The organism is Pseudomonas sp. B22129, from assembly GCF_044218875.1.
Classification (GTDB): Bacteria; Pseudomonadota; Gammaproteobacteria; order Pseudomonadales; family Pseudomonadaceae; genus Aquipseudomonas.
Genome location: NZ_CP162592.1, coordinates 2,881,666 through 2,992,970 on the forward strand (window position 1 = coordinate 2,881,666; position 111,305 = coordinate 2,992,970).

Here is a 111,305-nt window from a genome sequence, read left to right on the forward strand (position 1 = left end):
CTTCGCCAATACCGGAACTGGCGCCGGTGATGATGATCAGTGGCTTGCTCATAAATGCACTCCTGGGATAAGAAAAATCGATAACGGGATCGTGGTCGCAGTATATTGACCCTCGCCAAGGCTGAAAAATGCCTTATTTCTCTGTCTGCCATCGGATTCAGCTATGGATGTGCGTCACCTCAAGGCCTTTCTCGCGGTGTTCGAAGAACGCAATATCACCGGGGCGGCCCAGCGTTTGTTTATCAGCCAGCCGACCCTGTCGGTGACCATCAAGCAATTGGAAGACGAGCTGGGCGTGGCACTGTTCGTGCGCCAACCGCGCGGTGTGGAGGTGAGCGCCGAAGCGCGGGTGCTGTACCCGCAAGCGCGGCGCATGGTGGCCGAAGCGGAGGCACTGAGCCGGCTGTTTCGCGGGCGCGAAAATCGCATCGCGCTGGAGCTGGGCGTGGAGGGCGATATTGCCGACAGCCAGATTGAAACCTTCCTGCGCATGGCGCACCAGGGGCTGCCGGGTTTGCTGCTGACGTTGCAGGAAGGCTGCGAAGGGCAGGGCCGCCTGGCCGTGGAGGAAATGTGCTGCGAGGACGAATTGTTCCTGCCGCTTTGGGAAGAGTCCTACGTGATGGCGCTACCCCAGGCGCACCCCATGGCGCTGGCAGGCAAGGAGCAGGCATGGGCGCCGATTGAAGACTGGATCACCTGCCCGCAGCACGACTCCCATCAACGCCTGATGGCGCTGTATGGCCGTTCGCCGCAAGCGGTGGCCGGGCATGCCGGGTCGCTGACCCAGGCGCTGCACATGGTGGCTGCCGGAGTGGGGGTGGCGATGCTGCCGCAGTCAATGGCGGCCGAGCGTGCCGGGGTGGTGATTCGCGAATGGCACCTGCCGGCACCGACACGTCGCGTGGGGCTGTGCTTTGCCGCGCAAGCCCTGGAATTGCCCGCGCTGCGCGCCTTGCACGAATACTTCCAGAACAACCGCCCGCCGCAGCTATCCGCCGCCTGACCCCAACTCACTATTCAACACCGTCCAAAGGTGGGAGCTGGCTTGCCTGCGATAGCGTTCCATCAGTTTGCGAAGATGCAAGCTGAACCACCGCCATCGCAGGCAAGCCAGCGCCCACATGTTTAATCAGCAGTGTCTGGGAGTGATGAGTCCAGCATCAACCCCAACATCCAACTCCCCGCAGGCCCCGGCGGGTGCTGGCGCGACCAGAGCACATCCACCGCCACCGAGCGTGGCCAGCTGCGCACTGTCAGTTCAACCAGGCCCGCATTGCCAAACCGCTCCACCAGCCAGCGCGGCAGCGCCGCCCAGCCGAAACCGAGTTGTGCCATCTCCATCAGCATCAGAAAACTCGGTGCCGACCACACGCGGCCAGTGGGGCGTATCTCGTTGGGATTGATGATGCTCGCCAGGCGCAGTTCGCGGTGTTGCTGCAAGGTCTGCGGATCGACTTCGTGCAGGCCCGCCAATGGATGCGTGGGCGCGACGAATAGCGCGAGTTCCGTGCGTTCCGCCACAGGCGCACTGCTCAGGTCGGGTGGGTATACCTCTTGTGCCTCGATAAAGGCGATCTGTGCACGGCCGCTTTGCACCAGGTCGATCAAGTCTTCGCACTCGGCAATCAGCCATTCCAGCTCCAGGTCCGGGTAGCGTTGTTCAAAGTCCTTGAGGGCAATTTCGAAGCGCTCCGACTGGTAGGTGTCAGACATGGCGATACTGACTTTCGGCTCCAACCCCTGCGCCAATTGGCTCGCCGCCAACGCCAGCCGGCTGCTGGCTTCCAGCACCTGCTCGGCGCGTTGCAGCAGCACATGCCCGGCCGGGGTTAGCGTAGGTTTGCGGCTGCTGCGGTCGAACAGCTCCACATCCAGGTCAATCTCCAGGCTCGCCACCGCCGCGCTGACGGTGGACTGGCTCTTGCCCAGTTTGCGCGCCGCCGCAGAAAACGAGCCCTGGGTCGCCGCCTGCACAAACGCCTGCAGCACTTCGTTTGAGGCCATGACTATCGCCTTGATCGATGGTTATTGGTTATGAAGTATCGAGTCTAAGGGTGATCATGGCAACCATCGTTACTCACGGAGCGCAGGTTATGCACCCTACCAAGTCGATTACTGAACGCGTTGGCCAAGCCTTGGGGTTTGAAGGCCTGGCCTTGTTGATCTGCACACCGCTGCTGGTCTGGATTACCGGCCGACCCGCTCTGGAGATGGGCGCGGTGACCCTGGGCCTCAGCCTGCTGGCGCTGACCTGGAACATCATTTTCAACAGTTTGTTTGATCGCCTGAAAGTGCGCCTGCAGTTGTCCGGCGGCGTGTGGACCCGCGTGTTGCATGCGCTGATGTTTGAAGGCGGGCTGATTATTGTTGCCGTGCCGTTGATCGCGGCGTTGATGAACATCAGCCTGATGCAGGCGTTTCTCCTCGACATCGGCGTACTGCTGTTTTTCCTGCCGTATACCTATGTGTACCACTGGGGGTATGACGTGATTCGGGAAAAAATCGTACAGCCCCGTGTGCCTAGCCAAGCTTGAGCGAGGCGACAAAATCCAGAAACGCCCGCACCTTGGCGGCGGGCAAATGCCGCGACGGGTAGTAGGCGTACAACGGAAAGCGCTCGTCGGGCCAGTCCGCAAACAACTCCACCAAACCGCCGGCCTTCAGTGCCGGCGTCAGGCCCAGGTCGAGCATCTGCGCCACGGCGTGCCCGTGTTCACACACGCTGTACAAGGTGCTGGCGTCATTGACCACCAAACGGCCATTGGTGCGCACCGTCAATTGCTCGCCGGGGCGGTGGAATTCCCAGGCAAACGGGCGGCCGGTTTGCGAGTCGCGAAAGTCCAGGCACATGTGCCCGCTCTCCAGGTCCTGCGGAACCGCAGGCCTGCCGTAGTGTTCAAGGTAGGCGGGGGAGGCCACGGTGAGCACGCGCACGTCCATCAATTTGCGCGCGATCAGCGAGGAGGATTGCGGGATGCCGAAGCGAATGGCCAGGTCGAAACCGTCGGCTACCAAGTCGCCGAGTTGGTCGCGGGTGTGCAGGTCCAGTTGCAGTTGCGGGTACTGGCGCATGAAGTCGCCGAGCACCGGCCCCAATACCAGCCTGGAAAAGTAGGGATCGATATTCACCCGCAGGCGCCCGCGCACGGTGAGGGCGCTGTCGGCCGCCGAGTTGGCGGCCTCTTCGAGGCCGGCCAGCAGCGGGGCGATTTCCTGGTAGAAACGCCGCCCCTCGTCGGTCAATTGCACCGAGCGCGTGGTGCGGTCGAACAGGCGGATCCCCAGGCGTTTTTCCAGGCGTGAAATCGCCCGGCTGACCCCCGAGGGTGTCATGTCCAGGCTGTCGGCGGCGCGGGCGAAACTGCCGCAGTCCACCACCGCCTCCAACACGCCCATGCCGCCGGCCAAGCCTGGATCAAAACTCATCGATGATTGCCTGTCAGGGATCTGAAGGCATTGATGCTAGCGCAGAATGTTTAAAGAAACATGCCTCCCGAGGCTTCGATGCGCTGCCCGGTGATCCAGTGGCTGCCGTCGGCCAGCAGCACCGAGAGGGCGCCGCCGATATCGTCCGGCAAGCCGGCACGGCCCAATGCCGTGTTATTGGCCACCATCGCATTCACAGCCGGGTTGTCGCGCACTGCGCCGCCGCTGAAATCGGTGGCAATCGCGCCGGGGGCCAGGGTGTTGACGCTAATCCCGCGTGGGCCCAGCTCCTTGGCCTGGTAGCGCGACAGCACCTCAATGGCACCTTTCATCGATGCATACGCTGAATAGCCTGGCAGGCTGAACCGCGCCAGGCCGCTGGAGATATTGATGATGCGCCCGCCGTCACTGATCAGCGGCAGCAGTTTTTGCGTGAGGAAAAACGGCGCCTTGAAGTGGATGGCCACCAATTGGTCGAACTGTTCTTCACTCGTTTCGGCAAAGCTGGCGTGGACGCCAATGCCCGCGTTGTTGATCAGAAAGTCGAAGCGATCCTGTGCGAAAACATCCTTGAGAACCCCAGCGACTTCGCCGACGAAAGCATTGAAGCGGCCGCTCTGGCTCACATCCAGTTGCAGCATGGCAGCGCGACCGCCCAAGGCTTCAATCTGTGTAACCACGGCTTCTGCGTCCGCCGTTGCGCTGTGGTAGGTGCCAATGATGTCGACGCCTTGCGCCGCCAGGTGCAGTGCTGCGCTTTTACCCAGGCCGCGGCTGGCGCCGGTGATCAGTGCGATTTTGCGGGTCATGGTGAAGTCCTCTGATTGATCGTGGGACTGAGTGTATTTATTCGTCTATAACGTGATAAACATGGCTGTACCGGAATCACTGGCCGGATAAGGCGAACAATCCATGAATAAGCTTGAGCTGTTGCGCACCTTCGTGCGGGTCACCGAACTGTCGAGTTTCACCCGGGCCGGCGAGAGCCTGGGCCTGCCGCGCTCCACGGTTTCCGAGCATGTACAGGCGCTGGAAGAACTGCTCGGTGCGCGCCTGTTGCAGCGCACCACGCGCAGGGTGCAGGCGACTCAGGACGGGCGTGTTTTGTACGAGCGCAGCAAGGATTTGCTCTCGCACATGGACGAACTGGAAGGCCTGTTTCGTCAGGATGAAGCGCAACTCACCGGGCGCATTCGCGTGGATATGCCCAACGTCATGGCGCGCGAATTGATCCTGCCGCGCCTGCCCGAGTTTATGGACGCGCACCCGCTGATCGAGCTGGAGATCAGCAGCACCGACCGCCAGGTGGACCTGCTGGCCGAAGGCTTTGACTGCGTATTGCGCGTGGGCGCGCAACCGGACCAGTCGGTGGTGGCGCGGTGGCTGTGCAGTATGCCGATGATCAATTGCGTGAGCGCCGGTTATGCTCAACGCTACGGCAAGCCCGAGACACTGGCCGACCTGGCGCAGCATTATCTGGTGCATTACGTGCGGCCGCTGGGCTCACGTTCGGCAGGCTTTGAATACGTGCAAGGCAACAAGGTGCACCGCGTGCCGATGGCCGGGCGAATCACGGTCAACAACACCGATGCTTACCGGTCGGCTTGCCTGGGCGGCTTCGGCATCACGCAGGTGCCGGCCCTGGGTATACGCGACCTGCTTGCCAGCGGTGAGCTGGTGGAAGTATTGCCCGGTTACGTTGCACCGGCGTTGGACGTGTCCTTGCTCTTTGCGGGCCAGCGGCATTTACCGCAACGCGTACGGGTGTTTATGGATTGGCTGGCCGCCACAATGGCAGTGCTCGCTCTTTAACGCCGTGCCGACAACTGCTGCGGCGCCAGGAAGGCGTCGTGGAAGTAATCCCTAAACGCCTGCATCGCCGGGGTAAACGCGCGCTCGCGGTGCCAGGCCAGCCCCACGCTCATCGGCGTGACCGGGTCGGTGACGGTCAGGGTCTCGATGCGCTTGCCTTCAAGGGACCAGGGCCGGTGCACCAGGTCCGACAGAATCGCCACGCCACTGCCATTGGCGACCATGCTGCGCACAGCTTCCACCGAGCTGGTGCGCAGGCGCACATTGGGCGTCTGCCCGGCCTGTTCCCAATAACGCATGGCGCTGTGTTCGGCCTCATCGACGGTGAGCAGGATGTAGGGTTCCTGCGCCACGTCCGCCAGGCTCACGGCGCCGCGCTCACACAAGGGGTGATGGCTGGGCAGCCACAGGCGGCGTTCGGAGTTGAACAGGATTTCCGAGACGATATCCGGGTGGGTGAGGTTGGCGGTGAGCACCACGGCCATGTCGAACTGGCCGTCGAGCAAGCCGTGTTCGATGGCTTGGCGCTCCTGCTCGAACACCTCGATGGTCACGTCCGGGTGCCAGTGCTCCATGCGTTGCAGGTGGTGGGGCAGGAAATAACCGAGCACCGTGTAGCTGGCGGCCACCCGCAGCACGCCGCTGGCGCGGTAGTCGGGCAGCGGGCTGTTGAGTGCGTCGTCCACACTGCGCACGATCACATAGGCGCGGTTGAGGAAGTGCCGCCCGGCGTCGGTCAGGTTCATGCCCTGGGCCGACCGCACGAACAGCTGCACGCCGAGCATGGCCTCCAGTTCCTTGATCGCCGTGGTCACCGCCGACTGGGAGATGTTCAAGTGAATCGCCGCCTGGGAAATCTGGCCGATTTCAGCGGTGGCGATGAAGTAGCGCACTTGGCGCAAGGTCAGGGACATGGCTTTATCTGTTTTTCAGAAGATGGGCCATCTGATAATAGATCTTCCCAAGGGGTCAAGCCGCGGCCTACTTTCAGCCATCACTTTTTGGCGGAGCAGCTTCGATGCAGGCAGTGGATTTCAATTCAGACATGGGCGAAGGCTTCGGCCCCTGGACCATCGGCGATGGCGTGGACGCCGAACTGATGGCCTATATCAGCTCGGCCAATATCGCCACCGGCTTCCACGCCGGCGACCCCGGCACCATGCGCCGCACGGTCGAGCGCGCCAAACAACTGGGCGTGGCCATCGGCGCACACCCGGGCTTTCGGGATTTGGTGGGGTTTGGCCGTCGGCACATTAACGCGCCGGCGCAAGAACTGGTGGATGACATCCTTTACCAGCTCGGCGCCCTGCGTGAAATCGCCCGTGCCCAAGGCCTGACGCTGCAACACATCAAACCCCACGGCGCGCTGTACATGCACCTGGCCCGCGACGAAGAAGCGGCGCGGTTGCTGGTGCACAACCTGCAGATCATCGAGCCGACGTTGTTGCTGTACTGCATGCCCAATTCAGTGATCTGGCACGTGGCCAAAGAACTGGGGCAGCCGGTGGTGCGCGAGTTTTACGCCGACCGTGAGTACGATCTCAGCGGCTCCATCGTGTTTACCCGCAATGTGCGGGCGTTGGATCCGGCCACGGTGGCGGCGCGGGTCCTGCGCGCCTGCCAGACCGGGCGCGTGCGAACCGTGGAAGGTGAAGACCTCATGATTGAATTCGACTCCATCTGCCTGCACAGCGACACCCCCGGCGCCCTGGAATTGGTGGAGGCCACCCGCGAAGCGTTAGACAAAGCGGGCATTGACGTCAGAACACCCCAATAAGATCGATTCCTCAATTTTTGCCTGCCTTTCTACAACGATTCCAAGAGGAACAGACATGGCTCAAATGTCCCCCATTCGCTACAGCTTCGGCGGTGATGAACACCTGTTTGCCGAGGTCAGCGACAGCATGTCCCTGGAGGCCTTTTTCAAGGGCATGGCCGTGACCCGCGCCGTGGAGCGCCTGGCCCTGGAAGGTGTGCTGGATGTGTGCCTGGCCAATGCGTCGTTCCAGATTCGCTTCGACCCCGACCGTATCGCGCCCCATGTGCTGCTCGACGCCGTACAAAGCGCCGAAGCCCAGGCCGTGGCCGAACGCACGCTGCACACACGCATCATCGAAATCCCGGTGCTCTACAACGACCCGTGGACCCATGAAACCTTGATGCGTTTTCGTGACCGCCATCAAGACCCGACGGGCACTGACCTGGAATACGCCGCGCGCATCAACGGCTTGGCCGACGTGGACGCGTTTATCGCTGCCCACAGTGGCGCGCCGTGGTTTGTGTCGATGGTCGGCTTTGTCGCAGGCCTGCCGTTCATGTTCCAGATGGTCGAGCGCGAACGGCAATTGCAAGTGCCCAAGTATCTGCGCCCGCGCACCGACACACCCAGACTCACCCTCGGTCATGGCGGCTGTTTCGGCTGCATCTACTCGGTGCGCGGCGCCGGCGGTTACCAGATGTTCGGCGTGACCCCGGCGCCGATCTACGACCCGGCGCAGCAGTTGGCCTACCTCAAGGACCACATGGTGTTTTTCCGCCCCGGCGACATCGTGCAGTTCAAACCCATGGACCGGGATGCCTACGATGTGGCCGTCGCCGAAGTCGACGCTGGCCGGTTCGATTTGCGTATCCGCCCGGTGGAGTTCTCCCTCGACGCCTTTCTCGCCGACCCCATCGGCTACCCGAAAACCCTGCAGGAGGCGCTGGCATGATCAAGGTGCTTAAACCCGGCCTCGCGACTTCGGTACAAGACCTCGGCCGCGAAGGCTATTACCACTTGGGCATTCCTCCATCGGGTGCGCTGGACCAATACGCACTGAGCGCAGCCAACCATTTGGTGGGCAACCCGGTGGGGGCGGCGGGCCTGGAATGCACGCTGATCGGGCCTGAGCTGGAGTTTCAAGCAGATACACTGGTGGCCCTCAGCGGTGCCTTGATGTCGCCGCGTCTGGACGGTGAGGTGGTGCACCAGGACACGGCGTTTCAGGTACGGGCCGGGCAGGTGTTGCGCTTTGAATTTCCCAAGGCTGGCGCGCGGGCTTATCTGGCGGTGGCCGGGGGCATTGATGTGCCGCTGGTGCTCGGCAGCCGCTCGACCTACACGCTGGGTGCGCTCGGCGGCTTTCAGGGGCGGCGTTTGCAGGCAGGCGACGAACTGCCCATCGGCGAAGCCAGTGGGTTTGGGCGGGCGGGCAACAGTTTGCCCATGGCGTTGCGCCGCTCAGTCGGCGGTGATGTGACCCTGCGTGTGGTGCCGGGGCTGTATTACGAACGTTTGACGGACGCCGCCAAAAGCAGCTTTTTCGCCGAGCCCTGGACGGTGGGCTCCGAGGCGGACCGCATCGGCTATCGCTTCAAGGGCGGCAGCGCGTTGAGCTTTGAGCCACGAGAGCAGCCGTTTGGCGCGGGGTCGGACCCTTCCAATATCGTCGACAGTTGCTACCCGATTGGCTCGATTCAGGTGCCGGCAGGGTTGGAGCCGATTGTGCTGCACCGCGATGCGGTCTCGGGCGGGGGCTACGCGATGACTGGCACGGTGATCAGTGCGGACCTGGATTTGATCGGGCAGATGCAGCCGAACCAGCGGGCGGGGTTTGTGGCGGTGACGCTGGAGGAGGCGTTGGAGGCGCGGCGTGTCTACAAAAAACGGCTCAAAGCGATGGCCGCACTCTTCACCCACTGAAGCAATACAAAACCAAATGTGGGAGCTGGCTTGCCTGCGATGGCAGCGGATCAGTCAACATCTGCGTTGAATGTTAATCCGCTATCGCAGGCAAGCCAGCTCCCACAATTTTGAACGGCGTTGGGTCAGAAGAGTTTGGTGAACAGCCAGTACAGGCTGCCCGACAGCAGGATGGCCGCCGGCAATGTCAGCACCCACGCCATCACCAGATTACGGATGGTGCGCATCTGCAAACCGCCACCATTGGCGACCATGGTCCCGGCCACACCCGAGGACAACACATGGGTCGTCGACACCGGCAACCCGTACATGTCCGCCGCGCCGATGGTCAGCATTGCGACCATTTCAGCCGAGGCGCCCTGGGCGTAAGTCAGGTGGGTCTTGCCGATCTTCTCGCCCACCGTCACCACGATGCGTTTCCAGCCGACCATGGTGCCCAGGCCCAGGGCGATGGCCACGGCGATCTTCACCCACAGCGGGATAAAGCGTGTGGAGTTGTCGATCTGGTCCTTGAACAGTTTCAGCTTGCCTTGGGTATCGGCATCGAAGTTGCCGACCTTGCCCTTGTCCATCAGGCGAATGGTTTCGCTGGCCAGGTACATGTCGTTACGCACGTTGCCCACCGCTTCGGCGGGCACTTTGGCCAGGGAACCGTAGCCTTTTACTTCGTCACCGATATGGCCGGCGAGGGCGGCCAGGGCCGGCACCAGTTCCGGGGTGGCTTCCTTGGTGCGCACATACGTCGAGAGGACTGGGCGCGGGTCGCCCGGCAACACTTGCGGCGCGCTTTTCACCAGGGCGACCTGGGTCACTTCGGCAACGGCGGCGAATTGCAGCGATTGTTCGGCGGGCATGGTGCGGTTCAGCGCGTAGGCCATCGGCAGTGTGCCGACCAGGATCAGCATGATCAGGCCCATGCCTTTCTGGCCGTCATTGGAGCCGTGGGCGAACGACACGCCGGTGCAAGTCGCGATCAGCATGCCGCGAATCCACCATGGCGGCGGGGTGTCGCCTTTGGGGGCTTTGTACAGCGAGCGGTTCTTCACAAAGGCGCGCAGGGCCAGCAACAGCAGCGCGGCAAAGACAAAACCGATCAGCGGCGACAGCAGCAGCGCGTAACCGATCTTGATCGCCTGGCCCCAGTCCACACCGCTGGTGCCGTCACGCCCGTGCATCAAGGCATTGGCCACGCCGACGCCGATGATCGAGCCGATCAGGGTGTGCGAAGACGAAGCCGGCAAGCCCAGCCACCAGGTGCCGAGGTTCCACAGGATGGCGGCGATCAGCAGGGCGAAGATCATCGCGAAACCGGCCGAAGAGCCCACCTGCAAAATCAACTCGACTGGCAGCAAGGCGATGATGCCGAACGCCACTGCGCCGCTGGACAGCAGCACGCCGAGGAAGTTGAAGAAACCCGACCACACCACCGCAAAGTGCGGCGGCAAGGAGTTGGTGTAGATTACCGTGGCGACGGCGTTGGCGGTGTCGTGAAAGCCGTTGACGAATTCGAAGCCCAGGGCGATCAACAGCGCTACGCCGAGCAGCAGGAACGGCGTCCAGGTGGTAACTACCGTGCCCAGCTCGTGCATGTCATGCATCAGGCTGTAGGCGGTGAACAGCAGGCCCATGGCGAGTACGGCGAAGAAAATGATCACCGTCAGCAGGCCGGGTTTCTTGTCCAGCCGGGGTTTGGGGTCTGTGTGTGAGGCGGTGGTGGAGGCAGTCAGGGAAGGGGTGGCCATGCCGGAGCATCCAGTGTGGGGAGGATACCGTTCATGATCATTGCAGAATGTTACAGAGATGCTGCGGAATGTCAGTGTTTGGGGAATTGGGCTGACCGCTGATCTACAAAATGCCTCAAAACCAAATGTGGGAGCGGGCTTGCTCGCGAATGCGGTGTATCAGTTAAAGATAAGTTGACTGGCACACCGCATTCGCGAGCAAGCCCGCTCCCACATTTACACTGCATTCCAGCTTAGTAATCCTTGCGCTTTCTGAAGGCCCAGCGCCCGGCAATCAAAGTAAACGTCGCCACCAGCGCCACCAGAATCCAGAAGCCTTCCGGGTCGGTGGACAGCGGCACGCCGCCCACGTTCATGCCGAAAAAACCGGCGATGATGTTGATCGGCAACGCCAGCACCGTCACCACGGTCAGGGTGAACAGCGTGCGGTTGCTTTGCTCGTTGAGGTTGGCGGCGATTTCTTCCTGCAACAGCTTGATGCGTTCGCCCAGGGCCATCAGGTCGTTGATGATCAGCGCAAACTCCTCGGTGGACTTGCGCAATTCCTTCACGTCTTCCTTTTGCAGCCATTGCGGCGGGCGGTTGAGCAGGCGCAGCAGCGAGCCGGGCTCCAGCGCCAGCAGGCGTTGCAGGCGCACCAGTACGCGGCGCGCGGCACCCAGTTCGGCGCGGTTGGTGGACAGGCGCGAGGACAGCAACTGGTCTTCGATGTGGTCAACGCTGATGCTGGTCTTGCGCACGATCTGGGTTAGCACTTCACCCTGGTCGCGCAGCAAATGCACCAGCAATTCCAGCGGTGAACGAAAGCGTTCACCGGCCTTCACCGACGAGCGCAACTTGTCTACCGAGTGCAAGGGTTGCAGGCGTGCACTTACCAGCAAGCGGCTGCGGGCGCACACCCACAGCGTGGAAATATCCGAGGAGACCATGCTGCTGAAGTTGAAGACCACGTCGTTGACTACCGCCAGCAAGGCCGAGTCGACGTGTTCGATACGCGTGGAGCGTGAGCCTTCGTGCAGGGCTTCGAAAAACTCATCCGGCAATGACAAGTGCGCCTGCATCCAGCGCTCACACGCGGCGTGGGCCAGGTTCAGGTGCAGCCACAGGAACTCTTCCGGGTCTTGCGGCGCCTGCAAGGCGGCCAGCGCGGTGGCTGAGTCAATCTGCTCACCTTTTTCGCCGGGGCGAAAACGGAAACCGTAAAGCAAGCCAAACAGATCGGGATCCTGGTGGCTGTGGTCAATGCTGTGGTTCATGGAGGCTCGCAGAGAAAGCGCCTGTAGGACGTTTCACAGGTTCGCGTGGGCGAATCATTGCAAGGAGATTTGACAGTTTTGTGACGGTTCCGGATTTATTTCGTTGCGATGACACTTTATTGACCGTCTGTCAGCAACCGTTCAAGAAGCGTCTGGGACAGCCGATTCAAGGCACCAAGAACCGAGTTGAATCGCGGTAGTTTTGATGACAGGGAAGTCGCGGCGTGCATGCACCCTTTCCCTTGAGTCGAGGCTTTTCCCGGATGAATGTTTTGCGTACTTCCCTCAGAGCACAAATTCTGTCCCTGCTCGGTGGCAGCCTGTTGGCGATGTTATTGATCGCCCTGGCGTGTTTCAACTTCCTCTCGAACGGCGTGCAGAGTTACCGCAGTTTGATCGACGGACCTTTACTCACTTCACAACTGATCGACGAAGCCAACCTGCAATTCAAGGTGCAGGTGCAGGAATGGAAAAACGTGCTGCTGCGCGGCAAACAACCTCAAGACATGGAGAAATACTGGGGCCAGTTCCAGGACCGCCAGCGGGATGTGCAGGGGATTCTCACGCGGCTGGTGAGCCATACAAGCGAAGACCCGGCGCTGAGCCGGCGCATTGAAAGCCTGCGCCAGGAGCATCAACAATTGGGCGTGGCCTATCAGAAAGGGCGCGACGCCTACATCGCGGCAGGCGCCGAACCGAGCGCCGGTGACAATGCGGTCAAGGGCGTGGACCGCGCCACCAGCGAGCAGATGAGCGCGTTGGTCAGTGATTTGCGTGAGCAAGGTGCGAAGCAGTCTCTGGCCATCAGCGTCTACGCTGAACGCACCGTGATGGCGGGGCTGGCAATCATGTTGTTGTCGGGGGTGTTGATCGGCCTGTTCAGCCTGTGGCTGATCAACCGCAACCTGATCCTGCCGATTCGCGGCTTGATCGACTACGTGACTCAACTGAGCCACGGCCGTTTCGCCGAGCGTGTTGCCAGCCGCCGCCAGGACGAGTTGGGCCATCTGGCCGCCGCCGCCAATACCCTGCGCGATTTCCTGGCCGAAACCTTCAGCCGCTTGCAACGCAGCGCCACCGACCTTGTCAGCGCCAGCGGCGAGTTGAACTCGATTGCCGGGCAGATGGCGACCGGCACCCATGATCAATTCAACCGCACCGATCAGGTGGCCACGGCGATGACTGAAATGTCCGCCACCGCTCAGGAAGTGGCGCGCCACGCGGCCAGCGCCTCGCGTGCTGCGGATGAGGCGGATCAATCGGCGCGTGAAGGCGGTGAAGTGATGCGGGTCACCATCGCCACCATCGGCCAGATGCGCGATGAAATCCTCAACACCGGCACCATCATCCGCCGCCTGGAAACCGACAGCGTGCGTATCGGCAAAGTATTGGAAGTGATTCGTGGCATCGCCGAGCAGACCAACCTGCTGGCGCTTAACGCGGCGATCGAAGCGGCACGCGCAGGTGAGGCCGGGCGTGGGTTTGCGGTGGTGGCCGATGAAGTGCGCAGCCTGGCGCAACGCACGGCGGCGTCGATTATCGAGATCAACCAGATCATCCACGCGGTGCAAACCGGCGCGGTGGACGCGGCCGAGGCAATTGTCAGCGGCCAGTCGTGCAGCGATGACAGCGTGGCGAAGGTCACCCAGGCCGGAGCGATGCTTGCTCACATCACCGAGGCGGTGGAGGCGATCCGCGATATGAACCGCCAGATTGCGACGGCCGCAGAAGAGCAGACCTCGGTGGCCGAGGACATCTCGCGCAATATCACGCAGATCACCACCGTGGCCACGGCCAACATGGACAACGTGCAGCGCACTGAAGCGGCGAGCCTGAACCTGCGTGGGTTGTCGAGCGAGCTGAATGAAGTGACGGCGCGTTTGGGCGCTTGATCAGGTTGTCGGCAACCTGAACGTAAAGACCGTGCCGTGCTGCTCGGTGGTGGACACACTCAGCTCACCACCGTGGGCATCGGCAATCTGCTTGACGATATACAACCCCAGGCCAAGGCCGGCTTGCGGCGTGTCTTTGACCGGGCGTGCATAGGGCTGAAACAGGCGGGGCAGGGCCTGCTCGTCGATCTGGCCGGGGTTTTTCACCGTCAGCGTGAAGTGGTCTCGATCGACGTACGCCGTGACCTCCACCGGGCCGTCGTGGCGGCCGTGGTGCATGGCATTGGCCACCAGGTTGGAGAGCAATTGCGCCAGCCGGTCGCGGTCGCCGCGCACGCCCCGCAGGTCGCCGATGTCGGCATAAATCAGGCGTTGCGGGTGGACGCTTTGCACCTCGGACACCACATGCTGCAACGCATCCTGCAAATCCAGACAGTCGCTGCGGTGCAACGGAATGCCACTGCCCATGCGGCCCCGGGCGAAATCCAGCACGTCTTCCACCAGCTGTGCAGCACGCTGGCCGCTGGTGAGGATGTGCTGCACCAACGGGTCGGTCGCGGGGTTGGGATGTTTGCGCAGCAAGCGCTCGGCGCCGAAGTTGATGGCGAACAGCGGGTTGCGCAAGTCATGCCCGAGTACCGCGATAAACTGCTCGCGCAGTTCGGCGGTGCTGCGTTCTTCCTGCAAATCCTCTTCGGTTTTCTGCTGGCTTTCTTCCGCTTCAATCTGCAACGACAACACCCGGGCGAAGGACTCCATGGTTGACTGGATCGTGCTGCTGCGCAGTTGTGCGGGGTTAGGGTCCAGCGCGCAGATCGTGCCAAAGAAGCGGCCATCGGTGCGAAACACCGGCACTGAAATGTAGCTTTCGAATTGGTAAATGCGCGGGGTGTGGTGATCGCGGTACAGCGGGTCTTCGCTGGCTTTGTCGATGACGATTGAGAGGTGCGAGCCGCGGATTTCGTGGCAGAGGGTGGTGGTCAGGTCCAGCTCGCCGCCCACGCCGAGGCCGAACTCCAGTTGATCGAGTACCGCGCAGGCGGTCCAGGTGTCCTCGGTTACGCGGGCCACGGCGGCAAAGCGCAGGCCGGTCATGTCACTGATGACCTTGAGCATCGCGGGTACGGCGCTGATGCGGCCAATGGTGGCGATGTCGGCGGCTTTTTGCCCCATGGCGTATCTCGATCTGTAAGGTGCTGGCGAATAGCCAGGGATTTTAGCGACCTTACAGGCTGTAGGTGTAATTTCATTCTCCTTAAAGGTGTTTTTCCCATAACTGGCTGACGAGCGTGCATAAAAAAACCGCGCCACTCGCAAAAGTGGCGCGGTTTTATTGGCGTTTGGCTTAGGTATCTTGCTTGTTTTCCAGCACTTCACCGGTCTTGGCGTCGAGCTTGAGGTCCCACTTTTTGCCGGTGGTGTCGGTCAGGTCTGCTTCGTAGACCAGGCGACCGGCTTCGTGATCCAGCTCGGTGTCAGTGATGGTTGCGCCTGGGTGTTTGGCCAGGGCCGCAGCGTTGAGTTTCTCGAACGCCATCACGTCGCCGGATTTGAGCAGGGCGGGAATCTGGTCCGGGCGGACATCGGCCTGGGCCAGGCCGGCAGTCAGGGTCAGGGCAGTGGCGGCGAACAGGGCGGTCAGGGTTTGCATATCGTGTGTCCTTCTGGGTGAGCTGTTTAAGTGGGCTCAGGTTAGCCAGCGCAACTTAATTCACGCTTAATTGATTCAAAGGGTTGCGCCGTTTGTTCAATCCGCCCGACGCGCAGGCTTCGATACTGGAGGCTCACGTCAAGGGAGGTTGCAATGAAGCGATTAGTGGGCGGGGTCTACGGGCCGGTTTTCCTGACAGGGTTCGTCGGCTGGAGGCTGTGGGCGCAACTGCTGCTGGCGATCGTGATCGCTGATGCAGGCATCACCTTGATGCATTACGCCAGCCATCGCATCGGCCCGCTCTGGCGTTTGCACGCGGTGCATCACAGCGTGCAACGGCTGTACGGTTTCAACGGGTTGATGAAACACCCGCTGCACCAGTTGCTGGAAGCCACGGCGGGCCTGCTGCCGTTGTTGCTTATGGGCATTGCGCTGGAGGTCGCGAAGCTGCTGGCGTTGGCCATCGCGGTTCAATTGCTGTTGCAGCATTCCAATGTCGACATGCGCCTGGGGCCGCTGCGATGGGTGTTGACGGCACGGCCATCAAGGTTGACCGTGACGGGCCCGGTGGGGCAGAGCATCAGTTGATGGGCATAGTGAGCATGGGGCGCAGTGCGCCCCGGCTCGCCGAGGATCAGGCTGTAATCGCGCCCCAACCAGAGGCGGCCTGACCACTCGGGTTTCACTCAGTAGCCATTGTCCTTCAGCAGGTCCTGAACGCTCGAGGACGGCCAGCGCTTGTAGAACTTCAGGAGTTCGGCGGCGCGGTTGGTGAAGATGCCGTCGACGCCGGCCTTCATCACTTTCTCGAAGTCCACCGGCTCGTCCACGGTGTAGACATGCACCAGCAGGCCCTTGTCGTGGGTCAGCTTGTTCATCTCAGGCTTCACCAGGTCGGTGTAGCTCTGGTCGCCATGGTTCGTCAGTTCGGCCGAAGGGCCTGTGCCGATGGCGCCGAGGCTCTTGGCTTCGTCGACCCATTTTTCGAACTCGGCGGCGTCTTTGGGCTCTTGCTTGGCGTAGTAGGCGGCCTTGGTCGGTTCACCGGATTCGGCGAACGTCTGGGTGGATTTCGGCTCGATGCTGCCGGCGCCTACCCACAACAGCAGGATTTTCGGGGTGTTGGGCATTTCTTTTTGCAGCTCTTTCAAGCTGTCTTTCTCGAACGTCTGCAATACAACGCGGCCTTTACCCTGGCCGACGCCGGTGTTGCTCTTGCCCAGTTTGGAGCCGGCCGAGCTCAACCAGCCCTTGTCCAGCAGCTTGTTTTTCAGGTCGGCTTCGATGCCCGGGAACTGCTTGGGCTCCTTGGTCTCGATGTACAGGCCCGGTTTGTGCTGCGGGTTGCCTTCGGCGATCTTGATGATTTCGTCCAGGCTCTGGATTTTCAGGCCGACGAACGCCGGGCGGGCACGGTCCGGGTAGGCGGCGTTGAACCAGCTGCCGGCGTCCAGGGTGCGCAATTCGGCCCAGGTGAACTCGTTGGCCGGGGCGTCCTTGCGCTCGGGGAATTTGGTGGCCACGTCGGTGGTGCGTTGCAGGTTGTTGTCGTGCAGGGCGAACAACACGCCGTCCTTGCTGCGCTGCAGGTCCATTTCCAGGTAGTCGGCGCCGAGGTCGCGGGCGAGCTTGTAGGACGCGGCGGTGGATTCGGGGGCGTCGTAGGAGGCGCCACGGTGGGCGATGACGGCCGGGTACGGAATGCCTTCGTTTGTCGCCAATTCAGCGGGGCTGATCGGGTCGGCGGCCTGTGCTTGGGAGAGGCCGAGCATCAGTGCAACCAGCAGGGCGCTCTTGGTAAACGTGACAGGCATAAGCGAAGTCCTTTCGTGGAGGTAACTTTGAGAAGGCGTCCTTTTTAACAATTGATTGCGAAAGGCGCTATCACCAAACCGACATTAACGTGCGCACGGCCCATATTTCTTGGTTTTTTTGCGGTTCATTGCAGTACTCTTGACCCAAGCTGCCCCGTTAGAGGGCAGTAATTTCTGCCACGCGTGTAAACCATCTTTCCAGTCCCGGTGGGACTTTTCAGTGAGGTTTACCATGCGCATCACTTCCGAGCTTATCTGCCAGGCGGCTGACAGACTCCAGGGTTTCGTCGGCCTGAACCGCAAGACCGGCCAGTACATCGTGCGTTTCAGCGAAGATTCTTTCGGCATGGACGTCGCCGATGACGGCATCATTCCTACCGCTGAGTTTGTCTGGCTGCCGGCTGCCGAGCACAGCATGACCTTGGCGCGCGAGCGTATTCAGTTGCTGCTGGACCAGAATATCGACGATCGCCTCCACATCACCGAGCCGTTGCGCGTGTATATGCGCCGGGTAGAGATACCGCAGATCAGTGCGTTGCGCAGTTTGGTGAGCTAGACAGGATGCTTTTCCAAGGCAAATGAAGATCAAAATGTGGGAGCGGGCTTGCTCGCGAAGGTGGTGTGCCAGTCGGTACATTCATCACTGATACACCGCCTTCGCGAGCAAGCCCGCTCCCACATTTTTTAGACCGCGTTAAAACTGTAAGCCCGTTCCACCTTACACACGCGTGTCTGAAACGCGGCATACCAGGTGGCGCGGCCCTGCTCGCGAACGGCGCGGTGTTCTGCCTGCTGTTTCCAGGCCAGAATCGCCGCTTCGCTGGCCCAATAGGACACGGTGATCCCCAGCCCATCCTCCCGCGCCGACTCCACCCCGAGAAACCCCGGCTGCGCTTGCGCCAGTTCCAGCATGCGCAAAGCAGCCTGGCCGTAGCCTTGATCCCCGTCGGTGCGCAATGAGCTGAAAATCACTGCGTAGTACGGCGCGGCGGGTGTGTTTGCGATCATACCGACACCTCCCGGCACGCCTTGAGCAGCGCAACTGCCAAGGGCGGCGTGATGCCTTTGAGGGCTGCGCGTTCCGGCTGAAAGAGGGTGGCGACGAAAAACGGATGATCCAGTAACTCTATGGCGCGCAGATCACCCGCCGAGTCATGGCCGCTGGGGAACAGGTCGGCTTCAAGCAATGCGGTGGCGAACTCGGGGTTCATGCCGTAGCGGCAACGATACCCTTCGTGCACGTCCAGAGTGCCGTAGGCTTCGGCGATGCGGGTGTAGGGCACCAGCCGCACGCTGTCGGTGGCTTCCACCAGTGCGCAACTGAGCGGCGTGATCACGGCGCGCTTGGCGCCCGGGGCCAGTTCGCCGTGTTCGGCATCCGCCCAGCCCAGCACGTTGCGGGCATATTCCAGTACCGCATGCTGAAAGCCGCCGCAGGTGCCGAGGAAAGGGCGGCGCTGTTCGCGGGCAAATTGGATGGCCCGCAGTGCACCGTCGGTGTCACGGTAGGGGCTGGCGGGTACGCACCAAAAACCGTCAAAGCGGTGCAGCGGTGGGGTCGAGGTGATCGTGTCAGTGTCGAGCCATTGCAGGTGGACGTTCAGTTCGAGGCTGTCGGCAGCCTGTTGCAGGGCCACGGGAATGGCTTGGTGAGCCGTCACGTCAGGGTTGTAGTCGCCGATCAGGGCGAGGTGTAGGGCGGTGCTTTTCATCGTGTGCATCCCATGGCTTGTGGTGTCCTGGTGCGCACTATAGATTGGCGTTCACGCAATCAATATTGGCATTTTCCCACATGCTTAATGCAGCCACGCACTATCAAATGGATTACGCCGACCTGTCACTGATTCTCGCCCTCGTGCGCGGTGGCACGCTGGCCCGGGCGGCGGCGTTGTTGCGCGTGGATGTGTCGACCGTGTTCCGCGCGGTGCGGCGGCTGGAGGCGGCGCTGGGCCAGACGCTGTTTGAAAAAAGCCGAGCCGGCTATCTGCCCACCGGCTTGGCCAGCAACTTGGCGCTGCAGGCCGAACGCGCGGAACAAGCTCTTGAAGCCGCGCGAATTGGCGTGGAGCAGGGCGGTGAAGTGATCAGCGGCACGGTGCGCCTGACCTGCACCGACTCAGTGTTGCAAGGCCTGTTGTTGCCGGCCCTGGCGCAGTTCATGCCGGCTTACCCGGCGCTGACCTTGGAGTTGAGCACCTCGAATGATTTCGCCAACCTCAGCCGCCGTGATGCGGACATCGCCCTGCGCCTGACCAAGACACCCCCCGAGCATCTTGTAGGGCGTTGCCTCGGTGTTGTGACATATCAGGTGTGCGCCAGTGCAGCGTTCGCACGCCAGCACGAAGGCCGAGCACTGGCCGAACTGCCCTGGATCGCGCCGGATGATTTTCTGCCCGATCACCCCACGGTGGTGTGGCGCCGCGAACACTTGCCTGGCGTGCGCCCCAGCTATCGTTGCAACAGCATGTTGTCGGTGACCGAGCTGGTGCGGGCAGGGTTGGGCGTGGCCGCGTTGCCGGATTTTCTATTGGGCGAGGGCTTGCAGACGCTGGGCCCTGCGTTGCCGGGGCGGGATACCGCGCTGTGGCTGCTGACACGCCCGGATTGCCGGGCACTGCGCTCAGTGGTGGCGCTGTTTGATGAGCTGGGCCGGCATGTGCGCATGAAAACCTGAGCATTCCACTGTTCAAGGTGAGCGCGGCGTGTGTTCAGGGTTTTCGCACGAACTGATCATGCATTTCGCACGTCAGGGTTTCGATGCGCTCTGTCAGTTGCTTGGTCATTTCCGTCAGGCGAGTGTTCTGTTCCAGCAATTCCAGCAGTTGCCTGGTGGTCTGTTCTGCCTGGGCCTGACGTTCGGTATTGGCAATGGCCAGGGCTTCGCGGTGTTGCGCATCCGCGTCGGACTGCGCTTTATCGCGCGCCGCCTGGCGCGTCTGGGCCAGCAGAATCAGCGGGGCGGCATAGGCCGATTGCAGGCTGAACGCCAGGTTGAGCAGGATGAACGGGTACACGTCAAAGTGCGTGACGCCGGTGATGTTCAGGACCACCCACAGCACCACGATGGCGGTTTGCGCGCCGAGGAAGGTCGGCGTGCCGAAGAAGCGCGCGAAGGCTTCAGCCTTCAGCGCGAACGTGTCGTTGCCAAACGTCGGCGCCAGGTGGGCATGGCCTCGGTGGAAACGCAGGTGGTCAACAGGGGCAGCGTCTGGCTTGTCGGAGGTCATGGCGGGCTCGAATCCTGGGTGTGAAGTCAGTCAGCACTATAGACCGAGCCCCCGGGCCGGACACATGAAGATCGGGTCAGCCGTTGCCGCGCTCGTTGGCAAATGCGCTGACCGCCTGCACGGCTTCACCGGTGCCTTCGCGAATTTGCAGGATCACCGTGCCGGCCTGGTTGGCCAACTCGACGCCTTGGGCGGCGCGGTCGCGGGTGCCGTCCATACTGTCGATGGCCTGTCGGGTTTCTTCCTGGATCATCGCGATCATGCTGGAAATTTCCGCCGTGGAGCCACTGGTGCGTGCCGCCAGTTGCCGCACTTCATCGGCCACCACCGCAAAGCCCCGGCCTTGCTCGCCCGCGCGCGCAGCTTCGATGGCGGCGTTGAGGGCCAGCAGGTTGGTCTGGTCGGCAATCCCGCGAATGGTGTTGACGATGGCGGTGATCTGCTGCGAGCGCTCGCCGAGCTTGGCGATCAGCTGTGACGAACCGTCAATATTGGCCGCGATTTCGCGCATGCCACTGGCGGTTTGCTGGATCACCTCAGCGCCTTTTTCGGCGATGTCCCGAGTGTTCAGGGAGATGTGATACGCCTGGGCGGCGCTCTGGGCGTCGGCGGCATGCTGCTGCACGCGGGCCGTCACGTCGGAGGCGAATTTGACCACTTTGCACAGTCGCCCGCTGGCGTCGTACACCGGGTTGTAGTTGGCTTCGAGCCACAGTGTCTGGCCATTTTTGTCGACGCGTTCGAATTGGCCGTTGAACAATTCTCCCTGGTTCAGACGTTTCCAAAACTCGCTGTAGGCTGCACTGTTCGCCAGCTCCGGCTTGCAGAACAGGCGGTGATGCTTGCCCTGGATCTGTGCCAGGCTGTAACCCATGCGCTGCAGGAAGTTGGCGTTGGCCGTGATGATGGTGCCGTCGAGGTTGAATTCGATCACCGCCATGGCGCGATCGATGGCGCCAAGCTTGGCATTGGCTTCACTTTCGGCTTGCAGGCGGGGCGTGACGTCCATGGCGTATTTCACCACTTTGATCACCTGTCCCGCCTCATCGCGCACCGGGTTGTAGCTGGCTTCCAGCCATACCGATTGGCCGTCGCCGGCCACGCGCTCGAACGTACCGGACTGGAACTGGCCGTTGCGCAGTTGCGTCCACAGCTGGTTGTACTCGGCGCTGCGGGCGAAGGCGGGTGTGCAGAACATCCGGTGAGGCTGGCCGACGAGCTGTTCGCTGCGATAGCCCATGGTTTTGAGGAAGTTGTCATTGGCACGCAGCACATTGCCTTGCAGGTCGAATTCGATCACCGCCATGGAGCGCTCGATGGCGTCCAGCAGGCTGGCTTGCTGGGCGTTGGCGTGTTGCAGGGTGTTGATGGTTTTTTTATGGGCGTTGAATAGCATATTCGTGAGCTCGGGCAAGCACGCGTCTGGGGGTATCCTTGTATGGGCGCCTGCCCCCGTAGGGCATGTGGCCGTACGGTTGACGTGCTCATTGTCAGCTTCCTGATGCTGACAGAGGGGGGGAACAACGGGTTCAGAGTCGCGCGGCAGACGAGAAGTTCGGCCCCTTAAGGGACCTTTTTAAACCGGGGCGACCAATGGCGGCATTATGCTATTCCCGCGTATTTCAGTCGGAGAATTCAGACGAGATGTCGTAGGACGACTCAGGCGGAATGGGCCACGACGTAATCGCTCACATTGACCCGGTTGCGTCCGGTGTCTTTGGCGGCATAAAGCGCACGGTCCGCGGCGTTGAGCCACATGGCGGCATCGCTGAAGAAGGGCTGGAAGTCCGCGAGGCCAATGCTCAGGCTCACGCGCAGCTCAGGGATCTGCGGGTTGCGGTAGTTGCTGAAGGTTTCGCGCATCTGCTCCATGATCAGCGCGGCTTCTTCCAGCGGCATTTGCGGAAGAATCACACAGAACTCATCGCCGCCGTAGCGTCCGGCCAGGTCGTTTTCCCGCAGGTGCTGACGCAGTTCCAGGGCTAACTGGCGCAGCACTGCGTCGCCGACAATGTGGCCGTAGGTGTCGTTGATCTGTTTGAAGTGGTCGATGTCGATCAACGCAATCGTCGCCTGGCCGTTTTGCTGTTGGCACTTATGGAACTTGAGGTTGAGCAAATCCTTCCATGAGCCATGGTTAAGCAGGCCCGTCAGGCTGTCGATGCGGCTCAGGGCACTGAGTGCGCGTTTGTGTTCCGAAAGCTTGATCGCCAACTGATAGCAGACCATGCCGATGGCCATGGGGTAGAGCGTCAGCATCGGCAGGCAGCTATACACCTGAGTGAGGCTGACGTTGGGGTTGAATTTAACCCCGAACAACCCCCATGCCACACCGATACCGGCGGCCTGTGCCAATAGCCCGCGCAGGAACAGGCGCTTGCCGCCAGCCGCGACGTTGTTCATGGTCATCATCGAGAGGATGGTCACGGCGGTCAACGGTGTGAACTGCGTGGCCGCCGCCCAGAAACCGCCGAACAGCGAGTCATAGAGCAGGTTGCGTTGTTCGGCCAGATAGGGGAATTGCGAGCGGGCGGAGAGCTGATAGGCCACATGCGCCCACACATAGCCATTGAACAACAGGAACGCCCAGACCCAGGCCGGCATCGCCAGAGGGTAGAGGGCGCCGACGACACTGATACAACCGATACCCAGGCCGATGATCCTTGGCTTGTAAATGCGCCTGGCAAATGAAAGCCCTTTGCCTCGTCTGTTTTCCATAGTGTTCCGGGTCAGCTCTTTTTTGCAGATACGGCAGCGTGCGTCAGCGGGTAGAACCGTTGATCGGATAATAGGTGTGAATATTGTCAGTTATTCGCGTGGGAATAATCAGTGTCCTTCCAGGCCATTTGCGCAGCACAGCGTGCGAATACGCGAAAAACGACCTGGAATGTCGTGCATGCAACAGGTTTTTACTGGGGGCGGGGCGTAGTGACTTCGTAGCCAGCGAGGAACAGGTCGATGGCTGACTCGATAACGCTGGCCTGGGCGGCAGCGTCGAGGGGCGGTTGGCCGAGGGTGATCTGGGGCCAGAACGCGAACGCCTTGAGCAGGCTTTGTATCTGATGAGCGGCGAAGGCCGGGTCGGTGCAGGATAGCCGCCCATCTTCCTGGGCCGCGCGGACCCATTGGGTGAACCCTTCTTCGCGTTTGCTGAGCCGGTTGACCATGTCTTGCGCGCGTTCCGGCGAGTGAATGGTGGCGGCAATGGCTACGCGGGCCAGGTCGAGGAAGTTGGCGTCCGACATCATCTGCATCTTTGCCGCCAGCAACCCGCGCAGCTGGTCGCGCAGAGGCCGCTCGCTGGTGTAGCTCACATCAAGCTGGGCGACGCTGCTGGCCCACAGCTGGTGGAGGATTTCTGCAAACAGCTCTTCCTTGCTGGGGAAGTGGTTGTACACCGTGCGCTTGGACACCCCGGCAGTGGCAGCGATTTTGTCCATGCTGGTGACCTCGAACCCGTTAGCCCGAAACTCGGCGATGGCAGCGGCCACAATGGCTTCGCGTTTACGGTCGGTGAGGCGCAGAGGTGCAGTCATGTTTGGCTCTAGAAGGAAATTACACTCGGTAGTTTACTTGCTCCGGGTTTTGTTGCAATCTAGAAACTACACTGTGCAGTGTAATTTGTGTGTGCAGTGTAATTTATGAGCGGACCCCAGGAGTCACTCTGCAATGGCCACCATTTCAACCCGTCTCGACCCAGCGCCTGCGGCACTCAAGCCTGCCGAGCAGGAGCAAGGGCATTTCAGCAACGATGCGCCGGTGCAACACGGCGGCTTTGGCAAAACGTTGCGTATTTTCTGGAACATGCTGTTCAACAAGCCGCGTACGACCCGGCCGGTGGGTAACATCCCGGTACAGCCCTTGACGCGTGAGCAACTGATGGCTGCTCCCGATCACAGCGTGTTCCGCCTGGGGCATTCCACCGTATTGTTGAAAATGCGCGGCAAGTTTTGGGTCACCGACCCGGTATTCGCCGAGCGTGCTTCGCCGTTCAGTTGGGCCGGCCCCAAACGTTTCCACCAGCCGCCCATCAGTCTTGAAGAGCTGCCTGCGCTGGAAGCGGTGATTCTTTCCCACAACCATTACGATCATCTTGACCGTAACGCCGTCATCCAATTGGCCGACAAAACCCGCTACTTTCTCGCGCCTCTGGGCGTTGGCGATACCTTGATCAAATGGGGTGTGGACGCCAGCAAGGTGCGCCAGCTGGATTGGTGGCAAGGCACCGAAGTTGATGGCATCCGCTTTGTCTCCACCCCGGCCCAGCATTTTTCCGGACGTGGCCTGTTCGATGGTAACCAGACGCTGTGGTGTTCCTGGGTGATGATCGACGCGGGGCGGCGGATCTTTTTCAGCGGTGACACCGGGTATTTCGACGGTTTCAAACGTATCGGCGAGCAATACGGCCCGTTTGATCTGACGCTGATGGAAACAGGTGCTTACAACGTCGATTGGCCCCACGTGCACATGCAGCCCGAGCAAACCTTGCAGGCCCACATCGACCTCAAGGGGCGCTGGTTGTTGCCGATTCACAACGGCACCTTCGATCTGGCTTTCCATGCCTGGCACGAACCGTTCGACCGCATCATGGCGCTGGCTTGGGAGCGCAATGTGTCGATCACCACGCCGGCCATGGGCCAGGCGTTCAGTCTGAATCAGCCCGATCGCGGGCATGCGTGGTGGCTGGAAGTGGAAACTCAAGGCGCGGAAGAACAGGTCGCGGGCTGAGACAAGACCATCCTGAAAAAAGGAGTTTTCAGCGTATTTCAGCCCTGCGACAAACGTCGGACGAGGGTGCGATGATCCCGCGAATTTTATTTTCGGGGGGTGAGTTCCGATGGACAGCGATTGTAGGAAATATTGGCATTTGGGCATGCCTTGCCCTGCAAGGCATTCGCAGTCCTTAACGGAGGACACACCAGCCTCAAGCGAGGCTCAAACCTGCAATACAGGCCCGCGCGCTGCTGTGTTCAGTGCCGAGAGCCGTGAGAGCGCCGCGCCTGTTCCCGGCTACAACGTGTTGGCTCCCCACATCAGAACGGCGCGCGACCCGGCGTTATCACTGATCGCTTTAAGTGGTATAGACCCGACAGACTCTGTGATGGTTGAGGTTCCGCTGGTGTTGAACAACACAACCGTCACCAACGCTCAAACGCTTTCGGGGTGGCGTATTGGCTTCGCTGGGCGCTATGTACAGGGAGACCAAGTGGCACTCGTTGAGCATACGGCGGCGTTTTTTCGAGCCCTGGAAACCCTGCGCCACGTCGGCGCGCAACTGGTGCCGGTGGACGCACGACGTGGAGACATAGCCTTTCAATTTGAGCTTCAAACTCACAATGAAATCGATGACCTGGTAAGTGTGCATGGGCTTGATGCCTTGGTGTCTGACGGTCAGAGTGCTGCATTTCATAACGCATGCAGAAACGGTTATCCCTCGTTTTGTGAAGTGCTGGAGGATGGCACGAAACTCTGGATGTATGGCGCGCGGTGGTCGCGTGATGCGTTGCCGACGCTGTTGGAGGCTTACCGAAAGGCGCGAACCAGTACACAGCAGGGTATGTTGAACCCCCTTACGCAGTGACTTTCAGCGCGCTTTCGGCGAACCATCAAAGGCGATGCGGCGCGCCTTTCAACGGCAGGCCTGAGCCTCTCACGGTTTACACTTAACGCGGAGGGGCTGCCATGACGTACAAAATTCACATACTGGGCGCTGCGGGTGCAGGCACCACAACCTTGGGCAAAGCCTTGGCTGAACGCCTCAATGTCGCCTATTTCGACTCCGACTATTTCTTCTGGCAACAAACCCCAGAGCCCTTCACCGTCCCTCGACCCAAAGATGAACGCATTCGCCTGCTGCAGGAACAAAGCGCCGGTCTTCAAGGCTGGGTGCTGTCCGGTTCATTGTGTGGCTGGGGTGACGCCATGATCGAGCAATTCACCCATGTGGTGTTCCTTCGGCTCGATCCGCAAGTACGCCTGCACCGCCTGCAACTGCGGGAAGTGGAGCGCTACGGCGATCAGGCCCTGGAAGGGGGAAGCCGCCATGAAAACAGCGTCGCGTTCCTCGCCTGGGCAGCGCGTTACGACGGCGGCAACCACAGCCTGCGCAGCTTGCGCCGGCATGAGAGCTGGTTGAAACCGTTGAGCTGCCCTGTCATTCGGCTGGACTCTACGCACCATTCGGTTGAGGCGTTGGTGAGTCAATTGCTGCCGCTGTTGAACCCATCAGCCGAGAAATGATGCTGTGTGCGGCAGGTTCGGCTGCGCGGGTGTCAAACCTGCGCGCGCTCATGCCCCACCCCGGCGCAAACCCCGGGAAAAACACCAGCCCTTCAGCCTCCAGGCGAAACGCCAGAACCAGGCGGGTTTCGTCTTCCACGTCTGCATTGCTTTCAAAACGCTGAACCGCTTCCACCGCCACACCGGCCTTGTGGGCCAGGTCTTCGCGGCTCCAGCCCAGCATTGCACGGGCTTGTACGCTGTGTTTGGCGGTGAATTGATGCAGGACGATCTGCTGTTCTACGAAAGAGCTCATTGCCAGGGAGGACATGGGGTTTCTCCAGGATTCGACGAGGGAGGCAAAACTATACTGTGTTTTTGTACAGTTGTTTTGACCGTTCATCAACTGGATCTTTGCCGACCCGTTATTCCACCCCCGGGGCCTCCCGGATGATCAGGTGGTCGAGGTTTTCGATATTCGCGCTGAATACGCCAAAGGTCTGCTCGGGATTCTTCTTGCTCGGTACCTGCCTGAGTTCAGGCGTTACCCCGTAGAAGAAGCAATATAACGGCTTTTCACTGTTCACCGCCGCCTTGATCTGCTCCAGGAAGGCCGTGCGCTTGCGGTAGTTCTCGATGAGTTTTTTGCTCAGGTAGACGTTGACCGAGTAAGGCTTCTTGTCGAGCCACACTTTCTTTTCGAAGTCGATGCGAAAGCTTGCGGTGTAGTCCTTGATTTCCTTGATCTTGCCCCAGTAGATCAGGCCCTTGTTGTCTTGCAGGTATTCGATCTTCTTGAAAAACGCCAGGTAGGTGGCCGTGTGCTCACCGATCTTCAACGGCATGCGCTTGAGCTTGTCCTTGTCATCGATATTGGACACGTAGCATTCCACTGGGTGGGCAAACACGCTGGTTTTGTCCGGAGTGGTGTCGCTGGCGCTATGGGAAGATACGACGCGATTTGAAGGCGTTTTCATTAGATCTTGTGGGGCAGAACCCTCAGTAACGACCACGGTTTTTTTACGTTCGTACTGACGCCGCGTCAGTACGAATTCAGACGGGAAATTTTCCTCGCGCCCGTCGTCACTTTCGTCAGCTGCGTTCTTTTGAGTACTGGCATAGCGGCAACCATCGATGTGCCGGGTGCCGGTTTTGTTCTTGAAGTGGGGCGTACGCAGGTAATTGACGTTTTTCGCGTTGAACGTGCTTAACGTATTACCGGTATCGAACGCTGCGCGGCATTCGTCGTTGGGGCACAGGAAGCTGTCATTGTCGGAATCGAAGTCGGCGGTTTCGTCGAAATTCAGGTCTCGTACGTCGTAGATCGACAGCTTTTCGTCGAGACTCAGGCTGTAGGCCGTGTCGAATTTCATGGGGCTCGGGTCCGTGAGATGGATAGCCGGATAGTACGCAAATATGTGCCAGCAAGGAGAGCAAAAAGATGTGGGAGCTGGCTTGCCTGCGATCGCGGTGGGGCAGACAGCTGCAATGCTGAATGTGCCAAGGCTATCGCAGGCAAGCCAGCTCCCACATTAGAGGTGCGACGCAGGGCTTGCAGCTACCCGCCGCCCCGCCAGAAAGCACAACGTCCCGCCCACCGCCGTGAGCCCGCTCAATGCAAAGAACATCGCCGTCGGCGCTGCATTGATCAACAGATAGCCACAAATCACCGGGCTCAATGCCCCGCCAAAGGCCGCCAGGTTCTGTGCGCCGTAGTAACTGCCGCGCAGCGATTCGGGGGCGAGGGTGTCGATGAACAGGAATTCAGACGGGAAGATGATCATCTCGCCCAAGGTAAACACGAACATCGCTAAACACCACGACAGCAAGCCGTCAGCCTGGCTGAAACCGACCAGCCCGCAAATGAATAGCGCAGTGCCCAGCAGTATCCAGTACCGCAGTTGCTCGCGCTTCAGGAACCGGCCGATTTGGTATTGCAGCAACATCACGGTGATTGCGTTACACGCCAGGATGGCGGAAAGGATTTTCAGCGCATCATCCGGGTTGTGCACCACCAGCAGAAATTGCGACAGATACAAGGTGTAGCGGCCATACACGATGGTGCTCAACAGGCTGCCACCGGTGAACAGCACCAGGCTGCGGTCGTTGCGCAGGGTTTTCAGGGTTGTCAGGAAACTCAGGGGTTTGGTGCTTTCATCGCGCCGGGTGGGCGGGATGCCGATCATCAGGAACACGCTGGCAAACGCAATGGCGCTGGACAGCATGAACGGCAGCAGCGGCATCTGCCCGGCAATCACCACGCCGACCATGGGGCCGGTGGCATAGCCGATGTTGGTGAGGGTATAGCGCAGGGAAAACACCTTGGCGCGCTGGTCCACCGGCAAGTTCTCGCTGATGATCGCCTTGGAGCCGATCAGGAACAGTGCCGACGCCGACTCGGTGATCACGAGGGTCAGGGTGGTGAGGTAAAGGTTGGTGGCAAAGGTCAGTAACAGAAAACCGATGGAGCTGGAGAGCATGGCCAGGATCAGCAGCTTGCGTTTCTCCATGCGGTCGATGACGTAGCCGCCATACAGGCCCATCAGCGTGGCAGTAAACACCGCGATGCCCATCAACAAGCCGATGTCCTGCTGATTAAGGCCCAGGCGTTTGCTCAGCAGCAGGGTCATCAGCGGGCTGGTCATGGCCCGGCTGATCACGATGGTCAGCGAGCAGATCATCAGGCGGCGGATTACCAGGGAATAGGTGGCCACGGTGGGGCGAGCGTCCTTGTTATTTCTCAATACAACACAAATCAGGAGTGAACACAGATCAACTGTGGGAGCTGGCTTGTCGAGTCGTCGCACCGCTGCGATAGCGGTGGATCAGGCAATGAATATGCAAGCTGACCTGCCGCCATCGCAGGCAAGCCAGCTCCCACATTTAGATCAGGTTATTGGCCAGAGTTGATGGTGATTTTTTCTACCGCACCTTGCTCCAGATCCCACTTCTTCAGGATCTTGCCATAGGTGCCGTCATCGATCATGCCCTGCAACGCCTCACTGATCGCGGTGACCAGCTCAGTATTGCTCTTCTCAATCCCAAGCCCGGTGAACTGCTTGGAAAGCGCCAGGCCCACCGGCTTGTATTTACCCTTGTCCAACGACATCAGGTACGGAATGGTTTCGCTGCCCTGCATCGCCGCATCCAGGCGGTTCTGCTGCAACTGTGCCCGTGCGTCCGCCGAGCCTTCGGTGCCGATCACCACGATGGCTGGCTTACCGGCGGCTTCGCAGTTTTCCTTGCTCCACGCGGCAATTTCCGACGGCCAGGTGGTACGGCGGCTGGTGCCGACTTTTTTACCGCACAGGTCAGTCAATTCCTTGAGGTCTTCACGCTTGGCCAGGGTGTAGAGCTGCGGGCCGCTGGTGAAATAGTCGATGAAGGTCACCGCCTTTTGGCGCTCGGCGGTGTCGCTCATGCCCGACAACACGATGTCCACGCGCTTGGTGGTCAGGCCGCTGAGCATCTGCTCGAAGCCGGTTTCCTGCCATTTGATCTTCACGCCCAGGCGCTCGGCCAAGGCGTTGCCCAGGTCAAAGTCCAGACCGGTGAGCTGGTTGGTGGCGGTGTCCTTGAAATCCATCGGCGGGTAGTTCGGCACGATGGCCGCGCTGATCTCACCCTTGTCCTTGATTGCCGCCGGCAATGCCGCGAAAACAGCGGAGGAGGCCATCAGGCCTGCAAGCAACGTTGGGATAAACAATTTTTTCATGGGGGCGTTCTCGTTTGTTTTTTAGTTAAGTGCGAACGGCAGAAATAAAGCTTTGGGTACGCGGGTTTTGTGGGCTTATTAGAATTTCTTCGGGGCTGCCGGCTTCCACAATCTGGCCGGCGTCCATAAACACCATGCGGTTGGACACTTCGCGGGCGAAGCCCAATTCATGGGTGACCACGATCATGGTCATGCCGGTGGTGGCCAAATCGCGCATCACCGACAGCACTTCTCCTACCAGCTCCGGGTCGAGAGCTGACGTGGGTTCGTCGAATAACATCAGCTTCGGACGCATCGCCAAGGCACGGGCAATTGCCACGCGCTGTTGCTGGCCGCCTGATAACTCCACGGGGTAAGCGTTGCGCTTGTCCGCCAAACCCACGCGCGCCAGCAACTCCAGCGCGTCCTCAGTGGCTTCCTTCGGCGAGCGCTTGAGCACCTGGCACGGGCCTTCGATGATGTTCTGCAGCACGGTCATGTGCGGGAACAAATTAAACCGCTGGAACACCATGCCGGTGGCCAAACGCTGACGGGCAATTTGCGATTCATTCATCTCGTGCAGCTTGTTGCCGACGACGCGGTAACCCACCAGTTCGCCGTCGACCCACAGGCCGCCCTTGTCGATTTTTTCCAACTGGTTGACGCAGCGCAGCAGGGTGCTTTTACCGGAGCCTGACGGGCCGATGATGCACATCACTTCGCCTTGCTCGACCTCGATATTGATGTCACGCAGCGCGTGATACTGGTCGTAATACTTGTTCAGGTTGACGGCCTTGACGATGCTTCTCATGGGGCAAATCTCCTCAACCCGGATTTACGAACGCTTGCCGGCGCCGCGGGCAAAGCGACGCTCAAGGCGGCTTTGGCCAAATGAAAGAACAGTCACCACCGCCAGGTACCAGATGCCGGCCACAATCAGCAGCTCCATGACCCGGGCGTTGGCGTAGTAGATGTTTTGCGCGTTGTGCAGCAGCTCCGAGTACTGGATCACACTGGCCAGGCTGGTCATTTTCACCATGCTGATGAACTCGTTGCCTACAGGCGGAATGATCACCCGCATGGCCTGCGGCAGAATCACCCTACGCAGCGCCTGCAGGCTCGGCATGCCGATGGACTTGGCGGCTTCGTACTGGCCGGTGTCCACCGACAGCAAACCCGCGCGCACCACCTCGGCGGTGTAGGCGCCCTGGTTGATGCTCAGGCCGAGCAGGGCGGCCACGAACGGTGTCATCAGGTCGACGGTATCGATGCTGAACAGGCCGGGAATCGCGATCACCGGGAAAATCAACGCCAGGTTGAACCACAGCAGCAGTTGCAAAATCAGTGGCGTACCGCGAAACAGCCAAGTGTAGGTGATGGCCACATAGCGCAGGATCGGGTTGGCCGACATGCGCATGATCGCCGTGATCACCCCGATCACCACGCCCAACGCCATCGCGAGGATCGACATGACGATGGTGTTGACCAAGCCCCACAGAATGGCCTCGGACGTGAGGAACTGGCCGATGTATGACCATTCGATCTGGCCGTTGGCAAAGGCACGCAGCAACGCGGCCAGCGCGATCACGATCAACGTGGCAAAAAACATCCGCCCGTAATACCGACGCGGCACATGCTCGTACTGCGTGATATCGAACTGGTTCTCGGACAACTTGCGCTCGGCTTCCAAGCGCTCTGCCGGGGTTTGGTTCATGGTGTTACTCCACTGCTGTACTCGATCCAACTGTTAAAACACGGTGCGAATGTGGGAGCTGGCTTGCCTGCGAAAGCGCCAGCCCGCTCACCACAAATACCCAGGCTTAAATCCGAAACCCCTGATAACTCTCAGCCCACTTCTGCTGTTCAGCCAAAGCGGTTTTCAACCGCCCAATCTGCTCCCGAACCCGCTCCGGCGCCGTCCCGCCCCAACCACTGCGCGCCGCAATCGCCGCTTCCAGGGTCAAGCAATCCCGCACCTCAGGCAGCAGCCGGGCATCCACCTCCGCCAACATCGCCGGCGAGGCTTCCCACAACTCAATCTCATGCTTCTCACAGGCCTGCACCAACGCGCCGGTAATCTCATGCGCCTCTTTAAACGGCACACCACGCGTTGCCAACCAATCCGCCACCTCAGTCGCCAAGGTAAAGCCCATCGGCGCCTGACGCCGCAGCTCTTCCACCTGCACCTTCATGGTCGCCACCATCCCGGCCATTGCCGGCAGCACCAGCAGCAAGGTGTCCACGCTGTCCAGTACGCTGTGCTTGTCTTCACTCAAATCGCGGTTGTAGGAGAGTGGCAACGACTTGAGCGTCGACAACAACCCGGTCAGGTTGCCAATCAACCGGCCAGCCTTGCCTCGCGCCAGTTCGGCAATGTCCGGGTTCTTTTTCTGCGGCATGATCGAGCTGCCGGTGGCGTAGGCATCGTCCAGCACCACCCAGCGAAACTGGCGTGACGACCACAGGCAAAACTCTTCGGACAGGCGCGAAATATTCACCCCGAGCATGCCCGCCACAAACAGAAACTCCGCCACATGGTCACGGCTGGCGACAGCGTCGATAGAGTTTTCGCACGGCCCGGTGTAGCCCATTTCCTTGGCCGAATGCTCCGGCTGCCGCGCAATCGCCGAACCGGCCATGGCGGCTGCACCCAACGGCGACAACGCGGTGCGCGCATCCCAATCCACCAACCGTTGCACATCGCGCAACATTGACTGGGCATGGGCCAGCAAGTGGTGGGCGAACACAATCGGTTGCGCCTGCTGCAAGTGCGTGAAGCCCGGGCAGATGCTCTCCACATGCTGCTCAGCCTGCTCCACCAACGCCTGCTGCAAACCCAGCACCTCGGTGGTGATGGTGCGCGCATGGTCGCGTAGGAAAAGGCGCAGGTCATTGGCCGTCTGGTCATTACGCGAACGCCCGGCGCGCAGCTTGCCGCCCAAGGCACCCAGGCGCTCGGTCAATACGCGTTCGATGAAGGTGTGCACGTCCTCGTCATCCAGGGTGGGATGCAGGCGGCCGGCGGCGAAGTCCTCGCCGATACGGTCCAGGGCTTCCAGCGTGCGCAACGTCTCCGACTCATCCAGCAAACCAGCGCGCTGCAACTCACGGGCATGGGCACGGGAGCCGGCCAGGTCGTAGGGCGTCAGGCGGAAATAGCGCTCAGGGCATCGCGACAACGCGGCCAAAGCAGCGGACGGGCCGGTCTTGAAACGAGCGCCCCAAAGGCGGTCGGTGGGCTGGGACATGGGTGTTCCTCACGCTTGTTTTTAGAAGAGTCGGAGGCAGTAAAAAACTAAAAAGACCTGATCACAGTGTCAGGTTTCTGCGGGTGTTAAATCAGCCTCTGTGTGCTGTTCAACCCGCTATATTCAAGGTTGCCAAGGGCGGATGTTTACGGCCATTATCGCCGCCTGGCTATGTTCAAGGATTGGGTTAAAGCCTGTTGAATATGGCACTTGAGGTCAACGCGTATTATGGAAACCCCACTTTCCACTTCTGGAAACGTACCGCCAAAACCCGGCACACGACCGCCCCTGCAACTGAGCGGGCTGGACTTCAAATTGCTGCGCGTGTTCATGGCCGTGGTCGAAGCCGGCGGCTTCAGCGCCGCGCAAAACGAGCTGAATGTGGGCCTGGCGGCCATCAGCAAACAGATCTCCGACCTGGAAATCCGCATCGGCATGCGCCTGTGTACACGGGGCAGGGAAGGGTTTGGGCTGACCGAAGAGGGCAAGTTGGTGTATCAGGCTTCCATCGAGTTATTCACCTCGGTGGACAGTTTTCGCGACAAGCTTAGTTCGGCGCAAAACGAGCTTATTGGCGACCTTAGTGTGGGCGTGATTGATAACACCGTGTCTGACGTTAATTCCCCGCTCATTGCGGCGCTGGGGAAATTACATAGCGAGTCGCCAAAAATCAGATTGCGCCTGCATGCCTCGCAATTGGACGAAGTTGAGCGCGGCGTAGTGGAAGGGCGCTTGATTGTCGGCATCGTGCCGGTTTATCAACGTCGCGAAGAGTTCGATTATTTCCCGCTGTACGAAGAAAAGGCCCACACCTACTGCGCCGTAGGACATCCACTGTTCAACGCCAGCGATATCACGCCAGACGTACTGCGCCAATACGAAGTGGTGAACCATCGCTATGCGATCCACCGCGACAAGGCCAACTTCGTCACCTACGACAGCCAGTCCGCCTCGGCCTCACAAGTGGAAGCCGTCGCCATCCTGATCCTCACCGGCCGCTTCCTCGGGTTCCTGCCGGAACACTACGCCGCACCGCTGGTAAGAGAAGGGCGCCTGCGCGCACTGTGCCCGGAACAGGTTCACCTGAGCACCGCCTTCAACCTGATCCTGCGCCACAACGCCCCGAGAAGCCCGATGGTAAAAGCCTTCGCGACAGCGTTGGGCGTAGACCTCAAAGCTTTGGCATAGACTACCTGCCGAACTCACATCAACGAGCTGGCAAAGATCAAATGTGGGAGTTGTCGAGCTTTAGCGAGGCTACGAAGGGATCGCCTCGGTCCACCTGCTGAAACCATACCTCTGCATCAACCCCTAGCACCCCATGCTAGTGCGCTACCCAGCCCGACACCGATCAAAAGGTGGGAGCTCTCGAGCCCCAGCGAGGCAGCGATGGGGTCGCCTCGGTCTACTCGCCAACCCCACCCACCCGCATCACCGCTGCAACCGAGCCCGCTTCTTCTTCGCATGAAAATGCCGAAAATGCGCATCCTGCGCCGCCGCCAACAGCTCCCGATCCCCACGCGTATCGCCCCAAGCCCGCAGCCGATACTCGCCCAAATCCCCATACACCGCCTCAAGCCGCAGCACCTTGTTCTCACACCGGCAATTATTCCCGGTGAGCTTGCCGGTCAACACCCCGTCCACCACCTCAAGCTCAGTCCCAATCAACCTGATCCCCAGCCGATCCGCAAACGGCTGCAACACCAACGCCGGCGAGGCCGAACACAGCGTCACCACCGCTCCCGACTTCACCTCATCCGCCACCGACTGCAAGCCCGTCGGCCTCATCAACCGCGGCCACGTCTTCTGGCAATACGCCTGCGCCTTCTGCTGAACCCACGCCTTCTCCACCCCGGTCATAAAGGTGCGGATCAACTGCGCCTTCAACTCATCCCGGCTGATCTGCCGCACCAAAAACCGCAGCCCCGGCACGGCGAGTTTGACCATCCGGCCATAGAACTCGCCGGGGCCAAAGGCGAACTTGAGGAAGGGCACGAAACTGTCGTGGTGGGTCAGGGTGCCGTCGAAGTCAAAGACGGAGAGTACTTTGGCGTCAGCGGGGCCGGCTTCGAGCATGTCTGGGTTCACGGGTGGGCCTCGGTCCTATCGGGTGTTTTTTAAGCGTGCATCAGGTGTGACAGCAGGAGTTTACTCTTCTCTCAATCTTTCAATTTTCGAGTAAAGCGCTTGAGTGAACTCATCCCGATCACTCGATCGGTGGCACCGCTGATGGCAATTGGGGCACAAGGCTACAGCATTGCTGGTGCGATCCGAACCCTTCTGGGCGAGGTGCTTGACGTGATGTACTTCAAGAAATGGCTGGCCGTTGTCTAGGTTGAAGGGTGCATGTAGGCCGCAACCTTCACAAATACCCGCCGCTTGCTGGCGTACCCAAGCACGTACTTCCGGATCGCGTACGTAGGATGTGCTGGTCGTGCTGACCTGTTGCGGCGTGGTGATGCCTTCGGGCTTAGTCTTGATGGGTTTGCTTTGAAGCTTTGCCGCGCGCCGTTCCAATAGTGCTTCATCAGAAGTGGGGGCGTTGTCTTGAGATTCAACGATGCCGCGTTGTTCAAGCATTCTACGAATACGAGAGACGATTCCCGAGCCGACATTATTTGCAGCTGTGTAACCCGCAATTGGCGTCTGATTCAGCGTTTCAAATACAGCAGAAATATTGCGCATCCGGTAGTCGACCGACGCCAGGGACCGAGCGCCTAGAGCGCTTTCGCGCAGGAGCTCGTGTTCCGCTTTCTTGTTAAGCGGCTGGCCGAGACTTTCCAATTTCAACATTTTCAGGTAGCCATCGACGGACGCTTCAAGCTCCTGATCGCTCCAGCCGGTATTACTTTTTTTCGTATCCATACAGCCGCCGAGGGTAGAAAACCCTCGGACGATACTGAGTAGCCATTATTGCGTCTACGAAATTTCCTACAGATCGGTGGGATTTTACGTTCGTTCGCGTCAGTACATTCGCTGTTTCATTCGGAAAGATTGGGTGAGCTTTCGCCACCACGGAGTCTTTGCGGACTCCCTCCGATAGGTCCGGTTAACTAGTAAATACGGCATATCCCGAAGCCGTATCCAGCCTTCATCCTGCCAATGCAACAGGTTCAACGACATCTCCGGCCAGTCCAGCATGCTTAACAATGGGCGTTCCACCGTCCTTGGCTGACGTTCGTCCCGCAACGTCGGAACCACTTCATGAGTGAGCCAGCTACGCAGAAGGCGATTCCCCGGTGTGTAGTGATAAACCAACAGTGCGTAAGCACCGGATTCGCTGATCATCAGCATTTCTTCCGGTTGACCATGGAATAGCAGTTTGACGGTTCTTCTTTGGTCTTCATCAAGCTTGCGAGTCGTGCGCTCGTCTAAATACCAACCCATCAACCGCCCAAGATCGCGAGCGCAGAACCAGGGTTGGTTTTCCAGGAGGAGAGTATGCAGAGGGAGATTTAAGCGGGTAAATACGGTGGGAGAAAAAGGGTCATGCATGGCACACCTCCGGGAGGAGGAGCGTTTTCGAGGTGGCGCAGACAGATGCAGGCATTTCCATTACCTCTACTTGATAGCTTTCTTAGGGCTAAGGCGCCGGGAGTTAAGAAACCCCAAGTAGAAGGCCGGACATATTCCCCTTTCGGGTCTTGTATTCGCCCACTCCCGACATAGCAGAGTCTTTTCCTGTGCCCACGAAAAAACCGTAGGCGCAAAAAAACCACATCTTTCGGGAGCGGTCAGGCCGCTACTTGAGGCGTTTCTTAGGCGCCGGAATATGAAGGTTATGAGTTTAGGTGAGAATGGTCAAGCGCTGTGCTGAGTATTTTCATTGCTGATTTTATGGCAGCAGACAACTAGTGATGTAAAAACCTCCATTTAGGAGGCTTCTATCTTTCTTTAAGGATTACAAGTCTCTGTCTGCTTCTCTATCCTGACGACGAGAGTGCAGTTCGTTGATAAAAGCAATATTAGAATAAATGACATTCGCAATTGCTTCAATCTGTAAAAGTGTCAATGTTACTACACAGCTAAATGCGCTTATGTTAATGATGGTTGCTTTGGATTGATAAAAATCCGTCTCAGATAACATAAGTTTGCAAAGATTTAGCAGCATGATTACAGAAACGACTAGAGCGGATTTAAGGACGCTAGCTACAATTGCTTCAAGACGTCGAGTATCTTTTAATGTATCTTTGAAATCGACATGTTCTATTTTTGTATGGTTGACGAGCTTCATTAGTGCGTTTGGGTATAAGAAAGCTATCCATATACCCATTATCGTAAAGACCATCCCGGAAACGTTCAGCAACGTATCTAAATAGTCTTTTAAATAGCCGATGTTGACTTTTAATGAAAGATTATAGCTTGCCAGGAAAACGAGCGAGCTAATCAAAACATAAAAAGCGATTTTTAATTTCATGTTCCTGTACCAGCCTCTGCTAGGTCAGCGCCGTCAGAACGTTGGATGGGTAGCATGTACCTATCGCGACTTTTACTGAGTACATCATAAAGATAGGCGGCCGGCAAGATGTCTGGACTATCTGAGGGCAAAGTTATGTATTCTTTTAGTCGATATTTGTCTACCCATGTAATTGACTTGTCTTGCAACTCGAATCCCACACGATCCCACTCACCTTGAGTCCTTTCAGATGCATAAGTTTCAATAATTTTTTCTAATTCGCTTTTAGTTGGTTTTGCTTCCGCTTTTATCTCAATTCTTCTCTTTTTTGCTTCTGGTTTTGTACCTAGATAAGGAAGTGCGTCAAATATTTTAACCCAGCCCTCACGTTCGTCTTTCGTTGAAACCGTAACGGTTTCTCTTTTTATAATGTGTGTTATTTTCTGTTGGAGTTCTGATATTTCAACGCTGGCGGTGTTTAAGCTGCGTAAGGAGATGTCAAAACGGTAAGAGAATTTATAGGGTTGGTCGTCAGGAGAGTCTGTTAAGGATAGCCGAACAAAGCCTGCATCGGTCGTATGTTTAATACGATTTGGGTGTTTGGCTTTATTTGTGATGGCGCTAGTAATCCAATCCTGTAACATTGCGGAATCGCATACGGAGGTGTCAAACTTTATGGAGATGACAGTGTTCAGGCTTGGAATGATCCAGTAATAACAAGGACGACCCCATATGACGTCATCACCTTTATAGGTGCTTGTATATTTTACAACCTTACCCTTTTCTGCTGATCGAGCGCCCCACAATGTACCGGCGCTGTCAGTGTCTGATTTCCATAGTACTAGAACGAAATCACCAGTGGCGTCATCTTTATAAATGTCCTGGCAATAGCACTTAGTTCTGTTTGTGTTCTTCTTTGTGCTATCCCAAGGAATTGTTTCCGGAAAAGGAGTATCTTCCAGCCACTTGGTGATTAGGTCAAGGGACTCGGTTATTTCACATCCATGTGCCTTGGATTTTCCCACTTTATACAGACCACACTCATTGATCTTAAAAAAATTCATGTGTCCAGAGTTCATTTTTCCATATCCTATTAAATAAAAAGCCCTGCATGGCAGGGCTTTTTATGCTTCCCTACGTCCATGTCAGGTCAGCCTTTGTAGCATGGCGTTACGCCATCATCAATCCCAGCTCAACGCCCCACCAGTCTGATACTCGATCACACGGGTCTCGAAGAAGTTCTTCTCTTTCTTCAAATCCATGATCTCGCTCATCCACGGGAACGGGTTGGTGGTCCCTGGGTATTCTTCTTTAAGACCAATCTGCGACAGACGACGGTTGGCGATGAACTTCAAGTAGTCTTCCATCATCGCCGCATTCATGCCCAGCACCCCGCGCGGCATGGTATCCCGCGCATATTCAATCTCCAGCTGCGTCCCCTGCAAAATCATCTGGGTCGCTTCTTCCTTCATCTCGGCATCCCACAAATGCGGGTTTTCGATTTTGATCTGGTTGATCACGTCGATACCGAAGTTCAGGTGCATCGACTCATCGCGCAGGATGTACTGGAACTGTTCGGCCACGCCGGTCATTTTGTTGCGACGGCCCATCGACAGAATCTGGGTAAAACCGCAGTAGAAGAAGATGCCTTCCAGCACGCAGTAGTAGGCGACCAAATTGCGCAGCAGCTCTTTGTCAGTCTCAACCGTGCCGGTTTCGAACTTCGGATCGGAAATCGAGCGGGTGTACTTCAAACCCCAGGCGGCCTTTTTGGCGACCGATGGAATCTCGTGGTACATGTTGAAGATCTCGCCTTCATCCATGGCCAGCGATTCGATGCAGTACTGATACGCGTGGGTGTGGATCGCCTCTTCGAAGGCCTGGCGCAGGATGTACTGGCGGCATTCCGGGTTGGTGATCAAGCGGTACACGGCCAACACCAGGTTGTTGGCGACCAGGGAGTCGGCGGTGGAGAAGAAGCCCAGGTTGCGCATGACGATGCGACGTTCGTCGTCGGTCAGGCCTTCGGGGTTTTTCCACAGGGCGATGTCGGCGGTCATGTTGACCTCTTGCGGCATCCAGTGGTTGGCGCAGCCGTCGAGGTACTTTTGCCAGGCCCAGTCGTACTTGAAAGGTACGAGTTGGTTGAGGTCGGCGCGGCAGTTGATCATGCGCTTTTCGTCGACGGCGACGCGGGCGGAGGCGCCTTCGAGTTCGGCGAGGCCTTCGGCGACGTCGAGGCTGTCGAGGGCGGCCTTGGCGCGCTTGATGGCGGCGGAGTCACTGGCGGTGACGGCGCGGGCTTCGATGGCGGCGGCGGCGCCGGCACCGTCGAGGCGGTCCATGTTGGCTTCGGTGGCGTGGCCGGCGTTGGCGCCTTTGGCGGTGGCTACTTCGCCGTCTTCTTCTTTGTCGAATTCGTCCCAGCTCAGCATGACGTGTCGTCTCCTGCGTGAGGGCTCAAAGGTGCCCGTGTGAAACCGGATGGTTGGGTGTTCACACGGCCCTGAGGCCGCGGTGGATCTTAAGGAATCGTTTGTTGCAGCTAGCGCACGCATTAAACGGAATAGGGTTACGGGTGCTCTGCGTGAGGCTTGAGGTGCGCAGCGGTCGGTGCAAGCTTGCGCGGGAGGCCTCAGGTCTGGCTCTTCATCCCGGTGTAAAGGGATATTGCAGGCCCGATTTACCCGCGCATTATAGGGAAAAAATCGGGTTTGTGTTGCGGCGGATAGCCTCAGAGGTCGGCCAAAATACGTGGAGTTACGGCCAGAGTATTGGTTTGCAAGGGTTTGCTGCTTGAGGATTTTTTAGCGAGCCATCCGTCTCTCCAGCCGTTGATAAGTAGGCCTATGCCTTGCATATGTCAGTTTGTATCCCTATATTGCATATGTCTGGCATAGGTAGGAGCTGAAATCATGCGCACTGTCTCAATATTTAAAAATGGAAAGAACCAAGCTATTCGTTTTCCCAACGATATGGCCTACGAAGGCGTAGGTGAGCTTGAAATCATCCGAAATGGCGACACGATTACGCTTCGCCCCGTACGGCCTAGCTGGGGATCTCTGAGAGACTTGCCCAAAGCGGACGAAGATTTTCTCAAGGAGCGTCAGTACGTGGTGGGTGATGAAGGCAGGTTCAATCTGTGACGACCTATATGCTGGATACCTGCATTTGCTCATTCATCATGCGTGAGCGGCCTGAGTGCGTTTTGGAGCGGTTGGCGGAGGAGGTGGCAAGAAATAATCGAATCGTTATTTCTGCCATTACCTATGCGGAGATGCGGTATGGGCAAATTGGCAAGAAGGCGTCGCCCAAACACAAGACATTGGTTGATGAGTTTGTGAAGCGGCTCGATGAGGTGTTGCCTTGGGGGCTCGCCGCCGTGGATGCGACGGTGGCGGTCAAGCGCGGTCTCACCGAGACTGGATTGATCATTGGTCAAAATGACACCGCTATTGCAGGGCATGCGATTGCTGCGGATTGCACGTTGGTGACCAATAACGTTCGGGAGTTCAGCCGAGTGGCGGGTTTGAAGTACGAGGATTGGGTTCACTAGCGGGGCGGGGATTTACAGCGTTGATATGGCGAATACCGCTATCGCAGGCAAGCCAGCTCCCACATTGGGATTGAGGCGTGGCGGGGATGGGTTCTTGGCCGCAAGAACGATTTCTTGCGGCGGCCAAGATCCGGGGTTAATGCTAACTTCAGAAATTATTATCCGTTAGAGCAACCATTGCCCATGACTTGATAGTTAAGAATATGGCGCTGACCTTGTGAATCTTCATATTCCATTTGCACCGGAACAACTTCGCATACTTCTGGAACCGTGCTCATGGATAATACTTTGGCGACGTCCAGATGGGTGCTGTAAGTGTAATCCTCTACAACCGGGGCGTTCTGGCCGGCCAGTTCGGTCGGGGCCTCATCGGCCAGGGCGGCGGTGGCGCACAGGCTGCTGAGGGCCATAACGACTAAAGCTTTCATTTCTCTATTTACCTTCTTCAGGGCGAAAGGGGTCACGGGGCCCTTGTGAGGCCGCGTGTGTAACTTGAGAGTTGGGAAGTTCGGATTAACGTTGCCTTCGTGGGGGCTGTTACGTTGTTAATCACGGTGCCTTGTTGGCGAAGTTGATTTTAGGCGTGCGGGGTATATTCATATACCCGTGCTTTTGATAAACACTATTGGCGGTTTTCGTAACAATCCTGTGGTAAAGCTTTTTTCATCTGCGCGCAAAGCCCCACAGGCTGCGTGCCAGAGCCTTAAAAGCGCATGGCATGGCATTTTGTAGGGGCTTGTTACTACCATCGTCGAATGGTTCTATGGGGGCGCCCCGGCTACAACAGGGCATACAAAAACAACTATTGTCACCGAGGTAAGAAAGATGAGTGCGGCTTCCCTGTACCCCGTTCGCCCCGAAGTAGCAGCCAACACGCTGACCGACGAGGCGACCTACAAGGCCATGTACCAGCAGTCGGTGGTCAACCCCGATGGCTTCTGGCGTGAACAAGCCAAGCGCCTTGACTGGGTCAAGCCTTTCACCGCGGTGAAGCAGACCTCTTTCGACGACCACCATGTCGACATCAAATGGTTTGCCGATGGCACCCTGAACGTTTCCTACAACTGCCTGGACCGTCACCTCGCCGAGCGTGGCGACCAGGCAGCCATCATCTGGGAGGGCGATGACCCTTCCGAAAGCCGCACCATCACCTACCGCGAGTTGCATGAAGAAGTCTGCAAGTTCGCCAACGCCCTGCGCGGCCAGGATGTGCACCGTGGCGACGTGGTGACTATCTATATGCCGATGATCCCCGAGGCCGTGGTCGCCATGCTGGCCTGTACCCGCATCGGTGCGATTCACTCCGTGGTGTTTGGCGGTTTCTCTCCGGAAGCCCTGGCCGGCCGCATCATCGACTGTCGGTCGAAGGTGGTGATCACCGCCGATGAAGGCATCCGCGCCGGTAAGAAGATTCCGTTGAAGGCCAACGTCGACGACGCGCTGACCAACCCGGAAACCAGCAGCATCCAGAAAGTCATCGTGTGCAAGCGCACCAATGGCAACATCAAGTGGAACCAGCATCGCGACATCTGGTACGAAGACCTGATGAAAGTGGCGGGTACCGTGTGCGCGCCTAAAGAGATGGGCGCCGAAGAAGCGCTGTTCATCCTGTACACCTCCGGCTCCACCGGCAAGCCGAAGGGCGTGCAGCACACCACCGGCGGCTACCTGCTCTACGCAGCACTGACCCACGAGCGCGTGTTCGACTACCGCCCGGGCGAAATCTACTGGTGCACCGCCGACGTCGGCTGGGTCACCGGCCACACCTATATTGTCTATGGCCCGCTGGCCAACGGTGCGACCACCTTGCTGTTCGAAGGTGTGCCGAACTACCCGGATATCACCCGCGTCGGCAAGATCGTCGACAAGCACAAGGTCAACATCCTCTACACCGCGCCGACCGCGATCCGCGCCATGATGGCGTCCGGCACTGCCGCGTGCGAAGGCGTGGACGGCAGCAGCCTGCGCTTGCTCGGCTCGGTGGGTGAGCCGATTAACCCGGAAGCGTGGGACTGGTACTACAAGAACGTCGGCCAATCCCGTTGCCCGATCGTCGACACCTGGTGGCAGACCGAAACCGGCGCCACCCTGATGAGCCCGCTGCCGGGCGCCCATGCCCTCAAGCCGGGTTCCGCTGCGCGCCCGTTCTTCGGTGTGGTGCCGGCGCTGGTGGACAACCTGGGCAACATCATCGAAGGCGCCGCCGAAGGCAACCTGGTGATCCTCGATTCGTGGCCGGGCCAGGCGCGTACCCTGTACGGCGACCATGACCGTTTCGTCGACACCTACTTCAAGACTTTCCGTGGCATGTACTTCACTGGTGACGGCGCGCGCCGCGATGAAGACGGCTACTGGTGGATCACCGGGCGTGTGGACGACGTGCTGAACGTGTCCGGCCACCGCATGGGCACCGCCGAGATTGAAAGTGCCATGGTCGCCCACCCGAAAGTCGCCGAGGCGGCGGTGGTGGGTGTGCCGCATGACATCAAAGGGCAGGGCATTTATGTGTATGTCACTCTGAAAAATGGCGAAGAACCGAACGAAGCGCTGCGCCTGGAGCTGAAGAACTGGGTGCGCAAGGAGATTGGGCCGATTGCTTCGCCGGATGTGATCCAGTGGGCGCCAGGCTTGCCGAAGACGCGCTCGGGGAAAATCATGCGGCGGATTTTGCGCAAGATTGCCACGGCTGAGTATGACGGGTTGGGGGATATCTCGACCTTGGCTGACCCGGGTGTGGTGGCGCATTTGATTGAGACGCACAAGACCATGAACGTCGCTTAAAAACGTGTACAGAGCCCCATTCGGTGAGAGCCGGGTGGGGCTTTTTTGTGGGGTTTTGAAACCTGTGGAGATCAACTGTGGGAGCTGGCTTGCCTGCGATGAGGGTGTGTCAGGCACAGGTGGGCTAACTGATCGATTGCTATCGCAGGCAAGCCCGCTCCCACAGTTGGATTGCATTTCAAAACGTGGCGGGTGAGCCGCCTGATAGCCCTCAATAACCACCAAGCCAATAAATATCGGTTTTTCGCGTAGGGCATTTCCGAATGTTACCGCCACCGCCAAATGTGTAACCCGTCGCCCAATCCTGAGGCAATGCGCTACGCCAACGCCCCTAAACACCGCGTTTTAGACACCCCAAGCAATAAGATTAAACGCCAGACTTGCCGTGCTAGAAGGGTTTGCGAATAATAGGCCCGCTATTTGCAGCATCAACAGGTTTAATATCTTTTGTCTCTGCATAAAAATCAGAGGCTGTCAATGTGCTGGAACCGCTTTCTCGGTGCTTCTGTAAATTGTTGTCGCATTGAGGAAATATCGGCTTCCGGCCTGTCGTTAGAATGCCGATCACTCGCTCGTCGTCTCAGGTGTTGAACCTGTGTAGGACGCAGCACCGCTATTCGGTTTCATTTAAGTCGCACCGTGGGCCACGGCTCATGCTGCTTATGCCCTATACCGATGGAGTCCCAAGATGAAGAAACTCGTGCTGTTGGGCGCCCTGGCGCTGTCCGTGCTGTCCATGCAGGCTTTCGCTGATGAGAAGCCCCTGAAGATTGGTATCGAAGCGGCTTACCCTCCGTTTGCCTCGAAGGCGCCGGATGGCAGCATCGTGGGTTTTGACTACGACATCGGCAACGCCCTGTGCGCAGAGATGAAGGTCAAGTGCGTGTGGGTCGAGCAAGAGTTCGACGGCCTGATCCCGGCGCTGAAAGTGCGCAAGATCGACGCGATCCTGTCGTCCATGTCCATCACGGACGACCGCAAGAAGTCCGTGGACTTCACCACCCGCTACTACCTGACCCCGGCACGCCTGGTGATGAAGGAAGGCACCACGGTCAGCGACAGCCTGGATGAATTGAAAGGCAAGAAAATCGGTGTGCAGCGCGGTTCGATCCATGACCGTTTCGCCAAGGAAGTGCTGGCCCCTAAAGGCGCCACCGTGGTGCCTTACAGCTCGCAGAACGAAATCTACCTGGACGTGGAAGCCGGTCGCCTCGATGGCACCGTGGCCGACGCCACCCTGCTGCAAGACGGCTTCTTGAAGACGCCAGCCGGTAAAGGCTACGCGTTCGTGGGCCCACAGTTCACCGACGTCAAATACTTCGGCGACGGCGTAGGCATCGCGGTACGCAAAGGCGACAAGGCCGAGCTGGACAAGATCAACGCGGCCATCGCGGCGATCCGTGCCAACGGCGAATACAAGAAAATCCAGGACAAATACTTCGACTTCGATATTTACGGCGCTGACCCTAAGTAACTCGTCGCAGCTGTCTGTCCCAATGGCGCAAGCAACAGAATTCCTGAGGTTTGCGCCATTTTTTCATCCCCCTTTTCGAGGACCTGAATCATGTTGAAAGGCTACGGGGCCGTCATCCTCGATGGCGCATGGTTGACGCTTCAGCTCGCCTTGTCGTCCATGGCCTTGGCCATCGTTCTGGGGCTGATCGGGGTCGCGTTACGCCTGTCGCCGGTGCGCTGGCTGGCCTGGCTGGGTGACCTGTACTCCACGGTGATCCGCGGGATCCCGGACCTGGTGCTGATCCTGCTGATTTTCTACGGCGGTCAGGACCTGCTCAACCGCGTCGCGCCGATGCTCGGCTACGACGACTATATCGACTTGAACCCCTTGGCCGCCGGTATCGGCACCCTGGGTTTCATCTTTGGCGCCTACCTGTCGGAAACCTTCCGTGGCGCCTTCATGGCCATTCCCAAGGGCCAGGCGGAAGCCGGCATGGCGTATGGTATGAGCCCCTTCCAGGTGTTTTTCCGGGTGATGGTGCCGCAGATGATTCGGCTGGCAATCCCCGGGTTTACCAACAACTGGCTGGTGTTGACCAAGGCCACCGCGCTGATTTCGGTGGTGGGCCTGCAAGACATGATGTTCAAGGCCAAGCAGGCGGCAGACGCCACCCGCGAGCCTTTTACCTTCTTCCTCGCAGTGGCGGCGATGTACCTGGTGATCACCAGCGTTTCGCTCCTGGCCCTGCGCTATCTTGAGAAGCGCTACTCGGTAGGCGTAAGGGCGGCTGATCTATGATCTTCGACTACAACGTCATTTGGGATGCCATGCCGCTGTACCTCGGCGGCTTGCTGACCACCCTGAAACTGCTCGCCATTTCGCTGTTCTTCGGCCTGCTCGCTGCCTTGCCCCTGGGTTTGATGCGGGTATCCAAGCAGCCGGCCGTCAACGGCGCAGCGTGGCTGTTCACCTATGTCATTCGCGGCACGCCGATGCTGGTGCAGCTGTTTTTGATCTATTACGGCCTGGCCCAGTTCGACGCGGTGCGCGAAAGCTTCCTGTGGCCGTTGCTGTCCAGCGCCACGTTCTGCGCGTGCCTGGCCTTTGCGATCAACACCAGCGCCTACACCGCCGAGATCATCGCCGGCAGCCTCAAGGCCACGCCCAATGGCGAGATCGAAGCGGCCAAGGCCATGGGCATGTCACGTTACAAGCTGTACCGCCGCATCCTGTTGCCGTCGGCCCTGCGCCGCGCGCTGCCGCAGTACAGCAACGAAGTGATTATGATGCTGCAGACCACGAGCCTTGCGTCCATCGTGACCCTGATCGACATCACCGGTGCCGCGCGCACGGTGAACGCCCAGTTTTACTTGCCCTTTGAAGCCTATATCACCGCCGGCGCGTTCTACCTGTGCCTGACCTTCATTCTGGTGCGCTTGTTCAAGTTGGCCGAAGGCCGCTGGCTGAGCTACCTGGCCCCACGGAAGCATTGATATGGAACGCATCGATCACCTGTTGCCCTGGGGTCACCTGGGCTGCGAGCGCCAACTGAGCGTGTTTCGTTTCGGCAGCGGCGAGCGCAAGGCGTATATCCAGGCCAGCCTGCACGCCGACGAACTGCCGGGGATGCGCGCGGCCTGGGAGCTGAAAAAGCGCCTGGCCGAACTGGAAGCGCAAGGCGCCCTCAATGGCGTGATCGAACTGGTGCCGGTGGCCAACCCGATGGGCCTGGGCCAGTTGCTGCAAGGCAGCCACCAGGGGCGTTTCGAAGTGGGCAGCGGCAAGAATTTCAACCGTGACTTCGTAGAGTTGAGCGAGCCGGTTGCCAAGCGGCTCGACGGCAAGCTGGGCGATGACCCGCACGCCAACGTGCGCATGATTCGCCAGGCGATGACCGATGCGCTCAACGCATTGCCTGCGCCGAGCAGCCAATTGCAGGGCATGCAACGTGTGTTGCTGAGCCACGCCTGCACCGCCGATGTGGTTCTCGACCTGCATTGCGACTGCGAAGCCGCGCTGCACATGTACGCGCTGCCCCAACACTGGCCGCAGTGGCGCTCGCTGGCCGCGCATTTGAATGTGAAAGTCGGCCTGCTGGCGGAAGACTCCGGCGGCAGTTCGTTCGATGAAGCCTGTTCTACACCCTGGTTACGTTTGGCCAAATCCTTTCCGGCGGCGCAGATTCCGCTGGCGTGCCTGGCGACGACGATGGAGCTGGGTGGCCAATCCGATACCGGGCGTGACGCGGCTATTTTCCATGCCGAGGGCATCCTGGCGTTTCTTGCCGAACAAGGCCTGATCAAGGGGGAGTGGCCAGCGCCACAGTATGAGCCTTGTGAAGGTATGCCGTTTGAAGGCACCGAAATGTTGTTCGCCCCCCATGCTGGCGTCATCAGTTTTCTGCGCACGCCGGGCGAATGGGTAGAGGCGGGCGATGAGATTTTTGAAGTGATAGACCCCTTGTCCGACCAGGTCAGCGTCGTCTGCGCCGGTACGGCCGGCGTGCTGTTTGCCGTGGAACGGCTGCGTTATGCCCAAGCAGGTTTTTGGCTGGCCAAGGTCGCAGGGCGTGAAGCCCTGCGCCATGGCAATTTGCTGAATGACTGACCCACTGTTTTTGTGAGAACCGACCGCATGTACAAACTTGAAGTCCAAGACCTGCATAAACGCTATGGCAGTCATGAAGTGCTCAAAGGTGTGTCCCTGGCCGCCGCGGCCGGTGATGTGATCAGCATCATCGGTTCCAGTGGTTCGGGCAAAAGTACCTTTTTGCGCTGCATCAACCTGCTGGAGCAACCCCACGCCGGCAAGATTCTGCTCAACAACGAAGAGCTGAAACTGGTGGCCAACAAGGACGGCGCCATGAAGGCGGCCGACCCGAAACAGCTGCAGCGCATGCGCTCGCGCCTGTCGATGGTGTTCCAGCATTTCAACCTGTGGTCGCACATGACCGCGCTTGAAAACGTGATGGAAGCGCCGGTGCACGTGTTGGGCATGTCGAAAAAAGACGCGCGTGAAAAGGCCGAGCATTACCTGGCCAAAGTTGGCGTGGGCCATCGCAAGGATGCGTTCCCCGGCCACATGTCCGGCGGCGAGCAGCAGCGCGTGGCGATTGCCCGTGCCCTGGCGATGGAGCCCGAGGTGATGCTGTTCGACGAACCGACCTCGGCGCTGGACCCGGAACTGGTGGGCGAAGTGCTCAAGGTGATGCAGGACCTGGCCCAGGAAGGCCGCACCATGGTGGTGGTGACCCACGAAATGGGCTTTGCCCGTGAAGTGTCGAACCAGTTGGTGTTCTTGCACAAAGGCATTGTTGAAGAGCGTGGCAACCCGCGTGAAGTGCTGGTCAATCCCCAGTCCGAGCGCCTTCAGCAGTTCCTCTCTGGCAGCTTGAAATAGTGCCCCTGTGGGAGCGGGCTTGCTCGCGAATGCGGTGTTCCAGCTGCGCATGAGTTGACTGACACACCGCATTCGCGAGCAAGCCCGCTCCCACATTGGATTTTCATCGTTTTTGAGATTTGTTTTGGTTTCCGGGCTAGCATTGGCCTTTGTCTTCATTACCGTTACTCGCTTCGGATAGCACTCCATGACCGCCCATAAAATTGGTTTCCTGATTTGGCCCAGCACAAAAGCCCTGACGCTTGCGCTGGCTGAGGAGGCCTTGCGCGTTGCTCAGCGGGTGCATCCGGACGTGGTCTACGAGTTGTCGTTCCTGCTCGCCGAGCCGCCCATCGAAGGCGCCTGGCAACTGCCGGGTGAGCCGTGGGCCGGCAAGCTTGAAGGCTTCCAGAAGCTGTTCCTGCTGGCGGACGAACCGCCGACCGTTATCGCCTCGCAACTGAGCACCGCGCTCAAACAGCTGGTACGCGCCGGCTGTGTGATTGGCGGTTTGTCTGCCGGTGTTTATCCGCTGGCCCAGTTGGGTTTGCTGGATGGCTACCGCGCCGCCGTGCACTGGCGCTGGCAGGACGATTTCGCCGAACGCTTCCCCAAGGTCATCGCCACCAGCCACCTGTTTGACTGGGACCGCGACCGCCTGACCGCCTGCGGTGGCATGTCGGTACTCGATTTGCTGCTGGCGGTACTGGCCCGTGACCACGGCGCCGAACTGGCCGGTGCGGTATCCGAAGAACTGGTCGTTGAGCGCATCCGCGAAGGCGGCGAGCGCCAACGCATTCCCCTGCAAAACCGCCTGGGCTCCAGCCATCCAAAGCTGACTCAGGCCGTTCTGCTGATGGAAGCCAACATCGAAGAACCGCTGACCACCGACGAAATCGCCCAGCACGTGTGTGTGTCGCGACGACAACTCGAACGCATCTTCAAGCAATACCTCAACCGCGTCCCGAGCCAGTACTACCTGGAGCTGCGCCTGAACAAGGCGCGCCAGATGCTCATGCAAACCAGCAAGTCGATCATCCAGATCGGCCTGTCGTGCGGCTTCTCGTCGGGGCCGCACTTTTCCAGCGCCTACCGCAATTTTTTCGGCGCCACCCCCCGTGAAGACCGCAACCAGCGGCGCAGCAGCAGCCCGTTCGAACTGTCGTCGGTGCCCGCCGAACGCGGCTGATCTTTATTCCTCCATGGGTTCCTCAGGTTGTGGAACCAGGACGTCACCGTTGCCCTCCAGGGTGATTTCAACAATCTGAAAGTCGATCCCGGTGCGCAGGTAGTACGCCCGCAGCCGCCTGAGGCTGGCCAGTGACCAGGGGTTGCCCCTGAAGTCGGAGTCGTCGTCGAACGTTTGCTGGCCTTCCAACAGTGCCGCCGGAACCTCGCGAATCTGGTTGCCGCTCAGGTCCAGGTTGTGGAGTTCGGGCAGCAGGAACACACCGGCGGGCATTTCGCTGATCTGCGTGTTGGGCAAGTGCAGGGAGTTCAACTGTTGCAGTTGGCTGACGTCAGGCGCATGGCCCAGCGGGTTATTGCTCAGGTCCAGGTATTCCAGCGTGTGCAGGTCACTGATGGCGCGGGCCTCGGCGGGCGACAGGCGGATGGCGCAGTCAGACAGGTCAAGGGTGGCGAGCCCGGGCATGCTGAAGAGCGCCGAGGGCAGTTTATTCAGTGTGCAGTGGCTCACGATCAGGGTTTGCAGCGCGGTGAAGCGGCTGAGCGTGCCGTCCATGCCCGTCAGGGTAAAAGTGCCCTTGAGCTCAAACGAGGTGACGTGCTCGAAGCTCGCCCGCAGGTCTGGCAAGGCGCCGATAATGGGGGTGTCCAGCACCAGCGCGTAGGACGTGCGATCGTCGAGGCTTTCCCCGTCTTCCGGGATCTCACGGCGCCAGGCCCTTTGCAGTTGGTCCTTGATGCGGTTGCGGTTGGCTTCTTCCTGGATGCGCGTGATGTCATCCAGGGCTCCGCCCAGCAGCGGGTGCTGCGCAGGTGCGTCATTGACCCAGCGTTGCAGGTCGGCGACCAACTGCTGGTAGTCGGCCTCAAGGGTGCCGAGGGCGGTATCAATGTCATCCAGGCTGCCGGGCAGCCCGAATACGATGCGGTTCAGTTCTTTTTCGTTGTCCTTTTCTCTGTCTTTCACGTTCGGGTACAGGCGCCTGGCCCGTTCACGCTGGGCGATGGGCACCTGAATATTGAAAAACTCGCCCGTACGCTGGCAGTGGCGTTTGACTTGCTCCAGCGCCGGCCGTGCCAGCGGGTTGGCGGCCAGGTCAAACGCCTGGGCGAGGTTGGCCGGCAGAGCGAGCAGCTCGGCAGGCACCTGCTCGATGGCGTTATGGCTGAGTTTGATGATCTGGCGCGGGGTCTGCGTCAACAGGCTTGTCGGCACTTCGGTCAGCCCGGTGCGTTGTAGCAGCAGCGTGACCAGGTTCGGCATGCGGCTGAAGTCCGGCAGCTCGCCCACGGGGTTGCCGACCAGGCTCAGGTGCTTGAGTTGAGGCATGCGCTCCAGGCTCGCCCGGCTGTCGGCCGACAGGGTAATGGCGCAGTTTTCGAGTTCCAGGAACCACAGCTTGCGCAGCGTGAAAACGGCGTGGGGAATGTCGTTCAGCGTCGCCCGGTTGAGGTTCAGTACCTGCACATTGGGGAAGCTGCCCAGAAAACTGTCGATGTTGATTGGGGCGTCGTTGTCTTCGATCATCAGCCAGGAAATATGCCGAAACGCTGCGTCGAGGGTCGGCAGCTCGCCGGCCATGTAGCGCGTGATGATCAAGGAGTGGGGTTGGCGGCTACCCTCGGTCAGCTCGTGCCGCCAACTGCTTTCCAGCAGCCGGCGCAGCGCGATTCGCCTGGCGAATTCCTCCGGTGCGAGCCCGGGTGCCTGCTCCCATTGTGCGAGTTGGGTTTGCAGGGTTTGCAGTTCCGCCGCCAGGCGGGCGAGTTCGACCTGGCCGGCTTCAAGCGTACCCGGCAGGCCGTAGATCAATCGGCTGAGTTCCTTGCGGTTCATGCTCGGGTACAGCCTGTGCGCATCGCGCAAGTCACTCGCAGGCGCGTCGATTTCAAAGTAGGTGCCATGGTGATGGAAGTAGGTTTTGGCCTCTTCCATGGCGGTGCGTGACAGTGGGTTGCCACCCAGGTCGTATTTGTCGCCCACCTCCGGTGCAGAGGTGAACAGCGCGGCGGGCAGCTCGCGGATCCGGTTGTCGTTGAGCAGGGCCACTTGCAGTTCGGGATGATTCAGCAGGCCTTGCGGGAATTGCTCGATAGCGGTGTGGGACAGGTCGAGGTGGATCAGGTGGGGCATGGCCTCGACACTTGGCGCGAGCCCCAGTGGGTTGTTATGCAGCGTCAGCGATTGCAGGCGTTGCAGCCCACTGATACGCGACTGGGTGGCGGGTGTCAGCCGCAGGTTGCAGTTGCTCAGGCTCAGGGTGTTCAAGCGTGGCAGATTGAAAATTGCCTCCGGTGGGGTGCCCAGGTTGAAGCCTTGGATGGTCAGATGCCGCAGCCGTTGAAACCGGCCCAGGAATGCATCGGCGCCCAGGGTTTGCGGATAGCCGCTCAGGGTCAGCAGCGACACATGCTCGAAGTTCGCCGTCAGTGCCGGCAAGCTGGCGAGGGTGGGGTATTCCAGGCGCAGGGTGTGGCCATCTACCGCGGGGTCATCGAAGTAATGGTCCACCTCGGTTTCGCGGCGCCAGCAGCGGCGCAATTCCTTGGCGGTCTTTTTCCGGTTGCGCCGTTCATTGCGTGCGTCATTCGACGAAAGGGGCTGCCCGGTGTCGGGGTGGTTGTCGAGGGGCTGCTGCTCCCAGGTGGTCAGGTCGCGGTCCAGTTGGCGGTATTCCTCGGCCAGCGCCGCGAGGTTGTTGGCGGTGCCGCCGGGCTGGTTGTGCAGGTGGTTGAGCAAATCGGCGATCTGCTGCTGATTGATCTGCGGGAACAATGCGGCAGCCCGCTCTTCCAGGCTCGGTAGCTGCGCAGCCCGTGCCGTCAAGGCCGGATAGCCGCTGTCACTGCCCAGGTGGCGCAGGGTTTCCCGGGGCGGTGGGCGCAGGGCGTCGCCTCCCAGAACCTGGCGCAGTTCGTCGCGTTTGAGCGGGTTGTGGCGCAAGCGTTGTTTGAGCAGGGAGCCTTGGCCGATACCGATACCCAGGGCGTCGCGCTGGGCATCGGGCAACGCATTGAGAATGGCGGTGTACAAATCGGTTTCGCCGAACAGCGGGCCCTGGTCGTCATGGGGCACATAACGGCCGGCGGCGGTGCGCACCAGCGTACGCCGGATCGGTGCTTCCTGTGGGCCAACTTGCAGCCAGCCCGGGGCTGCCGGGTCAAGGTGCGTGGCTTGCAGGCGTACCAGGCCAGACCAGCCCGGTAGCAGTTTCAGTGTGTTCAAGGCCAGGCGCTCGCTGTCGATATTCGGTGCGCTCGCCACGTGCAGGCCATCGTAGGCACGATTGAGCCGCACTTCGGCCAGGGCGTCTTCGGCCAAATGAGCCAGGCGCGGTGGTGTGCGCTGGGCGTCCAGTTCTTCCAGCTCGGCGGCGCTGGCCTGGTCCAGCAAGCGGGTGATGACCTTGGCGGGCAGGCCGGGAGCAGTTTGCATCATTTGTTGAGTGTGCCCGTCCGGCGACGGTTGCAGTTGGGCGTAGTGCGTGTCGAACAGCTCGGTGCGATGGGCCTCGGCCAGCCGCGCCAGTTTTTTGCGCAACTGCTTTACGCGGTTGTCCAGGCTCAGTTGCGGGTCGGCGGCGCGTTCGCCGAACTGGGCGCGGATTTCCTCAGGGCTCAGGGTTTGCAGCACGGTCTTGAGCAACTCACCATTGGCCAGTTGCGCCTCGTGCACTTGCACCACGGGCTGGTTCATGTCGCCGAACGTCCACACCGTGTTGCCCGCCGCATCCAGCATGCGCAGGGCACGGGTTGCGGGCCAGCCGCCGTAGGCGGTGAGCACGTGGAGCAAGTCCTGCGGGTCGATGTGTGCGTGTTGCGCGGGGTCGTCGCTGTCCAGGCGTTCGATCAGGGTGTTCAGGTCGCGGTCGATGCGCAGGCGGTCGAAGGTGTCGTCCAGCAGTGGGGGCACGGGGTCGCCGCGTACGTGCATCTTGCGCAACGCGTTTTCAGGCGTGCCGCTGAGGTCCAGTGCCAACTGCCGGTCGGCCTCGCTCAGCTGGCTGACACCCTGGCCGAGGCGGCGTAACAGGGTTGGCTGGTCCCAGCGCAATGGCGAATCCAGCTCGGAGTGCCAGGCGCCGGCGCCGTTGTGTTGCAGGCGCGGGGTATAGGCATCAGACCGGGTCGGGTGCTTGATCACATAGCGGTCATCGGCGGTTTTTTGCACCGCGTAAAGGTGGTTTTCCAGGGGCAGTATCGATTCGCCACGCACCGAATTCAGGCCTTGCGCATCGGTCCCTAGCCGGGCAGGCACGGTGATGTCTTGTCGATAGGCGGTGAGGTCGGGTTTCCAGTAACGCTTGGCGCCATTGGCGAGGGTGACGGGTTTGAACCGGTCGATAAATGCCAGCACGTCTGCGGGCAGCACCTTGCGCAATTCGGCGGCGCCAATCGTACTGCCTGCGCCAAACGCACCCAGTTGGACCAGTGACTGCAGCACGCTCATCAAGTGGCCGAACGCTTCCTGGGGCAAACCCTCAGCCCAGTCGACAATGCCTTCGAACACTTCATCGAGCAATTGCCAGGCCATGTAACCCAGCATTAACTCCCCCAACCCGGGAATAAACGGCGCAACGATCAGCAGTGCGGTGTTGAGGATTGAGGAGGCCACGTTCACAAACGAGTCCCACAGCGCCCAGCGTGCGTTCCGGTCGACCGTGGCCGTGGACACCGCCTGGGTGCGGGCGTCGTTGAGTATCTTGTTGAGTTTTTGCTGGTAGAGCGCGTGCCATACATCGCCCTGAATGGGCGTGGCGACAAATTGCAGCTTGGGGTCGTCAGTCGGCTCTTTGCGCCATGCTGCCAAGCCGCTGCCGTATTCAGGCGGGTGCCATTTGATCCGCGCCAGGCGCTGGCTCAAGTTGGCGAAAAACAGCCCGCGGTGTTCGTGGGCCACGAAACGGCTGAAAAACGTCTGGTAGTCCGGTTCGCGCAGCTGCCGGGTGAGTGCCTGTTTGAATGCCAATGCTGACGCATATTCCTTGAGTGGGTGTTGCGGGTCGTCCGGCACGTAGGCGACCAGGCGTTGCACCGAGCGGGTAGTTTCAAGGTTGGGGGCCAGCAGCAGGATGCCTGTCAGCGGCGCATCCATCATTTGTAGCGTGTGGCCGCGCAAGGCCAGGTTGCTGCGGCCTTGCAGCAGGCCTTCGACCTCACGCGCGAAGTCTTCCTGGATATCCCCGCGCTGGCGGGCCAGCTGCAAGGCTGCGCGCAGGGCGGCTTTCTGGCTGGCATCGACCTTGGTTTGCAGCACGGCCGCGCTGACCGGTTCGCTCTGGCCCAGTTGCGTGCTTAGGTACGTCTGGTACTGCGCGCCGATATCCAGCTCACGGCACAGACCGGTGAACGTGGCAATGCCGAGGGTTTGGCGAAGGTCGGGCAGGGTGTCGAACTGGCCGTTGGCGTCTGGTTGGGTGATGAAGGTCGAGTCGGCCTCAAAAGCGCCCGCGAGGGTTTCGCCGTGCTCGAAGTTGTGCAGGGCGGCGTCCAGCAGCGACACGGTCCAGGTGCGCGCGGCGCCAGTGGGAATCGAAAACCACGGCACATGCTGGGGGATATAGAGGCGCAGGTAGACGGTTTCGCTGTCAAGCACCAGGCCATAGCGGGTCTTCAGGGCTTCCTCCAGCAGTGTGCGAGCGAACACCCGTGGGCCCTGCACCTGTTTGAGCGCGTCATCCACAGCAGTTTGCGCGCGCCCGTGCACGTCGCTCAGGCGCTTGAACTCGGCCTGTGTGGGGTGCGGTTGCGGTGTGGTCTGGGCCAGGGCCTGTTGCCGGGCGCTTGAAGCCTGGCCGAGCCACGGCGGAATGGCGTTTGTCAGAAGGTCGTAATGGCTGTCCGGCTGGCCGGCGTCGTGGGGGGCGGAGGGCGTACTCATGCGGAATCTCTGATAGGCAGGAAAGCACATCAGTAGATCAGCGCGTTTCGCGCCGCCGGCTCTAGATAGTTAGTTTAAACTGCGCCATTGCGATGCTATTTGTCGCATTGGCGTAAACCCGCCAAAATCGCGGGTTGGCGCTATAAGAAGTTGTCGCTTGGCGGCAAGGCCGCGCTGAAAACTGTCCTTACAATCCCTGCATCGCCCGCCAGTTCCAGGCAGGCGTTCCTCTTCAGGAGACTCCGATGTCCGTTGAGCAAGCCCCGGTGCAACGTGCCGATTTCGACCAGGTCATGGTGCCTAACTACGCCCCGGCCGCATTCATCCCTGTGCGTGGCGAAGGTTCGCGCGTGTGGGACCAGGCGGGCCGCGAGCTGATCGACTTTGCCGGCGGCATCGCGGTCAACGTATTGGGCCACGCCCACCCGGCGCTGGTCGGTGCATTGACCGAACAGGCCAACAAACTGTGGCATGTCTCCAACGTCTTCACCAATGAGCCGGCCCTGCGCCTGGCGCACAAGCTGATCGACGCCACCTTTGCCGAGCGCGTGTTTTTCTGCAACTCCGGCGCCGAAGCCAACGAGGCCGCCTTCAAGCTGGCCCGTCGCGTCGCGTTCGACCGTTTCGGCACCGAGAAATACGAAATCATCGCCGCGCTGAACAGCTTCCACGGCCGTACCCTGTTCACCGTCAACGTCGGTGGCCAGTCCAAGTACTCCGATGGTTTCGGGCCGAAAATCACCGGCATCACCCACGTGCCTTACAACGACCTGGACGCGCTGAAAGCGGCCGTTTCGGACAAGACCTGCGCCGTGGTGCTGGAACCGATCCAGGGCGAAGGCGGCGTGTTGCCGGCCGAGCTGGCTTACCTGCAAGGCGCCCGCGAACTGTGCGACGCGAACAACGCATTGCTGGTGTTTGACGAAGTGCAGACCGGCATGGGCCGCAGCGGCCACCTGTTCGCGTATCAACATTACGGCGTGGTGCCGGACATTCTCACCAGCGCCAAGAGCCTGGGCGGTGGTTTCCCGATTGCGGCCATGCTCACCCGTGAAGACCTGGCCAAGCACCTGGTGGTCGGCACCCACGGCACCACTTACGGCGGCAACCCGCTGGCGTGCGCGGTGGCCGAGGCGGTGATTGACGTGATCAACACCCCTGAAGTACTGGCCGGTGTGAACGCCAAACACGACCTGTTCAAGGCGCGCCTGGAACAGATCGGCAAGCAATACGGCATCTTCACCGAAGTGCGCGGCATGGGCCTGCTGATCGGTTGCGTGCTTAGCGATGCCTTCAAAGGCAAAGCCAAGGACGTGTTCAACGCGGCCGAGAAAGAAAACCTGATGATCCTGCAAGCCGGCCCGGACGTGGTGCGTTTCGCACCGAGCCTGGTGGTGGAAGAGGCGGACATCCAGGAAGGTCTGGACCGTTTTGAGCGGGCTGTGAAGGCGCTGACGCAAGGCTGATGGACCGCTCGGCGTCCGAGCGATCGGGCGTCGAACACAAATTCTAAACGCCGGACTGGATCAAATGTGGGAGCCGCTTGTGTGGCGAGGGAGCTTGCTCCCGCTGGAGTGCGAAGCGCTCCCAAGCTTTTTTTGGGGCCGCTGCGCAGCCCAGCGGGAGCAAGCTCCCTCGCCACACAAACCCGCTCCGAATCAGAGTCTGTCCGGCATTTTTCCCTCTGTGAGTTTTTCGAGTTAAGGAGTGACACCATGCTGGTGATGCGCCCCGCGCAAATGGCTGACCTGGGCGAGGTACAGCGTCTGGCTGCGGACAGCCCGATTGGTGTCACCTCCTTGCCGGACGACGTGGAACGCCTGAGCGACAAGATCGCCGCCAGCGAAGCGTCCTTCGCGGCCGAGGTCAGTTTCAACGGTGAAGAAAGCTATTTCTTCGTGCTCGAAGACACCGAGACCGGCAAGCTCGCCGGCTGCTCGGCCATCGTCGCTTCGGCCGGTTACTCGGAGCCGTTCTACAGCTTCCGTAACGAGACCTTCGTGCACGCCTCGCGTGAGCTGAAGATTCACAACAAGATTCACGTGCTTTCCCAGTGCCACGACCTCACCGGCAACAGCCTGCTCACCAGTTTCTACGTAAAGCCCGAACTGGTCGGTTCGCCGTGGTCGGAACTCAATTCCCGTGGCCGCCTGCTGTTCGTCGCCAGCCACCCCGAACGCTTTGCCGACTCGGTGGTGACCGAGATCGTCGGCTACAGCGACGAGAACGGTGACTCGCCGTTCTGGGACGCCATCGGCCGCAACTTCTTCGACCTCAATTACGCCGCCGCCGAGCGCCTGTGCGGGCTGAAAAGCCGCACCTTCCTCGCCGAGCTGATGCCGCATTACCCGATCTACGTACCGCTGCTGCCGGACGAAGCCCAGGAAGCCATGGGCCAAGTGCACCCGCGTGCGCAGATCACCTTCGACATCCTGATGCGCGAAGGCTTTGAGACCGACCACTACATCGACATCTTCGACGGTGGCCCGACGCTGCATGCACGGGTCTCGGGCATCCGCTCGATCGCCCAGAGCCGCGTGGTGCCGGTGAAGATCGGCGAGATGGTCAAGGGGGCTGGGCGCCAGTACCTGGTGAGCAACGCTCAGTTGCAGGATTACCGCGCGGTGATGCTGGAACTGGACTATGCGCCGGGCAAACCGGTGACGCTGGACCTGGCAGCCGCCGAAGCGCTTGGCGTTGGCGAGGGCGCGAGTGTGCGCCTGGTCGCGGTTTAAAGAATTGGGTTTTGCGGGTGGCTGCCAAACAGCGGCCCGTCTGAGGAGATAGCATGATCGTTCGTCCCGTACGCAGCAGCGATTTACCAGCCCTGATTGATCTGGCGCGCAGCACCGGTACCGGCCTCACCACCTTGCCGGCCAATGAAGAGCGCCTGACCCACCGCGTGGGCTGGGCCGAGAAAACCTTTCGCGGCGATGCCGGGCGCGGTGATGCCGACTACCTGTTCGTGCTGGAAAACGACGAAGGTCGCGTGGTGGGCATTTCCGCCATTGCCGGCGCCGTCGGCCTGCGCGAGCCCTGGTACAACTTCCGGGTCGGCCTGACGGTCAGTGCCTCCCAGGAACTGAATATCTACCGCGAGATTCCGACGCTGTTTCTGGCCAACGACCTCACCGGCAATTCCGAGCTGTGCTCGTTGTTCCTGCACGCCGATTACCGCACCGGCCTCAACGGCCGCATGCTGGCCAAGGCGCGCATGCTGTTTATCGCCGAGTTCCCGCAACTGTTCGGCAACAAGATCATTGCCGAGATGCGCGGTGTGTCCAACGATGCCGGGCGTTCGCCGTTCTGGGAAAGCCTGGGCCGGCACTTCTTTAAAATGGAATTCAGCCAGGCTGATTACCTCACCGGCGTGGGCAACAAGGCGTTTATCGCCGAGCTGATGCCGAAGTTTCCGCTGTACAGCTGCTTCCTGTCCGAGGACGCGCGCAATGTGATCGGCAAGGTCCACCCGGACACCGAGCCGGCGCTGAGCATGCTCAAGAGCGAAGGGTTCAGCTACCAGGGCTATGTCGATATCTTCGACGCGGGACCTGCGGTGGAGTGTGAAACCTCCAAGATCCGTGCGGTGCGCGACAGCCAGTCGCTGGTGTTGGCCATCGGTACGCCGGGGGACGACGCCACGCCGTTCCTGATCCACAACCGCAAGCGCGAAGAGTGCCGCATTACCGCCGCACCGGCCCGTCTGGCGGCAGGCACGCTGGTGGTCGACCCACAGACCGCCAAACGTCTGCAACTGGTGGTGGGTGATCAAGTGCGTGCTGTTCCGTTGTCTGCTGCCCGGGAGTCCAAGTAATGAATTCGCTGTATATCGCAGGTAGCTGGCTGGCTGGCCAGGGTGAACTGTTTGAATCGCGCAACCCGGTGACCCAGCAGGTGCTGTGGGCCGGTAATGGCGCGAGCGCCGAACAGGTCGAGTCCGCCGTGCAGGCTGCGCGCCAAGCGTTTCCCGCCTGGGCCAAGCGTTCGCTGGAAGAGCGCATCGGCGTGCTGGAAACCTTCGCGGCCACGCTGAAAAGCCGCGCCGATGAAATCGCCCGCTGCATCGGTGAAGAAACCGGCAAGCCGCTGTGGGAATCGGCAACTGAAGTCACCAGCATGGCCAACAAGATTGCCATCTCGGTACAGAGCTACCGCGAGCGCACCGGCGAGAAGAGCGGCCCGTTGGGCGACGCCACCGCCGTATTGCGCCACAAGCCCCACGGCGTGGTGGCGGTGTTTGGCCCTTACAACTTCCCGGGCCACTTGCCGAACGGGCATATCGTTCCGGCGCTGCTGGCGGGTAACACCGTGTTGTTCAAGCCGAGCGAGCTGACCCCGAAAGTCGCCGAGCTGACGGTGCAATGCTGGATCGAAGCCGGTTTGCCGGCGGGCGTGCTGAACCTGCTGCAAGGCGCGCGGGAAACCGGTATTGCCCTGGCGGCCAACCCGGGTATCGACGGGTTGTTCTTCACCGGCTCCAGCCGCACCGGCAATCACCTGCACCAGCAATTCTCCGGGCGCCCGGACAAGATCCTCGCGCTGGAAATGGGCGGCAACAACCCGCTGGTGGTGGACGAAGTCGCCGACGTGGACGCGGCGGTCTACACAATCATTCAATCGGCGTTTATCTCCGCCGGCCAACGCTGTACCTGTGCCCGTCGCCTGCTGGTGCCGGAAGGCGCGTGGGGTGATGCGTTGCTGGCGCGCCTGGTGGCGGTCAGCTCGACCATCGAAGTGGGGGCATTTGATCAGCAACCCGCGCCGTTCATGGGGTCGGTGATTTCCCTCGCTGCGGCCAAGGCCTTGATGGACGCTCAGGAACTGATGCTGGCCAATGGCGCCGTGGCCCTGCTGGAAATGACTCAGCCACAGGACCAGGCGGCGTTGCTGACCCCGGGCATCATTGACGTGACCGGGGTGACCGAGCGCGAAGATGAAGAACTGTTTGGCCCGTTGTTGCAGGTGATCCGCTACGCTGATTTTGAAGCGGCGATTGCCGAGGCCAACAACACTCAGTACGGTTTGGCCGCTGGCTTGCTGTCGGACTCCGAAGCGCGTTACCAGCAGTTCTGGCTGGAAAGCCGCGCGGGGATCGTCAACTGGAACAAACAACTGACCGGCGCGGCCAGTACCGCTCCGTTTGGTGGGGTAGGGGCGTCGGGCAACCACCGCGCCAGTGCGTATTACGCGGCGGATTATTGTGCGTACCCGGTGGCCTCGCTGGAGACTCCAAGCCTGGTGGTCCCGGCAACGCTGACCCCCGGTGTAACACTCAAGTGAAGATGGCCCCGATCTGATGTGGGAGCTGGCTTGCCTGCGATAGCATCACCTCGGTCTGACTGGAAGACCGAGTCGCCTGCATCGCAGGCAAGCCAGCTCCCACAGTGATCGGGTTTACAGCTATAGATCTGCAGTTAATGCCTATAAAAACAGATGTTCGTGGAGCCTCGCCGATGAAATCCTGTGAAGTCAATTTTGACGGTCTAGTGGGGCCGACCCATAACTACGGCGGTTTGTCCTACGGCAACGTCGCGTCCCAGAGCAACAGCCAGCAGTCTTCGAACCCGAAGGAAGCGGCGTTGCAGGGCCTGCAAAAAATGAAAGCCCTGATGGACATGGGTTTTGTACAAGGTGTGCTGGCGCCCCAGGAACGTCCTGATGTGGCGGCCTTGCGCAACCTGGGGTTCAGCGGCACTGATGCGCAGGTGATCCAGCAGGCCGCCAAGCAGGCGATGCCGTTGCTGGTGGCGAGCTGTTCGGCGTCGAGCATGTGGGTGGCCAACGCCGCCACCGTCAGCCCGAGCGCCGACACAGCCGATGGCCGCGTGCATTTCACCGCCGCCAACCTCAACTGCAAATACCACCGCAGCATCGAACATCCGACCACCAGCCGCGTGCTCGGGGCGATGTTTGCTGATCAGAAGTACTTTGCCCACCACGCGGCCTTGCCGGCCGTGGCGCAGTTCGGCGACGAAGGCGCAGCCAACCACACGCGTTTCTGCCGTGAGTACGGTGAAGCGGGCGTGGAGTTCTTCGTGTTCGGCCGCAGCGCGTTCGACACCCGTTACCCGGCGCCGCAAAAGTACCCGGCGCGCCAGACCCTTGAGGCGTCCCAGGCCGTCGCACGGCTGCACGGCTTGAAAGATGACGGCGTGGTCTACGGCCAGCAGAACCCGGCGGTGATCGATGCGGGCGTGTTCCATAACGATGTGATCGCGGTCGGCAACGGCGAAGTGCTGTTCTATCACGAGGATGCGTTCCTCAATACCGAGCAGATGCTCGCCGAACTGCAAGGCAAACTCGGCAAGCTGGGCGGCAACTTCCAGTCGGTGTGCGTGCCTCGCGCCCAGGTCAGCGTCGAAGACGCCGTGCGCTCCTACTTGTTCAACAGCCAGTTGCTGAGCCGCCCTGACGGTTCGATGCTGCTGATCGTGCCGGAAGAATGCCGCGCCAACGAGCGTGTCTGGCAATACCTGCAAAGCCTGACGGCCTCCGGTGGGCTGATCCGCGAAGTGAAGGTGTTCGACCTCAAGCAAAGCATGCAGAACGGCGGCGGTCCGGCGTGCCTGCGTTTGCGCGTGGCCTTGAATGAAACGGAACTGGCGGCGGTGAACCCAGGCGTTATCATGACCGCGCCGTTGTACGAAACGCTGACCCAGTGGGTAGGCAAGCACTACCGCGACAGCCTGCGTGAAAGCGACCTGGCTGACCCGCAATTGCTGCTTGAGTGCCGGACGGCACTGGATGAACTGACGCAAATCCTTAAACTGGGCTCGGTTTATCCTTTCCAGATCAATTAACGCCATACGGCTGAGAACTATTGTTATGACCACCGACACCCTGAAACTGATTCTTGAAGACATCGACGGCACCCAGCTGGAAACCTCCTGCACCCGCGTCGCCGTGGTCTGGCAGGGCAAGGAAATCTGGATCCAGCACGACGGCCGCGGCCAATTGCTGATCGGTGTGGATGTGGAAGAAGGCGACGCCGAATACGCCAACCTGCTGATGCGCCCATTGGCCACCAACTTGATGAGCCTGCAACTGGAAATGGAACCGGCCGACGTTGACGGTGATGACGACGATCACGTCCACGGCCCAGGCTGCAACCACTAAGGAAGCCCCTTATGCTCGCCCTCGGCAAACTGCTTGAACTGACCCTCGCCGGTCGCGAACCGGCGCAAAAAATTCAACTGACTGTCGACGGCGTGCAGATGCGCTGGCTCAGCGAGGGCGCACTCGAAGTGCGCCCGCCGCAGGCCCGCGACAACGGCAGCGACCTGTTGCTGTCGTCCGGCATCCATGGCAACGAAACGGCGCCTATCGAACTGCTCGACCGCCTGTTGCATGGTATCGCCCGTGGGGAGATCAAACCCCGCACCCGTATTCTGTTCCTGTTCGGCAACCCCGAGGCCATGCGCCGCGGCGAGCGTTATCTCGAACTGGACGTCAACCGGCTGTTCAACGGCCGTCATGAAAAAAACATTGGCCCCGAAGCCATGCGCGCCGCCGAGCTTGAGCAACTGGCCCGCAGTTTCTTCAGCCTGCCTGGCCGTTCGCGCCTGCATTACGACCTGCACACGGCCATTCGCGGCTCGAAGATCGAGCAATTTGCCCTGTACCCATGGAAGGACGGGCGCCAGCATTCTCGCCACGAACTGGCCCGCTTGCGCGCCGCCGGCATGGAAGCGGTGCTGCTGCAGAACAAGACCTCGATCACCTTCACCGCGTTTACCTACGAGCAACTCGACGCCGAGGCGTTCACCCTGGAATTGGGCAAGGCGCGGCCATTTGGGCAGAACCAGGGTGTGGACGTGTCCCGCCTGGAAACCCGCCTGAAGCAGATCATCGAAGGTACCGAGCCTGAGACGGACAGCCTTGACGGCTTGCAACTGTTCGCCGTGTCGCGCGAAGTCATCAAGCACAGTGATGCGTTCCTGCTGCACCTGCCGGCGGACGTGGAAAACTTCTCGCCGCTGGCCAGGGGGTATTTGCTGGCCGAAGACGTTGCCAAGACCCGCTGGGTGATCGAGGAGGAGGGCGCACGCATTATCTTCCCCAACCCGAAAGTGAAAAATGGTCTGCGCGCCGGGATCCTCATCGTGCCGACCACCGAGCAAGGCCTGGCTTAATGATTCAGGTACTGTTTGCGCGGCGGTAACCCGAGCTCCTTACGCAGCCCGTTTTCGCTGAATTCCTGCGGGTTGGTGTTGGTGCGCGGGGTGCTCGGGTCGCGATCGAAGTCGAACGGTGGTGCTGCCGTTGGCAGGCCTACGGCTTGCAGTTCGGGGTTATTCACCGGGTAACGCGGTTTGTTGCCGTCAATGCCGTCTGGGCTCTCGCCACGCAAGAGCGTGCCGCTGACGTGATTCCATGCGTGGCACAGCTCATGGAACAGGTTAATGATGCTGGGCGTTCCGGGAATTATGTCGGTGGTGTTGTACCAGATTTTCCCGCCGTAAGAGGCGCGGCCAGGCTGGTCGTTATCGATAAACGGCCAATTCTCGGTGCCCGGTGCCGGCACAAACTGACCGTTGAGCTTTGGGTAGAACTCGTGAATTGTGATGGGTTGCCCGCTGTCGATGGCTGCGCGTTCCAGTTGTGTCAGCAACCGTTGACCGGTGGGTGAGCTGAGCAGCAGGTTCAAATCGTCGTTGACCCGTTTGACGAATTGCACGCTGCCTTGCACCACGAGGCCGGTCTGGCTGAGGGCGTTGGGTTCGAGGTGAACCGCATGGGAGGCCAACTGCCCGGGAGGCAGATCAGGGACGTCCGGGTGCATCATCAAGGCGCAATTGACGGTGAGGCTGCTTTTGAAATTGCAGTAGGTGACGTCGTCGGCCTTGAGCTGCGTGACATCGTTAAGCCCATCGCCGGTGTAAATGACGTTATGGGCGGGTCCTGCCTTGATCCGGTCATTTCCGGGGCCGCCGCTGAGGATGTTCGGCCCGCGCCCACCGACGATATGGTCATCGTCCTCACCACCGTCGATAAAACACGAGCCGCCACCGCCACTGAGATCGTCTTTGCCTGGGCCGCCATAGACGGTCATGTGGGTGTCCTGGAAACCATGCACCTCATCGTCGCCTTCGCCCGCCTCAACGTGGCAATTACCGCTGACGACGGCGATAAAGTCAGCGCCGGGTCCGGTACACAAACTGGCTGTTTTAGCGGCGCTGACCACGCGGTCGTCGCCTTCGCCGCTGTAAACAAAGACGGGCACTATCACGTTGTCTTCGATATGAATCCGGTCGTTGCCGCCCTGGGTGTCCAGCACCAGTGTTTGTGTGCGCCAGTTGAGGGTGATTTCGTAGCGAGACTGGTTGATCTGCACCGTCAGCGTCAGTTGAGTGTCGATTGGGGGAGCGGCAAAGATATTGACGGTGTCAGGTGTATCGAATGTGATGAGGCACAGTTGATCGACCTCCTCATCCCTGAACAATTTGCGCTCGATGCGCACGTTTTCATTTTCAAGAATGTTGTGGATTTCGGTAAAACCCGGGCCACCGGGGCGTTCGTTAGTGGGCTCGCGCCTGGGGTTGGGGGTGAGCGTGCGTGCATCGATGACGTAAACGCCTTCGGCATTTTGGTGTGGGGGCATGGCGCAGTTCCTTGTGTTTAGGGTAAGGGAGGCAGGCCTTACTAAACCTCGGGAGTGCGTGCTTGAAGCGGTAGATATGCAGGTGTCAAAAAAATGCCCCGGCAAGTGGCTTGCCGGGGCATTTTTTTATCACGGGCTGAGGGAGGTTCAGACCGCCAGTTTCTGCTCGCTGCGACGGATTGCGCGAACCTTGTGCAGGGTGTCGGCGCAGGTGCGTGCGGCTTCCTGGCCCTTGTGCACGAAGTGCTCGTAGAAGAATGTGGTGTGCTCGCTGCCTGCATGGAAGTGGTGTGGGGTCAGGGACACCGAGAACACCGGCACTTCAGTTTCCAGCTGCACCTGCATCAGGCCGCTGACCACCGATTGGGCCACGAACTCGTGACGGTAGATACCACCGTCCACCACCAGCGCGGCAGCGACGATACCGGCGTAACGGCCGGTCTTGGCCAGCAGCTTGGCGTGCAGGGGCATTTCAAAGGCGCCGCCGACTTCGAAGAAATCGATGTCCGATTCCTGGTAGCCCTGGGCGATCATTTCGGCGAGGAAGCCTTTGCGCGATTGGTCGACAATATCCTTGTGCCAGCAGGCCTGGATAAACGCGACGCGCTCGCCGTGATGGTTTTTGCTTTTGCTGTCGATTGCGGTGGGTTGCATGTTCTGACTCCTGTTTAAGAAAAAAACAGGGCGTTATGAATCGAATGGGATTTCAAGGGTGCGGACGGCGACGTCATGTAAACATGAACGCGGCGCTCGGCCCTTGGGTGCCAATCCCGTTCTCTCTTCATCCGGACTATGACCGTCGGCCCCGGGATCACACCGGGTCTGCTGACCTTGCCGCCGTCCTGCGTGAGCAGTTCGAGGCGCCAAGCGCTCGCGGGCTATGCACATTGCGTGCAATTACCGCCGGTGGGGAATTGCACCCCGCCCTGAGAACGTTGCCGCCAGAACCCTGGCGGCGGAGAGTTTTTAACACGGTTTTTCCAAAACTGCACGACCGTCGTATCGATAAGCTATATCGGTTTGTTTGGTTGGTATTCGATTGAAGGTGCAAGGGGGGTTGATATTCCGTGGCGTTGCCCGCAGTAATCACTCATAAAAGGAACTTACTTAACCCTCTAGAGGCTTGTTTCATGTCTGTGATCGACCTGCGCAGCGACACCGTGACCCAACCCACCCCCGGCATGCTCGACGCGATGGCCAGCGCCGTCAGTGGCGATGACGTGTATGGCGAAGACCCCAGCGTCAACCACCTGGAGGCCGAGCTCGCCAAGCGCCTGGGGTTCGCGGCGGCGTTGTTCGTGCCCACCGGCACCATGAGCAACCTGCTGGCGTTGATGGCCCACTGTGAGCGCGGCGAGGAATACATCGTCGGCCAGCAGGCTCACACCTACAAATACGAAGGCGGCGGGGCGGCGGTGCTGGGTTCGATCCAGCCACAGCCGCTGGACGTGCAAGCGGACGGCTCGCTGGATCTGGACCAGGTGCTGGCAGCCATCAAACCTGACGATTTCCATTTCGCCCGCACCCGCCTGCTGGCGCTGGAAAACACCATGCAAGGTAAAGTGCTGCCGCTGGATTACCTGGCCAAAGCGCGGGCGTTTACCCGTGAGCATGGCTTGGCCCTGCATCTGGACGGTGCGCGCATCTACAACGCGGCGGTCAAGCTGGGGGTGGATGTGCGCGAGATCGCCCGGCATTTCGACTCGGTGTCGGTGTGCTTGTCCAAGGGCCTCGGCGCGCCGATCGGCTCGGTGTTGTGTGGCTCCACGGCGTTGATTGCCAAGGCCCGGCGCCTGCGCAAGATGGTGGGCGGTGGCATGCGCCAGGCCGGTTCGCTGGCGGCGGCAGGGCTGTACGCGCTGGATCACCAGGTGCAGCGCCTGGCCGATGACCATGCCAACGCCCAGTGGCTGGGGGAGCAATTGCGAGAGGCGGGCTACGAGGTCGAGCCGGTACAGACCAACATGGTCTACGTGCAGGTCGGTGACTGTGCGCAGGCCTTGAAGGCGTTTGCCGCCGAGCGCGGGATCAAGTTGAGCGCCGCGCCACGCCTGCGCATGGTCACCCACCTGGACGTCAGCCGGGCGCAGATCGAGCGCGTGGTTGAGACATTTGTCGAGTTTTCCCGAAAATGACAGTGCAGACCGTCTAATTGACTGTTTCTATCGCATAAACACGCTGTACCACCGGCAAAGGGCCGATATAATGCGGCCCTTTGCCGTCGCTCCGTCTGATGATGTTGCGCACTGGCCTTTGGCCGCAGCCTCCGTGGAAGAACCTAATGAAAAGCGCAGAAATCCGTGAAGCCTTCCTTCGCTTCTTCGAAGAGCAAGGCCACACCCGTGTAGCCTCCAGCTCCTTGATCCCAGGCAATGACCCAACCCTGCTGTTCACCAACGCGGGGATGAACCAGTTCAAGGACTGTTTCCTGGGCCAGGAAAAGCGCGCCTACACCCGCGCCACCAGCAGCCAGAAGTGCGTACGCGCCGGCGGCAAGAACAGCGACCTGGAAAACGTGGGTTACACCGCGCGCCACCACACCTTCTTCGAAATGCTGGGCAACTTCAGCTTTGGCGATTATTTCAAGAAAGATGCGATCACCTTTGCCTGGACCTTCCTGACCGGCGTGCTGAAGCTGCCGAAGGAAAAACTCTGGGTCACCGTCTACGCAACCGACGACGAAGCGTATGACATCTGGACCAAAGAAATCGGTGTGCCGGTCGAGCGCATGATCCGCATCGGCGACAACAAGGGCGCGCCGTACGCGTCCGACAACTTCTGGACCATGGGCGATACTGGCCCGTGCGGCCCGTGCACCGAGATTTTCTACGATCACGGTGCCGACATCTGGGGTGGCCCGCCGGGCTCGCCGGAAGAAGACGGCGACCGTTACATCGAGATCTGGAACAACGTGTTCATGCAGTTCAACCGCACCGCCGATGGCGTGTTGCATCCACTGCCAGCGCCGTCGGTGGACACCGGCATGGGCCTGGAGCGGATCAGTGCGGTGATGCAGCACGTTCACTCCAACTACGAAATCGACCTGTTCACCAACCTGCTGAGCGCCTCGGCTGCCGCGATTGGTTGCGCCAACGAAAACCAGTCGTCGCTCAAGGTCGTGTCCGACCACATCCGTTCCTGCGGCTTCCTGATCGCCGACGGCGTGCTGCCGTCGAACGAGGGCCGTGGCTACGTGCTGCGCCGCATCATCCGTCGCGCCTGCCGCCACGGTAACAAGTTGGGCGCCACCGGCAGCTTCTTCTACAAGATCGTTGCCGCGCTGGTGGCCGAGATGGGCGAAGCCTTCCCGGAACTCAAGCAACAGCAAGACAACATCGAGCGCGTGCTCAAGGCTGAGGAAGAGCAGTTTTCCAAGACCCTGGAGCATGGCCTGAAAATCCTCGAACAGGACCTGGCCGGGCTCAAAGGCACCGTGGTACCGGGCGATGTGGTGTTCAAACTTTACGACACTTACGGCTTCCCGATGGACCTGACCGCCGACATCGCCCGTGAGCGCGAGCTGACCGTCGATGAGGCCGGTTTTGAGCGTGAGATGGAAGCCCAGCGCGTGCGCGCGCGTTCCGCCAGCTCCTTTGGCCTGGACTACAACACCCTGGTCAAGGTTGACGTGCCGACTGAGTTCACCGGCTACCAGGCCACTGTTGGCTCGGCCAAAATCGTTGCCCTCTATAAGGACGGCAAATCGGTTGACGTATTGAATGAAGGCGATGAGGCGGTGGTGGTCCTGGACCGGACGCCGTTCTACGCCGAATCCGGCGGCCAGATTGGTGACTGTGGTTTCCTCAGCTCGACGTCCGGGCGTTTTGAGGTGCGTGACACCACCAAGACCGGCGGTGCATTCCTGCACCACGGCGTCCTGGTGCTGGGCAACCTGACGGTCGGTGCGCCGGTGGACACCCAGGTCGATGCCGACGTACGGCATGCAACCGCTTTGAACCACTCCGCCACTCACCTGCTGCACGCCGCGTTGCGTCAGGTATTGGGTGAGCATGTGCAGCAGAAAGGTTCGTTGGTTGACAGTCAGCGCCTGCGTTTTGACTTTAGCCACTTCGAAGCGATCAAGCCTGAGCAGATCAAGGCCCTGGAAGACATCGTCAACGCCGAGATTCGCAAGAACACGGCGGTTGAAACCGAAGAAACCGATATCGAAACCGCTAAAAAGAAAGGCGCCATGGCGCTGTTTGGCGAGAAGTACGGCGACGAAGTGCGCGTGCTGAGCATGGGCGGCAGCTTCTCGGTGGAGCTGTGTGGCGGTATTCACGCCAGCCGTACCGGCGACATCGGCCTGCTGAAAATCATCAGCGAAGGCGGTGTGGCTTCCGGTGTGCGTCGTATTGAAGCGGTGACCGGTGCTGCGGCCCTGGCCTACCTCAATGCGGCTGAAGAACAACTCAAGGAAGCGGCCGGCCTGGTCAAGGGCAGCCGCGACAACCTGATCGACAAGCTGTCGGCCGTTCTGGAGCGCAACCGTGCGCTGGAGAAACAACTGGAGCAGTTGCAGGCCAAGGCAGCCAGTGCGGCGGGCGACGATCTGTCGGCCAGTGCGCTGGACGTCAAGGGTGTGAAAGTCCTGGCTGTACGCCTGGACGGTCAGGACGGCAAGGCGCTGTTGGCCTTGGTCGATCAGTTGAAGAACAAGCTCGGCCGCGCAGTGATCCTGCTCGGCGGTGTCCATGAGGAAAAGGTCGTTCTGGTTGCCGGTGTAACCAAAGACCTGACTGGCCAACTCAAGGCCGGTGATTTGATGAAACAAGCCGCCGCGGCAGTGGGCGGGAAGGGCGGTGGTCGTCCGGACATGGCGCAAGGCGGTGGTGTAGACGCAGGCTCCCTGGACGCGGCCCTGGCCCTGACCGTGCCGTTTGTCGAGGCAGGCATTTAAGGCGCTGTTAATGAGCCCATGGTCTAGTCATGGGCTCGCTCGGTTGCTTGAATTTGTTTATTGGGCGCCCCTTTACGGGCTGAGGCGGCTTAGAAATGGCTTTGATCGTACAGAAATTTGGAGGCACCTCGGTCGGCTCTGTCGAAAGAATCGAGCAGGTCGCCGACAAGGTTAAGAAATTCCGCGATGCCGGCGACGACCTGGTGGTGGTGCTGTCGGCCATGAGCGGCGAGACCAATCGCTTGATCGATCTGGCCAAGGCAATCAGCGGCGATCAACAACCGCTGCCGCGTGAGCTGGATGTGATCGTGTCCACCGGCGAGCAGGTGACGATTGCTTTGCTGGCCATGGCGCTGAACAAGCGTGGTGTGCCGGCGGTGTCCTACACTGGCAGTCAGGTGCGCATCCTGACCGACAGCGCACATACCAAGGCGCGCATCCTGCAAATCGATGATCAGAAAATTCGTACTGATCTCAAAGCCGGGCGCGTGGTAGTTGTAGCAGGGTTCCAGGGTGTGGACGAGCACGGCAACATCACGACCCTGGGGCGTGGCGGTTCGGACACCACCGGCGTGGCGCTGGCAGCGGCTCTGAAAGCCGATGAATGCCAGATCTACACGGATGTGGACGGCGTCTACACCACGGATCCGCGGGTTGTGTCCGTGGCTCAGCGCCTGGAGAAGATCACCTTTGAAGAGATGCTGGAAATGGCCAGCCTCGGTTCCAAGGTGTTGCAGATACGCGCGGTGGAGTTCGCCGGCAAGTACAACGTTCCGCTGCGCGTATTGCACAGCTTCAAAGAGGGTCCGGGCACCCTCATTACTATTGATGAAGAGGAATCCATGGAACAGCCGATCATTTCCGGCATCGCTTTCAACCGCGATGAAGCCAAGCTGACGATCCGTGGCGTGCCGGATACTCCGGGCGTGGCGTTCAAGATCCTCGGCCCGATCAGTAGCGCCAATATTGAAGTCGACATGATCGTGCAAAACGTTTCGCACGATAACACCACCGATTTCACCTTTACCGTGCACCGCAACGAGTACGATGCGGCGGAGCGGATCCTGCAGAACACCGCGAGCGAGATTGGCGCCCGTGAAGTGGTCGGCGATACCAAGATTGCCAAGGTGTCGATCGTGGGTGTGGGCATGCGTTCCCATGCCGGCGTTGCCAGCCGCATGTTCGAGGCCCTGGCCAAGGAAAGCATCAACATCCAGATGATCTCCACGTCGGAAATCAAAGTCTCGGTGGTGATCGAAGAGAAGTACCTGGAACTGGCTGTACGCGCACTGCATACCGCTTTTGAGCTGGACGCTCCGGCCCGACAGGGCGAGTGACGCAATGCCAGGAAGGCGCGGTTTTTACCGCGCCTTTCATTTTTTTGTGGGGCGCATGTTCTTTTGCGTGGGCTCGACAATACTAAGGCGGTAGGACTATGGCCATTGGCCGTAGGTCGAAGGCCTTTTTTTTGCAGACTGTTGTTCCTGAACTGAAATGCGTGAGGTGAAAGGTATGCTGATTCTGACTCGTCGTTGCGCAGAAAGCCTGATTATCGGTGATGGCGAAATCACCGTGACTGTGCTCGGCGTCAAAGGCAATCAAGTGCGTATCGGGGTTAACGCTCCGAAAGAGGTGGCGGTCCATCGCGAGGAAATCTACCTGCGGATCAAGAAAGAGAAGGACGAAGAACCAAGCCTTTAATTTTTATCGTTTTTTATGTTTGCAAACGGGGATGAACGTGGTTAATATACGCCCCGTGTTGCGGAGAGCTGGCCGAGTGGCCGAAGGCGCTCCCCTGCTAAGGGAGTACACCTCAAAAGGGTGTCGGGGGTTCGAATCCCCCGTTCTCCGCCATTATTTGCTTAGTACGTTGCAATCTGGTTTTTTCGCTAAGTTGTTGAAATTAAACGAAAAAATAGCTTTACATAGAGATTGAACGGCCTATAATGCGCGGCAACAAATGCACTCGTAGCTCAGCTGGATAGAGTACTCGGCTACGAACCGAGCGGTCACAGGTTCGAATCCTGTCGAGTGCACCATTTAAGAGTCAGTTGCAGCGATGCAGGTGATTCGGCTTCAACCAGTTGTGATCTGGTCTAAAAACACAATCTGCACTCGTAGCTCAGCTGGATAGAGTACTCGGCTACGAACCGAGCGGTCACAGGTTCGAATCCTGTCGAGTGCACCATACAAACAAAAAGCCCGCCTAGTGCGGGCTTTTTGCCGTCTGGGGTTTGTGTAGGATTTTTGCTTTTTCCACCCCGCCCATGTGTTTTCCCCATCCGCTGCGACGTCGCAGTTCATAGATGCAGCCAATGCTCAGCTTTGGCTCGCAAGCGCTTGTTCTTTCCAGTTTTTTAACGTTAAAAGCGCACGCAGCGTGTATCATTGCGCCCGTCAGCCCCGCCGGGGCTTGTGGAATACCTCCATGGACTTACCCAGTAGTTACTTAGTACCCCGTTTTACCAATCATGAATTGACTGATTGATCCTTCCGGCGTGCCCCGCTGCTGGGAGTGGAGTTCGCCTATGACCGAAGTAGAAGTAAAGAAAACACAAGAAAGCCTGCAGGATCGCCTGGCTCAAGTCATCGAGCTGCTGCAGCGCCAGCGTGTGGTCGAAGACCTCACGCATCGCCAGGAAGGTCCGAATCACGACCGCGTCGAAAACCTGGTTCACCGGCAAAACCTCGTCGAGTTGCAACGCAAGCTCGACGACCTGCACTCTGCCGACGTTGCCTATATCCTCGAAGCCCTGCCGCTGGATGATCGACTGACCTTGTGGCAGCTGGTCAAGGCCGACCGCGACGGCGACATCCTTCTCGAAGTATCCGATTCGGTCCGTGAAACCCTGATCGCCGACATGGACGATCACGAGCTCCTGGCTGCGGCACGGGAGATGGACGCCGACGAGCTGGCTGACCTGGCCCCCGAGCTGCCCCGTGACGTTGTCCATGAGTTGATGGAGGCCCTCGATGGCCAGCAGCGTGAGCGTGTGCGCTCCGCGCTGTCCTATGACGAGGATCAGGTCGGCGCCCTGATGGACTTCGAGATGGTCACCATCCGCGAAGACGTCAGCCTGGAAGTGGTATTGCGCTACTTGCGTCGCCTCAAAGAGCTGCCTGGTCATACTGACAAGCTGTTTGTTGTGGATTACGAAGGCATTCTCAAGGGTGTGCTGCCGATCAAGCGTTTGCTGGTCAATGATCCGGACAAGAAGGTTGCGGATTTGATGGCCAGCGACACGGTGAGCTTTCATCCGGACGAAGATGCCTACGATGCCGCCCAGGCGTTCGAGCGTTACGACTTGATCTCGGCGCCGGTAGTCGACAAGAACGGCAAGCTGATTGGTCGTCTGACCATCGATGAAATGGTCGACCTGATTCGTGAAGAGAGCGAAACCGAAGTCCTCAACATGGCGGGTCTGCGTGAAGAGGAAGACATTTTTGCTTCGGTGTGGCGCTCGCTGCGTAACCGTTGGGCCTGGCTGGCCGTTAATCTGATCACTGCGTTCATCGCTTCGCGAGTGATTGGGTTATTTGAAGGTTCGATCGAAAAGCTGGTAGCACTGGCGGCGCTTATGCCGATTGTGGCTGGCATTGGTGGTAACTCGGGTAACCAGACCATTACCATGATCGTGCGTGCGATGGCGCTTGATCAGGTCAGCACTGCCAACTCGTCACGCCTGATGCGCAAGGAGTTGGCGGTGGCACTGATCAATGGCCTGGTGTGGGGTGGGGTGATCGGTATCGTCGCCTACCTGCTCTATGGCAGTTGGTCGTTGGGCGTTGTGATGACGGCCGCCATGACCCTTAACCTGCTGCTCGCTGCGTTGATGGGGGTGTTGATCCCCATGACCCTCGCGCGCCTTGGGCGTGACCCGGCAATGGGCGCCAGTGTGATGATTACCGCCATGACCGACAGTGGCGGCTTTTTCATCTTCCTGGGCCTGGCAACCATCTTCCTGCTCTAATCCCCTCCGGCGGGAACTCATTGGTTCCCGCCCGTTCTCCTCCCGAATTCCACGCAAAAAAAAGCCAGCACATGGCTGGCTTCGGCTTTCAATTGCAGATCAGTTGGCTTCTGCGGCCGCCTCAACGTCGTGCGCGATAAGCGAGACGAGAGCATTTTGCTGGCGGTGGGAGAGCTGACGAAAACGCTGCAGCAGTTCGCGTTCGTGCAGTGACAGCTCAGGGCTGTCCAGGCGCATGCTCAACTCTTCGCCCAACGCACCTTCCTGAATGAGGCTCTGTTCCAGGCGCGCGATGATTTCGGAGTTCATGCTGCGGTGATGATTGCGAGCCACCTCGGCAATGCGTTCCCGCATTCCGTCTGGCAGACGTACGACGAACTTGTCAGCCGTACGGCTGGAATAAATTGCCTGTTTCAATGGGCGCATATATTTAACCGGTTAGTTCAGGGGAGCGGTTCTTGGAATTGGCCGCAAGGATGAGTGTTAAGACAAGACTCACGACCAAAGTTCAACCCGAATTGCAAAGAGGCCGCATCATGCCTCAGATTTGACAGTTCCTTGGCGTCAATTCTGTGACAAATATTGAACTGCCTAAAGGCTTTATGCCAGCACTCATTTGCATTTTTGCGGACTGGTTTGAAAACTTTTCAACAGGTCCCTTTGTGTTGGAATGTTTCCCGAAAATTCAGGTCGCACCGGGGTTTGAGGCCGCACATCCTATAGCAAAGTGGCCTTTTGCCCTTAATCTTTAGACTAGTGGCAATTTGCCGATTTACGAGTGCGAGGCGACATAAGGTAGGGCGGGGAGGGGAGGGTGTCAGCGTAAAATCGGGTCAAATTTGATGCGCCGCCCTAGCGCGAGGGTCAGCAGCAGAAGGCTCGCCAGCACACCTGTGGCAATGAATGCGATGGTCTGTGTGTCCTCGCTGCTGGCGGTGAGGCCTAGAGCGCCGAAGAGGAGGGTGAGGCATAAAATAAACCAGGCGAATTTGGTCATGAACAGTTCCTTAGAACACCCAGTGTTCGGATGGCGGTGCTGCCTGAGTGCCTTGGGTCAGGTAGATCGGCGATTGTGCGGTAGGCGTCATGACAGCCAGTTGCGGACGTTGCTGCAGATGATGCGGGACGGCCTGGCTGATTTGTGCGGGATCATCGTTGCCGGACGATTGAAAGTGGAATGTCACCAGTGCAGCCAAGGCTACGGTGTTGAGGGCTAACAATAGGGCACTGTTCATGGTCATGTTCTCCGCTTAACGCCTTGGCTGATTGGGTTTGCAGAAGAAGTATTGCAGGTGTCGTGCCAATCTATTAATTCAATAAAAACAATGGGTTGGGTCTACTTTAAAGCTTGTTGATGTTGCAATTTGCAATGCGCTCATTTTAAGGGGCGTGCAATATGCACGATGGCGGCTGTGCCTGTATTCAGAAGGGCGCGCCGGGCGTGTTCAACAAAGGATCGGCCTACACTCAAAAAGCCCAAGGACGACATGACAAAACCTACCCTGGCCGTTAACATGCACGCCGTCTGTCGCCGCGACTTTGGTCCGGTGGCTGTCATTTGTCCCAGTAGCTCAATTGGATAGAGCATCCCCCTCCTAAGGGGAAGGTTGGCCGTTCGAACCGGCCCTGGGACACCATATAATTCAATGCCTGTAGCTGGTTTCCAATTCGCGTTCATTACCCTGTGACAGCAGGGTGACAGCAAGGCAACGCGCTATACGGCTTTTTGGTTAAAGGAAGAACTGAATGAGCAAGATTGCGTATACCCTCCGGACGCGTACTGACACGACTGAGATTCATATTTTCCTGGCCGACGTCAAAGATGATGGCAAGTGCTATTCCCGTCGAAACGCCATTTGCCAGAAGGCAGGCAAAGATGAATCCACGACTAAGCTCGGCTGCCTGAGCGAGCAAGAAGCTCGCACCGAAAGTGCGAAGCTTGGCCGGAAGGTATGTGGGACCTGCGTTAGTCATTTGTACGCAACGTACTAATAGCTCAAACCCTCTGGACAGCTGCGTCCCGAATTCGTAACACAGTTGTAGTGGAGCAGCTGGCGTGCCGGGCTGTCGCGCGAATCCCCAAGCCGGCGCCGAGCAACTCGGTCACGCGCTTGTGCAGATCGGCGTCCACTGGCCGCCCCTGGTACTTGCCGGCGGCCTTTGCCTTCTCGATGCCCTGGGCCTGCCGGTCGCGGCGCTGCTCGTAATCCTTGCGCGCGATCGCGGCCATCATTTCCACCAGCATTGAGTTGATGGCGCCCAGCATTCGCCCGGTGAACTCGTCGCCCTTGGTGTCCTGCATTCCCTGGTGGCTGGTCGGCAGGTCGAGCGCGACGATGCGCAGGCCCTTAGAGTCGATTGCGGCCTTCAGCTTTTGCCAATCCTCCACCGGCAAGCGGGAGAGGCGGTCTATCGATTCCACCAGCAACACGTCCCCCTTGCGAGCATCCTTCAGCAGGCGCACCAGCTCGGGCCGGTCGGCGGTGGCGCCGCTGGCGTTCTCCAGGTACACGCTTGCTATGACCTTGTTATGGTCGCTGGCGAACTGCTCGAGCGAAGCCCGGGCACGGCCGGCGTCTTGTTCTTCGGTGGAAGCTCGGAGGTATGCGCGGATGAACATGATGGGTGCCTGTATCAGTTAGGGCGTTCTACTAATACTGTTGCACTTTGGGTGTTACTTATCAAGAGAAAAGCCCGAGAAAGGCAAAATAAGCCTGTATCTGGATAGGCATACCCGGCTTAGACGCCTGAAAAGATTGCTTAAGGCCATCATTGTGGAGCAACATCGGACCTAGAAGACAGGACGCGGCGTAAGCCTAAATAAGAAGAGGTGCAGGGAATGCTAGAGTTGAATCAACGGTGGGTGCATTTTTATGGTGTGACATTACAGTCCGCTCCAGACGATGCTCCGCTTTTTGAGCTGGAGAATTGTCTTCAAGTTCTCAAACAGAATTTCAAAGATGGAAGTTTGCATAAGCTAATACATAAGGGGACTGCTTGCGTTAGGATTTCTCACTTGCATATTAATAAAAAGTACCGCCGGGCTAGCTTCTTATTTCAGTACGCAGATTCAAAAATATCCGATCCTGCTTTTAGTGACCTTGTGTCGGGCGAGTTGAGGTCAGAGCCAAAGTTGCAAGGTGAAGGTATTGCGGTGTCTGCTCATGCGGTCATTTATTTGGATCCAATTAAGCCGAATGGATTAGAGTATTTAATGCTACTTGAGGATGCTCCCGGGATAGGCAAGACCAAGTTAACTCCGTTCATGAATACTTTATTAAAGTCTTATATGACCAGGGAGTACGATAGTGTTGATGGTGGGGTACTGAATTGTTATCCAGTGATTGGCTTTGATCACCTTACAAGCCAATCTCTTTTGGAAGACCTTGAAAGAGGTGAGCTTAGGTTTGTTGAACTGTTCAAGAATCAAACTATACAAGAGTTAGATGAAGACCCGTTCCTGGATAAAGTGACTACTACGGTTAAGATCAAAGCCGTCTCAAATGCTCACGGTCAGCCAGCCGTCGATTTTATCAACCGTGCTAAAGACCTCGGCAACGAAAAGGGCTACCCTGAGATGAGGGTGGTATTCAAAAGGCCGGAAGGTAAGCAGAGATCTGTCAGAATGTCTACGCTGCGCGAGGATGCAGGCGACGCCGTTTTTGGGCGTATGGAACTAGTGACTACAGACTACGATCTACCTCAATGTGCAGCCGAGATGGATCAGGAATTTCTTAAGAAAATGAGAGCTCTTAAATAATGAGGAGGGCATATGAGCAGTATTCATCGATTGCTTACTCCCCTTTCTTATTTACGTATTGAAAGGCAGGATAAAATCACTGATGAGTTGGTTATACCTGGCGTGATTACTGCGTTGCTGGTAGGTGTGCTGATTTATTTTTCTGGTCGAATTCCGGTCTTTTCTGAAAAGGGTGTAATAAGTGTAATTGTAGGGTACCTGCAAATAGTTTCTGGTTTTTACATTGCGTCTTTGGCAGCAGTTGCTACTTTTAATAAAGACTCCATGGATAAACCTATGCCAGGTATACCTGTAGTACTTCCTTCTCGAAAGAAGCGGAGGGGAAGGTCTGAGGCTCTATCTAGAAGGCGTTTTTTGTGCTTTTTGTTTGGGTATCTGTCCTTTATGTCTCTGTTTTTATATTTTGGAGGAAGTGCTTTGGTGCTTTTGGCGCCGCAAATAAAGTCTATATTTTCTGGTGAGTTTTTCCTGTTTTTAAAGTGGTTTGTCGTTGTCGTGTATATTTTTCTGACTTGCAATATGTTGGTGACAACGTTGCTAGGCCTTTATTATATGACAGATCGAATTCATCGTAAGGAGGCTGCTTTCGTTAAGCCAATGGTAGCCCCCATTGTCGATGATGAGGATGATAATGACGACGACGAAAAGTACTAAATAAAACGATCTGTGTTGTTGTGATCAGCTTACATTTGATCCTCAGCATAAATTCCGGCACTGATGATCGCCCCGCCCCAGCGTCGGTAACCGCAGCACAGAGGAACCGGGTTGCCCGAAGCAGTGGTGTTTCGGGCTGCGCCAAATGCGTACGATGGCGTGTTCTCCGGCGCTGCGCTGGTCTTGAGACCGCCGGCCTGGGGGCTGAGTATTTGGATCACGCCGCCGGCGACCATACCCACGCCAGATGCAAACAGGCCGGCTGATACTGGAGGCGCCCAGAACGTGAAGAATGACGCTACGATCAGCACGGCGCCGATTACGGTTTGCAGAACTCCAGAGCGTTTGCTGCCCACTATCACGGGGGCGATGATGATGTCGCCCTTGCCTTGAAACCCAAGCTCACCCTCACCGATATTTTTCTTGCCTCGAAATACCGCGAATACGAGGCCGCGAGACTTCGCATTCGACAGAAACCGTTCAAACCCAGGGATCTGCACTGACAATGCTTTGATGGCCTCGGCCGGCGTTCGGATGGAGAACTGGTAGGACTTACCGAACTGCCGTAGCTGCCCGTACAGTTTGATTGTGGTGAGCGGGGCGTATTCGATTGCTGTAGCGGCCATGGGGCCTCCTATGGATTGGTGGACGGAGCTGGAAGCCCAAGGCGAATGGCGAGCACTGCGCGCGACATATGCGCCTGGTCGATTGTCAGTTTTTCCTGGCGCGGGTCGTAGTTCCACACCCGGTTGTAGATCACATCGCTGGCCCGCGCGCCTCGGAATGTCCCCCTCAGCAGATCGGCCGAAACCCTGGCCTCTTCCTCGGTGAAGAAGGGACCGTCGACTGTCACTTGTTGGCCACCACTGACGTGCTGGACCTCCCACACCGTGTAGCCGGCGTCCGGCCCTTGGATCAGTTCGTATGGTTTGAATTTCTGCGTTTTGCACGCCTCGGTAAAGCGTTCTTGAAAGGTCATGTCTTCACACTCACAGAGTCTGCCGTTGATCGGCGCCACCAATACTTGCGTAGCGCACGGGTGCGGCAGTTAGGCCGCTTCGGATTGATCAGAGGACGCTTTTGCGGAGGTGCGAGAGGGCATTTTTGCTAGCCATTCGCGAAGCGCTTCGGAGCCTTCGCAGCCCGATCTCCACTTCTCAAATCGGCCGGTGTACCCATTCGAATTGGCAACCATGCCGCTCAGTGCGATACCCGCATTGGAGGCGGTGGCCAGCACGTCATCGTAAATCGCTAGCATCTGCTTGAGCCCTTCAATGTCCTCGGCGCGGGACGCTGCAATACCTGCACGCGAAAGGCTGTCAGCCGCCTCTGGCGATAGCCCGGAAAGCATTGGGTTTGCCCTGAGCACCGCCTCTACAACGTCGGGATGACTACCTGCACGCGCCTCAGCGACCAGTCGCTGGCGCTCTTCCGGCTTGAGGCTACGCACGATGGCTCGTAGCTCCTGATCGGCCAGGAAACCAACAACGTCCGAGCTTGCGCGCGGCGTGACCGCGGCAAAGCCGCTGGCCACTGTTTGGGCCAACGTGAGCATATCTTTTGCTGCCTTCTCCATCGCCGGCATCAGGGCGGGAATGATTCCATCAATCTGCTCCTTGCCCTTGCGCTCAATGGCAGCGGCGTTGAGGTCCTTGTTCCCGCGAATCGAGAGGATTTCCTCTCCGAGGTCCTTGAACGCCTCCAGCGACAAGCCCTGCAAATGGCGAACAGACTTCAACAAGCCACCGGCCTGCCAGGTGCCTTTGGTGCCATCGGGGCGCTGGATATTGAATGTTCTTGCCTCTACTTGGTGGTGTTCGTATTCGGAGTAATGGAGGTTGGCCAAGCCAACTTTGAGGACGGATCGTTTGCCGATTTTCATTGAGTTACCTTTTGATTGTCTGGCCGTGGGGCGGCCGGTTTTGGTCTGAGGCTTCGCTCAGAATTTCGAGTAGGGACACGTTTTCTCGGGTGCCACCGCCGGTTGCTGTTACGTGCAACTCGTCCATAAGGGCGCTGATCTCTCGTACGTCACGATTGAATTGAGTGAGCCCTGATTGCTGACGCAGCTTGGCCACCTGGCTACGGATGTTCATGGCAGGCCTCGATGATCAGTCGGTACTGTTCGGCGACGTGATTTTTGATGTCTTGCCCGCCAGCCAATGGCGGGAAGATCCAGGCGCCAGCGCTTGGGAATGGCCGCATATCCATCACACCTACTGGAGCGGGACGGCGGAGGTTTTCAATTGCGCGGACGTGGAGAATGAACGCCTCTGCCAGATTGGCCGCGTCGCTGCTGTTCATGGTGCACAGTGGAAAGTGCATCACCGTTTGCACGCCCAGGACTGGATAGTTGAATGAATGGCCCACGGTCTTGGGGTAGTCCATCTCCTCCTCAACCGCGTCAACCCTGCAGTCCACCACCGTCAACATAACGAGCACTGTCTCTTCGTCTTCGGTGCCGATCTTCTCTGCAATTCGCTTGAGCTCGGCCCGCATCCACTTAATGCTCATTGCCGCATCCCCTCCATCTGTTCGCGGAGTTCTTCAACGGCCTTCTGTAGCTCGGCAACTTCGATTACCCGGGCAACAGCACCTAGCCCTTCGATCAGTGCTTTGCCCTGGTCTGGCGGTAGCTCGCCGGCGGCAACTGCGCGAAGTATTGATTTGGCTGCGCTGGGCAGGTCGGTATCGTCCAGGTCGAAGCACACCGTCTCGGCAGTTGGTTTGATCGGGGGCACTAGGCGCTCAAGGATCAGTCGGCAAGCCTGCATATCGCCCTTCTTGGCCGCTGTCAGAACCTTCTTTGTCACGGCGTCTGCACCTTCCGCGAGTCGGGCGCGCAGCTCCTGCGTTTGGCCAGAACGGCCACCTGGATTACCTGACTGCCCCGGCTTCCATTTGCCGGCTTTATCGCGATCAGTCATGCGGTGGGCGATTCCATGGCGATGACCGGTTTGTTTTCAGCGAGCGCTATCAGCAGGGCAGATGCTTGAACGCTTCCGTCTGCTGCGGCTTCGCGAAGGCGGCCCCAGGCGGCAGCAACTTCGGAGCGAGTTGGTTTGTGCTGGCGTCCTCGGGCGGGCTTAGCTGTGTTCATAGGTGCTGCCTCGAATGGGTTTTGAGTGGCTCAAAAACTCACATTAGGCATGATCTGATCATTTATCCAGTGCTTTTTAGGTGCACTCTAGGTGATACACATAACCGGATTAAACGGGACTGAAATAGTTGGTTTGCAGCGAATCGAGAAGGGGTTTTTTGTTGCAGTAAGTCGGGGGTAGGCAAAGTGATACACAGCCGGGTTTTCGGCTCAGTTGATAACCCTCAGCCTGGCATCGCGTAATTACTGGAGCGCGTCGGAGGATGGTGGGTTTTACGAGGAGGTCGTAAAAGGTGGGAGGGAGTAGCGGGGAAGTGGCTGCTTGAAGTCCGATTTCCGGACAACAACCTGGCCTCCCATTTTGGTATGCCGGGTTCCGCGCCACGTTTTGCGAGATGTGAAAACGTGGCGCGGATTTGATGCGTCCAGCTTTGGACGCATCTTCCACCAGTGGTGGATCACCGTGTCGCGTGCCTGTTCCGGCCTGCTGTCAGGAGCTATTTGTTGTTGCCAATTAATAGTGGGAGGTATTGAAGCGCTTGGGCGTCGCGATCTTTAAAGTATGCGACAGCCTTTTGAGGGAGCCAGACTCTGTGAAAATGGTCTCTAAAGTCACCGAGCACCTCGTTGGGATAAAGCTTTGGCGACACTACCCGGCCATCTTCAAACCGATGTTGGTATGTGGGAAGGGCATCGGTATCGATACCTTTGGTATCCCTAAGCCACTTGCAAAACATACGGCCTTCCGAGATGTCCGGGAGCATTCTGTCTGGCAGCCTGTAGCCGGCGTCCTCCATAGGACCTATCAACACTAGCGCCATTTCGTTCAGCATTGAAAAATGAGTAGGTGGAACGGCTCCTCTGTTGGCCATATACCTTTTCATATGGTACGGCAAGTTTTGTGGGTTTGCCTTTTCTGCAAGCCACTCTCTTACCCAGGTAGCTACCGCTACTGCGAAACGTGGGGAGCACCATTGACCTAGGTTGATTGCAACGTCCGGGTGAACCCAAGTCCCACGTGCTTCGACAGGGCCGTTTATTACGGTGATTACCAATGAATCAATGGGGATGCCGTTCGACCTAGAAAGTTCTGATAGGAACTCTCCAGTCACTACCTGCCTCGAGTAATCGTGAAATCCTTTGCCTGAGGCACTGCACATTGCAGTTGCATTCACATATCCATCAGCAGTGCGCTGGTGGATCAATGCGCCTTCTACCCGTCTAGGGATAAGATCCATCTGTTCGTTCATTGCAGCTCTCCATTCCTGCCTGGACCCAGCTGGATCCAATCGGACAGGCAGAGTGCCACCATAACCGTTTTTTAAGGGGTCGGCCTATACCCTTTCGTCTTAGTTGATGGAGTGCCCTCGAAGATTTCCGATTTACGATCCTGCTGACTGGCAGATGAGGGCCAAACCTGCTGGGACATTTATCCGTCCTGCTGATCTGACAAAGCGGCGCGAAGCAGATGATCAGATCCGATTCGGCTCATTTGGTCTGTTTCGCAGTACTCGGAAGGCGTACCGAGAAAACCGGAACCACTCCCGATCTGCCAGATAGACCAAACCGTCTCAGTGAGACCAAAGCGTCACACTTCCCCATACCTCAACTAAAAGGGAACCGCAGGACTTTGGATGGGGGAAGGAGCTGCGCTGATACCATGCAAATATGTTCGGATGGAGCACGATGGCGCTGTATTATGGCGAGTCATTGCCGGTTCACGTAGTCACAGTTCAAGGAGCAGAAGGTGTCTACCCCATCCCTCTATAACGCTATTCGAGATCACGACTTCTCAGAAACCACCTGCTTCCTGTGTGGTAGCGATGTAGAAAATAACCAAAGTAGTCGAGAACACGTTTTCCCGAAATGGTTATTGCATCATTTTGGGCTCTGGGACAAGCCCATTACGTTGCTAAACGGTACTAAGTTGGCGTATCGACAGTTAGTGATTCCTTGCTGTCAGTCTTGTAACAATGGATGCTTGTCGAGTATAGAGCGAGAGGTTCAAGAGCGATTTGTCAACGGGGCGGCTGAGCTAGTATCTATGGATCGTGAGCGTCTTCTGGTGTGGGTATTGAAGATTTTCTACGGGTTGCTTTACCGGGAGTTGTTTCTTTCCTTCGACCGTCGGCAGCCAGGCGCTGGGAATATTGTGAGTGCAGAAGATATGGAGCAATTTCAATTGCTTCATTTGATTCTACAGTCATGCCGCGTACCGATGCTATTCTCAATAATGGAAAGTGATATTCCAGCTTCATTATTTATTTTTGATGTTCAGGAGCCAGAAGATCCCGAGATGCGGTTTGATTATAAGGATGATATTTCTAACCGTACTATGTATCTCAGATTGGGTAAGGTTGGGATTCTTGCCGCCTTTGATATGGGGGCTCAGACGTTTGCAGGAACAGAGTTTTTTTCGCGGTACCAGAGCCACCCTTTACATCCAGTTCAATTTGGAGAACTCGGAGCAAACCTATTTATGAAGGCGAGAGTTTTTAATCGCACTCCTAAGGTATTGGTCGGGGAAAATTCGCAAGTTGTTACCTTCAATGTTCTTCCAATGGCAGGGCTGTCATCGACACCAGTTTTTGGGATCTGGGACGCTGAAGATATGGCTGAAATGCTAATGTTTTTTTTAGGCTACTCTTTGGAGGTGGTGATGCCAGAGGAGGGGCGCAATGCCACTTGGTTAGAGAATAGTGACGGCAGTCTTCGATTTATTGGTATGGATACTCCCCCCTGGGTCTCACTCACAAAGACTTGACTCGATGCGACAAGTGGGACCGAGCCATAGCGCACTCCGATCTCCCGCCGTGATGGTGAGGTGTTTAAGAGTTCATAATTGAAGGGGTAGATGTACTCAGGTCTGAGTACATCGACAGTAACGATTCAGGATGTTAAAAACGGTTCGAGATTATATCTACGTCTAACTGTAGATTAGTCAGGACCTTTCGATACGCTCGCCAATACGTGGGATTTTGATTACAGTGTTCGGCATTATGCTTTCATCTTCATACGTAACCAGTCCCTCGGATTTGAGCTGTTTCAACTCAAGAAGGAGTCTGTGCGTAGGGATGTTTTCGGATAAGAGATCTACAAGGTCTGAAGCGGTATAAGACTTTTTTCGCCTCATCGCTTTTCGAAGCTCAGACAGGATGTGCTCTCGTACAGTTTCTTCTCTCGCCTCACTGTCAATTTGTCGAGATGTCTGTATAGCGTGCTCTAACAAACCTTTCATTTCATTTTTTATTTCTGTCAGGTTGCCATCCGAGACTCGTTGACGGTCAAGGATTTCAGAAAGATGCTTGTCCATGGCTCTTTTTACTTCTGCAACTTTCTCTTCTGCTTTTTTATCAGCCTCCTCAAGAATGCTATCTTTATTGTCTGTTGTTTGCGAGTCGCCGCCATTCCAAATGTGCTTTCGCATATCAGATACGGTATCTTTCATCATTGAAAAAGTATCCGAATATAACTTGTCGAATAGGTTTTCGAGCCTTTTAACGCTTGCGTCAATTCCTTTTGCTGCCTCGGTGGTTGCTTTGGAGGCTTCGTTTGACATATTGAAAAATACTACTGATAACCAAATAGCACCGATGCCCAGCACAAGAGAAACTATTGATGCAATTAAACTAATTAGTTCGATAGCTGTCACAAAATTTTCCTTTCTTTGTGTAGCGCCCAGTAGAGTGCTTTTCCATGATTTAGTAATTAGGTGCGTTTTAACGGTGTAGATAGGACGTTTCTCAAGCCACGGCTTACGCGTGAAAGCGACACAGCTTGAGAGATGAGTTCGTTATCCTTACCTCACCCTAAGCCAATGCTAAGCCATTGGCCACTACTAAGTCTTGCACGTTCTAAGATTCGGGCCGAATTTAAGGGGAGCTTCGTGTTGTTCGGGCGCAATTATTTCGACACCCCCATTGCGTTACCGGTAATGAGGTGGCAGTATTGTTTCCGTTACCGGTAATGAGGTATTCAGATGGCAGACAAATCCGAAAGCCCGAACACCCTGCGCCAGCGAGCATTCAAGGAGCGGCAGAAAGCGGCAGGCTACAAGAACACCACCGTGTGGATTCACGCTGAAACAGAGGAGGAGGGTAGGCAGGCAGCGCGAGACGGTAAGCCACTCAAACCGATGGAGTCGAAAGACCCCTTGAGCTGGGCGGCAGGCTGGATCAGCGAGAAGGGTAAGCAGTAAATACCCCTAATTTTGGGTATTTGAATGTGAGGAAATCCCACTTTTGAAAAGTGCCAAGCCGCTGCGCTAACAGCGGCCTGGCGATTACACGACGACACTTGAAGGTACACGTCATGCAACTTTACCAAAATATCAGTAACGCCCTGAAAGGCCAAGATAAGTCCGAATTTGAAGGGCAGGGCCTTGCAGGCACTGAGGTGGGCGACTCTAGCGCCTTACACCTGCCCCTCTTCACCGAGAAGCAACGAACCTTAGTGGTTGAACTCATTCTCGCAGAGCGGCGTTACGCTACCCGATGGTGGACGCACCTGTGCGAGTTGCGGCGGCGTAAGGAGCTCCCTGAGTGGGTTGCGGCGGACATTGGCACTCATGATGAGCATGACCTGATGCTGGAGAGCCGGAGAGCTGTCAATCGGGCCATTTTCGGCTCGGATGACCTGGGCGGCGATCAGCAATACCGCGCGGTGGTGCTGGAGTAGGGCTGACAAGCGACGAAACCTTTGCCGCATCAAGGGCACTACCCCGAATCAGGGTGGTGCCCTTTTTTCATTTGCTGGCGGCGGGGGCCTTTTCGGCAAGGTAGATCATGTGGAGCTGTAAGCCTCCAACCACTCGTCAACACTCTGATCCTGAGGAGGCTTAGGGATAGGTAAATCAGTTATGGAAGCTGTCTTGTATTCGTCCTTTCTTATTAACTTGTTTTCGTGGTTTGAAACGCACGTAGTTGAAATTGGCTGTAACCCGCGCACTGCATGGGCTGGAGCGTTTTCCTTGTCCGGGGCTCTTGTCCGGAAGTTGTCCGGCAGTTGTCCGGATATTGTCCGGAATTTGTCCGGCAAAATTGCCTTTCTGAATTTCTCGGCAGTCAGGCTAATAGGCGCCAAACTGCCGGCGTTAATACGGTCGTCAGTCAGCAATCCGGTCAGCATGACGCCACGCAGTTTCCCCATGTAATCGTGCATAGCTGAAAGGCGCCGAGGGAACGGCAAGCCAGTGCCCATCCAGAATTTGTAGAAGTGGCTGCGCTTACCTATACGGAATTGTCCCCTGGGAAGCAGCGCGCCAGCCTTAGCTGCGGCTGTGTTTCGCTGACGGGTCAGGTCTGCATTGAAAACGGCGTATACAGACTCCCCATTTACTAGCGAGACGAACCGCAACGTGATACCGGCGCTCCGGGTTTTGCCATAGTGACCAGTTGAATAATCCGTGTACTCGAAAGCATCCAGGCCTAATGAAATAAGCGCTTCACGGCAAAGCCTGGCCCGGTTGGTGTTGATCCACTCAGGCGGCACGGGCTTGCCGCTCGCCGGTTGAATGACGAGCTGCCCACGCTCAATGCTCACCGTGTCTCCACGGCTAAGTAGTTTTGTGGCTAGGCATTCCACTGAATCGACCTCAGCGTAGTTCGGCTGGATAAACAACGGGCTGAAGCCCGCCAGCAGCTCGCAGGCAGGCGCAAGGGACGCCGCAATTTCGCGGCGTCCCTTGCGGTCTCCGGATTACGACGCTTCGCGCATCAGGATGTACTTGGCCACGCGGTGTGGCGGTCGTCCTGGCTCAGTGGACTGGTGCGTCCAGTAGGTGCGGATTTCGTGACCTTTCTTCCTAAGTCGACGAATGGTGTTTGGCGGCTGGACAATATCCAATTCTTTTGCGGCTTCGATGGTCGATACGGGCCCGTTTCGCAGGGCCTCCATCATCTTGCTGTCTTGCTCTGTTGAAGAATGACGTGTCATAGTTTGGCCTTCACGTTGGTGCTATCCAGTGTGTTTTCGTTAGGGCGGTGCTCGAACACCGCCTTAACGCTCTCTCTATCACTCAGTTTTCTTGATTCAATCCCTTCCGGTCCTCTTTCCAGGGGTATCGCGCTAATCACCGGGCACCTTCCTTCGCTGCTCGTTCGATCCAGACTTTAAGTTCAGTCATCAGAATCAAACGACGCCTACCAAGCTTGAAGGTCTTGATCTCTCCCTTTGCTATCAACTCATACACACCCGATCGCGAATATCCGACGATCCGAGCTGCGTCTTCGACGCTAACGGACAAGGCTGCTGGTTGTTCTGCTGCAAGCATTTTGTTTCTCCATCGGCCATTAGAATTAAGTGGCCGTGGATCAATCCTATTCCTTGAGAATACTGTACGTCAACTGATGCTATATGATTTGTATGAACGTATGGACTCGCTCGGACGTACGGATTAGGATTGTCGCTCGATTTATGGCTCGGAGATTTTGAGATGGCCAAGAACAGACCTAACCAAGGATCGCGGAAGACAGAAACACTGACCCTCCGGTTAGACCCAAAGGTCAAATTCACGATCGATGTCATTTCTCGGGTAAAGCGGCAGTCAATTACTGGGGTCGTAGAGGCTGCAGTTGAAGCATTGGTTTTTGATCTTGACGTTCCATTCCATGATGGAGGAAATACGGAGCATTGGTCGGTAGCCAGTGCCGTAAGTGAGGTGTGGTCAACTGATGAAAGCGAGCGCTTTATCAATCTCTGCTATCACTTGCCTAATCTCCTTACATTTGAGGAGCAGCGCATTTGGGAAACGATCAAGGCGTCTCCGGTCTTCCTGGATAAGGGGGCCGCAAAGATTGGCACTCACTGGCAGATCGAAGGTGTGGGCTATCTTGATCGCGGAAATATTCGGAATTTATGGAATTACCTTCTTGAGCACGTAGAGGAAAATAAAGAAAGCCGGACCATTGTCCCCTTTGAGCCGCCGTTCTAAATCAGCTCCACAGCAGCGGCCTTTGTTCCTGGCGCCAGATGTGCGTAGCGCAAAGTCATCTTGATATCGGCGTGCCCCAGCAGATCCCGTACCGTGTTGAGCGGTACGCCGGCCATTACCAGGCGTGAAGCGAAGTCGTGGCGCATATCGTGCCAGCGGAACCCGTCGATCTGCGCCCGCTCAAGCAACTTGAGCCAGGCGCTTTTGACGTCCTCAAAGCGACCGCCGCCCTGACCTGGGAAGACATACGGCGACTTGCTCACCTGCTTCTTCCAGGCTTCCAGCACACCAATAGTCTCCTTGTTCATCGGGATGTGGCGCGTATCGCTTGTCTTGGTGGTGGCCCCGGCGACTGTGATTGTCTTCGTGTCGAAGTTCACCGCTGACCATTTCAGGTCGAACAGCTCTCCGCGCCTCATGCCGGTATTCAACGATACCAACACCATGGGCTTCAGGTGATCGGTGAAGGGCAGTTCCAGAAGGCTTGGCATCGGCTCTCTGTGTCGGTCCGTCCGCCAGGCGTTTGCACTCTCACGCTCGGCCCTCATTTCATCCTGTCGAGCGTCCAAGGCATCGCGTAGACGCTTGGTCTCGTCAGCAGCCAGGTAGCGAATCACCCCCTTTGAATCGACTTTGAGCTGTTTCAGCTTGGCCAGCGGGTGTGTATCGATGTACTCCCACTCAATGGCACGACTGAAAACACCACTGATCGAGCCCATTTTTCGATTCACCGTCGAGGCTTTGTTGCCGGCCTGCATCCATCCTGTGCGGATTTGCTCTAGGTCTCGCCCGGTGATCGCGTCCAAGCGCTGGGGCATGATTGGGTCGAAGTTATTGCTGAGGGTGTGCTGCGTCTTCTCATGGCCTTTGTGATGAGCTTTGAACCACGGCATATAGGTGTCGTCGATGAAATCGCGCAGCGAGGGCAGGGCTGATCCCTTGCGCCCCTGGGCGATGGCCAGGGGCTCGCCGTGGGCGTGTGCATCGGCTAAGTACTGGGCGGCCTCGGTTCGGGCTTGGTCAAGGGTAAGCACGCCGACACGCCCGAGAGTGGCATTCTTGTTTCGGCCCCAAGTGACCATGTAGGACTTGTGACCGCTGGGCAGCACGCGAATGAAGAAGCCGGGTTGCACTGTGTCATGCACGCGGTATGCTTTCGCCTCGGCGGCTAGGCTGCCAATTAGCTTCTGAGTGATTTTGGATTTCAAGGGTTCGTCCGTGACAGCAGGGTGGCAGCAAAACGCACTATACCGCTCGATGTTCACGGACTCAATGGGACTAAAAGGCCCAGTAATACTAGGCTTGTGGCTGTGCCTGCTGGGTCGAAATTGACCCTCCTAAGGGGAAGGTTGGCCGTTCGAACCGGCCCTGGGACACCAGATTCAAAGCCCCGCTCGGATTCGTCTGGCGGGGCTTTTTTGTGACTGGCTTTTAAACACCGGTCGAACCTTACCGACGATAGAGGTTCACAGCCGGTGCGGCATTTATTTCTCTTGCCCTGTGTACCTCGCACACGGCCAGGCAACGTCTGAGCTATTAGCAAAATATTCCCCGGAAACAGCGAATACCGCCTGTCCGTACGCGGTAACCCCGGACTATCATTCCGATAGCCCTGTCTCTCACTGCAAGGAGCCGCTCGGAACGCCGATGCGCCAGATCTGGAAATCTTTTCGAGCCCTTTATTTCGCCTCCCTGATGATGCTGATCGGCTCCGGTCTGCTCAGCACCTACCTGGCCTTGCGCCTGGCGGCTGACCATGTCGACAGCCTGTGGGTCGGCGCATTGATGGCGGCCAACTACTTCGGCCTGGTGCTGGGCGGCAAGATCGGCCATCGCTTGATCGCCCGGGTCGGGCATATCCGCGCTTACGCCACCTGCGCCGGGATCGTCGGTGCGGCGGTGCTGGGGCATGGCCTGATCAACTGGCTACCCGCCTGGATCGTGTTGCGGATGGTGGTGGGCCTGGGGATGATGTGCCAGTACATGGTCATCGAGAGCTGGCTGAATGAGCAGGCCGACGCCAAGCAGCGTGGCGTGGTGTTCAGCGGCTACATGATTGCGTCTTATCTGGGGCTGGTGCTGGGGCAGCTGATTCTGGTCATGCACCCGGAACTCGGCCTTGAATTGCTGATGCTGGTTGCACTGTGTTTCGCGCTCTGCCTGGTGCCGGTCGCGATGACCCGGCGCATTCACCCGGCGCCGTTGCACCCTGCGCCGATGGAACCGCGCTTCTTTATCAAGCGTGTGCCGCAGTCGTTGAGCACTGTGTTGGGGGCGGGTGTGATCGTGGGCTCTTTCTACGGTTTGGCGCCGCTGTATGCCTCCCAGCAAGGGCTGACGACTGAGCAAGTCGGTTTGTTCATGGGGTGCTGCATTTTTGCCGGCCTGTTGGTGCAGTGGCCGTTGGGGTGGTTGTCGGATCGCTACGACCGTGCGTTGTTGATTCGCAGTTTTGCCCTGTGCCTGGCGGTGGCGGCCTTGCCGTTGGCGATCATGACCCAGGTGCCACTGGAGGTGCTCTTTGTGGCCGGGTTCTTGTGCTCGCTGGTGCAGTTCTGCCTTTACCCGTTGGCCGTGGCATTTTCCAATGACCACGTGGAAGGTGATCGCCGAGTCTCGCTGACGGCCATGTTGCTGGTGACCTACGGTATCGGCGCGAGCGTCGGGCCGTTGCTGGCGGGCGTGGCAATGAAGCTGTTCGGCAGCCATATGTTGTATGCGTTTTTCAGCCTGTGCGCGTTGATTCTGGTGTGGCGTATCCGGCCGAAGGCGGTCACCAACCTGCATCAGGTAGACGATGCGCCGCTGCATCACGTGGCGATGCCGGACAGTATGTCCAGTTCGCCGCTGGTCGCCTGCCTCGATCCGCGGGTAGATGAGGCTGTAGTGCAAGAGCAGATGCAAAGTCCCGTGCCGGATGCGGCCCCGGAAACGGATCCGCAAGCCCCAATGGATGAGCCGCCCTTCGTAGGCCCGCCGGCGCCGCCGGACCCGGACGACCACCCTCACGACTTGAGCAGGGCGCGCCCCTGAAAGCAAAAACGGGCAGAACCCATCAGGTTCTGCCCGTTTTTTTTGGTCGCGACCTTTAAGGCTTAAAGATCGTCGTCCTTGTCGAAGCGCCGCGCTTCGCGTTGCAACTGGTACACAAACCGCTCCACCTGGCGCTGCACCAGGCCGCTCATGTTGTGGAAGCGTACACCGGCGAAGGTGGTGTTGATCTTCTCTTCGAAGTGCAGGTAACGCAGCTCGACGGACGTGGTCATGCTGCCGAAGGGCAGGGCGGCGATAAAGCGGTCGTAGACTTGGCCCAGTTGCAGGCGCTCGGAGATTTCGCCTTCAAAGCGCAATTTGCAGCCGGTGGCGGAGATGTCGAGCAGCTTGCCGCTGATCGGTGCCTTGAGCTTTTCACCACCCAATTCGATGCTGACCAGTTGTGCCAGCTTCAGCGCGGCGCGAAAGGCATTGCGACGCTGATGGTAAACCACCTCGTCGGGCATGCTGCCGGTGTAAATGCGGTGGCCGTCTTTTTCGCTGATGGCCAGGCTGCCGTTGCTTTCCCAGGCGACCCGCACACCGTCATGAAAGCCTTCGATGCGAAAGGGCTCGCCATTTTCCAGGTAGCGCTCGCCATCACGGGGAATCATTTCGTCCAGGGCCAGCGTCTTGCTGTCCCGGTCAACGTCCACCAGATAACTTTGGAAGCGCTGGCTGCGTTCGTGGAAAGTGATGATCAGTGGATCATGGCTTTCTTGCAGCATCCGCAATGTGCTGGCGATTTCCAGAGGCGTGGTGAGCACCTTGGGTGGCTGCGGAGCATCTTCCGCATTAAGGGCGTTGAACACGGTTCTTCCATCTCCAGACAAAATACGACTACACGCAAGAACCGGCATTTTGCCAGTATGTAGCGCGCCTTGGATAGGTGCGCTTTGAACCGGCGTCAGGCTTGGCTGCGGGTGCTGGGTTTGACCAGGCGTGAAGTGGAGCCTTGGGCGTTATAGAGGGCCGGAGGCTCTCCGCCGTGGAGTATACGCAACTGGTTGGCGGTCGTGGCTTGCTGAAGCTGGATCGACTGACCGTTGAGCAGGTTGGCTTCCTGGCACTGGGTGAGCAATTGGTTGAGTGCGGCGCTCTGCGTCAGCAACTGATCACCGACCGAGGAGTGGCTGGCCAGTTGGGCGAGGCCGTCGTGGTCTGCCGGCAAGCCGAGGCTGACAAGAATCTCGCTGCGCTTCTTGCCATGCTGCTCCAGCAGCACGATCAGTGACTGCTTGCGCGCCAGGATTTCTTCCAGCAAGCGCATGTCCCGGCCATAGAGTGCCAGGGATTCTTCTTTGAGCAGCTCGAGCAAATGTTGCGTCGGCGCCAGATCATCAATGATCAGTTGAAGCAAATGTTCGTCGTGGTGCATGGCTGGCCTTGGGTTTTAAGCGTCCAAAAGCCCTGCGCAGGCCTTTGCCTAGCGCTCGGCTTCGAAGTTAAGCAGCTTGCTGGCTACACGGTTGCTGTCGACTTTATAGCTGCCATCGGCGATTGCCTGTTTCAACTCGGCCACGCGGGCTTTATTGACAACCGGCTGGTCGCGCAGCGAGTCAGTGACCTTCTGCAACTGTTGAGCCTCATTGCTCAGGTGTACGGATTCCCCGCTTTGGCTGGCGCCGGCCTGTTCTGTCTTGGCCGCAGGTGCTGGCTGGGACTTGGCTTCAACGCTGTCCTTGGCCCCGCTGGTGCGCGTATTGCCCGGCAAAGCCTGGGAATTATTCAAACGACTGAAATCGATGACCATGATAAAAAAACCTCTGGGTATTTGGACGCTTGCCATGTTTTCGGCCATACCCGGACAAACTTTAGGCTCGATTGACAATAAACCTGTACGCGCGAACGTCTGGCGCACAGTGTAGGAAAAGCGGGCGTCCTGTGCCAGTAAACTATAAAGCCACCTCGACCTGCCCCGGCGCGGTCACCTGCGCCTTGATCACACGGTTGGAGTTGAGGTTCTTGACCCTGATCTGTTCGCTCATGCCGCCATTGGACAAGGCCTCGCCCGGCATCTTTACCGTCAGCGCACCGCTGCTGGCGGAAATCACCACCTGGTCGCCCTTGCGAATCACCTCGGCCTGCTCCAGATGAACCAGGGTAATCACTTGATCGGTCACCATCGGGCGGGTCAATTTCTGCCCAACCGCCTGGTCAACGGACGTGAGGTAGCCCTGGCTGATCAGGCTGATGTCCCGTTCACGCAGGGCGACGTCGCCGAAACCGATAATGCCGGTGCGTTTCAACGGCCGTGTCACCACCACCACATCACGGAACAGCTTGACCTGCGCCGGCACGAAGACCGTCCAGGGGGAGGCGCCTTCGCAGCGCACTTTTACCGTCACGCGGCCAATGGGCTGGGCAGGGCTTTCCAGGCTGGCTGTCAATTCCTTGTCGCACATGGGCATGCGCAGGCGCGGGTCCAGCTGGCTGACCTGGATTTCATAACGGCCCGGGGTCTGGGTGGTCGCCAGATAATCTTCTACAGTGAACTCAAGAAAGCCCTGAGTGACGCCGATAAGGAGATCAGGCAAGGTGACGTTGTCTGCGCGGGCCGTGGCGCCCAGCCCCAAGGCGAGCAGCGTCAGCAGTACACAGAGCTGTCTGTAATACCGTGCAAGGCCTGGGCGTCGGGAAACTGTCGTTTTAATATCCATGACCAACCAGATAGCAAAGCTCGTGCCGTTTAGAGTCAGCGGTGCGCTGCCCTGCAAGTATCGCCAAAGGTTTTAGCGTAGGAGTAAAGGCATGGCAGGTGTAATGGATTCAGTAAACCAGCGCACACAGCTGGTAGGGCAGAACCGCCTGGAGTTGTTGTTGTTCCGCCTGGACGGCAAGCAGCTGTATGGCATCAATGTGTTTAAAGTGCGGGAAGTGTTGCAGTGTCCCAAGCTGACTATCCTGCCCAAATCCAGCCCTGTGGTGTGTGGCGTGGCCAACATCCGTGGCGCGACCATTCCGATTCTTGATCTGGCGATGGCCACCGGCTCTGCGGGTTTGCAGGACCGCGAGAACCCGTTCGTGATCATTACCGAGTACAACACCAAGACCCAGGGGTTCCTGGTGCGCTCGGTGGAGCGCATCGTCAACATGAACTGGGAAGAGATCCATCCGCCGCCCAAGGGCACCGGGCGCGATCACTACCTCACGGCGGTGACGCGGGTCGACAACCAGTTGGTGGAAATCATCGACGTGGAGAAAATCCTCGCCGAAGTGGCGCCGACCTCGGAAACCATCTCGGTCGGCGTGGTGGACGCCGAAACCGCGCACAAGGCGGTATCGTTACGGGTGTTGACCGTTGACGACTCCTCGGTGGCCCGCAAGCAAGTGACCCGCTGCCTGCAAACCGTGGGCGTCGATGTGGTCGCCCTCAATGACGGCCGCCAGGCGTTGGATTACCTGCGCAAGCTGGTGGATGAAGGCAAGAAGCCTGAAGAAGAATTCCTGATGATGATCTCCGACATTGAAATGCCGGAAATGGACGGTTACACCCTCACGGCCGAGATACGTAACGATCCACGCATGCAAAAATTGCATATCATCCTGCATACTTCGTTGTCAGGTGTTTTCAATCAGGCGATGGTCAAGAAAGTCGGTGCCGATGACTTTCTGGCCAAATTCCGTCCTGATGACCTGGCATCCCGGGTAGTCGACCGGATCAAGGCAGCAGATCACGGCTAAGGGGATTTCCCCTGGCGGTCACACGATTTAAGAGGCGGTATCATTGTCTACGGGTAATTTGGATTTCGAACAGTTCCGGGTCTTCCTGGAAAAAGCCTGTGGCATATTGCTCGGTGAAAACAAGCAGTACCTGGTATCCAGCCGTCTCAATAAACTGATGGAACAGCAGGGCATCAAATCCCTGGGGGAGCTGGTGCAGCGTATCCAGGGCCAGCCGCGCAGCGGGCTCAAGGAAATGGTGGTCGATGCCATGACCACCAACGAAACCTTGTGGTTTCGCGATACCTACCCCTTTGAGGTGCTAAAGAGCAAAGTGCTGCCCGAGGCGATCAAGGCCGCACCGGGCCAGCGCCTGCGTATCTGGTCGGCGGCGTGTTCGTCGGGGCAGGAACCGTATTCGATTTCGATGTCCATCGATGAGTTCGAGCGGACCAACATGGGCCAGTTAAAGGCCGGCGCGCAAATCGTCGCCACCGACTTGTCCGGCACCATGCTCACCAACTGCAAGACCGGCGAGTACGACAGCCTGGCCCTGGGCCGCGGTTTGTCCCAGGAGCGCCTGCAGCGTTACTTCGACCCGAAAGGGGCGGGGCGTTGGGCGGTCAAGGCACCGATCAAGAGCCGGGTGGAGTTTCGCTCCTTCAACCTGCTCGACAGCTATGCCAGCCTGGGCAAGTTCGACATGGTGTTCTGCCGCAACGTGCTGATCTACTTTTCGGCCGAAGTGAAGAAAGACATCCTGCTGCGCATCCACGGCACACTCAAGCGGGGTGGCTATCTGTTCCTCGGCGCTTCCGAAGCGCTCAATGGTCTGCCGGATCATTACCAGATGGTGCAATGCAGCCCTGGCATCATTTATCAGGCCAAGTGACAGGTGATTGAGCAAAAAAACGGGAGGCCCTTGGGCTTCCCGTTTTTTTTACGCAAATTATCGACAGCTTATGTTCAGGGCCTGGCCGTCATGCGAATGTTGCCCAGGGAGAGACGGTGAACGCCGTTAGGCACCGCCTTATTGAAAATACCTAGCCGTACATCGCCTGTGAGCGGGGCAATGAAGCTGCCGGTGCCGGTTTGCGGCCGGACTTGAGTGATGTTCTGTACGTCCGGCCCGATCTGGGTGCCATTCATCGTCATGTAAAGGATCGAGCCATCGCTGGTAGCCGCGCCTCCGATGACATCAAAACTGCAGTCATACGTACGCCCGGCGATCACCGGCACAGGCCGGGAAATGATGTGGGCGCTGGTAGCCTGGCTGTTTGGAAGGTCGACGACCACGCTGGAATTGATAATGTGCAGTATCCCTCCCACGTAAGGCCCTTGCGGTACCCAGCCTTGAAAGGTGCCGTCGTTGAAATTCCATACTGTGGGTGCAGGCGGGACAACGATGGGGCGCGAGTTGATGCTTACTCTCGCGGTGGGTGCCGGGGTGATCAGCCGTCCACGCCTTATCTGCAGCAGCAAACTGACAATCGTTCCGGTACTGGCTTCAACAAACCTCCTGGGTATAAGGAGTTCCTGCCCGGGAGCATCTTGAGCAACATCAAAGCTTTGGTTGTACTCGCCACCGAGAACGGTGCTGCTCAGCGTCAAATAGATTCGGTCCGCACGCTCGACCGGAAAATCCAGTGCCAGCCTGGCAGAGGGGCCAACGATACTGTTGGTATTAAGGTTCGGAATGGGGGCGGTCGAATCTTGATCGATAAATCTGGGTGGCAAAGGAGTTAGCATTTTTCTTGCCTCTGTATTTCGCGCGAAGGGGGCTGCCTCATCAGGCGTCCCTTGTGGCAGGTATCGCAACTGTCAAAAATAACAGTGCCGATGAACGGCCCGGAATGTTCGCTTCCCTCACTTGCCTCCTGCCTCTATCGCATAAAGCGGCAACCCCCATTGCCGCTTTACTGGCGCCACGCGGAAACCGGTTGCCGCTTTTCTGGCATTGCCGCCGGCAAAACCCTCGCAAACCCTTGAGTTACGGGGCTTGAATAAACTGGCATGGGCCTTGCTATAACCCTGTTACGAAAAGCAGGTCAGCCTAAAGGTTTCCGCCATGAGCATCAGCTTCGATAAAGCGCTCGGTATCCACGAACAAGCCCTGGGCTTTCGCGCCCAGCGTGCTGAAGTCCTGGCCAACAACATTGCCAACGCCGATACCCCGAACTACAAGGCTCGGGACCTGGACTTCTCCGCCGTGCTCACCGCCCAGCAGGACAAGACCAAAAACGGCACCTTCGCCTTGAACATGACCAACAGCCGTCATATCGAAGCGCAAGGCCTGAGCAGTGGTGACGAGTCGCTGCTGTATCGCACGCCGATGCAGCCGTCGATCGACCAGAACACCGTCGACGCCCAGCTGGAGCAATCGGCTTACGCCGAAAACTCGGTGAACTTCCAGGCCAGCTTCACCCTGCTCAACAGCAAATTCAAAGGGCTGATGTCAGCCCTGCGTGGAGAGTAAGCCATGTCCTTAGCCAGTGTTTTCAATATTGCCGGCAGCGGCATGAGCGCCCAGACCACGCGCCTGAACACCGTCGCCAGTAACATCGCCAACGCCGAGACCGTGTCGTCGAGCATCGACCAGACCTACCGCGCCCGTCACCCGGTGTTCGCCACCATGTTCCAGGGCGGCCAGAGCGGCGGCAGCGATTCGCTGTTCCAGAACCAGGACGCCGCAGGCCAGGGCGTGCAGGTGCTCGGCGTGGTGGAAGACCAGAGCAACCTGGAAGCCCGCTACGAGCCTAACCACCCGGCCGCGAACGAAAAGGGCTACGTGTACTACCCGAACGTCAACGTGGTCGAGGAAATGGCTGACATGATCTCCGCCAGCCGCTCGTTCCAGACCAACGCGGAAATGATGAACACCGCCAAAACCATGATGCAGAAGGTCCTGACCCTGGGTCAGTGATAAGGGGCGCCAAATAATGGCCATTGTTGATACCACGTCTACACCCAACACGCCGGTCCAGGACCTGTTCAATTCCAAGGTCAAGACCTCGACGGATAACAGCAACCTTGGCGATGCGGCCAAGGCTGCGACGGGTAACCAGTCGCTGGGCAAGGACGCGTTCCTGCAACTGCTGGTGACCCAGCTGAAAAACCAGAACCCGCTGTCGCCTCAGGACAACGGCGCGTTCGTGGCGCAACTGGCGCAGTTCAGCAGCCTGGAAGGGATCAACACCCTGAACGACTCGGTGAATGCGATCTCCAGCAACTTCAGCTCCTCGCAAGCGCTGCAGGCGTCGTCGCTGGTAGGCCGTTCGATCATCACCCAGACCGACAAGGCGATGGTCGACACCAGCAAGAGCATGACCGGCTCGGTCGCGGTGACGGCGGCGACGGGCAACGTCTCGGTGAAAATCACTGACAAAGACGGCAACGTGGTGCGCACGATCGACATGGGTGCCCAGAGCGCCGGCGATGCCAGCTTTATCTGGGATGGCAAGACCGACAAGGGTGACGTCGCCCCCGCCGGGACTTACACCTTCGCGGCCACCACCAAGAATGACAAAGGCGACTCGGTTGCCTTGGCAACTTCGCTGCCGGCAACGGTCACCAGCGTGACGTTGAGCAAGACCGGCGGCGAAATGCTGCTCAACCTTGCAGGCGGCATGGGCAGCGTCAAGCTGTCGCAAATTCAGACTATCGGTACATAGAGCCGGCTAAATACGGCAGAAGGAGAGAAACATGTCTTTTAACATCGGCCTTAGCGGCCTCTATGCGGCCAACAAACAACTGGACGTGACCGGCAACAACATCGCCAACGTCGCGACCACCGGTTTCAAGTCGTCCCGTGCCGAATTCTCGGACATTTACGCGGCGTCCAAACTGGGCACCGGCCAGAACAGCGTCGGCAACGGCGTAAACCTGGCGGCCGTGTCCCAGCAGTTCACCCAGGGTGACGTCAATAACACCGGCGGTATTCTGGACATGGCGATCCAGGGCGGCGGCTTCTTCGTTCAGAAGGGCAGCGACGGTTCGCTGGAATATACCCGCAGCGGCTCGTTCCGTTCAGACAAGGACGGCTACATCACCAACAACACCGGCACCTCGCGCCTGCAAGGTTACGCCGCGGATGCCGATGGCAACATCCAGAAGGGTGGCCTGGTCGACCTGCAACTGAACCTGGCGAACCTGCCGCCCAAGGCGTCCACTAAAGTGGACTCCACGAGTAACCTGAACTCGTCTTCGCCGGTGATCGATCAGACGGCCAAGCCGTTCGACCCAACGGACACCAGTACCTTCACCACTCAATACCCCACAACCTTGTACGACACTCAAGGTAACGCACATCCGATGGTGCAGTACCTGGTCAAGACGGATTCCAATACCTGGAAGTCCTACACCTTGATCGACGGGCGCAACCCCGATGGTTCGAAGCCAACCGGCACGGGCTCCACGCCTCCGGTGGCCTCGACATTGAGCTTTGACGGTTCCGGCAAGCTGACCGGGATTGTCACCGGCACAACCTCCAGCACCACCCTGCAACTGACTGGCTGGGTGCCGGGCACCGTGACCAACGGCGTATGGACCAAAAACGGTGCGGACGCCAACCCGGGTGGCATCGCCATCAACATGGCCAACATCACCCAGTACAACTCGGCGACCTATCGCAACCCGCCGGTCACCGATGGCTATGCTACCGGCCAGATCACAGGCCTGAAAATCGACGGCAGCGGCGTACTGTTCGCCACCTTCAGCAACCAGCAGAGCAAGGCCATCGGCCAGATCTCCCTGGCCAGCTTCAACAACGAACAGGGGCTGCAGCCCAATGGCGGCACCACCTGGAAGGAAACCTTCGCGTCGGGCCAGCCGGGCTATGATGCCCCGCAATCCGGCACCCTGGGCGCCATCGTGGCCAACTCCCTGGAGAACTCCAACGTCAACCTGACCAACGAGCTGGTGGACCTGATCAAGGCTCAGAGCAACTACCAGGCGAACGCCAAGACCATCTCCACCCAGAGCACCATCATGCAGACCATCATTCAGATGACGTGATGCGGTAGTGCTCTACAAGAAGCCCCTCTTGCGAGGGGCTTTTTTGTGGGCGTTTATTGAAGGCCTTGTAGTGAGCGGGCTTGCCCCGCGCTGGGTGGCGAAGCCGCCCCAACCAGAACGCCGTGGTGTTTCGGACAGAACGAGGCGCCTGGTTTTGGGGCGGCTTCGCCACCCAGCGCGGGGCAAGCCCGCTCACTACAGGTAAGCCTGTAGGCAAAAGAAAACCCCCGGCAAACCCAGGGGGTTTGTCGGGGGTTTGGAGTAAGCGCCTTTTGGCGCTTACCGGCTCAGCTTACTGGCAAGCTTCGCAATCCGGTTCGTCAATCGCGCAGGCCTTAGGCACTGGTGCCGGGCCGGCCGGTGCGGCGAGCACCGAATCATCACCGTGGTTGCCGCTGGAAACAGCGTTCAGCTTACCGGTGTTGATGGTGGACTTCTCGGTGCTGGTCGCGGCCAGGGCACGGAGGTAGTAAGTGGTTTTCAGGCCACGGTACCACGCCATGCGGTAGGTCACGTCCAGCTTCTTGCCCGAGGCGCCGGCGATGTACAGGTTCAGCGACTGAGCCTGGTCGATCCACTTCTGACGACGGCTTGCCGCGTCGACGATCCACTTGGTGTCCACTTCGAAGGCGGTCGCGTAGAGCTCTTTGAGTTCTTGCGGAATGCGCTCGATCTGTTGCACCGAACCGTCGTAGTACTTCAGGTCGTTGATCATGACCGAGTCCCACAGGCCGCGGGCTTTCAGGTCGCGAACCAGGTACGGGTTGATCACGGTGAATTCGCCCGACAGGTTCGATTTCACATACAGGTTCTGGTAAGTCGGTTCGATCGACTGCGACACGCCGGTGATGTTGGCGATGGTGGCGGTCGGTGCGATGGCCATGATGTTGGAGTTACGAATGCCTTTCTGCACGCGGGCACGTACCGGCGCCCAGTCCAGGGATTCGTTCAGGTCAACGTCGATGTACTTCTGGCCACGCTGCTCGATCAGGATCTGTTGCGAATCCAGCGGCAGGATGCCTTTGGACCACAGCGAACCCTGGAACGTCTCGTAGGCACCGCGCTCGTCGGCCAGGTCGCAAGAAGCCTGGATCGCGTAGTAGCTGACCGCTTCCATGGACTTGTCGGCGAACTCAACTGCAGCGTCCGAACCGTAAGGAATGTGCTGCAGGTACAAAGCGTCCTGGAAGCCCATGATACCCAGGCCAACCGGACGGTGCTTGAAGTTGGAGTTCTGCGCCTGTGGCACCGAGTAGTAGTTGATGTCGATCACGTTGTCGAGCATGCGCACGGCGGTGTTGACGGTACGTTCCAGCTTGGCGGTGTCCAGCTTGCCGTTGACGATGTGGTTCGGCAGGTTGATCGAGCCCAGGTTGCAAACGGCGATCTCGTCCTTGTTGGTGTTCAAGGTGATCTCGGTGCACAGGTTCGAGCTGTGGACCACGCCCACGTGCTGCTGTGGGCTGCGCAGGTTGCACGGGTCTTTGAAGGTCAGCCATGGGTGGCCGGTTTCAAACAGCATGGACAGCATTTTGCGCCACAGGTCTTTGGCCTGGATGGTCTTGAACAGCTTGATCTTGCCAGGGTACTGGGACAGGGCTTCGTAGTACTCGTAGCGCTCTTCGAAAGCCTTGCCGGTCAGGTCGTGCAGGTCCGGCACTTCGGATGGCGAGAACAGGGTCCACTGGCCGTCATCGAAGACGCGCTTCATGAACAGGTCAGGGATCCAGTTGGCGGTGTTCATGTCGTGGGTACGACGACGGTCATCACCGGTGTTCTTGCGCAGCTCGATGAACTCTTCGATGTCCATGTGCCAGGTTTCCAGGTAGGCACACACAGCGCCTTTGCGCTTGCCACCCTGGTTCACGGCTACAGCGGTGTCGTTCACCACTTTCAGGAACGGAACAACGCCTTGCGACTTGCCGTTGGTACCCTTGATGTACGAACCCAGTGCACGCACTGGCGTCCAGTCGTTGCCCAGGCCGCCGGCGAATTTGGACAGCATGGCGTTGTCGTGGATCGCGTGGTAGATGCCCGACAGGTCATCCGGCACGGTGGTCAGGTAGCAGCTCGACAGCTGTGGACGCAGGGTGCCGGCGTTGAACAGGGTCGGGGTCGACGACATGTAGTCGAAGGACGACAACAGGTTGTAGAACTCGATGGCACGGTCTTCTTTCTGCTTCTCTTCGATCGCCAGGCCCATGGCCACGCGCATGAAGAACACTTGCGGCAGTTCGAAGCGGATACCGTCCTTGTGGATGAAGTAACGGTCGTACAGGGTTTGCAGGCCCAGGTAGGTGAACTGCTGGTCGCGCTCGTGGTTGATGGCCTTGCCGAGTTTTTCCAGGTCGAAGGTGGCCAGGACCGGGTTCAGCAATTCGAATTCGATACCCTTGGCGATGTAGGCCGGCAGGGCCTTGGCGTACAGGTCAGCCATCTCGTGGTGGGTGGCGCTGTCGGCGACTTTCAGGAAGCCCAGGCCTTCGGCACGCAGGGTGTCCATCAGCAGGCGCGCGGTCACGAAGGAGTAGTTCGGCTCGCGTTCAACCAGGGTACGGGCGGTCATCACCAGGGCGGTGTTGACGTCGGTCAGGGCCACGCCGTCGTACAGGTTTTTCAGGGTTTCGCGCTGGATCAGGTCACCGTCGACTTCTTCCAGGCCTTCGCAGGCCTCGGTGATGATGGTGTTCAGGCGACCCAGGTCCAGCGGTGCAAACGTACCGTCGGCCAGGGTGATGCGGATCGATGGGTGAGCTTGTACCGCAGCTTCTTCAGCCGGGGAGCGCACGGCGCGCTCTTTGGAGCGGGCATCACGGTAGATCACGTAGTCGCGGGCGACTTTCTGCTCGCCGGCACGCATCAGGGCCAGTTCAACCTGGTCCTGGATTTCTTCGATGTGGATGGTGCCGCCCGAAGGCATGCGACGCTTGAAGGTCGCGGTGACTTGTTCGGTCAGGCGGGCAACGGTGTCGTGGATGCGCGACGAAGCGGCAGCGGTGCCGCCCTCAACTGCAAGAAACGCTTTGGTGATGGCGACGGTGATTTTGTCATCGGTGTAAGGAACGACAGTGCCGTTACGCTTGATCACACGCAATTGGCCCGGCGCGGTGGCGGACAGATCCAGGTTCGAATCAGCGGCCTGCGGCACGGAGCCTTGCGGGTTCTCGCGAGTTGTGTCGGTTTGCATGGGGGGTTGTCTCCACGTTCTATATTTGATTGCGAGTGCCAGGCTCTTCCTGCAACACCCGTACCGTTTTCCATATCGGGGATGGGAAACAGCTGCCATCCGCGTGAGCGGTTTGGTCTACTGAAAATCGGTTGGTTCCATGCTGCGGTAGCAATAAAACGCTTGAGTTTTTAGCCACTTGTGTGGTTGGGCGCTTTTGCCGAAAACCCCACATGTAGGGTCTTCCAAGGCGCCGAGGTACAAGATAATGCGTTTTCGAGGGGTTAGCAACGCAGTAACCTGTGGATAACGCTGTGAGTAAAATGTGTAAGAAAGGTTGAATGGCCGTGTAGGCCGCATAGCTGCTGGATTGGACCGTTTGTCATTAAATGTTTCGGCCCTGAAACGACCTGCTGTTTTTCGAAGGGCGCGAACCCTATCACAAAAAAACGCGATCACCGAATGGATTTCCCGGCTTGTGCTAGAGGGCTGGCGCATGGCTACAATCGACCCTTGTTATGCCCTCAAAACATGACAAAAAGGGTATGGCGAGTGAAGGTCAAAAATGTGGGAGCGGGCTTGCTCGCGAAGGCGGTGGCTCAGTTAACAAATGATTTGGCTGATCCACCGCCTTCGCGAGCAAGCCCGCTCCCACACTCGACCGTATTGTCATGACGACTATCTCTATCGCGAAGAGGCCCCCCTGTGGAGCAAGAAGCCTGGCAAATATTGATCGTCGAAGATGACGAGCGACTGGCCGAACTGACCCGTGATTACCTGCAGAGCAACGGCCTGCAGGTGTCGGTGGAAAGTGACGGCGCCAAAGCCGCCGCGCGCATCATCGCCGAGCAGCCGGACCTGGTGATCCTCGACCTGATGCTGCCCGGCGAAGATGGCTTGAGCATCTGCCGCAAGGTGCGTGACAGCTACGACGGGGTGATCCTGATGCTCACCGCGCGCACTGACGACATGGACCAGGTGCTCGGCCTGGACATGGGCGCCGACGACTACGTGTGCAAACCCGTACGCCCGCGCCTGTTGCTGGCGCGCATCCAGGCGCTTTTGCGGCGCAGCGAACCGACCGAACCGGCCGCTGTGGAAAACCAGCGCCGCCTGAAATTCGGCCCCTTGGTGGTGGACAATGCTCTGCGTGAGGCCTGGCTGAACGAGGGCGGTATCGAGCTGACCAGTGCGGAGTTCGACTTGCTGTGGTTGCTGGTGGCAAATGCCGGGCGCATTTTGTCGCGCGAAGAAATCTTTATCGCCTTGCGCGGTATCGGCTACGACGGCCAGGACCGTTCCATTGATGTGCGCATCTCACGCATTCGCCCGAAAATCGGCGACGACCCCATCCACCCGCGCCTGATCAAGACCATCCGCAGCAAAGGCTACCTGTTCGTCCCCGAAGCTTGCGCCGACATGCCGCTGTGAACTCGATCTTCCTGCGCATCTACGGCGGCATGTGCGCGGCGCTGATTCTGGTGGCGCTGTTGGGCGTGCTGGCCCTTCATCTACTGAATGAGGTGCGCAGCGGCCAGTACCGCGAGCGGCTGGCCCACGGCACCTTTGCGTTGATGGGCGACAACCTGCAACCGATGAGCGCCATCGAACGCCAGCGTGCCCTGGCGGTGTGGGAGCGCCTGCTGGGCATTCCCCTGGAATTGCGCAGCCTTGCCGACGCCCAGTTGGACCTGAGCCAGCGCAACCGCCTGCAACGCGGCCAGGTGCTGGTCGAGCAGACCGGGCCCCACGCCGCACGCGTGCTGCGGTTGGTCAGCGAGAAGGAACCGTGGGTGCTGACTGGCGAGGTGCAGCAGATCAGCGAACAACTGGCCCGCGCAACGATTTACCTGCTGGCCGATGAACTGGTGCGTTTCCCGGTGGCCGAACAGCCGCAGCGGCTGGCCGATATAAAGGAAGCCAAGGGTTTTGGCTTTGAGATGCACCTGATGACCCTTGATCAGGCGGACATGGACGAAGACCAGCGCCGCCGCGTATCGGAAGGCGATACGGTGATGGCGCTGGGCAAGGGCGGCGATTCGATTCGCGTGTTTGCCGGCATGGTCGGTACGCCGTGGGTGCTGGAAATCGGCCCGCTGTATCAAATGAACCCGTATCCGCCGCAATGGTTGATCCTGATCGCATTGATCAGCCTGACCCTGATCGGCTTGATCGTCTATTTATTGGTGCGCCAGCTTGAGCGGCGCCTCAAGGGGCTGGAGGCTGCGGCCACGCGTATCGCCAAAGGCAACCTGGAAGTGCGCGTGCCGGCCCGGGGCGCGGACTCTGTGGGGCGCCTGGCGGCCGCTTTTAACGGTATGGCCGAGCATTTACAGCAATTGCTGGCGATCCAGCGCGAGTTGGTGCGTGCGGTGTCCCACGAATTGCGCACCCCGGTGGCGCGCCTGCGTTTTGGCTTGGAGATGGTTGGCGACGCCGCCACGCCTGAAGCCCGGCGCAAATACATGGAAGGCATGGACAGCGACATCCAGGACCTCGATGGCTTGGTGGATGAAATGCTCACCTACGCACGCCTGGAGCAGGGCGCACCGCAGCTGAGTTTCCAGCGGGTCGACCTCAGCGCGTTGCTCGATCAAGTGATCGGCGAATTATCGCCACTGCGCCCGCAGGTCAAGGTGGCGCGGGGTATTTGCCTGTCATCGGCGCACCTGGATGATGCTTGGGTCGAAGCTGAACCCCGTTACCTGCACCGCGCCCTGCAAAATCTGGTGAGCAATGCCATGCGCCATGCACAGGGCCAAGTGTTGATCAGTTACCAGGTGGGGCAGGTGCGTTGCCGTATTGATGTGGAAGATGACGGGCCGGGCGTACCGGAAAGTGCCTGGGAACGGATCTTCACGCCGTTCCTGCGCCTGGACGACAGCCGCACGCGCGCCTCGGGCGGGCATGGGTTGGGGTTGTCGATTGTGCGGCGGATTATCTATTGGCACGGCGGGCGGGCGTTGATCGGCAAGAGCAATAATCTGGGCGGGGCGTGTTTCAGCCTGAGTTGGCCCAGGGATCAGGAGAAGGCTTGATACCGTCATCGCAGGCAAGCCAGCTCCCACATTTGATCGGGTTCCAGGCTTGGAATGCAGGCAAATGTGGGAGCTGGCTTGCCTGCGATAGCAACCTGTCAGGCGCTGACAGCCACCAGGCTCAACAACTGCTCTCCGTCCACCGCAAACTGCCCCTCCAATTCTTTGCCATGACACCACTCGGCGGACAGATCCGTCAGCAAGCGTAGCCGAACCTGACCCGATTCCGACCACTCCACCACCTCGGCATGCTCAAAGTAAAAGCGCTTCTGCACAATCGGGTAGAGGGCCTTGAACAGGCTTTCCTTGACTGAAAACGTCAGCGTCACGACTAAAGCAACCTGCTCACGCGGCACTGATGCCATGCGCTGCATCTCATCCGCCGTCAGAATCTCCCCGGCCAGGCGTTCTGCCCGTTCCTGAGAAAGCATGTTCTCCAGGTCCATCCCCAGCCCGCGCCATTGCGCCTTATGCCCGACAATCGCTGCCGCGTGCCCGGTGCTATGGGTGATGGAGCCGCTGATATGCCCGGGCCACACTGGCGCACGGTCGTCTCCGATGGCGGGCACGCAGTCCAGGTGGTCCAGCTGTTGCAGTGCCGCGCGGGCGCACAGGCGGCCGGCCAGGAACTCCGCCTGGCGCTTGGCCACCGAACGCTGGATGCTGGCCGGAGGCGGCACGGCGCTGCGCTGGAAATCACGGGCGTCCAGTAAGGCGGGATCAAATCGCGTGCTCAGAAATACCGTCCCCGGCAAAGGGGCGGGCAGCGGCCAATGGGCATCAAGTGGGGTGCAGCAAGCGGGTAAAGGCGTCATGCGTGGTATTTTGCGTCAGTTGGCGCGCCAGTGGATAGCCCGTAACGGTTCAGGCGCGGTTCAGAGCCCGTTCAGGGGGAGTTCAGGGGCGCATGCGTAGTCTGGCCTTACAGCCAAAACGCGTAGAGGCAAGCACCATGACTGCGATCAAAAAGCTGATGTTGGCGTTAACCATGCTCAGTGCCACCGCTGGGGTCCAGGCCTCTGATGGCGCTTTTGCGGCATTTGGCGAAAAAACCAAAAAAGCCAGCACCCTGATTCAGCGTGTCAGCTTTGAAGATGCCGGCAGCCAGCCCACGCCATGGGGCCAGTCCCTGGGCCTGACCACCCCTCAACCGGCCTACCGCACCGGCTATGAACACCTCACCGGCCAATACAATGGCAACAAACTGCGCCCGCAAGACTTGCAGGGCCGCTATGATATCCCTCAGTCGGACAGTTGAATCGCCTTGGAGAGCCTTATGAAATTGCTGGTGGTTGAAGATGAGGCGTTGTTGCGCCATCACCTGATGACCCGCCTGACAGACAGCGGGCATGTGGTCGAAGCCGTGGCCAATGCCGAAGAAGCCCTGTACCAGACCGGCCAATTCAACCATGACCTGGCGATCATCGACCTGGGCTTGCCCGGCATGGGCGGCCTGGACCTGATCCGCCAACTGCGCAGCCAGGCCAAGACCTTTCCGATCCTGATCCTCACCGCGCGCGGCAACTGGCAGGACAAAGTCGAAGGCCTGGCGGCCGGTGCCGATGATTATGTGGTCAAGCCCTTCCAGTTCGAAGAGCTGGAAGCGCGGATGAACGCCTTGCTGCGTCGCTCCAGCGGGTTTACCCAGTCGACCATCGTCGCCGGGCCTTTGCTGTTGGACCTCAACCGCAAGCAAGCGTCCCTGGACGAGCAACCGCTGGCGCTGACCGCCTATGAGTACCGGATTCTCGAATACCTGATGCGTCACCATCAGCAAGTGGTTGCCAAGGACCGCTTGATGGAACAGCTTTACCCCGATGACGACGAGCGCGATCCGAACGTGATCGAAGTGCTGGTCGGGCGCTTGCGCCGCAAACTGGAAGGCCCGGCCGGGTTCAAGCCGATCGATACCGTGCGTGGCTTGGGTTACCTGTTCAATGAGCGCTGCCGTTGATTCGCTCGTTACGCGTACGCCTGATGCTCGCGGCCACCACCCTGGCCGTGTTGTTCATGCTCGGCTTGTTACCCGCCATGCAAGGCGCGTTCAGCCTGGCGCTGCAGGATTCCATCGAGCAGCGCCTGGCGTCGGACGTCACCACGCTGATCTCCGCCGCGCGGGTTGAAAACAACCGCCTGTTGATGCCGGCGCAGTTGCCGGACGAACGCTTCAACCTGACCGATAGCCGGCTGCTCGGCTATATCTACGACCGCGAAGGCCACCTGGTATGGCGCTCGCGAGCGACCCAGGAAGAAAACATCAACTACAAACCGCGCTATGACGGGCGCGGTAATGAATTTGCGCGCATCCGCGAGGCCAATGGCCAGGAATTCTTCGTCTACGACGTTGAAGTCAAACTGCTCGGCGGCAAGAGCGCAGCGTTCAGTATCGTCGCGCTGCAACCGGTGCGCGAATACCAGCTGACCCTTGAGGGGCTGCAGGAAAACCTCTACCTGGGGTTCGGCGCGGCTCTGCTGGTCTTGCTGACCTTGCTCTGGCTGGGCCTGACGTGGGGCCTGCAAGCCTTGCGCCGTTTGAGTCAGGAGCTTGACGAGATCGAAGGCGGCACCCGTGAAAGCCTTTCCGAGGAGCATCCGCGCGAGTTGCTGCGCCTCACCGGTTCCCTCAACCGGTTGTTGCACAGCGAGCGCGAGCAACGGGCGCGCTACCGCGATTCCCTCGATGACTTGGCCCACAGCCTGAAAACTCCGCTGGCGGTATTGCAGGGCGTGAGCGAGGACATGGCCCAGCGCCCTGAAGACCGCGACCAGGCCTGGGTGCTGCAATCGCAGATCGAGCGCATGAGCCAACAGATCGGCTATCAATTGCAGCGTGCCAGCCTGCGTAAAAGCGGCCTGGTGCGCCACCAGGTGCGCCTGGAGCCGGTGCTGCAAAGCCTGTGCGACACACTGGACAAGGTCTACCGCGACAAGCGTGTACGGGTGTCCTTTGACCTGCCGCCCGATTGCGACGTGCCCATCGAGAAGGGGGCCTTACTGGAAATGCTCGGCAACCTGCTGGAAAACGCCTATCGCCTGTGCGTGCGCGAAGTGCGCATCCGCCTGGTCGAGAGCCTTGAAGGTACCGAGTTGTGCATCGAGGACGATGGCCCCGGCGTACCGCCCGACCAGCGTGCGCGGATTCTGCAAAGGGGTGAGCGGCTGGACCGTCAGCATCCCGGGCAGGGCATCGGGCTGGCGGTGGTCAAGGACATCATCGAAAGCTACAGCGCGCGTTTGACCCTCGGCGACTCGCCGTTGGGTGGGGCAGCCTTCAGGATTCACTTTCCGGCAGTCTGATCTTTAGTGGCTGTTCCGGCCTCTTCGCGAGCAAGCCCGCTCCCACATTTGACCGAGTTCTACTGTTGGAATACGGTCGAATGTGGGAGCGGGCTTGCTCGCGAAAGCGTCAGTCGAATCACTCCTCATCTAATGCTCTTGCTCGCGATAAGCCCCCGGCGTCAGTCCCGTCCACTTCTTGAACGCCCGATGAAACGCCGACGGTTCGGAAAACCCCAACTGCTCGGCGATCTCCTGTAATGACAAATCCGCGCGCCCCAAATGATAGATGGCGATATCTCGCCGCAACTCATCCTTGAGCGCCTGAAAACTGGTGCCTTCTTCACGCAAATGCCTGCGCAGGGTTTGCGGGCTGATATGCAGGTGCTGGGCGACGGCCTCCAGGTCTGGCCAGGGTGTGCGGTCGCGGCTGAGCAAGCGGCGCAGTTGGCTGCTCAAACTGTCGCCCTCGTCAGGGCGCGACAACAGGTCAGCGGGCGAGCGTTCCAGGAAATGTTTGAGGGTGCGTTCGTCTTGCAGCAGCGGCAGGCTCAAATAACGGGCAGGAAACACCAGGCTGCTGTTCGGTGCGCCGAACACCTGGGTGCAGGGAAACAAAAGGTCATATTCCCCGGCATGCGCCGGAGCCGGGTAGCTGAAAGTGGCCTGCTGCAGCCGGATGCGCTGGCCGATCAACCAACTGCCCAGGCGGTGCCAGATCACCAGCAGGCATTCGCTGAGGAAGTGGTCCGGGTCCCACAACTGTGAGTCGTCCAGGCTCAAGCGCGCCATGTCGCCTTCTCTCGTCAGCTGCCAGCGCGGACCCTGCGGGAATAGGCTATAAAATAATAAGCCGCGCTCCAGAGCCTTCTCCAGGGTGCGGCAATGAATCAGCGC

The 111,305-nt window shown here is 58.8% G+C and carries 108 protein-coding genes, 4 tRNA genes, 2 pseudogenes and 1 riboswitch (2 of these 115 only partly in view); of the genes and pseudogenes, 57 read left to right on the top strand and 57 right to left on the bottom strand.

Translation table 11 applies throughout. The features are described from left to right. On the bottom strand, positions 1 to 52 hold the beginning of the coding sequence (locus tag AB4P94_RS13210) for an SDR family oxidoreductase (protein WP_395610882.1). 674 nt of this gene lie to the left of the window's left edge; the window shows 52 of its 726 coding nt (coding positions 1-52); the start codon lies at positions 50 to 52; the stop codon falls past the left edge of the window. Between the two features lie 111 nt (positions 53 to 163). On the opposite strand from AB4P94_RS13210, the gene AB4P94_RS13215 reads away from it, so the two are divergent. Beyond that, positions 164 to 1,006, top strand: a complete 843-nt coding sequence (locus AB4P94_RS13215) for a LysR family transcriptional regulator (RefSeq protein ID WP_395610883.1) — start codon at positions 164 to 166, stop codon at positions 1,004 to 1,006. A gap of 122 nt (positions 1,007 to 1,128) precedes the next feature. Here AB4P94_RS13215 and AB4P94_RS13220 read toward each other — a convergent pair whose 3' ends face one another. After that, positions 1,129 to 2,007 (bottom strand): LysR family transcriptional regulator, encoded by an 879-nt coding sequence (locus AB4P94_RS13220; protein ID WP_395610884.1) that lies wholly within the window; start codon positions 2,005 to 2,007, stop codon positions 1,129 to 1,131. An 89-nt stretch (positions 2,008 to 2,096) separates the two neighbouring features. Here AB4P94_RS13220 and AB4P94_RS13225 point away from each other — a divergent pair, with 89 nt between their 5' ends. Continuing rightward, positions 2,097 to 2,537, top strand: coding sequence for a multidrug/biocide efflux PACE transporter (locus AB4P94_RS13225; protein ID WP_395610885.1), 441 nt, complete (start codon positions 2,097 to 2,099; stop codon positions 2,535 to 2,537). Here AB4P94_RS13225 and AB4P94_RS13230 read toward each other — a convergent pair. Further along, positions 2,524 to 3,429, bottom strand: a complete 906-nt coding sequence (locus tag AB4P94_RS13230) for a LysR family transcriptional regulator (protein WP_395610886.1) — start codon at positions 3,427 to 3,429, stop codon at positions 2,524 to 2,526. The two genes, AB4P94_RS13225 and AB4P94_RS13230, sit on opposite strands and share 14 nt — an antisense overlap. Before the next feature lie 50 nt (positions 3,430 to 3,479). Beyond that, positions 3,480 to 4,238 carry an SDR family NAD(P)-dependent oxidoreductase gene (locus AB4P94_RS13235; protein WP_395610887.1) on the bottom strand — a complete coding sequence of 253 codons (759 nt, stop codon included), beginning with the start codon at positions 4,236 to 4,238 and terminating at the stop codon, positions 3,480 to 3,482. A 103-nt stretch (positions 4,239 to 4,341) separates the two neighbouring features. Here AB4P94_RS13235 and AB4P94_RS13240 point away from each other — a divergent pair, with 103 nt between their 5' ends. Beyond that, entirely contained in the window at positions 4,342 to 5,241 is a 900-nt protein-coding gene (locus AB4P94_RS13240; RefSeq protein WP_395610888.1) for a LysR family transcriptional regulator, read from the top strand. Here the strand turns inward: AB4P94_RS13240 and AB4P94_RS13245 are convergent. Then, positions 5,238 to 6,155, bottom strand: a complete 918-nt coding sequence (locus tag AB4P94_RS13245; protein WP_395610889.1) for a LysR family transcriptional regulator — start codon at positions 6,153 to 6,155, stop codon at positions 5,238 to 5,240. The genes AB4P94_RS13240 and AB4P94_RS13245 overlap by 4 nt on opposite strands. A gap of 104 nt (positions 6,156 to 6,259) precedes the next feature. Here AB4P94_RS13245 and AB4P94_RS13250 point away from each other — a divergent pair, with 104 nt between their 5' ends. Genes AB4P94_RS13250 through AB4P94_RS13260 form a run of 3 tightly spaced genes read left to right on the top strand, consistent with a single transcriptional unit; the run spans position 6,260 to position 8,923 of the window. Further along, positions 6,260 to 7,018, top strand: coding sequence for a 5-oxoprolinase subunit PxpA (locus AB4P94_RS13250; RefSeq protein WP_395610890.1), 759 nt, complete (start codon positions 6,260 to 6,262; stop codon positions 7,016 to 7,018). 55 nt (positions 7,019 to 7,073) lie between these two features. Next, on the top strand, positions 7,074 to 7,952 hold the full coding sequence (locus tag AB4P94_RS13255) for an allophanate hydrolase subunit 1 (protein WP_395610891.1): 879 nt from the start codon (positions 7,074 to 7,076) through the stop codon (positions 7,950 to 7,952). Next, entirely contained in the window at positions 7,949 to 8,923 is a 975-nt protein-coding gene (locus AB4P94_RS13260) for a biotin-dependent carboxyltransferase family protein (RefSeq protein WP_395610892.1), read from the top strand. Before AB4P94_RS13255 ends, AB4P94_RS13260 begins: the two co-directional genes overlap by 4 nt. Positions 8,924 to 9,048: 125 nt before the next feature. Here the strand turns inward: AB4P94_RS13260 and AB4P94_RS13265 are convergent, their stop codons facing one another. Together AB4P94_RS13265 and AB4P94_RS13270 are read right to left on the bottom strand one after the other, a co-directional pair. Then, positions 9,049 to 10,665, bottom strand: a complete 1,617-nt coding sequence (locus AB4P94_RS13265) for an inorganic phosphate transporter (RefSeq protein WP_395610893.1) — start codon at positions 10,663 to 10,665, stop codon at positions 9,049 to 9,051. A 233-nt stretch (positions 10,666 to 10,898) separates the two neighbouring features. Continuing rightward, positions 10,899 to 11,921: a transporter gene (locus AB4P94_RS13270; RefSeq protein ID WP_395610894.1), complete on the bottom strand. Its 1,023-nt coding sequence runs from the start codon at positions 11,919 to 11,921 to the stop codon at positions 10,899 to 10,901. Between the two features lie 263 nt (positions 11,922 to 12,184). Here AB4P94_RS13270 and AB4P94_RS13275 point away from each other — a divergent pair, with 263 nt between their 5' ends. Beyond that, a complete protein-coding gene (locus tag AB4P94_RS13275) occupies positions 12,185 to 13,813 on the top strand; it encodes a methyl-accepting chemotaxis protein (RefSeq protein ID WP_395610895.1) in 1,629 nt (542 codons plus the stop codon). Here AB4P94_RS13275 and AB4P94_RS13280 read toward each other — a convergent pair whose 3' ends face one another. Beyond that, a complete protein-coding gene (locus AB4P94_RS13280; protein ID WP_395610896.1) occupies positions 13,814 to 14,986 on the bottom strand; it encodes an ATP-binding protein in 1,173 nt (390 codons plus the stop codon). It lies immediately after the preceding gene. Between the two features lie 172 nt (positions 14,987 to 15,158). Next, positions 15,159 to 15,464, bottom strand: coding sequence for a PepSY domain-containing protein (locus AB4P94_RS13285; protein ID WP_395610897.1), 306 nt, complete (start codon positions 15,462 to 15,464; stop codon positions 15,159 to 15,161). A 207-nt stretch (positions 15,465 to 15,671) separates the two neighbouring features. Between AB4P94_RS13285 and AB4P94_RS13290 the strand changes: the two are divergent. After that, positions 15,672 to 16,007 (top strand): annotated as a pseudogene (locus AB4P94_RS13290) (sterol desaturase family protein); the annotation flags it as partial. Here the strand turns inward: AB4P94_RS13290 and AB4P94_RS13295 are convergent. Further along, positions 16,001 to 16,150: pseudogene (locus tag AB4P94_RS13295) on the bottom strand (AraC family transcriptional regulator); the annotation flags it as partial. The pseudogenes AB4P94_RS13290 and AB4P94_RS13295 sit on opposite strands and share 7 nt — an antisense overlap. Then, positions 16,151 to 17,278, bottom strand: a complete 1,128-nt coding sequence (locus AB4P94_RS13300) for a glycerophosphodiester phosphodiesterase (protein ID WP_395610898.1) — start codon at positions 17,276 to 17,278, stop codon at positions 16,151 to 16,153. It abuts the pseudogene before it with no gap. 232 nt (positions 17,279 to 17,510) lie between these two features. Here AB4P94_RS13300 and AB4P94_RS13305 point away from each other — a divergent pair, with 232 nt between their 5' ends. Then, the gene (locus AB4P94_RS13305) at positions 17,511 to 17,834 is read left to right on the top strand and encodes a DUF2025 family protein (protein WP_395610899.1); all 324 of its coding nucleotides are present in this window, start codon (positions 17,511 to 17,513) and stop codon (positions 17,832 to 17,834) included. A gap of 128 nt (positions 17,835 to 17,962) precedes the next feature. Here the strand turns inward: AB4P94_RS13305 and AB4P94_RS13310 are convergent, their stop codons facing one another. Both AB4P94_RS13310 and AB4P94_RS13315 read right to left on the bottom strand, forming a co-directional pair. Then, complete coding sequence (locus tag AB4P94_RS13310) at positions 17,963 to 18,286, bottom strand: antibiotic biosynthesis monooxygenase family protein (protein ID WP_395610900.1); 324 nt, start codon at positions 18,284 to 18,286, stop codon at positions 17,963 to 17,965. After that, positions 18,283 to 18,990 carry a CTP synthase gene (locus AB4P94_RS13315; RefSeq protein WP_395610901.1) on the bottom strand — a complete coding sequence of 236 codons (708 nt, stop codon included), beginning with the start codon at positions 18,988 to 18,990 and terminating at the stop codon, positions 18,283 to 18,285. Before AB4P94_RS13315 ends, AB4P94_RS13310 begins: the two co-directional genes overlap by 4 nt. Before the next feature lie 80 nt (positions 18,991 to 19,070). Here AB4P94_RS13315 and AB4P94_RS13320 point away from each other — a divergent pair, with 80 nt between their 5' ends. Further along, the gene (locus AB4P94_RS13320) at positions 19,071 to 19,952 is read left to right on the top strand and encodes a LysR family transcriptional regulator (RefSeq protein WP_395610902.1); all 882 of its coding nucleotides are present in this window, start codon (positions 19,071 to 19,073) and stop codon (positions 19,950 to 19,952) included. A 34-nt stretch (positions 19,953 to 19,986) separates the two neighbouring features. On the opposite strand, the gene AB4P94_RS13325 is transcribed toward AB4P94_RS13320, so the two are convergent. From AB4P94_RS13325 to AB4P94_RS13340, 4 genes are all read right to left on the bottom strand, one after another. Beyond that, positions 19,987 to 20,505, bottom strand: coding sequence for a DUF1003 domain-containing protein (locus tag AB4P94_RS13325; RefSeq protein ID WP_395610903.1), 519 nt, complete (start codon positions 20,503 to 20,505; stop codon positions 19,987 to 19,989). Positions 20,506 to 20,581: 76 nt separating this feature from the next. Beyond that, a complete protein-coding gene (locus AB4P94_RS13330) occupies positions 20,582 to 21,901 on the bottom strand; it encodes a methyl-accepting chemotaxis protein (protein WP_395610904.1) in 1,320 nt (439 codons plus the stop codon). A gap of 263 nt (positions 21,902 to 22,164) precedes the next feature. After that, positions 22,165 to 23,223, bottom strand: coding sequence for a diguanylate cyclase (locus tag AB4P94_RS13335; protein ID WP_395610905.1), 1,059 nt, complete (start codon positions 23,221 to 23,223; stop codon positions 22,165 to 22,167). Positions 23,224 to 23,414: 191 nt separating this feature from the next. Beyond that, positions 23,415 to 24,041, bottom strand: a complete 627-nt coding sequence (locus AB4P94_RS13340) for a TetR/AcrR family transcriptional regulator (RefSeq protein WP_395610906.1) — start codon at positions 24,039 to 24,041, stop codon at positions 23,415 to 23,417. Positions 24,042 to 24,174: 133 nt separating this feature from the next. Between AB4P94_RS13340 and AB4P94_RS13345 the strand changes: the two genes are divergently transcribed. The 3 genes from AB4P94_RS13345 (at position 24,175) to AB4P94_RS13355 (ending at position 26,745) form a co-directional block, all read left to right on the top strand. Next, positions 24,175 to 25,233 (top strand): MBL fold metallo-hydrolase, encoded by a 1,059-nt coding sequence (locus AB4P94_RS13345; RefSeq protein ID WP_395610907.1) that lies wholly within the window; start codon positions 24,175 to 24,177, stop codon positions 25,231 to 25,233. Positions 25,234 to 25,342: 109 nt separating this feature from the next. After that, positions 25,343 to 26,086, top strand: a complete 744-nt coding sequence (locus tag AB4P94_RS13350; RefSeq protein ID WP_395610908.1) for a hypothetical protein — start codon at positions 25,343 to 25,345, stop codon at positions 26,084 to 26,086. Positions 26,087 to 26,187: 101 nt separating this feature from the next. Beyond that, entirely contained in the window at positions 26,188 to 26,745 is a 558-nt protein-coding gene (locus AB4P94_RS13355) for an AAA family ATPase (protein ID WP_395610909.1), read from the top strand. Here the strand turns inward: AB4P94_RS13355 and AB4P94_RS13360 are convergent. The 7 genes from AB4P94_RS13360 to argH form a co-directional block, all read right to left on the bottom strand. Beyond that, complete coding sequence (locus AB4P94_RS13360; RefSeq protein WP_395610910.1) at positions 26,675 to 27,055, bottom strand: multiprotein-bridging factor 1 family protein; 381 nt, start codon at positions 27,053 to 27,055, stop codon at positions 26,675 to 26,677. The genes AB4P94_RS13355 and AB4P94_RS13360 overlap by 71 nt on opposite strands. A gap of 94 nt (positions 27,056 to 27,149) precedes the next feature. Further along, positions 27,150 to 28,097 carry a hypothetical protein gene (locus AB4P94_RS13365; RefSeq protein WP_395610911.1) on the bottom strand — a complete coding sequence of 316 codons (948 nt, stop codon included), beginning with the start codon at positions 28,095 to 28,097 and terminating at the stop codon, positions 27,150 to 27,152. A gap of 159 nt (positions 28,098 to 28,256) precedes the next feature. Continuing rightward, positions 28,257 to 29,438, bottom strand: a complete 1,182-nt coding sequence (locus tag AB4P94_RS13370; protein WP_395610912.1) for an MFS transporter — start codon at positions 29,436 to 29,438, stop codon at positions 28,257 to 28,259. A 179-nt stretch (positions 29,439 to 29,617) separates the two neighbouring features. Further along, on the bottom strand, positions 29,618 to 30,439 hold the full coding sequence (locus AB4P94_RS13375) for an ABC transporter substrate-binding protein (protein ID WP_176997973.1): 822 nt from the start codon (positions 30,437 to 30,439) through the stop codon (positions 29,618 to 29,620). A gap of 25 nt (positions 30,440 to 30,464) precedes the next feature. Continuing rightward, entirely contained in the window at positions 30,465 to 31,229 is a 765-nt protein-coding gene (locus tag AB4P94_RS13380; RefSeq protein ID WP_016974699.1) for an amino acid ABC transporter ATP-binding protein, read from the bottom strand. A gap of 24 nt (positions 31,230 to 31,253) precedes the next feature. Next, positions 31,254 to 32,132, bottom strand: a complete 879-nt coding sequence (locus tag AB4P94_RS13385) for an amino acid ABC transporter permease (protein ID WP_017134649.1) — start codon at positions 32,130 to 32,132, stop codon at positions 31,254 to 31,256. A gap of 106 nt (positions 32,133 to 32,238) precedes the next feature. Continuing rightward, the gene (gene argH, locus AB4P94_RS13390; protein WP_395610913.1) at positions 32,239 to 33,666 is read right to left on the bottom strand and encodes an argininosuccinate lyase; all 1,428 of its coding nucleotides are present in this window, start codon (positions 33,664 to 33,666) and stop codon (positions 32,239 to 32,241) included. Between the two features lie 228 nt (positions 33,667 to 33,894). Here argH and AB4P94_RS13395 point away from each other — a divergent pair, with 228 nt between their 5' ends. Beyond that, entirely contained in the window at positions 33,895 to 34,854 is a 960-nt protein-coding gene (locus tag AB4P94_RS13395) for a LysR family transcriptional regulator (protein ID WP_395610914.1), read from the top strand. A gap of 243 nt (positions 34,855 to 35,097) precedes the next feature. Here AB4P94_RS13395 and AB4P94_RS13400 read toward each other — a convergent pair whose 3' ends face one another. The 6 genes from AB4P94_RS13400 to AB4P94_RS13425 all read right to left on the bottom strand — a co-directional run bounded on the left by AB4P94_RS13400 (position 35,098) and on the right by AB4P94_RS13425 (position 40,497). Continuing rightward, positions 35,098 to 35,742, bottom strand: coding sequence for an HAD-IB family hydrolase (locus tag AB4P94_RS13400; RefSeq protein ID WP_395610915.1), 645 nt, complete (start codon positions 35,740 to 35,742; stop codon positions 35,098 to 35,100). A 72-nt stretch (positions 35,743 to 35,814) separates the two neighbouring features. Then, positions 35,815 to 36,531, bottom strand: a complete 717-nt coding sequence (locus AB4P94_RS13405; RefSeq protein ID WP_395610916.1) for an HNH endonuclease — start codon at positions 36,529 to 36,531, stop codon at positions 35,815 to 35,817. A gap of 99 nt (positions 36,532 to 36,630) precedes the next feature. After that, positions 36,631 to 37,161, bottom strand: a complete 531-nt coding sequence (locus AB4P94_RS13410; protein WP_395610917.1) for a Bro-N domain-containing protein — start codon at positions 37,159 to 37,161, stop codon at positions 36,631 to 36,633. Between the two features lie 406 nt (positions 37,162 to 37,567). Continuing rightward, on the bottom strand, positions 37,568 to 38,083 hold the full coding sequence (locus tag AB4P94_RS13415) for a hypothetical protein (protein WP_395610918.1): 516 nt from the start codon (positions 38,081 to 38,083) through the stop codon (positions 37,568 to 37,570). Beyond that, the gene (locus AB4P94_RS13420) at positions 38,080 to 39,141 is read right to left on the bottom strand and encodes a hypothetical protein (RefSeq protein WP_395610919.1); all 1,062 of its coding nucleotides are present in this window, start codon (positions 39,139 to 39,141) and stop codon (positions 38,080 to 38,082) included. The genes AB4P94_RS13415 and AB4P94_RS13420 overlap by 4 nt, the downstream gene beginning before the upstream one ends. Positions 39,142 to 39,243: 102 nt before the next feature. Further along, entirely contained in the window at positions 39,244 to 40,497 is a 1,254-nt protein-coding gene (locus AB4P94_RS13425) for a ribonucleotide-diphosphate reductase subunit beta (protein WP_395610920.1), read from the bottom strand. Positions 40,498 to 40,977: 480 nt separating this feature from the next. Between AB4P94_RS13425 and vapB the strand changes: the two genes are divergently transcribed. Together vapB and AB4P94_RS13435 are read left to right on the top strand one after the other, a co-directional pair. Continuing rightward, a complete protein-coding gene (vapB, locus tag AB4P94_RS13430; protein ID WP_395610921.1) occupies positions 40,978 to 41,208 on the top strand; it encodes a type II toxin-antitoxin system VapB family antitoxin in 231 nt (76 codons plus the stop codon). Continuing rightward, positions 41,205 to 41,618 (top strand): type II toxin-antitoxin system VapC family toxin, encoded by a 414-nt coding sequence (locus AB4P94_RS13435; RefSeq protein WP_395610922.1) that lies wholly within the window; start codon positions 41,205 to 41,207, stop codon positions 41,616 to 41,618. The genes vapB and AB4P94_RS13435 overlap by 4 nt, the downstream gene beginning before the upstream one ends. 158 nt (positions 41,619 to 41,776) lie before the next feature. Here AB4P94_RS13435 and AB4P94_RS13440 read toward each other — a convergent pair whose 3' ends face one another. Continuing rightward, positions 41,777 to 42,046, bottom strand: a complete 270-nt coding sequence (locus AB4P94_RS13440) for a DUF2790 domain-containing protein (RefSeq protein ID WP_395610923.1) — start codon at positions 42,044 to 42,046, stop codon at positions 41,777 to 41,779. Between the two features lie 397 nt (positions 42,047 to 42,443). Here AB4P94_RS13440 and acs point away from each other — a divergent pair, with 397 nt between their 5' ends. The 7 genes from acs (at position 42,444) to AB4P94_RS13475 (ending at position 50,422) form a co-directional block, all read left to right on the top strand. Beyond that, positions 42,444 to 44,399, top strand: coding sequence for an acetate--CoA ligase (acs, locus tag AB4P94_RS13445; RefSeq protein ID WP_017253944.1), 1,956 nt, complete (start codon positions 42,444 to 42,446; stop codon positions 44,397 to 44,399). A gap of 688 nt (positions 44,400 to 45,087) precedes the next feature. Then, on the top strand, positions 45,088 to 45,873 hold the full coding sequence (locus AB4P94_RS13450; RefSeq protein WP_395610924.1) for an ABC transporter substrate-binding protein: 786 nt from the start codon (positions 45,088 to 45,090) through the stop codon (positions 45,871 to 45,873). Between the two features lie 90 nt (positions 45,874 to 45,963). After that, positions 45,964 to 46,653 (top strand): ABC transporter permease, encoded by a 690-nt coding sequence (locus tag AB4P94_RS13455; protein WP_395610925.1) that lies wholly within the window; start codon positions 45,964 to 45,966, stop codon positions 46,651 to 46,653. Further along, the gene (locus tag AB4P94_RS13460; RefSeq protein ID WP_395610926.1) at positions 46,650 to 47,348 is read left to right on the top strand and encodes an ABC transporter permease; all 699 of its coding nucleotides are present in this window, start codon (positions 46,650 to 46,652) and stop codon (positions 47,346 to 47,348) included. The genes AB4P94_RS13455 and AB4P94_RS13460 overlap by 4 nt, the downstream gene beginning before the upstream one ends. Position 47,349: 1 nt before the next feature. Next, complete coding sequence (locus AB4P94_RS13465; RefSeq protein WP_395610927.1) at positions 47,350 to 48,462, top strand: M14 family metallopeptidase; 1,113 nt, start codon at positions 47,350 to 47,352, stop codon at positions 48,460 to 48,462. A 27-nt stretch (positions 48,463 to 48,489) separates the two neighbouring features. Beyond that, positions 48,490 to 49,254, top strand: coding sequence for an ABC transporter ATP-binding protein (locus tag AB4P94_RS13470; protein ID WP_003214336.1), 765 nt, complete (start codon positions 48,490 to 48,492; stop codon positions 49,252 to 49,254). A 187-nt stretch (positions 49,255 to 49,441) separates the two neighbouring features. Further along, positions 49,442 to 50,422, top strand: a complete 981-nt coding sequence (locus AB4P94_RS13475; protein WP_395610928.1) for a GlxA family transcriptional regulator — start codon at positions 49,442 to 49,444, stop codon at positions 50,420 to 50,422. 3 nt (positions 50,423 to 50,425) lie between these two features. Here AB4P94_RS13475 and AB4P94_RS13480 read toward each other — a convergent pair whose 3' ends face one another. After that, positions 50,426 to 56,302: a dermonecrotic toxin domain-containing protein gene (locus tag AB4P94_RS13480; RefSeq protein WP_395610929.1), complete on the bottom strand. Its 5,877-nt coding sequence runs from the start codon at positions 56,300 to 56,302 to the stop codon at positions 50,426 to 50,428. Positions 56,303 to 56,547: 245 nt separating this feature from the next. Between AB4P94_RS13480 and AB4P94_RS13485 the strand changes: the two genes are divergently transcribed. The 7 genes from AB4P94_RS13485 (at position 56,548) to astE (ending at position 64,434) form a co-directional block, all read left to right on the top strand. Continuing rightward, positions 56,548 to 57,768 carry an aspartate aminotransferase family protein gene (locus AB4P94_RS13485; protein ID WP_395610930.1) on the top strand — a complete coding sequence of 407 codons (1,221 nt, stop codon included), beginning with the start codon at positions 56,548 to 56,550 and terminating at the stop codon, positions 57,766 to 57,768. 249 nt (positions 57,769 to 58,017) lie between these two features. After that, positions 58,018 to 59,037, top strand: a complete 1,020-nt coding sequence (aruF, locus tag AB4P94_RS13490; RefSeq protein ID WP_395610931.1) for an arginine/ornithine succinyltransferase subunit alpha — start codon at positions 58,018 to 58,020, stop codon at positions 59,035 to 59,037. Between the two features lie 53 nt (positions 59,038 to 59,090). Continuing rightward, complete coding sequence (gene astA, locus AB4P94_RS13495) at positions 59,091 to 60,116, top strand: arginine N-succinyltransferase (protein WP_078738706.1); 1,026 nt, start codon at positions 59,091 to 59,093, stop codon at positions 60,114 to 60,116. Further along, a complete protein-coding gene (gene astD / locus AB4P94_RS13500; RefSeq protein WP_395610932.1) occupies positions 60,116 to 61,582 on the top strand; it encodes a succinylglutamate-semialdehyde dehydrogenase in 1,467 nt (488 codons plus the stop codon). The genes astA and astD overlap by 1 nt, the downstream gene beginning before the upstream one ends. Positions 61,583 to 61,755: 173 nt before the next feature. Beyond that, complete coding sequence (astB, locus tag AB4P94_RS13505) at positions 61,756 to 63,102, top strand: N-succinylarginine dihydrolase (RefSeq protein ID WP_395610933.1); 1,347 nt, start codon at positions 61,756 to 61,758, stop codon at positions 63,100 to 63,102. Between the two features lie 25 nt (positions 63,103 to 63,127). Next, positions 63,128 to 63,418, top strand: coding sequence for a topoisomerase II (locus tag AB4P94_RS13510; RefSeq protein WP_395610934.1), 291 nt, complete (start codon positions 63,128 to 63,130; stop codon positions 63,416 to 63,418). Positions 63,419 to 63,429: 11 nt separating this feature from the next. Continuing rightward, on the top strand, positions 63,430 to 64,434 hold the full coding sequence (astE, locus tag AB4P94_RS13515) for a succinylglutamate desuccinylase (RefSeq protein ID WP_395610935.1): 1,005 nt from the start codon (positions 63,430 to 63,432) through the stop codon (positions 64,432 to 64,434). Here the strand turns inward: astE and AB4P94_RS13520 are convergent. Both AB4P94_RS13520 and AB4P94_RS13525 read right to left on the bottom strand, forming a co-directional pair. After that, positions 64,431 to 65,903, bottom strand: coding sequence for a M91 family zinc metallopeptidase (locus tag AB4P94_RS13520; RefSeq protein ID WP_395610936.1), 1,473 nt, complete (start codon positions 65,901 to 65,903; stop codon positions 64,431 to 64,433). The genes astE and AB4P94_RS13520 overlap by 4 nt on opposite strands. Before the next feature lie 147 nt (positions 65,904 to 66,050). Next, complete coding sequence (locus AB4P94_RS13525; RefSeq protein ID WP_395610937.1) at positions 66,051 to 66,557, bottom strand: 6,7-dimethyl-8-ribityllumazine synthase; 507 nt, start codon at positions 66,555 to 66,557, stop codon at positions 66,051 to 66,053. A gap of 114 nt (positions 66,558 to 66,671) precedes the next feature. Then, positions 66,672 to 66,841, bottom strand: a riboswitch (FMN riboswitch). Positions 66,842 to 67,033: 192 nt separating this feature from the next. Here AB4P94_RS13525 and ltaE point away from each other — a divergent pair. The 8 genes from ltaE to mgtE all read left to right on the top strand — a co-directional run bounded on the left by ltaE (position 67,034) and on the right by mgtE (position 74,774). Further along, positions 67,034 to 68,038 (top strand): low-specificity L-threonine aldolase, encoded by a 1,005-nt coding sequence (gene ltaE, locus AB4P94_RS13530; protein ID WP_395610938.1) that lies wholly within the window; start codon positions 67,034 to 67,036, stop codon positions 68,036 to 68,038. A gap of 146 nt (positions 68,039 to 68,184) precedes the next feature. Next, positions 68,185 to 70,803 (top strand): alanine--tRNA ligase, encoded by a 2,619-nt coding sequence (alaS, locus tag AB4P94_RS13535; protein ID WP_395610939.1) that lies wholly within the window; start codon positions 68,185 to 68,187, stop codon positions 70,801 to 70,803. Between the two features lie 95 nt (positions 70,804 to 70,898). After that, positions 70,899 to 72,140 (top strand): aspartate kinase, encoded by a 1,242-nt coding sequence (locus AB4P94_RS13540; RefSeq protein ID WP_395610940.1) that lies wholly within the window; start codon positions 70,899 to 70,901, stop codon positions 72,138 to 72,140. Positions 72,141 to 72,315: 175 nt separating this feature from the next. Next, on the top strand, positions 72,316 to 72,504 hold the full coding sequence (gene csrA, locus AB4P94_RS13545; RefSeq protein WP_003175645.1) for a carbon storage regulator CsrA: 189 nt from the start codon (positions 72,316 to 72,318) through the stop codon (positions 72,502 to 72,504). A 62-nt stretch (positions 72,505 to 72,566) separates the two neighbouring features. Beyond that, positions 72,567 to 72,657, top strand: a tRNA-Ser gene (locus tag AB4P94_RS13550). Between the two features lie 108 nt (positions 72,658 to 72,765). Next, positions 72,766 to 72,842, top strand: a tRNA-Arg gene (locus tag AB4P94_RS13555). A 72-nt stretch (positions 72,843 to 72,914) separates the two neighbouring features. Continuing rightward, a tRNA-Arg gene (locus tag AB4P94_RS13560) sits at positions 72,915 to 72,991 on the top strand. Between the two features lie 340 nt (positions 72,992 to 73,331). After that, positions 73,332 to 74,774, top strand: a complete 1,443-nt coding sequence (gene mgtE, locus AB4P94_RS13565; RefSeq protein ID WP_395610941.1) for a magnesium transporter — start codon at positions 73,332 to 73,334, stop codon at positions 74,772 to 74,774. A 99-nt stretch (positions 74,775 to 74,873) separates the two neighbouring features. Here mgtE and AB4P94_RS13570 read toward each other — a convergent pair whose 3' ends face one another. The 3 genes from AB4P94_RS13570 to AB4P94_RS13580 form a co-directional block, all read right to left on the bottom strand. Next, the gene (locus AB4P94_RS13570; protein WP_003193592.1) at positions 74,874 to 75,200 is read right to left on the bottom strand and encodes an Arc family DNA-binding protein; all 327 of its coding nucleotides are present in this window, start codon (positions 75,198 to 75,200) and stop codon (positions 74,874 to 74,876) included. A gap of 391 nt (positions 75,201 to 75,591) precedes the next feature. Next, on the bottom strand, positions 75,592 to 75,771 hold the full coding sequence (locus AB4P94_RS13575; RefSeq protein WP_395610942.1) for a PA3371 family protein: 180 nt from the start codon (positions 75,769 to 75,771) through the stop codon (positions 75,592 to 75,594). 10 nt (positions 75,772 to 75,781) lie between these two features. Continuing rightward, entirely contained in the window at positions 75,782 to 76,009 is a 228-nt protein-coding gene (locus AB4P94_RS13580) for a hypothetical protein (protein ID WP_395610943.1), read from the bottom strand. A gap of 325 nt (positions 76,010 to 76,334) precedes the next feature. Here AB4P94_RS13580 and AB4P94_RS13585 point away from each other — a divergent pair. Beyond that, positions 76,335 to 76,411: transfer RNA gene (locus AB4P94_RS13585), tRNA-Arg, on the top strand. Between the two features lie 359 nt (positions 76,412 to 76,770). Here the strand turns inward: AB4P94_RS13585 and AB4P94_RS13590 are convergent. Further along, positions 76,771 to 77,394, bottom strand: coding sequence for a recombinase family protein (locus AB4P94_RS13590; RefSeq protein WP_395610944.1), 624 nt, complete (start codon positions 77,392 to 77,394; stop codon positions 76,771 to 76,773). Positions 77,395 to 77,613: 219 nt separating this feature from the next. Between AB4P94_RS13590 and AB4P94_RS13595 the strand changes: the two genes are divergently transcribed. Next, positions 77,614 to 78,534 carry a hypothetical protein gene (locus AB4P94_RS13595; RefSeq protein WP_395610945.1) on the top strand — a complete coding sequence of 307 codons (921 nt, stop codon included), beginning with the start codon at positions 77,614 to 77,616 and terminating at the stop codon, positions 78,532 to 78,534. Positions 78,535 to 78,546: 12 nt separating this feature from the next. After that, the gene (locus AB4P94_RS13600; RefSeq protein WP_241912248.1) at positions 78,547 to 79,188 is read left to right on the top strand and encodes a hypothetical protein; all 642 of its coding nucleotides are present in this window, start codon (positions 78,547 to 78,549) and stop codon (positions 79,186 to 79,188) included. 29 nt (positions 79,189 to 79,217) lie between these two features. On the opposite strand, the gene AB4P94_RS13605 is transcribed toward AB4P94_RS13600, so the two are convergent. From AB4P94_RS13605 to AB4P94_RS13630, 6 genes are all read right to left on the bottom strand, one after another. Beyond that, a complete protein-coding gene (locus tag AB4P94_RS13605) occupies positions 79,218 to 79,814 on the bottom strand; it encodes a tail assembly protein (RefSeq protein WP_395610946.1) in 597 nt (198 codons plus the stop codon). Between the two features lie 8 nt (positions 79,815 to 79,822). Next, complete coding sequence (locus AB4P94_RS13610) at positions 79,823 to 80,167, bottom strand: hypothetical protein (protein ID WP_395610947.1); 345 nt, start codon at positions 80,165 to 80,167, stop codon at positions 79,823 to 79,825. A 69-nt stretch (positions 80,168 to 80,236) separates the two neighbouring features. Beyond that, positions 80,237 to 81,070, bottom strand: coding sequence for a hypothetical protein (locus AB4P94_RS13615; RefSeq protein WP_395610948.1), 834 nt, complete (start codon positions 81,068 to 81,070; stop codon positions 80,237 to 80,239). A gap of 200 nt (positions 81,071 to 81,270) precedes the next feature. Further along, positions 81,271 to 81,702, bottom strand: coding sequence for a hypothetical protein (locus tag AB4P94_RS13620; protein WP_395610949.1), 432 nt, complete (start codon positions 81,700 to 81,702; stop codon positions 81,271 to 81,273). Beyond that, positions 81,699 to 82,115, bottom strand: coding sequence for a DUF5681 domain-containing protein (locus AB4P94_RS13625; protein WP_017529439.1), 417 nt, complete (start codon positions 82,113 to 82,115; stop codon positions 81,699 to 81,701). Before AB4P94_RS13625 ends, AB4P94_RS13620 begins: the two co-directional genes overlap by 4 nt. Positions 82,116 to 82,785: 670 nt before the next feature. Continuing rightward, a complete protein-coding gene (locus AB4P94_RS13630; protein WP_053257598.1) occupies positions 82,786 to 83,538 on the bottom strand; it encodes a KilA-N domain-containing protein in 753 nt (250 codons plus the stop codon). A gap of 497 nt (positions 83,539 to 84,035) precedes the next feature. Here AB4P94_RS13630 and AB4P94_RS13635 point away from each other — a divergent pair, with 497 nt between their 5' ends. After that, positions 84,036 to 85,052, top strand: a complete 1,017-nt coding sequence (locus tag AB4P94_RS13635; protein ID WP_395610950.1) for a hypothetical protein — start codon at positions 84,036 to 84,038, stop codon at positions 85,050 to 85,052. A gap of 177 nt (positions 85,053 to 85,229) precedes the next feature. Here the strand turns inward: AB4P94_RS13635 and AB4P94_RS13640 are convergent, their stop codons facing one another. Continuing rightward, entirely contained in the window at positions 85,230 to 85,940 is a 711-nt protein-coding gene (locus AB4P94_RS13640; RefSeq protein ID WP_395610951.1) for a hypothetical protein, read from the bottom strand. Positions 85,941 to 86,267: 327 nt separating this feature from the next. On the opposite strand from AB4P94_RS13640, the gene AB4P94_RS13645 reads away from it, so the two are divergent. Together AB4P94_RS13645 and AB4P94_RS13650 are read left to right on the top strand one after the other, a co-directional pair. Continuing rightward, entirely contained in the window at positions 86,268 to 86,486 is a 219-nt protein-coding gene (locus AB4P94_RS13645; RefSeq protein ID WP_395610952.1) for a hypothetical protein, read from the top strand. Positions 86,487 to 86,599: 113 nt separating this feature from the next. Further along, the gene (locus AB4P94_RS13650; protein WP_395610953.1) at positions 86,600 to 86,965 is read left to right on the top strand and encodes a hypothetical protein; all 366 of its coding nucleotides are present in this window, start codon (positions 86,600 to 86,602) and stop codon (positions 86,963 to 86,965) included. Positions 86,966 to 87,070: 105 nt separating this feature from the next. Here AB4P94_RS13650 and AB4P94_RS13655 read toward each other — a convergent pair whose 3' ends face one another. The 3 genes from AB4P94_RS13655 to AB4P94_RS13665 form a co-directional block, all read right to left on the bottom strand. Next, entirely contained in the window at positions 87,071 to 87,829 is a 759-nt protein-coding gene (locus AB4P94_RS13655; protein WP_395610954.1) for a hypothetical protein, read from the bottom strand. A gap of 156 nt (positions 87,830 to 87,985) precedes the next feature. Next, positions 87,986 to 88,222: a helix-turn-helix domain-containing protein gene (locus AB4P94_RS13660; protein ID WP_308907906.1), complete on the bottom strand. Its 237-nt coding sequence runs from the start codon at positions 88,220 to 88,222 to the stop codon at positions 87,986 to 87,988. Positions 88,223 to 88,358: 136 nt separating this feature from the next. Beyond that, on the bottom strand, positions 88,359 to 88,559 hold the full coding sequence (locus AB4P94_RS13665) for a helix-turn-helix domain-containing protein (protein ID WP_161776283.1): 201 nt from the start codon (positions 88,557 to 88,559) through the stop codon (positions 88,359 to 88,361). 162 nt (positions 88,560 to 88,721) lie between these two features. On the opposite strand from AB4P94_RS13665, the gene AB4P94_RS13670 reads away from it, so the two are divergent. After that, positions 88,722 to 89,219, top strand: coding sequence for a hypothetical protein (locus AB4P94_RS13670; RefSeq protein WP_395610955.1), 498 nt, complete (start codon positions 88,722 to 88,724; stop codon positions 89,217 to 89,219). Here the strand turns inward: AB4P94_RS13670 and AB4P94_RS13675 are convergent. After that, positions 89,216 to 90,427 (bottom strand): tyrosine-type recombinase/integrase, encoded by a 1,212-nt coding sequence (locus AB4P94_RS13675; protein WP_395610956.1) that lies wholly within the window; start codon positions 90,425 to 90,427, stop codon positions 89,216 to 89,218. The two genes, AB4P94_RS13670 and AB4P94_RS13675, sit on opposite strands and share 4 nt — an antisense overlap. A gap of 439 nt (positions 90,428 to 90,866) precedes the next feature. On the opposite strand from AB4P94_RS13675, the gene AB4P94_RS13680 reads away from it, so the two are divergent. Beyond that, the gene (locus tag AB4P94_RS13680) at positions 90,867 to 92,252 is read left to right on the top strand and encodes an MFS transporter (RefSeq protein ID WP_395610957.1); all 1,386 of its coding nucleotides are present in this window, start codon (positions 90,867 to 90,869) and stop codon (positions 92,250 to 92,252) included. Positions 92,253 to 92,314: 62 nt separating this feature from the next. Here the strand turns inward: AB4P94_RS13680 and AB4P94_RS13685 are convergent, their stop codons facing one another. From AB4P94_RS13685 to flgA, 4 genes are all read right to left on the bottom strand, one after another. Continuing rightward, positions 92,315 to 93,064: a flagellar brake protein gene (locus tag AB4P94_RS13685; protein WP_395610958.1), complete on the bottom strand. Its 750-nt coding sequence runs from the start codon at positions 93,062 to 93,064 to the stop codon at positions 92,315 to 92,317. Positions 93,065 to 93,159: 95 nt separating this feature from the next. Beyond that, positions 93,160 to 93,630, bottom strand: a complete 471-nt coding sequence (locus AB4P94_RS13690; RefSeq protein ID WP_395610959.1) for a flagella synthesis protein FlgN — start codon at positions 93,628 to 93,630, stop codon at positions 93,160 to 93,162. Between the two features lie 48 nt (positions 93,631 to 93,678). After that, entirely contained in the window at positions 93,679 to 94,005 is a 327-nt protein-coding gene (gene flgM / locus AB4P94_RS13695; RefSeq protein WP_016973704.1) for a flagellar biosynthesis anti-sigma factor FlgM, read from the bottom strand. A gap of 142 nt (positions 94,006 to 94,147) precedes the next feature. Then, on the bottom strand, positions 94,148 to 94,912 hold the full coding sequence (gene flgA / locus AB4P94_RS13700; RefSeq protein WP_395610960.1) for a flagellar basal body P-ring formation chaperone FlgA: 765 nt from the start codon (positions 94,910 to 94,912) through the stop codon (positions 94,148 to 94,150). Positions 94,913 to 95,003: 91 nt separating this feature from the next. On the opposite strand from flgA, the gene AB4P94_RS13705 reads away from it, so the two are divergent. Together AB4P94_RS13705 and cheR are read left to right on the top strand one after the other, a co-directional pair. Further along, positions 95,004 to 95,936 carry a chemotaxis protein CheV gene (locus AB4P94_RS13705; RefSeq protein WP_395610961.1) on the top strand — a complete coding sequence of 311 codons (933 nt, stop codon included), beginning with the start codon at positions 95,004 to 95,006 and terminating at the stop codon, positions 95,934 to 95,936. Positions 95,937 to 95,979: 43 nt separating this feature from the next. After that, positions 95,980 to 96,807, top strand: a complete 828-nt coding sequence (gene cheR / locus AB4P94_RS13710; protein WP_017255613.1) for a protein-glutamate O-methyltransferase CheR — start codon at positions 95,980 to 95,982, stop codon at positions 96,805 to 96,807. 74 nt (positions 96,808 to 96,881) lie between these two features. Here cheR and AB4P94_RS13715 read toward each other — a convergent pair whose 3' ends face one another. Continuing rightward, a complete protein-coding gene (locus AB4P94_RS13715; protein WP_395610962.1) occupies positions 96,882 to 97,664 on the bottom strand; it encodes a hypothetical protein in 783 nt (260 codons plus the stop codon). Positions 97,665 to 97,983: 319 nt separating this feature from the next. On the opposite strand from AB4P94_RS13715, the gene flgB reads away from it, so the two are divergent. The 4 genes from flgB to flgE are packed head-to-tail and all read left to right on the top strand — an operon-like array spanning position 97,984 to position 100,928. Beyond that, positions 97,984 to 98,391 carry a flagellar basal body rod protein FlgB gene (flgB, locus tag AB4P94_RS13720; RefSeq protein ID WP_395610963.1) on the top strand — a complete coding sequence of 136 codons (408 nt, stop codon included), beginning with the start codon at positions 97,984 to 97,986 and terminating at the stop codon, positions 98,389 to 98,391. 3 nt (positions 98,392 to 98,394) lie between these two features. After that, the gene (flgC, locus tag AB4P94_RS13725; protein ID WP_016973698.1) at positions 98,395 to 98,838 is read left to right on the top strand and encodes a flagellar basal body rod protein FlgC; all 444 of its coding nucleotides are present in this window, start codon (positions 98,395 to 98,397) and stop codon (positions 98,836 to 98,838) included. Positions 98,839 to 98,854: 16 nt separating this feature from the next. Further along, positions 98,855 to 99,586, top strand: a complete 732-nt coding sequence (gene flgD / locus AB4P94_RS13730; protein WP_395610964.1) for a flagellar hook assembly protein FlgD — start codon at positions 98,855 to 98,857, stop codon at positions 99,584 to 99,586. 31 nt (positions 99,587 to 99,617) lie between these two features. Continuing rightward, positions 99,618 to 100,928, top strand: coding sequence for a flagellar hook protein FlgE (flgE, locus tag AB4P94_RS13735; protein WP_395610965.1), 1,311 nt, complete (start codon positions 99,618 to 99,620; stop codon positions 100,926 to 100,928). A gap of 292 nt (positions 100,929 to 101,220) precedes the next feature. Here the strand turns inward: flgE and AB4P94_RS13740 are convergent, their stop codons facing one another. Further along, the gene (locus AB4P94_RS13740) at positions 101,221 to 104,115 is read right to left on the bottom strand and encodes a ribonucleoside-diphosphate reductase subunit alpha (protein ID WP_395610966.1); all 2,895 of its coding nucleotides are present in this window, start codon (positions 104,113 to 104,115) and stop codon (positions 101,221 to 101,223) included. A 684-nt stretch (positions 104,116 to 104,799) separates the two neighbouring features. Here AB4P94_RS13740 and AB4P94_RS13745 point away from each other — a divergent pair. Together AB4P94_RS13745 and AB4P94_RS13750 are read left to right on the top strand one after the other, a co-directional pair. Then, positions 104,800 to 105,525 (top strand): response regulator, encoded by a 726-nt coding sequence (locus tag AB4P94_RS13745; protein WP_395610967.1) that lies wholly within the window; start codon positions 104,800 to 104,802, stop codon positions 105,523 to 105,525. Further along, positions 105,522 to 107,132, top strand: coding sequence for an ATP-binding protein (locus AB4P94_RS13750; protein WP_395610968.1), 1,611 nt, complete (start codon positions 105,522 to 105,524; stop codon positions 107,130 to 107,132). Before AB4P94_RS13745 ends, AB4P94_RS13750 begins: the two co-directional genes overlap by 4 nt. A 98-nt stretch (positions 107,133 to 107,230) precedes the next feature. On the opposite strand, the gene AB4P94_RS13755 is transcribed toward AB4P94_RS13750, so the two are convergent. Then, the gene (locus AB4P94_RS13755) at positions 107,231 to 107,947 is read right to left on the bottom strand and encodes a 4'-phosphopantetheinyl transferase (RefSeq protein WP_395610969.1); all 717 of its coding nucleotides are present in this window, start codon (positions 107,945 to 107,947) and stop codon (positions 107,231 to 107,233) included. 137 nt (positions 107,948 to 108,084) lie between these two features. On the opposite strand from AB4P94_RS13755, the gene AB4P94_RS13760 reads away from it, so the two are divergent. The 3 genes from AB4P94_RS13760 to AB4P94_RS13770 are packed head-to-tail and all read left to right on the top strand — an operon-like array spanning position 108,085 to position 110,429. Further along, positions 108,085 to 108,390, top strand: a complete 306-nt coding sequence (locus tag AB4P94_RS13760; RefSeq protein ID WP_395610970.1) for a hypothetical protein — start codon at positions 108,085 to 108,087, stop codon at positions 108,388 to 108,390. Between the two features lie 18 nt (positions 108,391 to 108,408). Continuing rightward, positions 108,409 to 109,086: a response regulator gene (locus AB4P94_RS13765; RefSeq protein WP_395610971.1), complete on the top strand. Its 678-nt coding sequence runs from the start codon at positions 108,409 to 108,411 to the stop codon at positions 109,084 to 109,086. Next, positions 109,083 to 110,429, top strand: coding sequence for an ATP-binding protein (locus AB4P94_RS13770; RefSeq protein WP_395610972.1), 1,347 nt, complete (start codon positions 109,083 to 109,085; stop codon positions 110,427 to 110,429). Before AB4P94_RS13765 ends, AB4P94_RS13770 begins: the two co-directional genes overlap by 4 nt. Before the next feature lie 129 nt (positions 110,430 to 110,558). On the opposite strand, the gene AB4P94_RS13775 is transcribed toward AB4P94_RS13770, so the two are convergent. Beyond that, a protein-coding gene (locus AB4P94_RS13775) for an AraC family transcriptional regulator (RefSeq protein WP_395610973.1) crosses the window boundary here: on the bottom strand, positions 110,559 to 111,305 show its 3' portion. The gene runs 252 nt beyond the window's last position; only the last 747 of its 999 coding nucleotides appear in the window; the start codon falls outside the window, past its right edge; its stop codon occupies positions 110,559 to 110,561.

Excerpts from the sequence above, each read along its gene's own strand:
- AB4P94_RS13225 (WP_395610885.1), top strand. The coding sequence starts at position 2,097 with ATGCACCCTACCAAGTCGATTACTGAACGCGTTGGCCAAGCCTTGGGG.
- AB4P94_RS13230 (WP_395610886.1), bottom strand. The coding sequence starts at position 3,429 with ATGAGTTTTGATCCAGGCTTGGCCGGCGGCATGGGCGTGTTGGAGGCG.
- AB4P94_RS13425 (WP_395610920.1), bottom strand. The coding sequence starts at position 40,497 with ATGCTGAGCTGGGACGAATTCGACAAAGAAGAAGACGGCGAAGTAGCC.
- AB4P94_RS13405 (WP_395610916.1), bottom strand. The coding sequence starts at position 36,531 with ATGGATACGAAAAAAAGTAATACCGGCTGGAGCGATCAGGAGCTTGAA.
- AB4P94_RS13330 (WP_395610904.1), bottom strand. The coding sequence starts at position 21,901 with ATGCTATTCAACGCCCATAAAAAAACCATCAACACCCTGCAACACGCC.
- AB4P94_RS13325 (WP_395610903.1), bottom strand. The coding sequence starts at position 20,505 with ATGACCTCCGACAAGCCAGACGCTGCCCCTGTTGACCACCTGCGTTTC.
- AB4P94_RS13455 (WP_395610925.1), top strand. The coding sequence starts at position 45,964 with ATGTTGAAAGGCTACGGGGCCGTCATCCTCGATGGCGCATGGTTGACG.
- AB4P94_RS13340 (WP_395610906.1), bottom strand. The coding sequence starts at position 24,041 with ATGACTGCACCTCTGCGCCTCACCGACCGTAAACGCGAAGCCATTGTG.
- AB4P94_RS13315 (WP_395610901.1), bottom strand. The coding sequence starts at position 18,990 with ATGAAAAGCACCGCCCTACACCTCGCCCTGATCGGCGACTACAACCCT.
- flgA (WP_395610960.1), bottom strand. The coding sequence starts at position 94,912 with ATGGATATTAAAACGACAGTTTCCCGACGCCCAGGCCTTGCACGGTAT.
- AB4P94_RS13600 (WP_241912248.1), top strand. The coding sequence starts at position 78,547 with ATGAGCAGTATTCATCGATTGCTTACTCCCCTTTCTTATTTACGTATT.
- AB4P94_RS13570 (WP_003193592.1), bottom strand. The coding sequence starts at position 75,200 with ATGCGCCCATTGAAACAGGCAATTTATTCCAGCCGTACGGCTGACAAG.
- AB4P94_RS13355 (WP_395610909.1), top strand. The coding sequence starts at position 26,188 with ATGACGTACAAAATTCACATACTGGGCGCTGCGGGTGCAGGCACCACA.
- AB4P94_RS13740 (WP_395610966.1), bottom strand. The coding sequence starts at position 104,115 with ATGCAAACCGACACAACTCGCGAGAACCCGCAAGGCTCCGTGCCGCAG.
- AB4P94_RS13440 (WP_395610923.1), bottom strand. The coding sequence starts at position 42,046 with ATGAAAGCTTTAGTCGTTATGGCCCTCAGCAGCCTGTGCGCCACCGCC.
- AB4P94_RS13270 (WP_395610894.1), bottom strand. The coding sequence starts at position 11,921 with ATGAACCACAGCATTGACCACAGCCACCAGGATCCCGATCTGTTTGGC.
- AB4P94_RS13680 (WP_395610957.1), top strand. The coding sequence starts at position 90,867 with ATGCGCCAGATCTGGAAATCTTTTCGAGCCCTTTATTTCGCCTCCCTG.
- AB4P94_RS13250 (WP_395610890.1), top strand. The coding sequence starts at position 6,260 with ATGCAGGCAGTGGATTTCAATTCAGACATGGGCGAAGGCTTCGGCCCC.
- AB4P94_RS13320 (WP_395610902.1), top strand. The coding sequence starts at position 19,071 with ATGCTTAATGCAGCCACGCACTATCAAATGGATTACGCCGACCTGTCA.
- flgE (WP_395610965.1), top strand. The coding sequence starts at position 99,618 with ATGTCTTTTAACATCGGCCTTAGCGGCCTCTATGCGGCCAACAAACAA.
- aruF (WP_395610931.1), top strand. The coding sequence starts at position 58,018 with ATGCTGGTGATGCGCCCCGCGCAAATGGCTGACCTGGGCGAGGTACAG.
- alaS (WP_395610939.1), top strand. The coding sequence starts at position 68,185 with ATGAAAAGCGCAGAAATCCGTGAAGCCTTCCTTCGCTTCTTCGAAGAG.
- AB4P94_RS13335 (WP_395610905.1), bottom strand. The coding sequence starts at position 23,223 with ATGGAAAACAGACGAGGCAAAGGGCTTTCATTTGCCAGGCGCATTTAC.
- AB4P94_RS13485 (WP_395610930.1), top strand. The coding sequence starts at position 56,548 with ATGTCCGTTGAGCAAGCCCCGGTGCAACGTGCCGATTTCGACCAGGTC.
- AB4P94_RS13520 (WP_395610936.1), bottom strand. The coding sequence starts at position 65,903 with ATGCCCCCACACCAAAATGCCGAAGGCGTTTACGTCATCGATGCACGC.
- AB4P94_RS13310 (WP_395610900.1), bottom strand. The coding sequence starts at position 18,286 with ATGATCGCAAACACACCCGCCGCGCCGTACTACGCAGTGATTTTCAGC.
- AB4P94_RS13285 (WP_395610897.1), bottom strand. The coding sequence starts at position 15,464 with ATGCAAACCCTGACCGCCCTGTTCGCCGCCACTGCCCTGACCCTGACT.
- AB4P94_RS13450 (WP_395610924.1), top strand. The coding sequence starts at position 45,088 with ATGAAGAAACTCGTGCTGTTGGGCGCCCTGGCGCTGTCCGTGCTGTCC.
- flgB (WP_395610963.1), top strand. The coding sequence starts at position 97,984 with ATGAGCATCAGCTTCGATAAAGCGCTCGGTATCCACGAACAAGCCCTG.
- AB4P94_RS13670 (WP_395610955.1), top strand. The coding sequence starts at position 88,722 with ATGGCCAAGAACAGACCTAACCAAGGATCGCGGAAGACAGAAACACTG.
- AB4P94_RS13645 (WP_395610952.1), top strand. The coding sequence starts at position 86,268 with ATGGCAGACAAATCCGAAAGCCCGAACACCCTGCGCCAGCGAGCATTC.
- AB4P94_RS13410 (WP_395610917.1), bottom strand. The coding sequence starts at position 37,161 with ATGCATGACCCTTTTTCTCCCACCGTATTTACCCGCTTAAATCTCCCT.
- AB4P94_RS13605 (WP_395610946.1), bottom strand. The coding sequence starts at position 79,814 with ATGGCCGCTACAGCAATCGAATACGCCCCGCTCACCACAATCAAACTG.
- argH (WP_395610913.1), bottom strand. The coding sequence starts at position 33,666 with ATGTCCCAGCCCACCGACCGCCTTTGGGGCGCTCGTTTCAAGACCGGC.
- AB4P94_RS13755 (WP_395610969.1), bottom strand. The coding sequence starts at position 107,947 with ATGACGCCTTTACCCGCTTGCTGCACCCCACTTGATGCCCATTGGCCG.
- AB4P94_RS13240 (WP_395610888.1), top strand. The coding sequence starts at position 4,342 with ATGAATAAGCTTGAGCTGTTGCGCACCTTCGTGCGGGTCACCGAACTG.
- AB4P94_RS13760 (WP_395610970.1), top strand. The coding sequence starts at position 108,085 with ATGACTGCGATCAAAAAGCTGATGTTGGCGTTAACCATGCTCAGTGCC.
- ltaE (WP_395610938.1), top strand. The coding sequence starts at position 67,034 with ATGTCTGTGATCGACCTGCGCAGCGACACCGTGACCCAACCCACCCCC.
- AB4P94_RS13420 (WP_395610919.1), bottom strand. The coding sequence starts at position 39,141 with ATGAACTCTGGACACATGAATTTTTTTAAGATCAATGAGTGTGGTCTG.
- AB4P94_RS13665 (WP_161776283.1), bottom strand. The coding sequence starts at position 88,559 with ATGCTTGCAGCAGAACAACCAGCAGCCTTGTCCGTTAGCGTCGAAGAC.
- AB4P94_RS13705 (WP_395610961.1), top strand. The coding sequence starts at position 95,004 with ATGGCAGGTGTAATGGATTCAGTAAACCAGCGCACACAGCTGGTAGGG.
- AB4P94_RS13245 (WP_395610889.1), bottom strand. The coding sequence starts at position 6,155 with ATGTCCCTGACCTTGCGCCAAGTGCGCTACTTCATCGCCACCGCTGAA.
- AB4P94_RS13650 (WP_395610953.1), top strand. The coding sequence starts at position 86,600 with ATGCAACTTTACCAAAATATCAGTAACGCCCTGAAAGGCCAAGATAAG.
- AB4P94_RS13480 (WP_395610929.1), bottom strand. The coding sequence starts at position 56,302 with ATGAGTACGCCCTCCGCCCCCCACGACGCCGGCCAGCCGGACAGCCAT.
- AB4P94_RS13255 (WP_395610891.1), top strand. The coding sequence starts at position 7,074 with ATGGCTCAAATGTCCCCCATTCGCTACAGCTTCGGCGGTGATGAACAC.
- astD (WP_395610932.1), top strand. The coding sequence starts at position 60,116 with ATGAATTCGCTGTATATCGCAGGTAGCTGGCTGGCTGGCCAGGGTGAA.
- AB4P94_RS13235 (WP_395610887.1), bottom strand. The coding sequence starts at position 4,238 with ATGACCCGCAAAATCGCACTGATCACCGGCGCCAGCCGCGGCCTGGGT.
- AB4P94_RS13580 (WP_395610943.1), bottom strand. The coding sequence starts at position 76,009 with ATGAACAGTGCCCTATTGTTAGCCCTCAACACCGTAGCCTTGGCTGCA.
- AB4P94_RS13305 (WP_395610899.1), top strand. The coding sequence starts at position 17,511 with ATGCGCATCACTTCCGAGCTTATCTGCCAGGCGGCTGACAGACTCCAG.
- AB4P94_RS13540 (WP_395610940.1), top strand. The coding sequence starts at position 70,899 with ATGGCTTTGATCGTACAGAAATTTGGAGGCACCTCGGTCGGCTCTGTC.
- AB4P94_RS13260 (WP_395610892.1), top strand. The coding sequence starts at position 7,949 with ATGATCAAGGTGCTTAAACCCGGCCTCGCGACTTCGGTACAAGACCTC.
- AB4P94_RS13360 (WP_395610910.1), bottom strand. The coding sequence starts at position 27,055 with ATGTCCTCCCTGGCAATGAGCTCTTTCGTAGAACAGCAGATCGTCCTG.
- AB4P94_RS13275 (WP_395610895.1), top strand. The coding sequence starts at position 12,185 with ATGAATGTTTTGCGTACTTCCCTCAGAGCACAAATTCTGTCCCTGCTC.
- AB4P94_RS13765 (WP_395610971.1), top strand. The coding sequence starts at position 108,409 with ATGAAATTGCTGGTGGTTGAAGATGAGGCGTTGTTGCGCCATCACCTG.
- AB4P94_RS13590 (WP_395610944.1), bottom strand. The coding sequence starts at position 77,394 with ATGTTCATCCGCGCATACCTCCGAGCTTCCACCGAAGAACAAGACGCC.
- AB4P94_RS13395 (WP_395610914.1), top strand. The coding sequence starts at position 33,895 with ATGGAAACCCCACTTTCCACTTCTGGAAACGTACCGCCAAAACCCGGC.
- AB4P94_RS13380 (WP_016974699.1), bottom strand. The coding sequence starts at position 31,229 with ATGAGAAGCATCGTCAAGGCCGTCAACCTGAACAAGTATTACGACCAG.
- flgM (WP_016973704.1), bottom strand. The coding sequence starts at position 94,005 with ATGGTCATCGATTTCAGTCGTTTGAATAATTCCCAGGCTTTGCCGGGC.
- acs (WP_017253944.1), top strand. The coding sequence starts at position 42,444 with ATGAGTGCGGCTTCCCTGTACCCCGTTCGCCCCGAAGTAGCAGCCAAC.
- flgD (WP_395610964.1), top strand. The coding sequence starts at position 98,855 with ATGGCCATTGTTGATACCACGTCTACACCCAACACGCCGGTCCAGGAC.
- AB4P94_RS13660 (WP_308907906.1), bottom strand. The coding sequence starts at position 88,222 with ATGACACGTCATTCTTCAACAGAGCAAGACAGCAAGATGATGGAGGCC.
- AB4P94_RS13690 (WP_395610959.1), bottom strand. The coding sequence starts at position 93,630 with ATGCACCACGACGAACATTTGCTTCAACTGATCATTGATGATCTGGCG.
- AB4P94_RS13385 (WP_017134649.1), bottom strand. The coding sequence starts at position 32,132 with ATGAACCAAACCCCGGCAGAGCGCTTGGAAGCCGAGCGCAAGTTGTCC.
- AB4P94_RS13220 (WP_395610884.1), bottom strand. The coding sequence starts at position 2,007 with ATGGCCTCAAACGAAGTGCTGCAGGCGTTTGTGCAGGCGGCGACCCAG.
- astE (WP_395610935.1), top strand. The coding sequence starts at position 63,430 with ATGCTCGCCCTCGGCAAACTGCTTGAACTGACCCTCGCCGGTCGCGAA.
- astB (WP_395610933.1), top strand. The coding sequence starts at position 61,756 with ATGAAATCCTGTGAAGTCAATTTTGACGGTCTAGTGGGGCCGACCCAT.
- AB4P94_RS13400 (WP_395610915.1), bottom strand. The coding sequence starts at position 35,742 with ATGCTCGAAGCCGGCCCCGCTGACGCCAAAGTACTCTCCGTCTTTGAC.
- AB4P94_RS13350 (WP_395610908.1), top strand. The coding sequence starts at position 25,343 with ATGGACAGCGATTGTAGGAAATATTGGCATTTGGGCATGCCTTGCCCT.
- csrA (WP_003175645.1), top strand. The coding sequence starts at position 72,316 with ATGCTGATTCTGACTCGTCGTTGCGCAGAAAGCCTGATTATCGGTGAT.
- AB4P94_RS13300 (WP_395610898.1), bottom strand. The coding sequence starts at position 17,278 with ATGCCTGTCACGTTTACCAAGAGCGCCCTGCTGGTTGCACTGATGCTC.
- astA (WP_078738706.1), top strand. The coding sequence starts at position 59,091 with ATGATCGTTCGTCCCGTACGCAGCAGCGATTTACCAGCCCTGATTGAT.
- AB4P94_RS13475 (WP_395610928.1), top strand. The coding sequence starts at position 49,442 with ATGACCGCCCATAAAATTGGTTTCCTGATTTGGCCCAGCACAAAAGCC.
- AB4P94_RS13265 (WP_395610893.1), bottom strand. The coding sequence starts at position 10,665 with ATGGCCACCCCTTCCCTGACTGCCTCCACCACCGCCTCACACACAGAC.
- AB4P94_RS13630 (WP_053257598.1), bottom strand. The coding sequence starts at position 83,538 with ATGAACGAACAGATGGATCTTATCCCTAGACGGGTAGAAGGCGCATTG.
- AB4P94_RS13365 (WP_395610911.1), bottom strand. The coding sequence starts at position 28,097 with ATGAAATTCGACACGGCCTACAGCCTGAGTCTCGACGAAAAGCTGTCG.
- AB4P94_RS13615 (WP_395610948.1), bottom strand. The coding sequence starts at position 81,070 with ATGAAAATCGGCAAACGATCCGTCCTCAAAGTTGGCTTGGCCAACCTC.
- AB4P94_RS13280 (WP_395610896.1), bottom strand. The coding sequence starts at position 14,986 with ATGGGGCAAAAAGCCGCCGACATCGCCACCATTGGCCGCATCAGCGCC.
- AB4P94_RS13510 (WP_395610934.1), top strand. The coding sequence starts at position 63,128 with ATGACCACCGACACCCTGAAACTGATTCTTGAAGACATCGACGGCACC.
- AB4P94_RS13525 (WP_395610937.1), bottom strand. The coding sequence starts at position 66,557 with ATGCAACCCACCGCAATCGACAGCAAAAGCAAAAACCATCACGGCGAG.
- AB4P94_RS13415 (WP_395610918.1), bottom strand. The coding sequence starts at position 38,083 with ATGAAATTAAAAATCGCTTTTTATGTTTTGATTAGCTCGCTCGTTTTC.
- AB4P94_RS13345 (WP_395610907.1), top strand. The coding sequence starts at position 24,175 with ATGGCCACCATTTCAACCCGTCTCGACCCAGCGCCTGCGGCACTCAAG.
- AB4P94_RS13625 (WP_017529439.1), bottom strand. The coding sequence starts at position 82,115 with ATGACTGATCGCGATAAAGCCGGCAAATGGAAGCCGGGGCAGTCAGGT.
- AB4P94_RS13460 (WP_395610926.1), top strand. The coding sequence starts at position 46,650 with ATGATCTTCGACTACAACGTCATTTGGGATGCCATGCCGCTGTACCTC.
- AB4P94_RS13595 (WP_395610945.1), top strand. The coding sequence starts at position 77,614 with ATGCTAGAGTTGAATCAACGGTGGGTGCATTTTTATGGTGTGACATTA.
- AB4P94_RS13465 (WP_395610927.1), top strand. The coding sequence starts at position 47,350 with ATGGAACGCATCGATCACCTGTTGCCCTGGGGTCACCTGGGCTGCGAG.
- AB4P94_RS13575 (WP_395610942.1), bottom strand. The coding sequence starts at position 75,771 with ATGACCAAATTCGCCTGGTTTATTTTATGCCTCACCCTCCTCTTCGGC.
- flgC (WP_016973698.1), top strand. The coding sequence starts at position 98,395 with ATGTCCTTAGCCAGTGTTTTCAATATTGCCGGCAGCGGCATGAGCGCC.
- AB4P94_RS13375 (WP_176997973.1), bottom strand. The coding sequence starts at position 30,439 with ATGAAAAAATTGTTTATCCCAACGTTGCTTGCAGGCCTGATGGCCTCC.
- AB4P94_RS13620 (WP_395610949.1), bottom strand. The coding sequence starts at position 81,702 with ATGAGCATTAAGTGGATGCGGGCCGAGCTCAAGCGAATTGCAGAGAAG.
- mgtE (WP_395610941.1), top strand. The coding sequence starts at position 73,332 with ATGACCGAAGTAGAAGTAAAGAAAACACAAGAAAGCCTGCAGGATCGC.
- vapB (WP_395610921.1), top strand. The coding sequence starts at position 40,978 with ATGCGCACTGTCTCAATATTTAAAAATGGAAAGAACCAAGCTATTCGT.
- AB4P94_RS13715 (WP_395610962.1), bottom strand. The coding sequence starts at position 97,664 with ATGCTAACTCCTTTGCCACCCAGATTTATCGATCAAGATTCGACCGCC.
- AB4P94_RS13215 (WP_395610883.1), top strand. The coding sequence starts at position 164 with ATGGATGTGCGTCACCTCAAGGCCTTTCTCGCGGTGTTCGAAGAACGC.
- AB4P94_RS13470 (WP_003214336.1), top strand. The coding sequence starts at position 48,490 with ATGTACAAACTTGAAGTCCAAGACCTGCATAAACGCTATGGCAGTCAT.
- AB4P94_RS13610 (WP_395610947.1), bottom strand. The coding sequence starts at position 80,167 with ATGACCTTTCAAGAACGCTTTACCGAGGCGTGCAAAACGCAGAAATTC.